The sequence below is a fragment of the Acidovorax sp. Root568 genome, from assembly GCF_001427445.1.
Taxonomy (GTDB): Bacteria; Pseudomonadota; Gammaproteobacteria; order Burkholderiales; family Burkholderiaceae_C; genus Acidovorax; species Acidovorax delafieldii.
The window spans coordinates 223,486-334,571 of record NZ_LMGP01000017.1; the positions used below are offsets into that span (position 1 = coordinate 223,486).

The 111,086-nt window shown below is 65.1% G+C and carries 103 protein-coding genes, 4 tRNA genes, 1 pseudogene and 1 riboswitch (2 of these 109 only partly in view); of the genes and pseudogenes, 79 read left to right on the top strand and 29 right to left on the bottom strand.

The annotated features are described in order from the left end of the window. The 10 genes from tig to ASD75_RS17250 form a co-directional block, all read left to right on the top strand. On the top strand, window positions 1-541 hold the final stretch of the coding sequence (gene tig / locus ASD75_RS17205) for a trigger factor (protein WP_056064489.1). 773 nt of this gene lie to the left of the window's left edge; 541 of the gene's 1,314 nt are visible here — the last part of the coding sequence; its start codon lies off the left edge, out of view; its stop codon occupies window positions 539-541. 134 nt (window positions 542-675) lie between these two features. Beyond that, window positions 676-1,284, top strand: a complete 609-nt coding sequence (gene clpP / locus ASD75_RS17210; protein WP_015014885.1) for an ATP-dependent Clp endopeptidase proteolytic subunit ClpP — start codon at window positions 676-678, stop codon at window positions 1,282-1,284. A gap of 102 nt (window positions 1,285-1,386) precedes the next feature. Beyond that, on the top strand, window positions 1,387-2,652 hold the full coding sequence (gene clpX / locus ASD75_RS17215; RefSeq protein WP_056064485.1) for an ATP-dependent Clp protease ATP-binding subunit ClpX: 1,266 nt from the start codon (window positions 1,387-1,389) through the stop codon (window positions 2,650-2,652). A gap of 126 nt (window positions 2,653-2,778) precedes the next feature. Next, the gene (gene lon, locus ASD75_RS17220) at window positions 2,779-5,217 is read left to right on the top strand and encodes an endopeptidase La (protein ID WP_056064482.1); all 2,439 of its coding nucleotides are present in this window, start codon (window positions 2,779-2,781) and stop codon (window positions 5,215-5,217) included. Window positions 5,218-5,302: 85 nt separating this feature from the next. Then, window positions 5,303-5,378 (top strand) — tRNA-Gly (locus ASD75_RS17225). A gap of 58 nt (window positions 5,379-5,436) precedes the next feature. Beyond that, window positions 5,437-5,510, top strand: a tRNA-Cys gene (locus tag ASD75_RS17230). A gap of 181 nt (window positions 5,511-5,691) precedes the next feature. After that, window positions 5,692-5,767 (top strand) — tRNA-Gly (locus ASD75_RS17235). Between the two features lie 153 nt (window positions 5,768-5,920). Continuing rightward, a tRNA-Leu gene (locus ASD75_RS17240) sits at window positions 5,921-6,013 on the top strand. Window positions 6,014-6,026: 13 nt separating this feature from the next. Further along, complete coding sequence (locus ASD75_RS17245; protein WP_056064478.1) at window positions 6,027-6,659, top strand: DUF6806 family protein; 633 nt, start codon at window positions 6,027-6,029, stop codon at window positions 6,657-6,659. A 152-nt stretch (window positions 6,660-6,811) separates the two neighbouring features. Then, window positions 6,812-7,336, top strand: a complete 525-nt coding sequence (locus ASD75_RS17250) for a M48 family metallopeptidase (RefSeq protein WP_056747125.1) — start codon at window positions 6,812-6,814, stop codon at window positions 7,334-7,336. 87 nt (window positions 7,337-7,423) lie between these two features. Here the strand turns inward: ASD75_RS17250 and murI are convergent, their stop codons facing one another. From murI to ASD75_RS17265, 3 genes are all read right to left on the bottom strand, one after another. Next, entirely contained in the window at window positions 7,424-8,314 is an 891-nt protein-coding gene (gene murI / locus ASD75_RS17255) for a glutamate racemase (protein ID WP_056065143.1), read from the bottom strand. A gap of 163 nt (window positions 8,315-8,477) precedes the next feature. Next, entirely contained in the window at window positions 8,478-9,179 is a 702-nt protein-coding gene (locus tag ASD75_RS17260; RefSeq protein WP_056747126.1) for a DUF6882 domain-containing protein, read from the bottom strand. Window positions 9,180-9,353: 174 nt separating this feature from the next. Further along, the gene (locus ASD75_RS17265) at window positions 9,354-10,922 is read right to left on the bottom strand and encodes a fumarate hydratase (protein ID WP_056747127.1); all 1,569 of its coding nucleotides are present in this window, start codon (window positions 10,920-10,922) and stop codon (window positions 9,354-9,356) included. A gap of 170 nt (window positions 10,923-11,092) precedes the next feature. On the opposite strand from ASD75_RS17265, the gene fumC reads away from it, so the two are divergent. After that, window positions 11,093-12,502 (top strand): class II fumarate hydratase, encoded by a 1,410-nt coding sequence (gene fumC, locus ASD75_RS17270; RefSeq protein ID WP_056747216.1) that lies wholly within the window; start codon window positions 11,093-11,095, stop codon window positions 12,500-12,502. 126 nt (window positions 12,503-12,628) lie between these two features. Here the strand turns inward: fumC and ASD75_RS17275 are convergent, their stop codons facing one another. From ASD75_RS17275 to ASD75_RS17295, 5 genes and pseudogenes are all read right to left on the bottom strand, one after another. Then, window positions 12,629-13,372 carry a response regulator gene (locus ASD75_RS17275; RefSeq protein ID WP_056747128.1) on the bottom strand — a complete coding sequence of 248 codons (744 nt, stop codon included), beginning with the start codon at window positions 13,370-13,372 and terminating at the stop codon, window positions 12,629-12,631. Continuing rightward, window positions 13,342-14,973: pseudogene (locus ASD75_RS17280) on the bottom strand (ATP-binding protein); the annotation flags it as partial. The gene ASD75_RS17275 and the pseudogene ASD75_RS17280, both read right to left, overlap by 31 nt. A 6-nt stretch (window positions 14,974-14,979) precedes the next feature. Further along, window positions 14,980-15,258, bottom strand: a complete 279-nt coding sequence (locus ASD75_RS17285; RefSeq protein WP_056747129.1) for a hypothetical protein — start codon at window positions 15,256-15,258, stop codon at window positions 14,980-14,982. Between the two features lie 53 nt (window positions 15,259-15,311). Further along, entirely contained in the window at window positions 15,312-16,220 is a 909-nt protein-coding gene (locus ASD75_RS17290; RefSeq protein WP_056747130.1) for an intradiol ring-cleavage dioxygenase, read from the bottom strand. Between the two features lie 213 nt (window positions 16,221-16,433). Further along, window positions 16,434-17,033, bottom strand: coding sequence for a TIGR00645 family protein (locus ASD75_RS17295; protein ID WP_056064456.1), 600 nt, complete (start codon window positions 17,031-17,033; stop codon window positions 16,434-16,436). Window positions 17,034-17,246: 213 nt separating this feature from the next. Between ASD75_RS17295 and acs the strand changes: the two genes are divergently transcribed. Together acs and ASD75_RS17305 are read left to right on the top strand one after the other, a co-directional pair. Next, window positions 17,247-19,241: an acetate--CoA ligase gene (gene acs, locus ASD75_RS17300; RefSeq protein WP_056747131.1), complete on the top strand. Its 1,995-nt coding sequence runs from the start codon at window positions 17,247-17,249 to the stop codon at window positions 19,239-19,241. 273 nt (window positions 19,242-19,514) lie between these two features. Continuing rightward, window positions 19,515-19,988, top strand: coding sequence for a hypothetical protein (locus ASD75_RS17305; protein ID WP_056747132.1), 474 nt, complete (start codon window positions 19,515-19,517; stop codon window positions 19,986-19,988). A gap of 165 nt (window positions 19,989-20,153) precedes the next feature. On the opposite strand, the gene ASD75_RS17310 is transcribed toward ASD75_RS17305, so the two are convergent. Next, window positions 20,154-20,459, bottom strand: coding sequence for a c-type cytochrome (locus tag ASD75_RS17310; protein WP_056747133.1), 306 nt, complete (start codon window positions 20,457-20,459; stop codon window positions 20,154-20,156). 115 nt (window positions 20,460-20,574) lie between these two features. Between ASD75_RS17310 and ASD75_RS17315 the strand changes: the two genes are divergently transcribed. From ASD75_RS17315 to ASD75_RS23785, 6 genes are all read left to right on the top strand, one after another. Further along, window positions 20,575-20,817, top strand: a complete 243-nt coding sequence (locus ASD75_RS17315; RefSeq protein WP_056747134.1) for a TIGR04438 family Trp-rich protein — start codon at window positions 20,575-20,577, stop codon at window positions 20,815-20,817. Between the two features lie 76 nt (window positions 20,818-20,893). Beyond that, the gene (gmd, locus tag ASD75_RS17320) at window positions 20,894-21,931 is read left to right on the top strand and encodes a GDP-mannose 4,6-dehydratase (RefSeq protein WP_369817502.1); all 1,038 of its coding nucleotides are present in this window, start codon (window positions 20,894-20,896) and stop codon (window positions 21,929-21,931) included. Between the two features lie 55 nt (window positions 21,932-21,986). Continuing rightward, complete coding sequence (locus ASD75_RS17325) at window positions 21,987-23,111, top strand: glycosyltransferase family 1 protein (RefSeq protein WP_056747218.1); 1,125 nt, start codon at window positions 21,987-21,989, stop codon at window positions 23,109-23,111. A 37-nt stretch (window positions 23,112-23,148) separates the two neighbouring features. After that, window positions 23,149-23,952: an ABC transporter permease gene (locus ASD75_RS17330; protein WP_056747135.1), complete on the top strand. Its 804-nt coding sequence runs from the start codon at window positions 23,149-23,151 to the stop codon at window positions 23,950-23,952. A gap of 26 nt (window positions 23,953-23,978) precedes the next feature. Next, on the top strand, window positions 23,979-24,740 hold the full coding sequence (locus ASD75_RS17335) for an ABC transporter ATP-binding protein (RefSeq protein WP_056747136.1): 762 nt from the start codon (window positions 23,979-23,981) through the stop codon (window positions 24,738-24,740). A gap of 29 nt (window positions 24,741-24,769) precedes the next feature. After that, window positions 24,770-25,936 (top strand): YncE family protein, encoded by a 1,167-nt coding sequence (locus ASD75_RS23785; protein WP_156401046.1) that lies wholly within the window; start codon window positions 24,770-24,772, stop codon window positions 25,934-25,936. A gap of 110 nt (window positions 25,937-26,046) precedes the next feature. Here the strand turns inward: ASD75_RS23785 and ilvD (ASD75_RS17355) are convergent, their stop codons facing one another. After that, a complete protein-coding gene (gene ilvD, locus ASD75_RS17355) occupies window positions 26,047-27,750 on the bottom strand; it encodes a dihydroxy-acid dehydratase (RefSeq protein ID WP_056747140.1) in 1,704 nt (567 codons plus the stop codon). A 245-nt stretch (window positions 27,751-27,995) separates the two neighbouring features. On the opposite strand from ilvD (ASD75_RS17355), the gene ilvD (ASD75_RS17360) reads away from it, so the two are divergent. Then, a complete protein-coding gene (gene ilvD / locus ASD75_RS17360; protein WP_056747141.1) occupies window positions 27,996-29,855 on the top strand; it encodes a dihydroxy-acid dehydratase in 1,860 nt (619 codons plus the stop codon). A 257-nt stretch (window positions 29,856-30,112) separates the two neighbouring features. Next, entirely contained in the window at window positions 30,113-30,940 is an 828-nt protein-coding gene (gene lgt / locus ASD75_RS17365; protein WP_056747142.1) for a prolipoprotein diacylglyceryl transferase, read from the top strand. Window positions 30,941-31,022: 82 nt separating this feature from the next. Here the strand turns inward: lgt and ASD75_RS17370 are convergent, their stop codons facing one another. Next, the gene (locus tag ASD75_RS17370; protein WP_056747143.1) at window positions 31,023-31,940 is read right to left on the bottom strand and encodes a DMT family transporter; all 918 of its coding nucleotides are present in this window, start codon (window positions 31,938-31,940) and stop codon (window positions 31,023-31,025) included. A gap of 119 nt (window positions 31,941-32,059) precedes the next feature. On the opposite strand from ASD75_RS17370, the gene ASD75_RS17375 reads away from it, so the two are divergent. The 6 genes from ASD75_RS17375 to ASD75_RS17400 all read left to right on the top strand — a co-directional run bounded on the left by ASD75_RS17375 (window position 32,060) and on the right by ASD75_RS17400 (window position 39,129). Beyond that, window positions 32,060-32,977, top strand: a complete 918-nt coding sequence (locus ASD75_RS17375) for a LysR family transcriptional regulator (protein ID WP_056747219.1) — start codon at window positions 32,060-32,062, stop codon at window positions 32,975-32,977. A gap of 376 nt (window positions 32,978-33,353) precedes the next feature. Beyond that, entirely contained in the window at window positions 33,354-34,022 is a 669-nt protein-coding gene (locus ASD75_RS17380; protein ID WP_056064427.1) for a GntR family transcriptional regulator, read from the top strand. Continuing rightward, complete coding sequence (locus tag ASD75_RS17385; protein WP_082565069.1) at window positions 34,019-35,518, top strand: malonyl-CoA decarboxylase; 1,500 nt, start codon at window positions 34,019-34,021, stop codon at window positions 35,516-35,518. Before ASD75_RS17380 ends, ASD75_RS17385 begins: the two co-directional genes overlap by 4 nt. 67 nt (window positions 35,519-35,585) lie before the next feature. After that, window positions 35,586-36,575, top strand: coding sequence for a tripartite tricarboxylate transporter substrate binding protein (locus ASD75_RS17390; RefSeq protein WP_056064424.1), 990 nt, complete (start codon window positions 35,586-35,588; stop codon window positions 36,573-36,575). Window positions 36,576-36,689: 114 nt separating this feature from the next. Continuing rightward, entirely contained in the window at window positions 36,690-37,493 is an 804-nt protein-coding gene (locus ASD75_RS17395; RefSeq protein ID WP_056747144.1) for an enoyl-CoA hydratase/isomerase family protein, read from the top strand. Window positions 37,494-37,575: 82 nt separating this feature from the next. After that, entirely contained in the window at window positions 37,576-39,129 is a 1,554-nt protein-coding gene (locus tag ASD75_RS17400; protein ID WP_056747145.1) for a malonyl-CoA synthase, read from the top strand. Window positions 39,130-39,182: 53 nt separating this feature from the next. Here ASD75_RS17400 and ASD75_RS17405 read toward each other — a convergent pair whose 3' ends face one another. Continuing rightward, complete coding sequence (locus ASD75_RS17405) at window positions 39,183-40,142, bottom strand: LysR substrate-binding domain-containing protein (RefSeq protein WP_056747146.1); 960 nt, start codon at window positions 40,140-40,142, stop codon at window positions 39,183-39,185. A gap of 227 nt (window positions 40,143-40,369) precedes the next feature. On the opposite strand from ASD75_RS17405, the gene ASD75_RS17410 reads away from it, so the two are divergent. The 6 genes from ASD75_RS17410 to ASD75_RS17435 all read left to right on the top strand — a co-directional run bounded on the left by ASD75_RS17410 (window position 40,370) and on the right by ASD75_RS17435 (window position 46,212). After that, window positions 40,370-41,602 (top strand): amidohydrolase family protein, encoded by a 1,233-nt coding sequence (locus ASD75_RS17410; RefSeq protein ID WP_056747221.1) that lies wholly within the window; start codon window positions 40,370-40,372, stop codon window positions 41,600-41,602. Window positions 41,603-41,651: 49 nt separating this feature from the next. Next, on the top strand, window positions 41,652-42,872 hold the full coding sequence (locus tag ASD75_RS17415; RefSeq protein WP_056747147.1) for an ABC transporter substrate-binding protein: 1,221 nt from the start codon (window positions 41,652-41,654) through the stop codon (window positions 42,870-42,872). A gap of 93 nt (window positions 42,873-42,965) precedes the next feature. Beyond that, window positions 42,966-43,841 (top strand): branched-chain amino acid ABC transporter permease, encoded by an 876-nt coding sequence (locus tag ASD75_RS17420; RefSeq protein WP_056747148.1) that lies wholly within the window; start codon window positions 42,966-42,968, stop codon window positions 43,839-43,841. A 12-nt stretch (window positions 43,842-43,853) separates the two neighbouring features. Beyond that, window positions 43,854-44,735, top strand: coding sequence for a branched-chain amino acid ABC transporter permease (locus ASD75_RS17425; protein WP_056747149.1), 882 nt, complete (start codon window positions 43,854-43,856; stop codon window positions 44,733-44,735). Continuing rightward, the gene (locus ASD75_RS17430) at window positions 44,732-45,502 is read left to right on the top strand and encodes an ABC transporter ATP-binding protein (protein WP_082565070.1); all 771 of its coding nucleotides are present in this window, start codon (window positions 44,732-44,734) and stop codon (window positions 45,500-45,502) included. Before ASD75_RS17425 ends, ASD75_RS17430 begins: the two co-directional genes overlap by 4 nt. After that, window positions 45,499-46,212 carry an ABC transporter ATP-binding protein gene (locus tag ASD75_RS17435; protein WP_056747151.1) on the top strand — a complete coding sequence of 238 codons (714 nt, stop codon included), beginning with the start codon at window positions 45,499-45,501 and terminating at the stop codon, window positions 46,210-46,212. Before ASD75_RS17430 ends, ASD75_RS17435 begins: the two co-directional genes overlap by 4 nt. Window positions 46,213-46,334: 122 nt before the next feature. Here ASD75_RS17435 and ASD75_RS17440 read toward each other — a convergent pair whose 3' ends face one another. Further along, window positions 46,335-46,778, bottom strand: a complete 444-nt coding sequence (locus ASD75_RS17440; RefSeq protein WP_056747152.1) for a universal stress protein — start codon at window positions 46,776-46,778, stop codon at window positions 46,335-46,337. 108 nt (window positions 46,779-46,886) lie between these two features. Between ASD75_RS17440 and ASD75_RS17445 the strand changes: the two genes are divergently transcribed. The 9 genes from ASD75_RS17445 (at window position 46,887) to ASD75_RS17485 (ending at window position 55,002) form a co-directional block, all read left to right on the top strand. Further along, entirely contained in the window at window positions 46,887-49,394 is a 2,508-nt protein-coding gene (locus tag ASD75_RS17445; RefSeq protein WP_235511655.1) for a cation-translocating P-type ATPase, read from the top strand. After that, entirely contained in the window at window positions 49,394-49,531 is a 138-nt protein-coding gene (ccoS, locus tag ASD75_RS17450; protein ID WP_010460651.1) for a cbb3-type cytochrome oxidase assembly protein CcoS, read from the top strand. The genes ASD75_RS17445 and ccoS overlap by 1 nt, the downstream gene beginning before the upstream one ends. A 64-nt stretch (window positions 49,532-49,595) precedes the next feature. Then, window positions 49,596-51,035: a cytochrome-c oxidase, cbb3-type subunit I gene (gene ccoN, locus ASD75_RS17455; protein ID WP_056747153.1), complete on the top strand. Its 1,440-nt coding sequence runs from the start codon at window positions 49,596-49,598 to the stop codon at window positions 51,033-51,035. 18 nt (window positions 51,036-51,053) lie between these two features. Further along, entirely contained in the window at window positions 51,054-51,686 is a 633-nt protein-coding gene (gene ccoO / locus ASD75_RS17460) for a cytochrome-c oxidase, cbb3-type subunit II (protein ID WP_056747154.1), read from the top strand. A 16-nt stretch (window positions 51,687-51,702) separates the two neighbouring features. Next, window positions 51,703-51,840 carry a CcoQ/FixQ family Cbb3-type cytochrome c oxidase assembly chaperone gene (locus tag ASD75_RS17465; protein ID WP_015014811.1) on the top strand — a complete coding sequence of 46 codons (138 nt, stop codon included), beginning with the start codon at window positions 51,703-51,705 and terminating at the stop codon, window positions 51,838-51,840. A 24-nt stretch (window positions 51,841-51,864) separates the two neighbouring features. Then, window positions 51,865-52,779, top strand: a complete 915-nt coding sequence (gene ccoP, locus ASD75_RS17470; RefSeq protein WP_056064389.1) for a cytochrome-c oxidase, cbb3-type subunit III — start codon at window positions 51,865-51,867, stop codon at window positions 52,777-52,779. Window positions 52,780-52,862: 83 nt separating this feature from the next. Then, complete coding sequence (gene ccoG / locus ASD75_RS17475) at window positions 52,863-54,308, top strand: cytochrome c oxidase accessory protein CcoG (RefSeq protein WP_056064386.1); 1,446 nt, start codon at window positions 52,863-52,865, stop codon at window positions 54,306-54,308. Window positions 54,309-54,372: 64 nt separating this feature from the next. Further along, window positions 54,373-54,651, top strand: coding sequence for a FixH family protein (locus ASD75_RS17480; protein WP_056064383.1), 279 nt, complete (start codon window positions 54,373-54,375; stop codon window positions 54,649-54,651). A 57-nt stretch (window positions 54,652-54,708) separates the two neighbouring features. Next, window positions 54,709-55,002 carry a hypothetical protein gene (locus ASD75_RS17485; RefSeq protein WP_056064380.1) on the top strand — a complete coding sequence of 98 codons (294 nt, stop codon included), beginning with the start codon at window positions 54,709-54,711 and terminating at the stop codon, window positions 55,000-55,002. Window positions 55,003-55,112: 110 nt separating this feature from the next. Here the strand turns inward: ASD75_RS17485 and fnr are convergent, their stop codons facing one another. Then, complete coding sequence (fnr, locus tag ASD75_RS17490) at window positions 55,113-55,835, bottom strand: fumarate/nitrate reduction transcriptional regulator Fnr (protein ID WP_015014806.1); 723 nt, start codon at window positions 55,833-55,835, stop codon at window positions 55,113-55,115. Between the two features lie 189 nt (window positions 55,836-56,024). On the opposite strand from fnr, the gene hemN reads away from it, so the two are divergent. From hemN to ASD75_RS17510, 4 genes are all read left to right on the top strand, one after another. Further along, window positions 56,025-57,407 carry an oxygen-independent coproporphyrinogen III oxidase gene (gene hemN / locus ASD75_RS17495; protein ID WP_056064378.1) on the top strand — a complete coding sequence of 461 codons (1,383 nt, stop codon included), beginning with the start codon at window positions 56,025-56,027 and terminating at the stop codon, window positions 57,405-57,407. 5 nt (window positions 57,408-57,412) lie between these two features. Beyond that, complete coding sequence (locus tag ASD75_RS17500; RefSeq protein WP_056064375.1) at window positions 57,413-58,138, top strand: sulfite exporter TauE/SafE family protein; 726 nt, start codon at window positions 57,413-57,415, stop codon at window positions 58,136-58,138. A gap of 221 nt (window positions 58,139-58,359) precedes the next feature. Beyond that, window positions 58,360-59,664 (top strand): HD-GYP domain-containing protein, encoded by a 1,305-nt coding sequence (locus ASD75_RS17505; RefSeq protein ID WP_235511648.1) that lies wholly within the window; start codon window positions 58,360-58,362, stop codon window positions 59,662-59,664. Continuing rightward, entirely contained in the window at window positions 59,661-62,105 is a 2,445-nt protein-coding gene (locus ASD75_RS17510; RefSeq protein ID WP_056747156.1) for a bifunctional diguanylate cyclase/phosphodiesterase, read from the top strand. The genes ASD75_RS17505 and ASD75_RS17510 overlap by 4 nt, the downstream gene beginning before the upstream one ends. Window positions 62,106-62,173: 68 nt before the next feature. Here the strand turns inward: ASD75_RS17510 and ASD75_RS17515 are convergent, their stop codons facing one another. From ASD75_RS17515 to ASD75_RS17525, 3 genes are all read right to left on the bottom strand, one after another. Next, on the bottom strand, window positions 62,174-62,989 hold the full coding sequence (locus ASD75_RS17515) for a sulfite exporter TauE/SafE family protein (protein WP_056747157.1): 816 nt from the start codon (window positions 62,987-62,989) through the stop codon (window positions 62,174-62,176). Window positions 62,990-63,382: 393 nt separating this feature from the next. Next, window positions 63,383-63,754, bottom strand: a complete 372-nt coding sequence (locus tag ASD75_RS17520; protein WP_056064363.1) for a cell division protein ZapA — start codon at window positions 63,752-63,754, stop codon at window positions 63,383-63,385. Beyond that, the gene (locus tag ASD75_RS17525) at window positions 63,751-63,975 is read right to left on the bottom strand and encodes a hypothetical protein (protein ID WP_015014799.1); all 225 of its coding nucleotides are present in this window, start codon (window positions 63,973-63,975) and stop codon (window positions 63,751-63,753) included. The genes ASD75_RS17520 and ASD75_RS17525 overlap by 4 nt, the downstream gene beginning before the upstream one ends. A gap of 157 nt (window positions 63,976-64,132) precedes the next feature. Further along, window positions 64,133-64,372, top strand: a riboswitch (cobalamin riboswitch). Window positions 64,373-64,453: 81 nt separating this feature from the next. On the opposite strand from ASD75_RS17525, the gene ASD75_RS17530 reads away from it, so the two are divergent. From ASD75_RS17530 to ASD75_RS17600, 15 genes are all read left to right on the top strand, one after another. Next, on the top strand, window positions 64,454-66,337 hold the full coding sequence (locus ASD75_RS17530) for a TonB-dependent receptor domain-containing protein (protein WP_056747158.1): 1,884 nt from the start codon (window positions 64,454-64,456) through the stop codon (window positions 66,335-66,337). 142 nt (window positions 66,338-66,479) lie between these two features. Continuing rightward, a complete protein-coding gene (locus ASD75_RS17535; RefSeq protein ID WP_056747159.1) occupies window positions 66,480-67,841 on the top strand; it encodes a cobyrinate a,c-diamide synthase in 1,362 nt (453 codons plus the stop codon). Continuing rightward, on the top strand, window positions 67,838-68,440 hold the full coding sequence (locus ASD75_RS17540; protein WP_056747160.1) for a bifunctional adenosylcobinamide kinase/adenosylcobinamide-phosphate guanylyltransferase: 603 nt from the start codon (window positions 67,838-67,840) through the stop codon (window positions 68,438-68,440). Before ASD75_RS17535 ends, ASD75_RS17540 begins: the two co-directional genes overlap by 4 nt. Further along, entirely contained in the window at window positions 68,440-69,471 is a 1,032-nt protein-coding gene (locus ASD75_RS17545) for an ABC transporter substrate-binding protein (RefSeq protein WP_233193782.1), read from the top strand. The genes ASD75_RS17540 and ASD75_RS17545 overlap by 1 nt, the downstream gene beginning before the upstream one ends. Beyond that, complete coding sequence (locus ASD75_RS17550) at window positions 69,468-70,493, top strand: iron ABC transporter permease (protein WP_056747161.1); 1,026 nt, start codon at window positions 69,468-69,470, stop codon at window positions 70,491-70,493. Before ASD75_RS17545 ends, ASD75_RS17550 begins: the two co-directional genes overlap by 4 nt. Next, window positions 70,490-71,284 (top strand): ABC transporter ATP-binding protein, encoded by a 795-nt coding sequence (locus ASD75_RS17555; protein WP_056747162.1) that lies wholly within the window; start codon window positions 70,490-70,492, stop codon window positions 71,282-71,284. The genes ASD75_RS17550 and ASD75_RS17555 overlap by 4 nt, the downstream gene beginning before the upstream one ends. Window positions 71,285-71,313: 29 nt before the next feature. Continuing rightward, window positions 71,314-71,781 carry a hypothetical protein gene (locus ASD75_RS17560; RefSeq protein WP_008906167.1) on the top strand — a complete coding sequence of 156 codons (468 nt, stop codon included), beginning with the start codon at window positions 71,314-71,316 and terminating at the stop codon, window positions 71,779-71,781. Continuing rightward, window positions 71,778-72,164 (top strand): DUF2149 domain-containing protein, encoded by a 387-nt coding sequence (locus ASD75_RS17565; protein WP_056064344.1) that lies wholly within the window; start codon window positions 71,778-71,780, stop codon window positions 72,162-72,164. The genes ASD75_RS17560 and ASD75_RS17565 overlap by 4 nt, the downstream gene beginning before the upstream one ends. Continuing rightward, on the top strand, window positions 72,161-76,378 hold the full coding sequence (cobN, locus tag ASD75_RS17570; RefSeq protein WP_056747163.1) for a cobaltochelatase subunit CobN: 4,218 nt from the start codon (window positions 72,161-72,163) through the stop codon (window positions 76,376-76,378). The genes ASD75_RS17565 and cobN overlap by 4 nt, the downstream gene beginning before the upstream one ends. Before the next feature lie 29 nt (window positions 76,379-76,407). Next, window positions 76,408-76,977: a cob(I)yrinic acid a,c-diamide adenosyltransferase gene (gene cobO / locus ASD75_RS17575; RefSeq protein WP_056747164.1), complete on the top strand. Its 570-nt coding sequence runs from the start codon at window positions 76,408-76,410 to the stop codon at window positions 76,975-76,977. 69 nt (window positions 76,978-77,046) lie between these two features. Then, complete coding sequence (cbiB, locus tag ASD75_RS17580) at window positions 77,047-77,988, top strand: adenosylcobinamide-phosphate synthase CbiB (protein WP_056747223.1); 942 nt, start codon at window positions 77,047-77,049, stop codon at window positions 77,986-77,988. Next, complete coding sequence (locus tag ASD75_RS17585; RefSeq protein ID WP_056747165.1) at window positions 77,985-79,064, top strand: aminotransferase class I/II-fold pyridoxal phosphate-dependent enzyme; 1,080 nt, start codon at window positions 77,985-77,987, stop codon at window positions 79,062-79,064. The genes cbiB and ASD75_RS17585 overlap by 4 nt, the downstream gene beginning before the upstream one ends. Continuing rightward, window positions 79,061-79,855, top strand: a complete 795-nt coding sequence (locus ASD75_RS17590; RefSeq protein ID WP_056064333.1) for a HipA family kinase — start codon at window positions 79,061-79,063, stop codon at window positions 79,853-79,855. The genes ASD75_RS17585 and ASD75_RS17590 overlap by 4 nt, the downstream gene beginning before the upstream one ends. After that, window positions 79,842-80,234: a DUF3037 domain-containing protein gene (locus tag ASD75_RS17595; protein WP_055395250.1), complete on the top strand. Its 393-nt coding sequence runs from the start codon at window positions 79,842-79,844 to the stop codon at window positions 80,232-80,234. Before ASD75_RS17590 ends, ASD75_RS17595 begins: the two co-directional genes overlap by 14 nt. Before the next feature lie 35 nt (window positions 80,235-80,269). After that, window positions 80,270-81,724 carry a cobyric acid synthase gene (locus ASD75_RS17600; protein WP_056747166.1) on the top strand — a complete coding sequence of 485 codons (1,455 nt, stop codon included), beginning with the start codon at window positions 80,270-80,272 and terminating at the stop codon, window positions 81,722-81,724. 31 nt (window positions 81,725-81,755) lie between these two features. Here the strand turns inward: ASD75_RS17600 and ASD75_RS17605 are convergent, their stop codons facing one another. Next, window positions 81,756-82,544, bottom strand: a complete 789-nt coding sequence (locus tag ASD75_RS17605; protein ID WP_056747167.1) for a class I SAM-dependent methyltransferase — start codon at window positions 82,542-82,544, stop codon at window positions 81,756-81,758. Between ASD75_RS17605 and cobT the strand changes: the two genes are divergently transcribed. Then, window positions 82,543-83,607 (top strand): nicotinate-nucleotide--dimethylbenzimidazole phosphoribosyltransferase, encoded by a 1,065-nt coding sequence (cobT, locus tag ASD75_RS17610; RefSeq protein WP_056747168.1) that lies wholly within the window; start codon window positions 82,543-82,545, stop codon window positions 83,605-83,607. The two genes, ASD75_RS17605 and cobT, sit on opposite strands and share 2 nt — an antisense overlap. Before the next feature lie 21 nt (window positions 83,608-83,628). On the opposite strand, the gene ASD75_RS17615 is transcribed toward cobT, so the two are convergent. Then, window positions 83,629-84,762: a GGDEF domain-containing protein gene (locus ASD75_RS17615; RefSeq protein ID WP_235511649.1), complete on the bottom strand. Its 1,134-nt coding sequence runs from the start codon at window positions 84,760-84,762 to the stop codon at window positions 83,629-83,631. A 249-nt stretch (window positions 84,763-85,011) separates the two neighbouring features. Here ASD75_RS17615 and ASD75_RS17620 point away from each other — a divergent pair, with 249 nt between their 5' ends. From ASD75_RS17620 to ASD75_RS17645, 6 genes are all read left to right on the top strand, one after another. Next, window positions 85,012-86,106, top strand: a complete 1,095-nt coding sequence (locus ASD75_RS17620) for an ABC transporter ATP-binding protein (protein WP_056747169.1) — start codon at window positions 85,012-85,014, stop codon at window positions 86,104-86,106. A 62-nt stretch (window positions 86,107-86,168) separates the two neighbouring features. Then, on the top strand, window positions 86,169-87,461 hold the full coding sequence (locus ASD75_RS17625) for a PotD/PotF family extracellular solute-binding protein (RefSeq protein WP_056747170.1): 1,293 nt from the start codon (window positions 86,169-86,171) through the stop codon (window positions 87,459-87,461). A gap of 182 nt (window positions 87,462-87,643) precedes the next feature. After that, complete coding sequence (locus ASD75_RS17630) at window positions 87,644-88,555, top strand: ABC transporter permease (RefSeq protein WP_056064316.1); 912 nt, start codon at window positions 87,644-87,646, stop codon at window positions 88,553-88,555. Between the two features lies 1 nt (window position 88,556). Then, window positions 88,557-89,444, top strand: a complete 888-nt coding sequence (locus ASD75_RS17635) for an ABC transporter permease (protein WP_056747171.1) — start codon at window positions 88,557-88,559, stop codon at window positions 89,442-89,444. Window positions 89,445-89,457: 13 nt separating this feature from the next. Then, window positions 89,458-90,222, top strand: coding sequence for a GntR family transcriptional regulator (locus ASD75_RS17640; RefSeq protein ID WP_056747172.1), 765 nt, complete (start codon window positions 89,458-89,460; stop codon window positions 90,220-90,222). Between the two features lie 22 nt (window positions 90,223-90,244). Continuing rightward, window positions 90,245-90,991, top strand: a complete 747-nt coding sequence (locus tag ASD75_RS17645; protein ID WP_056747173.1) for an aspartate/glutamate racemase family protein — start codon at window positions 90,245-90,247, stop codon at window positions 90,989-90,991. 136 nt (window positions 90,992-91,127) lie between these two features. Here the strand turns inward: ASD75_RS17645 and nth are convergent, their stop codons facing one another. Both nth and ASD75_RS17655 read right to left on the bottom strand, forming a co-directional pair. Beyond that, window positions 91,128-91,766 (bottom strand): endonuclease III, encoded by a 639-nt coding sequence (nth, locus tag ASD75_RS17650; protein ID WP_056065129.1) that lies wholly within the window; start codon window positions 91,764-91,766, stop codon window positions 91,128-91,130. A 2-nt stretch (window positions 91,767-91,768) separates the two neighbouring features. Beyond that, window positions 91,769-92,734 carry a LysR family transcriptional regulator gene (locus ASD75_RS17655; protein WP_056747174.1) on the bottom strand — a complete coding sequence of 322 codons (966 nt, stop codon included), beginning with the start codon at window positions 92,732-92,734 and terminating at the stop codon, window positions 91,769-91,771. A gap of 123 nt (window positions 92,735-92,857) precedes the next feature. Here ASD75_RS17655 and ASD75_RS17660 point away from each other — a divergent pair, with 123 nt between their 5' ends. Both ASD75_RS17660 and ASD75_RS17665 read left to right on the top strand, forming a co-directional pair. Continuing rightward, window positions 92,858-94,330, top strand: coding sequence for an amidase (locus ASD75_RS17660; RefSeq protein ID WP_156401047.1), 1,473 nt, complete (start codon window positions 92,858-92,860; stop codon window positions 94,328-94,330). 89 nt (window positions 94,331-94,419) lie between these two features. After that, a complete protein-coding gene (locus tag ASD75_RS17665) occupies window positions 94,420-95,397 on the top strand; it encodes a tripartite tricarboxylate transporter substrate binding protein (protein ID WP_056747176.1) in 978 nt (325 codons plus the stop codon). Between the two features lie 51 nt (window positions 95,398-95,448). Here the strand turns inward: ASD75_RS17665 and ASD75_RS17670 are convergent, their stop codons facing one another. Beyond that, entirely contained in the window at window positions 95,449-95,928 is a 480-nt protein-coding gene (locus ASD75_RS17670) for a GyrI-like domain-containing protein (RefSeq protein WP_056747177.1), read from the bottom strand. Window positions 95,929-96,053: 125 nt separating this feature from the next. Here ASD75_RS17670 and ASD75_RS17675 point away from each other — a divergent pair, with 125 nt between their 5' ends. Both ASD75_RS17675 and ASD75_RS17680 read left to right on the top strand, forming a co-directional pair. Beyond that, window positions 96,054-97,244 carry a PLP-dependent aminotransferase family protein gene (locus ASD75_RS17675; protein WP_056747178.1) on the top strand — a complete coding sequence of 397 codons (1,191 nt, stop codon included), beginning with the start codon at window positions 96,054-96,056 and terminating at the stop codon, window positions 97,242-97,244. A 7-nt stretch (window positions 97,245-97,251) separates the two neighbouring features. Then, on the top strand, window positions 97,252-97,479 hold the full coding sequence (locus ASD75_RS17680; RefSeq protein WP_056747179.1) for a SlyX family protein: 228 nt from the start codon (window positions 97,252-97,254) through the stop codon (window positions 97,477-97,479). Window positions 97,480-97,503: 24 nt separating this feature from the next. Here ASD75_RS17680 and ASD75_RS17685 read toward each other — a convergent pair whose 3' ends face one another. After that, window positions 97,504-98,136 (bottom strand): TetR/AcrR family transcriptional regulator, encoded by a 633-nt coding sequence (locus ASD75_RS17685; RefSeq protein WP_056747180.1) that lies wholly within the window; start codon window positions 98,134-98,136, stop codon window positions 97,504-97,506. A 100-nt stretch (window positions 98,137-98,236) separates the two neighbouring features. On the opposite strand from ASD75_RS17685, the gene ASD75_RS17690 reads away from it, so the two are divergent. Continuing rightward, a complete protein-coding gene (locus ASD75_RS17690; RefSeq protein ID WP_056747225.1) occupies window positions 98,237-100,300 on the top strand; it encodes an NADPH-dependent 2,4-dienoyl-CoA reductase in 2,064 nt (687 codons plus the stop codon). A gap of 179 nt (window positions 100,301-100,479) precedes the next feature. On the opposite strand, the gene ASD75_RS17695 is transcribed toward ASD75_RS17690, so the two are convergent. The 3 genes from ASD75_RS17695 to pstS all read right to left on the bottom strand — a co-directional run bounded on the left by ASD75_RS17695 (window position 100,480) and on the right by pstS (window position 103,920). Beyond that, complete coding sequence (locus ASD75_RS17695) at window positions 100,480-101,148, bottom strand: 3'-5' exonuclease (protein ID WP_056747181.1); 669 nt, start codon at window positions 101,146-101,148, stop codon at window positions 100,480-100,482. A 20-nt stretch (window positions 101,149-101,168) separates the two neighbouring features. Further along, complete coding sequence (locus ASD75_RS17700) at window positions 101,169-102,740, bottom strand: CYTH and CHAD domain-containing protein (protein WP_056747182.1); 1,572 nt, start codon at window positions 102,738-102,740, stop codon at window positions 101,169-101,171. Window positions 102,741-102,852: 112 nt separating this feature from the next. Beyond that, a complete protein-coding gene (gene pstS, locus ASD75_RS17705) occupies window positions 102,853-103,920 on the bottom strand; it encodes a phosphate ABC transporter substrate-binding protein PstS (RefSeq protein WP_056747183.1) in 1,068 nt (355 codons plus the stop codon). Window positions 103,921-104,245: 325 nt separating this feature from the next. On the opposite strand from pstS, the gene ASD75_RS17710 reads away from it, so the two are divergent. Both ASD75_RS17710 and ASD75_RS17715 read left to right on the top strand, forming a co-directional pair. Then, window positions 104,246-105,895 carry a methyl-accepting chemotaxis protein gene (locus ASD75_RS17710; protein WP_235511650.1) on the top strand — a complete coding sequence of 550 codons (1,650 nt, stop codon included), beginning with the start codon at window positions 104,246-104,248 and terminating at the stop codon, window positions 105,893-105,895. An 85-nt stretch (window positions 105,896-105,980) separates the two neighbouring features. Beyond that, window positions 105,981-106,184 carry a hypothetical protein gene (locus tag ASD75_RS17715; RefSeq protein ID WP_056747226.1) on the top strand — a complete coding sequence of 68 codons (204 nt, stop codon included), beginning with the start codon at window positions 105,981-105,983 and terminating at the stop codon, window positions 106,182-106,184. Between the two features lie 59 nt (window positions 106,185-106,243). Here the strand turns inward: ASD75_RS17715 and ASD75_RS17720 are convergent, their stop codons facing one another. After that, window positions 106,244-107,506 carry a sensor domain-containing diguanylate cyclase gene (locus ASD75_RS17720; RefSeq protein WP_056064269.1) on the bottom strand — a complete coding sequence of 421 codons (1,263 nt, stop codon included), beginning with the start codon at window positions 107,504-107,506 and terminating at the stop codon, window positions 106,244-106,246. A gap of 89 nt (window positions 107,507-107,595) precedes the next feature. Here ASD75_RS17720 and ASD75_RS17725 point away from each other — a divergent pair, with 89 nt between their 5' ends. Continuing rightward, entirely contained in the window at window positions 107,596-107,943 is a 348-nt protein-coding gene (locus ASD75_RS17725) for a DUF6172 family protein (protein ID WP_056064268.1), read from the top strand. Between the two features lie 59 nt (window positions 107,944-108,002). Here the strand turns inward: ASD75_RS17725 and ASD75_RS17730 are convergent, their stop codons facing one another. Continuing rightward, window positions 108,003-109,280, bottom strand: coding sequence for a DEAD/DEAH box helicase (locus tag ASD75_RS17730; protein ID WP_056747185.1), 1,278 nt, complete (start codon window positions 109,278-109,280; stop codon window positions 108,003-108,005). A 239-nt stretch (window positions 109,281-109,519) separates the two neighbouring features. Between ASD75_RS17730 and ASD75_RS17735 the strand changes: the two genes are divergently transcribed. The 3 genes from ASD75_RS17735 to ASD75_RS17745 are packed head-to-tail and all read left to right on the top strand — an operon-like array spanning window position 109,520 to window position 110,575. Then, window positions 109,520-109,990 (top strand): DUF2721 domain-containing protein, encoded by a 471-nt coding sequence (locus tag ASD75_RS17735; RefSeq protein ID WP_056064262.1) that lies wholly within the window; start codon window positions 109,520-109,522, stop codon window positions 109,988-109,990. After that, window positions 109,987-110,349, top strand: coding sequence for a translation initiation factor Sui1 (locus ASD75_RS17740; RefSeq protein ID WP_056747186.1), 363 nt, complete (start codon window positions 109,987-109,989; stop codon window positions 110,347-110,349). The genes ASD75_RS17735 and ASD75_RS17740 overlap by 4 nt, the downstream gene beginning before the upstream one ends. A 13-nt stretch (window positions 110,350-110,362) precedes the next feature. Continuing rightward, on the top strand, window positions 110,363-110,575 hold the full coding sequence (locus ASD75_RS17745; RefSeq protein ID WP_015014757.1) for a DUF3820 family protein: 213 nt from the start codon (window positions 110,363-110,365) through the stop codon (window positions 110,573-110,575). Here the strand turns inward: ASD75_RS17745 and ASD75_RS17750 are convergent. Continuing rightward, window positions 110,530-111,086: the 3' end of a branched-chain amino acid ABC transporter permease gene (locus ASD75_RS17750; RefSeq protein WP_056747187.1), read on the bottom strand. It continues 568 nt past the right edge of the window; 557 of the gene's 1,125 nt are visible here — the last part of the coding sequence; its start codon lies off the right edge, out of view — the gene reads right to left on this strand; the stop codon is at window positions 110,530-110,532. The genes ASD75_RS17745 and ASD75_RS17750 overlap by 46 nt on opposite strands.

The following is a 111,086-nucleotide window of genomic DNA, read 5'->3' on the forward strand; positions in this document are numbered from 1 at the left end:
GGGCATTGCCGACGGTTCCGTGGATGGCCTGCGCGCCGACATCAAGAAGAACCTGGAGCGCGAAGTCAAGTTCCGCTTGCTGGCCCGCAACAAGGCTGCCGTGATGGACGCCCTGGTGTCCAAGGCCGAGTTGGATCTGCCCAATTCCAGCATCCAGGCTGAAATTGCCCGCCTGATGGAAGGCGCCCGCGCTGAACTCAAGCAACGCGGCATCAAGGACGCCGACAAGGCCGAGATCCCTGAAGACGTGTTCCGTCCCCAGGCAGAGCGCCGTGTGCGCCTGGGCCTGGTGCTGGCCGAGCTGGTGCGCGCCAATGAGCTGCAGGCCAAGCCCGAGCAGCTCAAGGCCCACATCGACGAGCTGGCCGCCAGCTACGAGAAGCCCGAAGACGTGGTGCGTTGGTACTTCGGCGACCGCCAGCGTCTGGCCGAAGTCGAAGCCGTTGTCATCGAAAACAACGTGACCGAATTCGTGCTGTCCAAGGCCAAGGTGGTCGAAAAGGCCATTTCCTTCGACGACCTGATGGCGCAGCAGGGCTGATAGGCCCTCGGGCCGGGTGGTCTGCCTCGTGCAACTGCCCGGTTCTGGTTGTCAAGACACACCAGGGGCTTGTGCTTTCGTGCACAAGCCCCAATTCATTTCTGGGTACAGTACCTGCTTGACTGGAGAAATACATGAGCGCATTGGAAACACAAGGCCTGGGCATGGTCCCCATGGTCATCGAGCAGTCGGGCCGTGGCGAACGGTCCTATGACATCTACTCGCGCCTGCTCAAGGAGCGCGTGATTTTTCTGGTGGGCCCGGTCAATGACCAGACCGCCAACTTGGTGGTGGCACAGCTGCTGTTCCTGGAAAGTGAAAACCCGGACAAGGACATCTCGTTCTACATCAATTCGCCCGGTGGTTCGGTGAGCGCCGGTATGGCGATTTTTGACACCATGAACTTCATCAAGCCCGATGTCTCGACCCTTTGCACGGGCATGGCGGCCAGCATGGGTGCGTTCCTGCTGGCGGCGGGCGCCAAGGGCAAGCGTTTTGCGCTGCCCAACTCCAAGGTCATGATCCATCAGCCATTGGGCGGCATGCAGGGCCAAGCCACCGAGATCGAGATCCACGCCCGCGAGATCCTCAAGACCCGTGAACAGCTCAACAAGATCCTTGCTGAGCGCACCGGACAGCCGCTGGAGAAGATCCAGCGCGACACCGAGCGTGACTATTTCCTCTCGGCCGACGAGGCCAAGGACTATGGTTTGGTCGATCAAGTGATCAGCCAACGCGCCTGATCGCCCGAGGGCGACGAAGCGGCGTTTTCCCGAGGGGAAGACGCCGTTTTTTATTTGGTTATCATCCCGACAACTTTCCGAAACAAGCAAGGCATTGCCCCCATGGCCGAGAAAAAAGGCTCTTCCAGCGAAAAAACCCTTTACTGCTCTTTTTGCGGCAAAAGCCAGCATGAAGTGAAGAAGCTGATCGCCGGTCCGTCGGTCTTTATCTGCGACGAGTGCATTGACCTGTGCAACGAGATCATCCGCGACGAACTGCCTGCTGGGGACTTGGCGCGCGAAGGCCGCAGTGACCTGCCCACGCCGGTCGAGATCAAGGCCAATCTGGACAACTATGTGATTGGCCAGGATGTTGCCAAGCGCACGCTGGCCGTGGCGGTGTACAACCACTACAAGCGCCTGCGCCACAAGGACAAGGCCCACAAGGACGATGTGGAGCTGTCCAAGAGCAATATCCTGCTGATCGGCCCTACGGGCTCGGGCAAGACGTTGCTTGCGCAGACCCTGGCACGCATGCTGGATGTTCCCTTTGTGATGGCCGACGCCACCACGCTGACCGAAGCCGGCTATGTGGGCGAGGATGTGGAAAACATCGTCCAGAAGCTGCTGCAAAGTTGCAACTACGAAGTCGAGCGCGCTCAGCGCGGTATTGTCTATATCGATGAAATCGACAAGATTTCGCGCAAATCCGACAACCCCAGCATCACGCGCGATGTGTCGGGCGAGGGCGTGCAGCAGGCGCTGCTCAAGCTCATCGAGGGCACCATGGCCAGCGTGCCACCCCAGGGCGGGCGCAAGCACCCGAACCAGGACTTCCTGCAGATCGACACAACCAACATCCTGTTCATCTGCGGTGGCGCGTTTGCTGGGCTGGAAAAGGTCATCGAGAACCGGACCGAGGCCTCAGGCATCGGCTTTGGCGCATCGGTCAAAAGCAAGAAGCAGCGCTCGCTGACCGAAGTGTTCACCGAAATCGAGCCCGAAGACCTGATCAAGTTCGGGCTGATTCCTGAGCTGGTGGGCCGTATGCCTGTGGTGACGGCCTTGGCTGAACTGAGTGAAGATGCGTTGGTGCAGATCCTGACCGAGCCGAAGAACGCGCTGGTCAAGCAGTACAGCAAGCTCCTGGCCATGGAAGGCGTGGATTTGGAAATTCGCCCCGCTGCCCTGAAAGCCATTGCCCGCAAGGCGCTGGCCCGCAAGACGGGTGCGCGAGGTCTGCGTTCCATCCTGGAGCAATCGCTGATCGGCACGATGTTCGACCTGCCCAACACCAGCAACGTCGAAAAGGTGGTGGTGGACGAATCCACCATCGAAGAAAACAAGCCGCCGCTGCTCGTGTACCGCGAAGCGGCCAAGAAGGCCTGATAAGACCGGAGCGGGCGCCATGTTGTCGCCCTTTGAACCATCAACCCTTGCGCCAGTACGGCTGCGTGCAAGGGTTGAAAATCCCCACATGTGGACCCACTTCCACAGAGCACTTTGAGGATTTCCATGTCCGGACATACCCCCCTGCCAGCCACCCCTATTGACCTGCCGCTGTTGCCTTTGCGCGATGTGGTGGTGTTCCCTCACATGGTGATCCCGCTATTCGTGGGCCGCCCCAAGAGCATCAAGGCCCTTGAGATGGCCATGGAGGCTGATCGCCGCATCATGCTGGTGGCCCAAAAAGCTGCCGCCAAGGATGAGCCCTCGGTGGCTGACATGTTCGATGTGGGCTGTGTCTCCACCATCTTGCAGATGCTCAAGCTGCCCGACGGCACCGTGAAGGTGCTGGTGGAAGGCCAGCAGCGTGCTCTGGTGGCTTCCATTGAAGATGCCGAAACGCATTTCATGGCCACCGTGACACCGGTGGAGGCAACCCCCGACGCCAATAAGCCCAGCGAAATCGAGGCCCTGCGTCGCGCAGTGATGCAGCAGTTTGACCAGTACGTCAAACTCAACAAGAAGATCCCGCCCGAGATACTGACTTCCATCTCCAGCATTGACGATCCAGGTCGACTGGCAGACACCATTGCTGCACACCTGCCTCTCAAGCTCGAGAACAAGCAGGTGGTGCTGGATCTTTCGGATGTAAAGGCGCGCCTCGAAAACCTGTTCGAGCAGCTCGATCGCGAAGTGGACATCCTGAACGTCGACAAAAAGATCCGTGGCCGCGTGAAGCGCCAGATGGAGAAGAACCAGCGCGACTTCTATCTGAACGAGCAAGTCAAGGCCATCCAGAAGGAACTGGGTGAGGGCGACGAAGGCGCCGACATCGAGGAGATCGAGAAAAAGATCAAGCTCGCCAAGATGCCGGCCGAGGCACGCAAGAAGGCTGACGCCGAACTCAAGAAGCTCAAGCTGATGTCGCCCATGTCGGCCGAGGCGACGGTGGTGCGCAACTACATCGACGTGCTCACCGCGCTGCCTTGGAGCAAGAAGACCAAGATCAAGCACGACCTCGTGAATGCCGAGGGCGTCCTCAACGAAGACCATTACGGCCTCGACAAGGTCAAGGACCGCATCCTTGAATACCTCGCGGTACAGCAGCGCGTGGACAAGGTGAAAGCGCCCATCCTGTGCCTGGTGGGCCCTCCTGGCGTAGGCAAGACCTCGCTGGGGCAATCGATCGCCAAGGCCACTGGTCGCAAGTACGTGCGCATGGCCCTGGGCGGCATGCGCGACGAGGCCGAGATCCGCGGGCATCGCCGCACCTACATCGGTGCGCTGCCAGGCAAGGTGCTGCAGAGCCTGTCGAAGGTGGGCACGCGCAATCCGCTGTTCCTGCTGGACGAGATCGACAAGCTGGGTACTGACTTCCGGGGCGATCCGTCGAGCGCTCTGTTGGAGGTGCTGGACCCCGAGCAGAACCACACCTTTGGCGACCACTACGTCGAGGTGGACTTCGACCTGAGCGATGTGATGTTCGTCGCCACATCGAATTCGATGAACATTCCGCCGGCACTGCTCGACCGCATGGAAGTGATTCGCCTGTCGGGCTACACCGAAGACGAGAAAACCAGCATCGCCATGAAGTACTTGCTGCCCAAGCAGCTCAAGAACAATGGTGTGAAGGACGAAGAACTGCTCATCACCGAGCCTGCAGTGCGCGACATGGTGCGTTACTACACCCGTGAAGCGGGTGTGCGTTCGCTCGAGCGCGAGCTGTCCAAAATTTGCCGCAAGGTGGTCAAGGGCCTGCAGCTCAAGAAACTGGAGCCGCAGGTGGTGGTCACGGCTGACAACCTGCCGGACTTTTTGGGCGTGCGCAAGTACACCTATGGCCGTGCGGAGCTGCAAAACCAGGTGGGGCAGGTAGTAGGCCTGGCCTGGACCGAGGTGGGTGGAGATCTGTTGACCATCGAGGCGGCCATCATGCCGGGCAAGGGTGTGATTACGCGCACGGGTTCGCTGGGTGATGTGATGAAGGAATCCGTGGAGGCTGCCCGTACGGTGGTACGCAGCCGAGCGCGCATGCTGGGTATCAAGGATGAAACGTTCGAAAAGCGCGACATCCACATTCACGTGCCAGACGGTGCCACCCCCAAGGACGGCCCCAGCGCGGGGGCTGCGATGACTACCGCGTTTGTTTCTGCGCTCACGGGTATCCCTGTGCGCGGCGATGTGGCCATGACAGGCGAGATCACGCTGCGTGGCGAGGTGACGGCCATTGGTGGCCTTAAGGAAAAGCTGCTGGCCGCATTGCGCGGTGGCATCAAGACCGTGCTGATCCCTGAAGAGAACGTGAAGGACCTCGCCGAGATCCCGGACAACGTGAAGAGCGGCCTGGAGATCGTGCCCGTGCGGTGGATCGACAAGGTGCTGGAAGTGGCGCTGGAGAGCAAGCCCGTGCCGCTGACGGATGAAGAGGTTGCAGTGGCTGCTGCGGTGCCTGTGTCGACGGACAAGGCCGCGGTGTCATCCGCCACGGCCGATGGATTGAAACATTGACGCAATTTTTTTGGGAACTCCCAAAAAATGCGCTACAATTCATTCCATCGCAGCAAACGTTGTACAATGTAAGGCTTCGGTAAATGCGGGAATAGCTCAGTTGGTAGAGCGCAACCTTGCCAAGGTTGAGGTCGAGAGTTCGAGACTCTTTTCCCGCTCCAATTTCCACAAAAAGGGAAGCAATTGCTTCCCTTTTTTGTCAGAGGAATGAGAGTTCCTGGCGCGGTAGCAAAGCGGTTATGCCCCGGATTGCAAATCCGGTTAGTCCGGTTCGACTCCGGACCGCGCCTCCAGATATGGTCTGCAGCAGTGAAGCGATCAAAGCCTCTGGGCCGAGACGTTCGCAGGGATCGTGTTGATGGATGGTAGTTGGATGGAAATTTTTTGGCTTGCAATCGGATACGGCCAAAAATAGTTATATAATTTGAGGCTTGCTGATAAGCACTAACGGAAACGTTAGAGAAATCAGAAAATGCGGGAATAGCTCAGTTGGTAGAGCGCAACCTTGCCAAGGTTGAGGTCGAGAGTTCGAGACTCTTTTCCCGCTCCATATTTGAAAAGGGAAGCTTAGGCTTCCCTTTTTTCTTGGTGGTACGGAGCGTGCTGTTGTCAAACAGCGGTCCCGACCAGAGATGCGACAGGGCATTGCGCGCACGCGCTGCCCGGGTTACGCTGCAACGCAGGTATGCGCTCAGCAGCCGGCGCCCCGATGGTGAAATTGGTAGACACTGCGGACTTAAAATCCGCCGCTTTCCTGAAAAGGGGCGTGCCGGTTCGACCCCGGCTCGGGGCACCACTACGATTCAATCATGTCAAGTTACAACGCTCCCTTCGAAATCCACGTCCACGGACAGGTTCTCTTGCGCGCTGATGTCAGTTTTGACCAGCTCCAGGAGGCGCTCAAACCCCTGTGGAAGTACGCTGGAGCCCGTTCGCTGGCCGATGGAGCGGCCAGTGCCTATGAGGAAGAACCTGGCATCAAGTACGACGCGCAGGAGCACTTGCTGCAGATGTGCTGGACGGTACGGGGTGACGAGGATTTCCGCCAGTCGCTCGACGAGATGTGCATGAGCCTCAATGAGCTGGCGGAGCAAGGCGCGGCCATCGAGGTCACCTTCTACGACACCGACTTTGATGAAGACGAAGAAGAGCAGGGCGCCGAGTCGCGCGATGACTTCGTGATGCTTTTCGTCGGCCCCACGCCCGCTGCCATCATGCAGGTGCAGCGTGATCTGCTGGTGCAAGACGTGGTGAACATGATGGAGCGCCACTTTGATGGCGCCGAGTTAGGGGGCGTGGTCGCAGAGATCGACAAGCTGTTCAGCCAGCGCTTTGATGCCTTGGTGAACTCCCTGGAGATCGGCAAGCCCCCGCGTGGCCCCGGCGGCCCAGGTGGTGGTCACGGCGGTGGCGGTGGCCGTCGTCCGCGTCACTTGCACTGACCTGCGTGGGCGTGCTGCGCTGAGTGGTGGTGCGCGCCATTCCGTGCATCGCCCTCAGATATCTCCCAGGCATTTGGTCAATTCTCCTAACGCTTCGATGCCTCTGTGTGGTCGCGCCACTCCATGCCCTGCGCGTCGTTGCCTTGTTGCCCATGAGCACTGATCTTCCGTACCTGCGTTCTTACCCCGCTTCGTTGCAGGACCAGGCGCGCGATCTGCTGGCACAGGGAAAGCTCGGTGCGGTTCTGCAGCGCAAGTATCCGCAGGCGCATGCCGTGCGCAGCGACAGGGCGCTCTACGACTATGCGCAGGAGCTCAAGGCACGCTACCTGCGCAATGCGGGCACGGTCAACAAGGTGCTGTTTGACAACAAGATCCACGTGGTGCGCCACGCGCTGGGCTTGCACACGGCGGTGTCGCGTGTGCAGGGCAACCGGCTGGCGGCCAAGCACGAGATTCGCATTGCCGCGATGTTCAAGCAGGCGCCCGAAGAGTTCCTGCGCATGATCGTTGTCCACGAGCTGGCCCACCTGCGCGAGAAGGACCACGACAAAGCCTTCTACCAGCTCTGCACCCACATGGAGCCGCAGTACCACCAGTACGAGTTCGACCTGCGCCTGTACCTCACCCATATGGAGCAGGCGGGCACCCGGCTCTGGGGCGGTGACGCGTCCTGAAGACTCAGAGCCGTCACACCCAGTTGCTTCATAAATGATAGCGACTGGTACATATGGATCATGCACCAGAAGCAGATAGAGGCTGAATCAGGGAACTGAAACGCTCCGGCACTGGCTGGGGGGCAGGTCCAGCCACCGCTGGGCTGCTGCCTCCAGCATGGACACCGGCCCCGTGGTGAGCAATTGCACCGATGGGTTGCTCTGGAGGGGCGGCGGTTGATTGCATGGTTTGGATGGCTCGGGCACAGCGAGCAGGCCTGCGGTCTCCAGCAGCCGCCGCGTCTGGCGCGCCACGGGCTCTCCAGTCTCAATGAACTGGACGTCAGGCCCCACCAGTGCGCGCAACTCGTGGGCCACAAAGATGTAGTGGGTGCAGCCCAGCACCAGGGTGTCCATCTGCCCAGGGCCTGTACCAAAACTGCCCATCGCCTGAAGATAACGTTCGCACAGTGCGCCAGTCTCCGTGGCACCGACCGGACTGCCGGGGGCGGCGGGTGGCAGGGCCACGCTGCGCTCGATGGCGTGCGCCAGACCATCGCAGGGCTGCACTACAAAGTGGGCTTGATCGGCCAGTGAGGCCATGAGCTTGCCGAACTTGGCGCTGGTCAATGTGCCCCGGGTGCCGATGACACCCACATGCCCTGTTTTTGTCACTGCAAGAGCGGGCTTGACGGCCGGCTCCAGCCCCACGAGGGGCAACTCCGGGTGGCTGCTTCGCACCTCATGAATGGCAGCCGCGGTGGCCGTGTTACACGCCACCACCAGGGCCTTGATGTGATGCTGCTCGCACAGGTACTGGGTGATGGCATGGGTGCGGGCGGCCACATACGCGTCGCCACGCTCACCGTAGGGGGCGTGGCCGCTGTCGGCCAGGTACACGAAGCGCTCGTGGGGCATGGCGGCCAACAGGGCGCGCAGCACGCTCAGCCCCCCGACGCCGCTGTCAAAAACACCGATAGGAGAAGAGGCCGACTGCATCAGGGAGCCCATGGTTGGACAAAAGGCTGGATTGTAGGAAAACCGCAGCTCCAGGCTGTATGCGCTGCGTTCTGTTACGGAGTGGGTCAAAACTCTGGCTGTGCAATCAAGGCCGGGGCTGGGCGATGACCGGCGACGCTATGGAGCACGGGGGGCGGATCGATTAGCGTGCGGGTGCTTTGGCCTTGCCGTTGCCACTGGGCGTTGCTTCCGCGACCTTCGGGTGCGAAAGCAGGTAGTAGCGTTTGACGACGGCCTTTTGACCCTCTTGGCCCCCGGCGACCAGCTCGCTGCCGATGCTCACCAGCACGCCGGTGGCCTGGTTGAGTTGCGCGGCAAACGCGCACAGATACCAGGCAGCCTCTTCGCTCGCCAACTGCGCGGTATCGGTCTGCAGGATGTCGATGCCGTGCTCGCGCCCATACAGGCGCGTGAGCGCACTGCCCGTGGCGAACGATTGGCGCTTCGGGTCTTTCAGGTCGGGCACGCGTTCAACGGCCTCCCATGCCCAGCGACGGCTTTCGGGCCACCACGTGCCCAGCAGCTCCGCATCGAACACCGTGCGCTTGCCGCCACGGAGCACGGTGAAGGTCTTGTGGAAAAAGTCCAGCGTGCGCAGTTGGCTGCCCGCCAGGTGCTGGCTGTTCAGCAGCTGTTGGCGTTCGATGTGGGATTCGAGGCTGGCGTCCAGCAGCGCTGCGTCGCGGGCAGGCAGTGCACCGCCAAAGGCGGTCTGTGCGTCGCGCTGCGGAACCATGGGCGGGTTGGCACTGGCGGACAGGGGCAGGGCGCCGATCAGCGTGGTCAGCAGCAGGGCGTAGAGGGGCTGTCGAAGGGGCTGTGCAAACCCGTGGTTCAAAAGCATGGTGGGGGCGGCAAACGCCGAAGAAGAGGAGTCGGGTCGAGCCCGTATTTTTGCCGAACCGGATGCATGGATGTGCGTCGGGGCAGTCACAAAAAAACCGCCCGAAGGCGGTTCCTTGTCATTGCACCTTGTGGTGTGTCAGGCACCTCGCGGGCCCTGCCACACCCACGCGCATCAGGCGGCGGCGACGCCGATGCCTTTGAACTCGCCCGAGGCGATGCGCTTTTGCCACTCGGCCGGGCCCGTGATGTGGGCGCTGGTGCCACCGGCGTCCACGGCCACGGTCACGGGCATGTCCACCACGTCGAATTCGTAGATGGCTTCCATGCCCAGGTCTTCAAAGCCCACGACCTTGGCGGTCTTGATGGCCTTGGAGACCAGGTAGGCGGCGCCGCCCACGGCCATCAGGTAGGCGCTCTGGTGCTTCTTGATGGCCTCGATGGCGACCGGGCCGCGCTCGGCCTTGCCCACCATGGCGATCAGGCCGGTCTGGGCCAGCATCATCTCGGTGAAGCCGTCCATGCGCGTGGCGGTGGTGGGGCCTGCAGGGCCCACGGCCTCGCCCTTGACGGGGTCCACAGGGCCCACGTAGTAGATGACGCGGTTGGTGAAGTCCACAGGCAGCTTCTCGCCCTTGGCCAGCATGTCCTGGATGCGCTTGTGCGCAGCATCGCGGCCGGTCAGCATCTTGCCGTTGAGCAGCAGCGTGTCGCCGGGCTTCCAGCTGGCGACTTCTACCTTGGTCAGCGTGTCCAGGTTGACCTTCTTGCTCTTGTTGTAGTCGGGCGCCCAGTTCACGTTGGGCCACAGGTCCAGGCTGGGGGGCGTGAGGTACACGGGGCCCGAGCCGTCCATGACGAAGTGCGCGTGGCGTGTGGCGGCGCAGTTCGGGATCATGGCGATGGGCTTGCTGGCTGCGTGTGTGGGGTACATCTTGATCTTGACGTCCAGCACCGTGGTCAGGCCACCCAGGCCTTGCGCGCCAATGCCCAGCGCGTTGACCTTTTCAAACAGTTCCAGGCGCAGCTCTTCGACCTTGTCGAGCGCGGGGCCGCCGGTCTTGGCGGCTTCGGCCTTGGCCTGCAGTTCGTACATGTCCAGATCGTCCATCAGGCTTTCCTTGGCCATGAGCACGGCCTTTTCGGCCGTACCGCCAATGCCGATGCCCAGCATGCCGGGCGGGCACCAGCCAGCGCCCATGGTGGGCACGGTCTTGAGCACCCAGTCCACCACGTTGTCGCCGGGGTTGAGCATGTACATCTTGGACTTGTTCTCCGAGCCGCCGCCTTTGGCCGCCACGGTGATGTCCACGGTGTTGCCGGGCACGATCTCGGTGAAGATCACGGCAGGGGTGTTGTCCTTGGTGTTCTTGCGGGCGAACTGCGGATCGGCCACGACCGAGGCGCGCAGCGTGTTGTCGGGGTGGTTGTAGCCCCGGCGCACGCCTTCGTTGATGGCGTCGTCCAGGCTGCCGGTAAAGCCTTCCCAGCGCACGTCCATGCCCACTTTCAGGAACACGTTGACGATGCCGGTGTCCTGGCAGATGGGGCGCTGGCCGGTGGCGCTCATCTTGCTGTTGGTCAGGATCTGGGCGATCGCATCCTTGGCCGCCGGACTCTTCTCGCGCTCGTAGGCGCGGGCCAGGTGGGCGATGTAGTCGGTGGGGTGGTAGTAGCTGATGTACTGCAGTGCGCCGGCAATGGATTCGATCAGGTCTTCTTGGCGAATGGTCGTCGTGGTCATGGCGGTGGGGGTTTTAGGGAAAACGCGAACCCCGAATTATCTCCCGGCGGGCTTGCGCGGGCCTGTCAGGGGCGATGGGGGGTGGTAGCGCGCCATGGCCTTCGGTGGGTATGCTGCGGGCTGGTGTTTCATTCATTCCCATCCGCTCACCGAGCGCGCAAGGCCCCACCGTGAAGACCTCTACCCCCGACGCGACCGCATACCGTACCGAAAAAGACACCTTCGGCCCCATCGATGTGCCTGCCCAGCGCCTGTGGGGGGCGCAGACACAGCGCTCGCTGCACCACTTCGCCATCTCGGGCGAGCGCATGGCGCCGGAGCTGATCCGGGCGCTGGCCCAGGTCAAGCGGGCCAGCGCCTATGTGAACAACGCGCTGGGCCTGCTCGAGGCGGCCAAGACCACGGCCATCGTTGCGGCGGCAGATGAGGTGATCGAAGGTGGTCACCTGCAGGAGTTTCCGCTGGTGGTGTGGCAGACCGGATCGGGCACGCAGACCAACATGAACATGAACGAGGTGCTGGCCAACCGGGCGAGCGAGCTGCTGGGTGGCCCGCGCGGTGAAGCGCGCCTGGTGCATCCCAACGACGAGGTGAACAAGAGCCAGTCGAGCAACGACGTGTTCCCCACCGCGATGCACCTGGCGGCGGTGGACGCACTGATGCACCGCCTGCTGCCCGCGCTGCACGGCCTGCGCACCACGCTGGCGGCTAAGGCGAAGGCGTTCGACAGCATCGTGAAGATTGGGCGCACGCACCTGCAGGACGCCACTCCCCTCACGCTGGGCCAGGAGATTTCGGGCTGGGTGGCGCAGCTGCAGCATGGCGAGCAGCATGTGCGCGCCGCGCTGCCCCATCTGGGCGAGCTGGCCTTGGGTGGGACGGCGGTGGGCACGGGGCTCAATGCGCCCGCCGGTTATGCGCAGGCCGTGGCCAAGGAGCTGGCCGACCTGACCGGCCTGCCGTTGGTCACCGCCCCCAACAAGTTCGAGGCCCTGGCCAGTTGTGATGCGCTGGTGCATGCCCATGGCGCGCTCAAGACCCTGGCGGCCAGCCTGATGAAGATTGCCAACGACGTGCGCTGGCTGGCCAGCGGCCCGCGCAGCGGGCTGGGCGAGATCACCATCCCCGAGAACGAGCCGGGCTCGTCCATCATGCCGGGCAAGGTCAACCCCACGCAGTGCGAGGCGCTGACCATGCTGTGCGCGCAGGTGCTGGGCAACGACGTGGCCATCAACATCGGCGGGGCCTCGGGCAACTTCGAGCTGAACGTGTTCCGCCCGATGGTGATCCACAACTTCTTGCAGAGCGTGCGCTTGCTGGCCGATGGCATGGCCAGCTTCAACGAGCACTGCGCCGTGGGCATCGAGCCCAACCAGGCGCGCATCAACGACCTGGTGGAGCAGTCGCTGATGCTGGTGACGGCACTCAACCCCCACATCGGCTACGACAAGGCGGCCTTCATTGCCAAGAAGGCGCACAAGGAGGGCACCAGCCTGCGCGCCGCCGCCGTGGCCTCGGGGCATGTGACGGGCGAGCAGTTTGACCAGTGGGTGGTGCCTGCGCAGATGGTGGGGCGCTGAGTCTGCAGGGCTGTTTGGGGGGGCGTTTTTGAGCCAAATGCGCCGGTAGCGCTAGTGCTGCATGCCTGAGTAGCTATTAAATTGATAGTTATCGGACCCAGGGGGGTGTCGCTGGCAGCCTGCCCGTCAGGCCGCTGGCGTGCCCTCGTGGTTCGGGTCCAGCGCAAAGCCTACGCCATACACCGAGCGGATCCAGTCGCTGCCGTCCGTGCTGGCGGCCTTGAGCTTCTTGCGCAGGTTCTTGATGTGGCTGTCGATGGCGCGTTCGTTCACATCCAGCGTGTCATCATAGGCTTGGTCCAGCAGCTGGGCCCGCGAGAAGATGCGCCCCTTCTGGCGCGCCAGCACCTGCAGCAATTTGAACTCGCGCCGCGTGAGGCCCAGCGGCGTGCCATGCAGCGTGGCCTGCCAGTGCGACTCGTCCAGCATCAAGGCGGCAAGTGGTGTGCTGGCGGAGGAAACCTCCTGCGCTGCAGCGGTGCGGCGCAGCACGGCCTTGACACGGGCCACCACCTCGCGCGGCGAAAACGGCTTGCAGATGTAGTCGTCCGCGCCCAGCTCCAGCCCGATGAGGCGGTCCACCTCTTCCACCCTGGCGGTGAGCATGATGATGGGGTGCTGCGTGTGGCGCCGCGCCTGGCGCAATATCTCCAGCCCGTCGATGCCGGGCAGCATGATGTCCAGCAGCGTGAGGTCGGGCGGCGTGGTGAGCATGCTCGCCAGCGCGGCGCGGCCCTCGGCCTGGTGCTCCACCGCATAGCCCGCGTGGCGCAGGTAGTCCACCACGATGGCGGCGATGTCGGGTTCGTCTTCGACGACAAGGATGCGTGGGCTCCTGGTGCCGGGTTGTCCAGAAGGGGCAAGTTCAATGTGATGCGCAGCCCGCCCAGGGGCGAGGCCTCGGCCGTCAGCGTGCCGCCGTGGGCGAGCACGATGGCGCGGCAGATCGCCAGGCCCAGGCCTGATCCGCCGTGGTCGCGGTTGCGCGAGGTTTCTGCGCGGTACAGGCGCTCAAAGATACGGGGCAGCTCGTGCGCGGGCACGCCGGGCGCGCTGTCGTCCAGCTGCACCTGCAGCTGGGGGGCTCCATCGGCCGGTGGCAGCAGGCGCGCCGCAATGCGCAGCAGGCCGCCCGCGTCGGTGTAGCGCAGGCTGTTTTCCAGCAGGTTCAAAAACACCTGGTGCAGCTGCTGCGCGTCGCCGCGCACCAGGGGGGCCGGCTGGGCGGCGCCTGGTGCGGCCAGGGCGGCCAGGGCGTCCAGGCCGCTGGTGTCCACATCGATGCCCGCCTGCGCCAGGCGGGGGCGCATGGAGGCCAGCGCTTCGTTCAGCAGCGACAGCGGGTGCACGGGCACCTGGGCCGAGGGTACGCTGGTGCCCACCGCATCCAGGCTGGCGCGCAGGTCGCCCACCAGCTGGATCAGGCGCATCACCTGCCGGTGCAGGCGCAGCGCGGTCTTGTCGTCAAAGGGGCGGATGCCATCCTGCACAGCCTCGATCTCGGCGCGCATGGCGGCCAGGGGCGTGCGCAGCTCGTGGGCCACGTCGCCCAGCCATTGGCGGCGGCTGGCTTCGATGCTGCCCAGTTGTTCGGCCATGGTGTTGAAGGTGTGGGCCAGCTGGGCCAGCTCGTCATTGCCGTGCACGGGCACGCGGGTGTGCAGGTGGCCCTGCGCAATGCCGCGTGCGCCAGTGGCCAGGGCCTCGACCGGGGCCAGCCAGCGCCGTGCCAGCCAGCCCGACAGGACCAGCGCCAGCGCCAGGCCGGCCAGGCCCGTCCACGCCACAAAGCCCAGGTGCTGGGCCAGAAAGGCCTGGTCGGCCTCGCTGCGCACGCCCTGCGGGGGCGCCAGCACCAGGTGCCCGATGGTCTGGCCGCCGGCGCCACGCAACGCCAGGCGTGCGCCCCCCGGCTGGGGCGGTGTGCCTGCGACCAGCTGATCTTGTGCATCGAGCAGGCCCAGGCGGGGGTAGATGTCATCCGGGTGGCGCTGGGGTGGCGCTGGGCCCCGGTCCAGGGGGCGCAGGTCGCCGGGTGGAGGTGGGGGCGGGCTGTTGCCAAGGTCAGCGCCACGGCCACTGTCACTGTCACTGGCATTGGAAGGAGGGGGGTTGGCCGTGCCAGGAGGCTCCGACGGGAGGCCGGGCGGCGAGCCGCTGGGGGGGCGGGCGCCACCCGGCCCGCGTGGACCGCCGCCCGGGTGGGTCAGCCGTCCCCACAGGGACGACTGCCCGCGCAGGCTGTCCCAGCCGCCTGCCTGGGTGTGGTGGGCCTGCAGGCGCTCGGCCAGCCAGTCCATGCGGGCCAGCTCGATCTCGGCCACATACGGCCCCAGGCCCCGCTGCAGGCCCAGGCGCGAGAACCCCACAAAGATCAGCAACAGCGCCAGCAGCAGGGCGGCCAGGGCGATGAAGGCTTTGCGGTGCAGCGTCAGATGGGGCACGGGGACGAGGGAGCGCAGGGGCGGCATGGTGGGTCAGCGGGCGGGGGGCGGGCCACCTGCGCCGGGGCAGCCAGGCCCGCCAGCGGGCATGGCCACCAGGGTGCCGTCCATTGTGCGGCAAGTGCCTGCGAGGCTCTTGCCGTCGGGCATGGTCAGCGTGACGGAGGCGCCTTCGGTCTTGCCCTTGCAGGCGGCGTAGGCCTCGGGTGGCGGGGCGGGCGGCGTGCCGCGGGATGGCTGGGCGTGGCTGGGGAATGCTGCGGCGATGGATGCCAGGGCCAGTGCGGCCAAAAGGGTGTGGATCTTGAACATCGGGCGTCTTTCTGAAGATCGAAACAACAGGGTGAATGGAAGAAACGAGGTGCTCAGACCGCGATCGAGATCGTGATGCTGGCCGAGTAGCCGCCGCCGGTGTTGGCCTGCATGGTGGTCATCTCCAGCGTGGTGCCATCGCTGAAGACGTTGTCCGTGGCAAACGACATGGAGGCCAGGTTGCGCACGCTGGCGCTGTAGCCCGAATTGCTGCTGTAGATGCTGCTGAGCAGTGCGGTGGGGAAGGCCAGTTGCGTGGTCTTGATCTTGTTGGCGGCCTTGGTGGCCGATGCAAGCGTGGGGTAGATCTCCAGGTGCATGTGCGGCATGCGGCCCGCATAGCAGCCCGGAACGATGGTGGTGAAGGTCACGGTGCCGTTGGCGTCCGTGGCCTGCACGCCGCGCAGGTAGTTGTCGGCGATGTTGTTGGAGGTGTAGACCGAGTAGTTGCCGTCTTGCGTGCAGTGCCACAGGTAGATGGCGTAGCCCGACAGCGCCGCGCAGCTGGCGCTGGTGTTCGTCAGCGTGATGGTGATGGTCAGCGGCACGCCGCTGACCTGGGTGGACGAACCCACTGAACTGCGGATGTCCGAGCGCACGATGCCGCTGAGCGCGAGCACGTTGTAGGTGTTGTTGCTGGCCGTGGAGCCGTCGGCAGGGTAGGGCCCTGCGGTTTCCTCGGGGACGACGGAGCAGGTGGTGGTTGTGCCGGTGCCTGTTCCGGTGCCAGTGCCCGATCCGGTACCGCTGCCGGTGCCAGACCCGGAGTCCGTGCTGCTGCCAGAGTCGGTGCTGGTGCTGTCACTGCCGCCGCCGCAGCCCCACAGGGAGGCGACGCCCAGCGAGCCGAGCGCGCTCAATGCCAGGCGGCGGCTGGTGGCGGTGTATGTGGACGGGGAGGCTGCCGCAGCGGGTGCTGGCGCCGCGGCTGCGGTCGGGGAGAGAGAGGACAGAGGGGGCATGGATTTCTCCTTCGGGTGGGTCTGCACCGCACTGTGCCTACCGATTGAGGAGAAATCTGGGAGCGCCCAGGTCGCTGGGTACCGAAGGGTGCTTGCTTCAAAATTGATAGCTGCCGGCGCATATGCAACCGGCGCTACCGGCACTTTTGACTGATATTCAAGTCCAGGAGGCTCCCCCGGCGTTGCCGGGGAGCGTGGGGACCGTCTCCGTGCTCAGTGGCGGTCCGACGAGTGCGACATCAGCCGGTCGGTCAGCGCAATGGCCAGGGCGCTAAGCAGGAACACCACATGGATGATGGTTTGCCACATCAGCACCTTGAGGTCGTAGTTGGCGGCGTTGATGAAGGTCTTGAGCAGGTGGATGGAGCTGATGCCGATGATGGCGGTGGCCAGCTTGACCTTGAGCACCGAGGCGTTCACATGGCTCAGCCACTCGGGCTGGTCGGGGTGGTCTTCGAGGTGCAGGCGCGAGACAAAGGTCTCGTAGCCGCCGACGATCACCATGATCAGCAGGTTGGAGATCATCACCACGTCGATCAGCGCCAGCACCACCAGCATGATGATGGTCTCGTTGAGCGCGGTGACCTGGAAATCACTCTTGTAGCCAATGCTGGACACCAGGCTCTGCAGGGCCGCCGTGTTGCCAAACGCGGCTTCGATCAGGTGCACCAGTTCCACCCAGAAATGGAACACATACACCGCCTGCGCCAGGATCAGGCCCAGATACAGGGGCAGTTGCAGCCACCGGCTCGCGAAGATCATGGAAGGCAGGGGGCGCAGTGGCGCTGGGGGCTTGTGTTGGGGAGAGGACATGGCACTCGCAAAGGGTTGCAGGAGGCGCGATTTTAGGGGGGCAGCATGTCCCTGCGGTGGCAGGTGGGTCTGCGCAGCCGGTGGCCCGGCCCTTGGCGACAGGCGCGCCGCAATGGCTTACTCTGTAAGCTTCGCGCCAGTCAGTGGCCTGTAAGTGCCGCGCCCGACAGTACCGCCCAATTCCAATTCCCATTAGATCCAGGAGACAACACCATGAGTGCGCCCACATCCGCCATCGAGTCCGTGCTGGTTGAGAACCGCGTGTTCCCGCCCTCGGACGCCATCGTCAAAGCCGCGCGCGTGTCCGGCATGGCTGGGTATGACGCACTGTGTGCCGAGGCCGAAAAGGACTTCGAGGGCTTCTGGGCGCGCCAGGCACGCGGCAACCTGCAGTGGACCAAGCCTTTCACCCGCACGCTGGACGAGTCCAACGCGCCGTTCTTCCAGTGGTTTGCCGATGGCGAACTCAATGCCTCGGCCAACTGCCTGGACCGCCACATCGGCACCGCCACCGAGAACAAGACGGCCATCATCTTTGAAGCCGACGATGGCACGGTCACCAAGATCAGCTACAAGGAACTGCTGGCCCGCGTGAGCCAGTTTGCCAACGCGCTCAAGGCCCATGGCGTGGCCAAGGGCGACCGCGTGCTGATCTACATGCCCATGACCATTGAGGGCGTGATCGCCATGCAGGCCTGCGCCCGCATTGGCGCTACGCACAGCGTGGTGTTTGGCGGCTTTAGCGCCAAGGCCGTGCACGAGCGCATCATCGATGCCGGTGCCGTGGCCGTCATCACTGCGAACTACCAGATGCGTGGTGGCAAAGAGCTGCCGCTCAAGTCCATCATCGATGAAGCCCTGGCCATGGGCGGCTGCGACACCATCCGCAATGTGTTTGTCTATCAGCGCACAGCCACGGCCTGCAACATGGTGGCCGGGCGCGACAAGACCTTTGCCGAGGCACTGGCGGGGCAAAGCACCGAATGCGCACCCGTGGCCGTGGGCGCCGAGCACCCTTTGTTCATCCTCTATACCAGCGGCTCCACCGGCAAGCCCAAGGGCGTGCAGCACAGCACCGGCGGCTACCTGCTGTGGGCCAAGATGACGATGGACTGGACGTTTGACCTGCGCGCCGATGATGTGTTCTGGTGCACGGCCGACATCGGCTGGATCACGGGCCACACCTACGTCGCCTACGGCCCGCTGGCGGCAGGCGCCACACAGATCATTTTTGAAGGCATCCCCACCTTCCCGAACGCAGGCCGCTTCTGGCAGATGATTGAGCGCCACAAGTGCACCATCTTCTACACAGCTCCCACGGCCATCCGTTCGCTCATCAAGGCTGCCGAGGCTGACGAGGCGGTACACCCCGCGCGCTCTGACCTGTCGAGCCTGCGCATCCTGGGCAGCGTGGGCGAGCCCATCAACCCCGAAGCCTGGATGTGGTACCACAAGAACGTGGGCGGCGAACGCTGCCCCATCGTGGACACCTTCTGGCAGACCGAAACCGGCGGTCATGTCATCACCCCGCTGCCCGGCGCTACGCCGCTGGTGCCCGGCAGCTGCACGCTGCCTTTGCCCGGCATCACCGCGGCCATCGTGGACGAAATGGGCAACGACGTGCCTAATGGCGCCGGTGGCATCCTGGTCATCAAGCGCCCCTGGCCCAGCATGATCCGCACCATCTGGAACGACCCCGAGCGTTTCAAGAAGAGCTACTTCCCCGAAGAACTCAAGGGCTACTACCTGGCAGGCGACGGCGCGGTGCGCAGTGCCGACCGGGGCTACTTCCGCATCACCGGCCGCATTGACGACGTGCTGAACGTGTCCGGTCACCGCATGGGCACGATGGAGATCGAATCCGCCCTGGTCGCCAAGACGGATCTGGTGGCCGAGGCCGCCGTGGTGGGCCGCCCTGACGACGTGACCGGTGAAGCCATCTGTGCGTTTGTGGTGCTCAAGCGCTCGCGCCCCACCGGCGAGGAAGCCAAGCAGATCGCCAACGAGCTGCGCAACTGGGTGGCCAAGGAGATTGGCCCCATTGCCAAGCCCAAGGACATCCGCTTTGGCGACAACCTGCCCAAGACCCGCAGCGGCAAGATCATGCGCCGCCTGCTGCGCAGCATCGCGAAGGGCGAGGCCATCACCCAGGACACCAGCACGTTGGAGAATCCGGCAATTCTTGATCAATTGGCGAAGGCCAATTGATCAAGAAGGGAGCCGCAGGCGCCCGCGCGGAGCGCTTGCGGGGTTTGGGGACACTCATATCCTGCAGCGATGTGATGTGGCCACAAAACTCGTTGATCACCCCGGTACGTGATCGAAGCAGCGGGCCCGCTCACCCGGCGGGCCTGCAGCGCGCTTTGTAGGACGTGATCTCCAATCACTCCTGCGCTAGCAGCAATTACCCGTGTATGCGTTACAACGGCAGCATGGCGTGATCGGCCACCCTGGCCGGACGCTGCTGACCGGAGATTTCCCATGCACTTGCGTTCCATCGTTTTGCTGTTGACGGTGCTGGTGATTGCTGCACTGGCTGCATTGAACTGGCCTGCGCTGGCCGCCCCTTCCCTGGTATCGCTGGGGGTGGTGTCATTTGAAGCGCCGCTCGGGTTGCTCATGCTGGCGCTTACCGCCTTGTTGGGCATCTTCTTCGTGGCCTACGTGTTGTCGCTGCAGGGCTCCGTACTGCTCGAAACCCGCCGCCACACCAAAGAGATGCAGGCCCAGCGCGAGCTGGCTGACAAGGCCGAGGCGTCCCGCTTCACGGAGCTGCGTACATTCCTTGAAATCCAGCACAGTCAGGCCCATGCGGCGGTTCTGGCACGGCTGGACCACCTGGAAGCCCGCCTGGCTGCCCGGGCCGAGGAGTCTGACAACACCACCGCGGCCTATGTGGGCCAGCTGGAGCAGCAGCTGCGCTCCCGCAATTCGCTGGTGACCCCCATCGTGTAGGGCCTATCCTGTGGGTGATGTCCTGGAAGGCGCAGGTACGGTCTGCGAACTCAGGGGTCAAACGGGCGTCGTCTGCAGGCATTAAAAAAGCCGCGTCACTGATCGTGCGCGGCTTTTTGCTGGGGCCGGGGCGGTAGAAACCGCGGCCACCACAAGGGCGGCAAATTACTTTTGCGTCAGTACCCAGGCAGCGAGCTTCTTCGCTTCGGCGTCACTCACTTGCGCATTGGCGGGCATGGGTACTGGGCCCCACACGCCAGAGCCACCCTTGACGATCTTGGCAGCCAGCTTGTCCACGGCGTCCTTCTGGCCAGCGTATTTGGCTGCCACGTCCTTGTAGGCCGGCCCCACCAGTTTCTTGTCCACTGCGTGGCAAGCCATGCAGTTCTTGGAGGTGGCCAAGGCCAGGTCGGCCATCGCGGGTGCCGCAACCGACAGCGTCAAGGCGAGTGTGATCAGGGAACGCTTCATGGTGGGAATTCCTGTGGTTGAGTTACAGTGCTTTTAATGCGATTGTAGTGACTTGGGTTGACACGCAGTTGTCCCTGGTCAATCCCGCTTTTCGCGGCATTCTTTGGAGAGAGCGATGTATCTGCTGGGTCTGTCCCTTCTCATGTTGGCACTGAAATATTTCGAGATCGGCCCCGTGGCCACGTGGTCGTGGTGGTGGGTGCTGGCGCCCTTCGCGGCCACAGCGCTGTGGTGGGCCTGGGCTGATTCCACCGGCTACACCAAGCGCAAGGCCATGGAAAAGATGGATCAGCGCAAGAAGGACCGCATCAACAAACACAAGGAAGCACTGGGCATTCGCCCGCGCAAACCGCGCTGACAAGATGGCCCTTAAAAGCCCTGTTTTTTCGCCCGAAGAGGGCATTTCCAAAGCTGTGTGCAGCAAAGAGTCAATCATCGTTGCTCGTCATAAGAAAGCCGTCGTAACGGGTGTAACTGGGCAAGATGGTGCCTACTTGGCAGATTTTCTGTTGAAGAAGGGGTATCAGGTCATAGGAACTCACCGAAGGGCGAGCATAGTGAATACTTGGCGCCTTCGTGAGCTAGGCGTGCTTGACCATCCTTGTTTTCTCCTCGTCGATTTTGACCTCGCGGATTCGAAATCTGCGGTTGAGCTTATGCAGAATTTTCGTCCTGACGAACTGTATAACTTGGCTGCGCTGAGTTTTGTCGGATCGAGCTTTGACAGCCCTGCAACCACTGATTTGATTAATGGCCAGGGTGCACTGAATCTGCTGGAGGCTATCCGCCTCGTGGACACTGAAGTACGCTATTACCAAGCCAGTTCTTCGGAGATGTTTGGCGATGCGGAGTCGTCACCACAGGATGAGCTAACTCCCTTTAGACCACGCAGCCCTTATGCAGTTTCCAAGCTATTTGCCCATCGTATGACAGTCAAATATCGGGAGCTCTACGGTTTGCACGCTGTCAGCGGTATCCTTTTCAATCACGAAAGTCCCCTTCGGGGCACTGAGTTTGTAACACGGAAAATATCCAGCGCAGTAGCTCTCGCTGCAAATAGGCATGAAGGCGTATTGAGACTTGGAAATCTGGACGCTCACCGCGACTGGGGTTTCGCGGCTGAGTATGTCGAAGGCATGTGGTTGATGGTGCAGGCTGACCGGCCGGATACCTACGTTTTAGCTACGGGCCGCCGACGGTCTGTTAGAGATCTTTTGCGCATATCATTTTCGGTCATTGGCGTCGAGTTGGAGTTTGTAGGAAGCGGGGCCTCGGAAGTTGCGATAAATGCGGAGACTGGTCGTGTTGTTGCGAGTGTTGATGCGACTTTCTATCGTCCTGCCGATGTCCATCACCTAGTGGGCGACGCTACCAAAGCACGTACTGATCTGGGCTGGCAGGCGAATACTACGCTGGAGCAGATCTGTCAGATGATGGTTGAAGCAGATTTGCTGCGCACCAATGCGGCGTAGGCTATTTTGTATTTGATCGCTGTTCAGAGTGACGGCTGTTTTGCGAATGGGTGCGATGAAAGTTGCTTTTGGCGTCAGCGTACTTGCACGGTGCACGCGACAGGGAGGGGTAGATGGAATCGGCACCTATACCCGCGAGTTAATGGCGGCCATGCCAGAGTCTGTGGCATTGCAGCCTTATCTCTTTGATCTTCCTGCTAGTGCTTGGGTCGGGGAGGTACCTGCTGTTTCTCTGGGATCCTTTCGTCAGCAAGCACTAGCTGCCTTTCTTCCTTGGATAAACTTTAATCAGGCACGCAGCGTGCTCGGTAGCGGAATTAATCTGGTCCATGCTTCAGACCATCTGGTGCCTCGTCTACCTGGTATCCCAACCGTGGCGACAATATTTGATGCCATACCGCTATCCCATCCGGAATGGGTTCGATACAGTTTCAAAAGCCTGAAAAATGAACTGTGGCGGCGGACTGCGTTCTGGGCGCAGCACGTCATAACTATCTCAGAGTATTCCCGCCAAGAGATCACTTCCCATTTTCGAATTCCTGAGGACCGGATCACCGCTATCCCGTTGGGCGTGGGGGCGCAGTGGTTTGTACCGGTTGAACAAACCCAGGAAGCTGCCGTCCGGTCGCGTTATTTGCTTCCGAAGGATCGCTATTTTGTGTGTGTCGGCACCTTGCAGCCGCGCAAGAACATCGGACGCCTCCTGTGTGCCCATGCCAACCTTCCCGAACATGTGCAGAGGGAGTGCCCTCTGATTATTGTCGGCAAGCCAGGCTGGGGGTGTGAGGACGTCGTAAACCGCTTGACTGGCGGACAACTAAAGCATGTGCGGTGGTTAGGGCACCTGCCAGATGCTGAGCTTCAGGTGGTCATCAAGTGCGCGACGGCGTTGGTGTTTCCGTCTTTGCATGAAGGGTTTGGCTTACCCGTGTTGGAGGCCTTTGCTGCAGGCGTGCCTGTGGTGACCTCCAACACGACCTCCATTCCGGAGGTTGCAGGCGATGCGGCGCTGCTGATAGACCCCCTGCGTATTGACGAGCTGTCGGATGCGATGTGTCGAATCATTGAGGACCCCGGACTGGCCGGCCAACTGCGGGTTCGCGGACGTGAGCGCGTGCGTGGATTTACCTGGCAAGCATGTGCCGAGAAGACGCTGCGCGTTTACGAGTCGATGATTTAACTTTTTTGCGATGACAACACATCCCACAGCGCCAACCATGTCTGCGCGCCAGCGCCAGGTTCAACTGCTCGGACGAGATGTCTGGAATGCCATGTTGGCGTGGCGCTTTTGGTGTTTCATGGGCTGGAATGATGTTGCCAAGCAGTATCGGCGGACGTTTCTGGGGCCAGTGTGGATTACGTTCAATACGGCCCTCTTCATCGTGGCATTCGGCTTGATTGGCGCGCAGCTTTTCAAGTATCCGGCTGACTGGTACCTGCCATATTTCTGTGCGGGGCATGTGCTGTTCGGGTATTTCAGCGCCCTGATCAATGAAGGCGCGCTAACGTACATCGCGTCGGATGCCTTCCTGAAGCAGACGCCCTACCCGAAGATGGCCTTTGTCTTTCGCACCGTGTTCCGATGCACCATCTTGATGCTGCACAGTGCAGTGATTGTGCTTGCAGTGTTGTTGTGGGCGGGACGCTTGGGGGACGTGCAGTGGGGAGCATTGCTGGGAGCCTCCTTGATGACTCTGCTGGCAGCCACTTTCACCGTCGCCATCCTTGGGGGATTGGCGGCTCGTTTTCGTGATGTGACGGTAGCGCTCGGCAGCCTGATGCAGGTGAGCTTTTTTGTGACACCTGTTCTGTGGGTGCCCGACCAGCTGACTGAGCGCGCACAGTGGGTGGTGCATCTCAACCCTTTGGCGCTGTTTCTGGAGCTGATGCGTAGCCCCCTTATGGGATCCGTCCCAAGTCCCAGCAGCTGGGGCGCCGCGTTGGGGGTGATTCTGCTGCTGGCCTTGATTTTCTTCTGGCAATACGTGGCGATCCGTCGGCGGATTGTGTACTGGTTGTAATCCCCGTTCCCTTGCAGCATCCAAATATGGCCCATATCCAGTTGACTGGCGTATCGATTGATTTTCCCGTGTTCACCGCAAGGTCTCGGGGGTTGCTCAACACGGTGCTGGGGCTTCCCCGGCGCGAGAAGGCGCGCGTGGAATCCAGTGGTTTGCGACAGGTCAGTGTGCATGCGCTGCGCGACGTGAATCTGTCTCTGCGACCTGGCGACCGTGTCGGCCTGATCGGATCCAATGGCGCTGGCAAGACCACGCTGCTGCGTGTGCTGTCCGGTGTCTACGAGCCCATGCAAGGCGAACTGAATTTCGGTGGCAGAGTGGCAGCCCTAACGGACATCATGCTGGGCATGGATGTCGACGCCACCGGCTACGACAACATCATCATGCGGGGCATCGTCATGGGGCTGACGCGCAGGCAGGCCATGGATCTCATCCCTTCAGTAGAGACGTTCACCCAACTTGGAGAACATCTGCAGTTGCCTGTGAGAACGTACTCCCAGGGCATGCTCTTGCGGTTGGCATTTGCTGTGTCCACCAGCGTCGTTCCCGATATTTTGCTGATGGATGAAATGATTGGTGCCGGTGACGCACAATTTTTCAGCCAGGCCAAGGATCGCATCAATGGCCTGATTGAGCAGGTTTCCATCCTGGTGCTGGCGTCCCACAACGAGGTCATTCTCAAGAGCTTCTGCAATCGCGCATTGGTCATGAAGGATGGACGCATCGTGATGGACGGACCCGTGGATGAAGCCCTGGCTTTTCATAACCAGCAGCAAGGAGTGCTGTAGTGAGAGTGGCATGTACGGGCCCTCAAGAATTGCTCGATGCCGTGCTGTCGATGGGGCGAACCGAAGATGTGAGCTGGTCGCCCGATGGACGCCGCTTGGTACTTGCTGCAATCACTCTGGATCGTTTGCTTGTCGTGGGGCTGGACTGTCAGCTCGAGAGTGGTCGGCAGGTGGTTTGTCTGACGGATGCGGTGGAGATATCCTCCACTAGTCTTAGACGCCCCCACGGCGTTTGCTGGGTGGGCAATAGTGTCATCGCAGTTGCCAGCCGAGAGGGCAATGTTTCACTATTCAAAGTGCCTGAGGCAGATGGCCTGACCTCGGCATGCGACCTTCGGCCGGTGGCGGTGATCGGTAAGCGTGAGACAGAACTCCTCAGCACTCCTGGAAGCTTGTGCATACGTGATCTGGGCGCGGACCTGCACGAACTTTGGGTATGCAACGGCTTTTCCCATTACGTAACCCATCATCTGCTGGATGCCGCGAGCGGCTTTGCCCATCTGGACGCCCAACAGCTCATGCACAAGGGGCTGGAGTTGCCGGACGGGATAGCGTTAGACGCCAACGGGGAGTGGGTGGCCGTCAGCAATCACGATCATCACGCAGTAGCGCTCTACCGCAATGACGAGTTTCTTGATCCCGGCAAGGAGCCGGCAGTGCAACTCGGTGGAGTCCACTATCCCCATGGCCTGTGCTTTGTTGCGGGCGGTCGCATCTTGCTTGTTGCGGACGCGGGAGCCCCCACCGTAGCGGTGTTCTACCGCGCTGTGCCGGGGTGGCAGGATCTGCCTGAACCGCACCGTTCGATACGGGTGCTGGATGACGCAGTGTTTCAGCAAGGCCATCACAACCCCCGTGAAGGTGGCCCCAAGGGCATTGATGTGCACGAGCCCTGGGGCTTGATGGTCGTCACCTGCGCGGAGCAGCCGCTGGCCTTTTTCGATATTGGCGAGATCGTAGACGGCGCGCGGGGACAGGGGCATGAAAACGCCTGTGATGCGACGCCTGCAGACCGGATGCGCGTCAACACGCTTCGGCTGGTGCGCGATGTCACCGCGCGCGAGGCCGCGGTGACTGCTGCCGTCCGAAAAGAGGTGGAGCTGATGCGTATGAGCTGGTCGTGGCGTCTGACTGCACCATTGCGGATGGTGACTGACCAATGGATTCGGTGGCGATCCAAGCGGCACCCAATTTAAAGGGAGCTCCAGCCCCGCCTGCAGTCAGACGCGGGTGAGGGCGCAGCCGATTCCTCGCTGGGGCAGAACATGCCGCTGCGTCGCAGCCCTTCAGTCTTTTGCCTCGGCAATCAATAGGCGTCCAGCACCGCTCCCTTGCTGGCGCTGGATGCGTTGAACGCAAACTTGGCTTGCACACCACGGGTATAGCGTGGGGAAGGGGCGGTCCAGGCGGCGCGGCGCTTGGCGATTTCTGCCTCGGGCACGTTCAGCTCCAGCAGCAGCTGGCGTGCGTCGATGGTGATGCTGTCGCCCTCGTTGACGAAAGCAATCGTGCCTCCGGCTGCGGCCTCGGGCGCCACGTGGCCGACCACCATGCCCCAGGTGCCGCCGGAGAAGCGGCCATCGGTGATCAGGCCCACGCTCTCACCCAAGCCTGCGCCGATCAGCGCACCGGTGGGTGCCAGCATTTCTGGCATGCCGGGGCCGCCCTTGGGGCCCAGGTACCGCAGCACCATCACGTCACCGGCCTTGATCTTGCCCGCCAGGATGGCTTCCAATGCCGATTGTTCGTCGTCAAACACGCGGGCCGGGCCGGTGATGACGGGGTTCTTCAGACCCGTGATCTTCGCCACTGCGCCTTCGGGGCTCAGGTTGCCCTTGAGGATGGCCAGGTGGCCTTGCGCGTACATAGGCTTGTCGATAGGACGAATCACGTCCTGGTCGGCGCGGGGCTCGTCCGGCACGTCCTTCAGCACCTCGGCAATCGTCTTGCCTTCGATGGTGAGGCAGTCGCCATGCAGCAGGCCCGCATTGAGCAAAACCTTCATGACCTGAGGGATGCCCCCTGCGCGGTGCAGATCCACCGCCAGGTACTTGCCGCTGGGCTTGAGGTCGCACAACACAGGCGTCTTCACGCGCACGCGCTCGAAGTCGTCGATGCTCCACTCCACGCCTGCCGCATGGGCAATCGCCAGGAAGTGCAGCACCGCGTTGGTCGAGCCGCCCGTGGCCATGATCACAGCCACGGCGTTCTCGATGGATTTACGGGTCACGATGTCGCGCGGCTTGATGTCCTTCTTGATGGCCTCGATCAGCACCTTGGCCGACTCCTTGGCCGAGTTCATCTTCTCGTCGTGCGGGTTGGCCATGGTGGACGAATAGGGCAGGCTGATGCCCAGGGCCTCGAACGCGCTGCTCATGGTGTTGGCGGTGTACATGCCGCCGCACGAGCCCGTGCCCGGGATGGCGCGTTTCTCGATTTCTTTCAGGTCAAAGTCGCTCAGCTTGCCCGCTGCGTTCTCGCCCACGGCCTCGAACACGCTCACGATGTTCAGGTCCTTGCCCTGGTAGTGGCCGGGCAGGATGGTGCCACCATAGACATAGATGGCGGGCACGTTGGCGCGCAGCATGCCCATCAGGCCGCCGGGCATGTTCTTGTCGCAGCCGCCCACCACCAGCACGCCATCCATCCACTGGCCGCCCACGCAGGTTTCGATGCAGTCGCTGATGACTTCGCGGCTCACCAGGCTGTACTTCATGCCTTCGGTGCCCATGGCCATGCCGTCGCTGATGGTGGGGGTGCCGAATACCTGGGCGTTGCCGCCCGCTTCTTCGATGCCCGCGATGGCCGCGTCTGCCAGCTTCTGCAGGCCGCTGTTGCAGGGCGTGATGGTGCTGTGGCCGTTGGCAACGCCCACCATGGGTTTCACGAAGTCGCCTTCCTCGTAGCCCATGGCGTAGTACATGGAGCGGTTGGGTGCGCGCGACTTGCCCTGGGTGATGTTGGCGCTGCGGCGGTTGATGGGTGCGGAGGGCTTGCTGGAGTCGGTCATCGTGGGGCGTCCTGGTCTTGGGGTTGGGGCTGGAGCAGAATGGATCATTCTGCCAGCGCCGTCGCAGCGCGTGGGGGCTGCCCCCGCAATCCCCAACGCCACCGCCCCGGGCGGGCCTGTGGGGCTGGGCGATAATTGATGGGTTTGCCCCCGGCACGGCTCAAGAGGTTGGTTGCACGGGTGCGCGAGGGGCCTTTATTCCTGCGGCCCGCTTCCTTTTCAGCGATTTTCCAGAAGCCAGCACGATGCCCATCTACCGTTCCAAAACCTCCACCGCCGGTCGCAACATGGCAGGCGCGCGTTCCCTGTGGCGCGCCACCGGCATGAAAGACGATGACTTCAGCAAGCCGATCATCGCGGTGGTCAATTCGTTCACCCAGTTCGTGCCCGGCCACGTGCACCTGAAGGACCTGGGCCAGCTGGTGGCCCGCGAGATCGAAGCCGCTGGCGGCGTGGCCAAGGAGTTCAACACCATTGCCGTGGACGACGGCATTGCCATGGGCCACGACGGCATGCTGTATTCGCTGCCCAGCCGCGACATCATTGCCGACTCGGTCGAGTACATGGTCAACGCGCACTGCGCCGACGCCATGGTCTGCATTTCCAACTGCGACAAGATCACCCCCGGCATGCTGATGGCCGCCATGCGCCTGAACATTCCGGTGATCTTCGTTTCGGGTGGCCCGATGGAAGCGGGCAAGACCCGCCTGGCCAACCCGGTCACCAAGGTCATGGAGTTCAAGAAGCTCGACCTGGTGGACGCGATGGTGATTGCCGCCGACACCAACTACTCCGACGCCGATGTGGCCGAGGTCGAGCGCTCGGCCTGCCCCACCTGCGGTTCGTGCTCGGGCATGTTCACCGCCAATTCCATGAACTGCCTGACCGAGGCGCTGGGCCTGTCGCTGCCCGGCAACGGCACGGTGGTGGCCACCCATGCCGACCGCGAGCGGCTCTTCAAACGCGCCGGTCGCCGCATCGTCGAGATCGCCAAACAGTATTACGAGCAGGATGACGAACGCGTGCTGCCCCGCTCGGTGGGCTTCAAGGCGTTTGAAAACGCCATGACGCTGGACATCGCCATGGGCGGCTCCACCAACACCATCCTGCACCTGCTGGCCATTGCGAGCGAGGCCGAGATTCCTTTCACCATGGCCGACATCGACCGCCTCTCGCGCGTGGTGCCGCAGCTGTGCAAGGTGGCGCCCAACACCAACAAGTATCACATCGAAGACGTGCACCGTGCTGGCGGCATCATGGCCATCCTGGGCGAGCTGGACCGTGCAGGCAAGCTGCACACCGACGTGCCCACGGTGCACACCGCCACGCTCAAGGACGCGCTGGACCAGTGGGACATCGTGCGCACGCAGGACGAGGCCGTGCGCACCTTCTACATGGCGGGCCCCGCAGGCATCCCCACCCAGGTGGCGTTCAGCCAGAACACGCGCTGGCCCAGCCCGGACCTGGACCGCGCCGAGGGCTGCATCCGCTCGTACGACCACGCTTTCAGCAAAGAGGGCGGCCTGGCCGTGCTGACCGGCAACATCGCGGTGGACGGCTGCGTGGTCAAGTCGGCCGGTGTGGACGAAAGCATCCTGGTGTTCGAGGGCACGGCCCATGTCACCGAGTCGCAGGACGAAGCCGTGGCCAACATCCTGGCCGACAAGGTCAAGGCCGGTGACGTGGTCATCGTGCGCTATGAGGGCCCCAAGGGCGGCCCTGGCATGCAGGAAATGCTCTACCCCACCAGCTACATCAAGTCCAAGGGCCTGGGCAAGGCCTGCGCGCTGCTGACGGACGGGCGCTTCTCGGGCGGCACCTCGGGCCTGTCGATTGGCCACTGCTCGCCGGAAGCCGCTGCGGGCGGTGCCATCGGACTGGTGCAGAACGGTGACCGCATCCGCATCGACATCCCCAACCGCACGATCAACGTGCTGGTGAGCGATGAAGAACTGGCCAAGCGCCGCGAAGCGCAGAACGCCAAGGGCTGGAAGCCTGCGCAGCCGCGCCCGCGCAAGGTGTCGGCCGCGCTCAAGGCCTATGCCAAGCTGGTGATGTCTGCCGACAAGGGCGCCGTGCGCGATTTGTCGCTGCTGGACGACTGAGGGGCAGCCTTGCAGGGCCAGGAGCCCTGCCGCCGCACCGAAGCCGCGCCTGGAGGGCGCGGCTTTTTTGTTTTTGCTCCACTTTTGATAGCTGTCGGCGCATGACGGACTAGCGCTTGCTCGGCTTTTTTCTCAGAAACGTGGTGTATAGCTCCAGCGGATCGCCCTGGCGCGGCTGCGGTCGCCCGATGGTCCTGCCCGGAGCATGCAGCCCTGCGTGCGGGGTCATCGTCAGCGCGGGCACAATACCCGCCACCATGTTGACCTATCCCCACATCGACCCCGTCGCCCTGCAGATCGGCCCACTGGCTGTGCACTGGTATGGCCTGACCTATCTTGCGGCCTTTGGCCTGTTCATGTTGCTGGGCATCCGGCGCCTGCGGCACCCGCCCTTTGCCTCCATCACGGGGCCTGGTGCCTGGACGCGCAAGGATGTGGAAGACATCCTCTTTCTGGGGGTAGCTGGCGTGGTCATTGGCGGGCGGCTGGGCTACTGCCTGTTCTACAAGCCGGGCTACTACCTGAGCCACCCGCTGGAGATTTTTGCCGTGTGGCAGGGCGGCATGGCCTTCCATGGCGGGCTGCTGGGGGTGGTGGTTTCGATGCTGTGGTTTGCCCATTCGCGCCGGCGCCCCTGGCTGCAGGTGGCCGACTTTGTGGCGCCCTGCGTGCCCACGGGGCTGGCGGCAGGGCGTGTGGGCAACTTCATCAATGGGGAGCTGTGGGGCCGCTTTGCCAGCCCCGACCTGCCCTGGGGCATGGTGTTTGCGCACAGCGGCTCCATGCAGCCGCGCCATCCGTCGCAGGTCTACCAGTTCCTGATGGAAGGATTGCTGCTGTTCATCCTGCTGTGGCTGTATGCCCGCAAGGAGCGCCGCCCCGGCCAAGTGGCCGCCGCCTTCCTGTTTGGCTACGGTGTTTTCCGCTTCATTGCCGAATACTTCCGCGAGCCCGACGCCTTCCTGGGCATCCTGTCGCTGGGCATGAGCATGGGACAGTGGCTGTGTGTGCCCATGATCGTGGGTGGCGCAGCGATGTGGCTGTGGGCGCAGCGGCAGCCGGTGGGGGCGTTGGTTTCAAGGTAAAACGGGCAATAGCGCCGGTGTTTCATGCCCGAGCAGCTATCAAATTGGTAGTGATTGGATCGAGTGGCGGGCAAGCAGGCAGTCAATGCCGCGCATTATCCCGCCGCGCCATCGTCCACAGGGCGGCCCCCACGATGAGTGTACCGCCCACCCAGCCCGTGACGCTGAGCTGCTCGCCCAGCCAGAACACCGCAAACAGCGCGCCAAAGGCGGGCTCGCTGCTGGTCAGCAAGCCCACCCGCGTGGGCGAGCTGTGGCGCAGTGCCCAGTTCTGGGCCACAAAGGCAAACACCGTGCAGCCCGCCACTAGGTAGACGCAGGCCCACCAGAAAGCGCTGGCTTGGGTGAGCGACGGCAGCGGGGGCAGCTTGCCCGGCAAAGCCAGCGCCAGCACCAGGCAGCCCACCCCGATCACGCCCGACTGCACCGCCGTGAGGGCCAGCACGGGCGCGTTGCGGCGGCGGGTGAGCCGCGTGGTCTGGCACACGGTGATGGCACGCAGCACGGCGGCCGCCAGCATCAGCGCGTCGCCCCAACCCCATTGGCCGGTGTACCCCCCGCTGAGCAGGGCTGCGCCGAGCAGCGAGACGGCGGCAAAACCAAACATCGCACGCTCGGGCCGCTGGCGCAGCAGCCACCACTCGGCAAACGGTGTGAACACCACGCACAGACTGATCAGAAACGCGGCATTGCTGGCCTGCGTGAGCGCGAGGCCAAAGGTCTCGCACAGAAAAATGCCCAGCATCAGCCCACCCAGCGGCAGGCCGGCCACCAACGCATCGCGCCGCTCGGGCCCAGTGGCGCGCAGCAGGGCCGGGAGCAGCACCACAAAGGTCAGGAGGAAGCGCACGGCCAAAAAACCCAGCACCGGGTAGAACACCAGGGCCCCCTTGGCCACGCCATAGCTGGTGCCCCACACCACGGCGACCAGAAGCAAGGCCAGGTCAGAAAGGCGCGGGGCCAGCGGGGAAGGGGCGGACAGGGGCAGGGTGTGTGACATGGGACGCAGATTGGGGGGGGAGGCTGTGGGGCGCCGCGCGTGGTGGCGATGGGCTGGGGAAATTATCAATTTGCGTCCATGCATTGATAATCGCTGCCAAAGAACTGCACTTGTTCCCCATGCGCATCAATCAACCCCTGGACAGTCTCCCCGACATGGCGGTGTTTGCGCGTGTGGTGGATGCGGGCAGCTTCTCGGCCGCCGCGCGGCAGCTGGGCATCACCCCGTCGGCGGTCAGCCGCCAGGTGGCTCGCCTGGAAGGGGCGCTGCGCGTGCGCCTGCTGGAGCGCACCACCCGCAAGCTGCGGCTGACCGATGCGGGCACGGCGGTCTACAGCCGCTGCCAGGACATGGTGTCTGCCGCGCGCGAGGTGTGGGCGCTGAGCGACACCCACTCTGCCGCGCCATCGGGGATGGTGCGCATGAGCATGGCCAAGGCGGTGGGGCGCCAACTCGTTCACCCCCTGGTGCTGCCGTTTTTGCAGAAATACCCCGAGGTCGATGTGCAACTGCACATCACCGACCGCACGGTGGACCTGTTCGAGGAACCCATCGACCTGGCCCTGCGCGTGACCGACACGCCACCCCCGGGCCTGGCCGGGCGGCCGCTGGCGACCCTGCGCCACCTGGCCTGCGCCAGCCCGCATTACCTGGCTGAGCGGGGCCACCCCCAGCACCCGCGCGACCTGGAGCACCACGCCTGCATCACCCTGGGCGAGGACGAGCGCGACCGGCACTGGCGTTTCGAGCGCGCAGGCGAATCCGCCACGGTGGCCGTGCGCGGGCGCTATGTGGCCAACCACAGCGAGGTGCGACTGGAGGCCGCGCTGAGCCACCTGGGCATTGCCAGCCTGCCGGGCTTTACCGCGCGCGCTGCGTTGGCGCGGGGTGACCTAGTGACCGTGCTGCCCGACTGGGAGCACAAGACCTCGTACGCGGGCACGGCCTGGGTGCTGTACCCGTCCCACCGGTTTCTGCCCGCCAAGCTGCGGGTGTGGATCGACCACCTGGTGGAAGGTTTTGCGGGCGTGGAGTGAAGCGGGTGAGGGGCGTGAGGGCAGGGCGACCGTGCGGTGGGCGCAGCGGGTGTTGCACCCTCGGCCGCTCATCTGGCCCGGGGCTGATCACCCAACGACGGTGCCTTGGGGCCAGCAGCAAAGTTCGCCGCCTTTGCTGCTTCATGGCCCGCAGCGTTGCGCAACCACCGCAGTCGCCGTCTTTTGTGTAACCAAAGTCTGCAAATCAGGGTTTACACCTTGTCATTTTGCGTAATTATGAGAAATTACACACATGGCGAGGCAATCGCCTCTGTTGTCAGCTGTTAGTGGTGTGTTGCAGGCATTCGGCCTGCGCCGTGCTTCAGCCGCTGACAGCCGATGCCTCGCGGGTTGGTGCCCTGGAGCCTTGTTTTACATGCGTCCTGTCCCGAATTCACTGCACGACGAAGTCGCCTCCCGGCTGCGGGAGCAGATTTTTGCGGGCGCCTTGCCGCCCGGCAGCTTTCTGGACGAGGCTGCCTTGTGCGAGCGGCTGGAGATCTCGCGCACCCCGCTGCGCGAAGCGCTCAAGGTGCTGGTGGCCGAGGGGCTGCTGCGCCATGAGCCGCGCCGGGGTTGTTTTGTGGCCGAGGTCACCGAGAGCGATCTGGACAACATCTTTCCCGTCATCGCGTTGCTGGAGGGGCGTGCCGCACACGAGGCCACGCGCAAGGCCGTGGCGGCCGACATTGCCGCGCTGGAGCTGCTGCACGAGCGCCTGCAACAGTGCGCGGCCGATGGGCGCATGACCGACTACTACGAAGCCAACTACGCCATCCACGAGGCCTTCATCACGCTGGCGGACAACCGCTGGCTGGCCCAGGTGATTGGTGACCTGCGCAAGATCCTGCGGCTGGCACGCCACAAGACGCTGCATGCCCCCGGGCGCATGCAGCAAAGCCTGGCAGAGCATCTGGCCGTGTTTGCCGCGCTCAAGGCGCGCGACTGCGACGCGGCCGAGGAGGCCATGCGCACCCATCTGTTGCGCCAGCGCGATGCGCTGCGCGATGTAGCCCGCAACCAGCAATCGAGGTTGACCCCATGATCAACAGCACTCCCGAATGGATCACCCGCAGCGTGTCACGCCTGCGCACTGCCGCGCCTGCCGCCGACAAGGCGGGGGACAAGACCGCCGACAAGTCTGCCAAGGCCTCACTCGACAAAACCGTGACCGATGTGGTCGCCAAGGTCGCGGTGCCGCGTTCTACCAATGAGCGCCTGCAGGCCACCCTGCGGCGCGGCCAGGAGGCGTTGTCGCCCCGCGCATTGCGCCGTCTGCTGGCCGATTTGCAGGAGGTGGTGGCGCCGCAGGTGAGCGAGATCGAAGGCGGCCGCCGCGCCCAGGCCGTGGCCGAGTGGTATGCGAAGGCCGAGCCCGAGGAGCGGCGCGACATGTGGCTGCTGATGTGCGAGCAGTTCGCACCCGACGCCACACGCTTCAAGTCGGCCCGCCAGCGCTACGAGGCGGCAGCGGGTACTGCCGAAGAAGGGCAGGCCGAGATCAGCCTGCGCCGTGCGCTGGTATCGCCGCGCACGCGGCTGCTGCAGCGGTTTTCGGCATTCCCCGAGGGCATGCGGTTTCTGGTAGACCTGCGTGCCGAAATTTTGCCGCTGCTCAAGGCCGACAAGCGCCTGCTGCCGCTCGATGCCGAGCTGGAGCATTTGTTTTCGACCTGGTTTGACGTGGCCTTTCTGGAGCTGCGCCGGCTGTCGTGGGACTCGCCCGCATCGCTGCTCGAAAAGCTCATCAAGTACGAGGCCGTGCACGACATCCGCAGCTGGGCCGACCTGAAGAACCGGCTGGACAGCGACCGCCGCTGCTATGGCTTCTTCCACCCGCGCCTGCCCAACGAGCCGCTGATCTTTGTGGAGGTGGCGCTGGTGGACAAGATTTCGTCCAGCATCACGCCGCTGCTGGATGAGGCTGCTGCGCCCGTGGACATCACACGGGCCACCACGGCCATCTTCTATTCCATCAGCAACACGCAAACAGGCCTGCGCGGCGTGAGCTTTGGCGACTCGCTCATCAAGCATGTGGTGGAAACGCTCACGGCCGAGTTCCCGCGCCTGCGCACCTTCGCCACGCTGTCGCCCATTCCGGGTTTCCGCGCTTGGCTGGGCAAACATGCAGGGGCCATGCTGGACCGCCTGGACGACAAGCGCCGCAGCGAGCTGGGCCGCGCGGTGGGCTTCGAGCCGCCGCAGGCCACGCATTTGCTCGGGGCGGTGGACAAGGCGCTGGAGCTGGACGCCAAATCCCCCGTGCGCCAGATGCTGCTGGAATGCGCCGCGTACTATCTGGGCCGCGAGCTGCAAGAGGGCAAACCGGCAGACCCCGTGGCCCGCTTCCACCTGGGCAACGGCGCGCGGGTAGAGCGCCTGAACTGGGCGGGTGACCCATCCAGCAAGGGGCAGAAACAATCGTACGGGCTCATGGTGAACTACCTGTACGACTTGAAGCGCATCGACAAGCATCGCAGCTTGCTTGCGCAGGGCAAGGTGCCAGTGTCGGGGGACATCGACAGCCTTTGCCGCGACTGACGGGGCGGCCGGCAAGATGCCGGGCGGACCAGTGACCGCGTATTTTTACAACGACAGGAGACAAGGAATGACTGATTTGCGAATCCAACGCCGGGGTGTATTGCTCGGCGCGGCGGCTGCAGGCCTGGGCCTGGCCAGCAGCAACAGCTGGGCCCAAAGCACCTGGCCCAGCAAGCCCGTGACGGTGGTGGTGCCGTTCCCCGCCGGTGGCGGCACCGATGCGTTTGCCCGGCCGCTGGCTGCGCAGTTTTCCAAAAGCACAGGCAAGACGCTGGTGATCGATAACCGGGGTGGCGCCGGGGGCACGCTGGGTGCCAGCATTGCGTCCAAGGCGGCGCCCGATGGCTACACGCTGTTCATGGGCGCCGTGCACCACGCGATTGCCCCTGCGATGTACCCCAAGCTCGACTACGACATCGAGAAAGACTTCATTCCCCTGGCGCTGCTGGCCAACGTGCCCCAGGTGCTGGTCGTCAATCCCAAGACGCCGTCCACCAACTTCAAGCAGTTTCTGGACTACATCAAGCGCAACCCTGCCAAGCTCAACTACGGTTCGGCCGGAGCAGGCACCTCGCACCATCTGGCGGGCGAGCTGTTCAAGCAGCAGACAGGCACCTTTATCACCCACATCCCCTACCGGGGCGCGGGCCCCGCGCTGCAGGATCTCATTGGCGGCAACGTGGACATGATGTTCGACGGCCTGGGCTCGTCAGCCAATCACATCAAGAGCGGCCGTATCAAGGCGCTGATGGTGTCCGGCGCCAAGCGCAACCCCGCATTCCCCGACGTACCCTGCGCCTCCGAAGTGGGCCTGCCCGACTACACCGTGACCACCTGGTACGGCCTGTGGGCGCCCAAAGGCACACCGGCCGACGTGCAGGCCCGCATCGTGGATGAGATCAAGCGCCTGGGCACCGCCGATGAACTCAAGGCCGTGTGGGCCAGCAACGGCGCGGATTACGGCGGCATGACGCAGCAGCAGTTTGGCGCGTTTGTGAGCAGCGAGGTCAAGCGCTGGGCGGCGGTGGTGAAGGCGTCTGGCGCAAAGCTGGACTAACCCCCAAGGAGAACGCCACCCGTGGCCTGGCAAAGCCAGTTCCACGGTGGCGCTGGCGATGGCATGGCGGGGTGAGAAGGTCGTGGGCGGTATGTGAAGGAAATGGATACCAGGATGTCGGGTGAAGTGTTGATGAATGCTGGGGAGGGCGGGGTGGTGCATGTCACCCTGCGCCACACCGGGCGGCTGAATGCCATGTCGCGGCCCATGTGGCGGCAGTTGCGTGCGGTGTTTGAAGACGTTCAGCGCTCGGCCGATGCGCGCTGTGTGCTCATCGCGGGCGAGGGCGGGGCGTTCTGTGCGGGCGGAGACATTTCAGAGTACCCCGGCTTCCGTTTTGACGCGGCCGCGCTGCGCGACTTTCATGAAAACGACGTGTGGGGCGGGCTCAATGCCATGCTCCAGTGCGACGTGCCCATCGTGGCCCAGATCAGCGGCGCCTGCATGGGCGCCGGCGTGGAGATTGCCAGCTGCTGCGACATCCGGGTGGCGGGCAATGGCGCGCGTTTTGGCGCGCCGATTGCCAAGCTGGGTTTTCCGATGGCCCCGCGCGAGGCGCAGCTGGTGGCAGGTGCAGTGGGTGACGTGACCGCACGCCGGATGCTGCTGGAAGCCGCCACCTTCAGCGCTCCCGACATGCTGGCACGCGGCTTTTTGAGCCGCGTGGTGGCCGACGACATGGTGGCCACCGAAGCCCTGGGCAGTGCCCAGCGCATTGCCGCGCTGGCGCCCCAGGCCGCCCGCATGAACAAACAGACGTTTCGGGCGCTGAAAGCGCCTGTAGCGCTACAGAATCATGCCTTGTCTGCTATTGAAAACATAGTAAATGGCCCTGCCGACCCCTATGCCTACGCCGCCAGCGCCGAGCATCGCGAAGGGATCTCTGCCTTTCTGGACAAGCGCGCGCCGGTGTTCTGACCGACGCCTCCGTCCCCGCTTTCTCCCATTCAGTCGGTCCCAACCTCTCAACCCAGCCACCCAGCCCATTGAAGTCTGAGCCATGAGCCAACACAACCTCTTCAGCGCCCTGCGCGCCGCTTTCCCGTCCGACCTGGACAGCACTGCCGTTGAGACCACGGCGGCAGACGGCACCCCGCTGTTCTACACCTGGCGCGATCTGGACCGCGCCAGCGCCCGCATCGCCAACCTGCTTGCATCGCTCAAGCTGCCCGAAGGCAGCCGGGTGGCCGTGCAGGTCGAAAAGTCGGTCGAAGCCATGGCGCTGTACCTGGCCACGCTGCGTGCGGGCTACGTCTTTTTGCCGCTCAACACCGCCTACCAAAGCGCCGAGATCGAATACTTCATCGGCAACGCCGAGCCGGCCGTGGTGGTGTGCTCGCCCGGCAACTTTGGCTGGGTCAGCAAGATTGCCTTCACCCTGGGCACGCAGCATGTCTTCACCCTGGGTGACGACCGCACCGGCAGCCTGCTGGAGCGTGCAGCACACCACGGCGACGAGCACCAGGCCGTGTCCCGCAGCGCCGACGACCTGGCCGCCATCCTGTACACCAGCGGCACCACCGGCCGCAGCAAGGGCGCCATGCTCACGCACGGCAACATGCTCAGCAATGCCGTCATGCTCAAGGACTACTGGGGCTGGAAGAAGGGGGACGTGCTCATCCACGCGTTGCCCATCTTCCACGTGCATGGCCTGTTCGTGGCCATCCATGGCGCGCTCATCAACGGCAGCAAGATGATCTGGATGGCCAAGTTCGACCCCAAGGCCGTCATCGCCGCCATGCCCCGCGCCACCGTGTTCATGGGCGTGCCCACACTGTACGTGCGCATGCTGGCCGAGACTGGTTTGAACAAACAGGCCGTCAAGAACATGCGCCTGTTCATCGCAGGCTCTGCACCGCTGCTCATCGAAACCTTCAAGGAATGGCAGCAGCGCACCGGCCACACCATCCTGGAGCGCTACGGCATGAGCGAAACCATCATGCTCACCAGCAACCCCTACAGCGCCGACCAGCGCTACAAGGGCCAGGACGAACGCCGTGGCGGCACCGTGGGCTTCCCTCTGCCGGGCGTGAGCCTGCGCGTGCAGGGCGACGACGGCAAAGACCTGCCCGTGGGCGAGATCGGTGGCATCCAGGTCAAGGGTCCCAACGTGTTCAAGGGCTACTGGCGCATGCCCGAAAAGACCGCCGAAGAGTTCACGAAAGACGGCTACTTCAAGACCGGCGACGTGGGCAAGGTCGATGAGCGCGGCTACGTGCACATCGTGGGCCGCAGCAAAGACCTCATCATCAGCGGCGGCTACAACGTCTACCCCGCAGAGATCGAGGGCTACATCAACGACATGCCCGGCGTGGCCGAAAGCGCCCTGGTGGGTGTGCCGCACCCTGACTTTGGCGAAGTGGGCGTGGCCGTGGTCATTGCCAAGCCCGGTGCCAGCCTGGACGCCGATGCCATCGTGGCCCAGCTCAAGTCGCAGTTGGCCAACTTCAAGATCCCCAAGAAGTGCTTCGTGGTGTCCGAGCTGCCGCGCAACACCATGGGCAAGGTGCAAAAGAACCTGCTGCGGGATCAGTACAAAGGGTTGTTCGCCTGAGGCAGGCCCGCAAGTGGAGGCCTTCGCACTGGCAAAAATAGTGTGAACAGGCCCTAGCCCGCTGCAGAGGCCTGGGGGTTGCAGAAAATGCAGGGCGTGGCGGCTGGCGCCGCGGCGCCCTCGGCATGGTTGCAGCAGTGTTCCAGCCACCCCGCCACCAGCCGGTACACCGACAAATTGGTGCGTGCCGTGGGCGCGCACAGGTAGTAGCCGAGCGGGCTGTCAAAGCGGTCGTTCAGGGGCTCTACCAGAGTGCCTGCCTGCAATTCGTCTTCTACCAGGCAGGTGGGCACGATGCCTACACCAAAGCCTGAAACCGCTGCGCGGATGATGAGTGAATACAGGTTGAAGCCCGGCCCGAAGCGGCTGGCGCTGGTGTCCAGGCCGTGGGCTTCCATCCAGTCCTGCCAGGCCAGGGGCACCTCAATGTGCTGCAGCAGCGTGGCGCGCATCAAATCTTGTGGGGTGTTCAGGGGCAGGGCGGCCTGCAGTTGCGGGCTGCACACGATGCTGGTTTCCTTGCCAATCAGGTAGCGCGCATTGGCGCTGGGCCAATTGCCGTAGCCGTACTGAATGGCCGCGTCGAATTCATGCGGTGTCGCAAAGTCGTGCGCATGCTGGTAGCGCACAAAGTTCAGCGACACCTGCGGCAGCGTGCGCTTGAAGTGCCCCAGGCGCGGAAACAGCCACTGCGCCGCAAACGTGGGCGGCACGGACAGGTTGAGCGAGCCGCCATCGCCCCCGTACGACATGAGCTGTGCCGTGGCAGATTCCAGCGCGGCCATGGCCGGGCGGGTGGCGTTGAGGTAGGTAGCGCCCGCCTCGGTCAGCTCCAGCCCGGTGGCTTTGCGGATGAACAGCTTCTGGCCCAGGTAGTCCTCCAGCGCCGCGATGTGGCGGCTGATGGCGCTTTGTGTCACGCACAGCTCGCGCGCTGCCATGGTGAAGGCCTGGTGCTTGGCGGCGGAGTGAAAGGCGTTCAGCTCAGAGATGGTGGGGCACAGGCGGCGCATAGATGTGGCCTAGGGGGTATGAGTAGGGCTCATGGGATGGTGAGATTTTAGGCGTTGCGGATAAGGTCAATTGGCCCGATAAATGCGTCCTGTGACAGCAACGTGTCAAGCGCCACACTCTGTAGATGCTGCAATGCACCAGATGGATGCTTGATGGTCTTCATGGCCCTCTGAAAAAGCAGGCTATGAGTAATTTTGAAGCCATCGCGCCCACTTTGACGAATCTCATGACCTCTTTGTTGATTGAAAACAGCCGTGTGCTGGATGTCCACGCACTCACACTGCGCACCGGCCTGTCCGTTCTGGTGCAGGACGGCCGCATTGCGGCGGTAGGCACCGACCTGCAGGTGCCAGAAGGGACCACCACGCTCGACGCCAAGGGCATGACCCTGATGCCCGGCCTGATCGACTGCCACGTGCACGTGGTGGCGTCTTCGTTCAACTTGGGTGCCGTGGCCAAGATGCCCAACGTGTTCACCATGATGCGCTCGCTGCCCATCATGAAGGGCATGCTGGAGCGGGGCTTTACCACCGTGCGTGATGCGGGCGGCGCCGACTGGTCGCTGGCCGAGGCGGTGCGAACGGGGCTGGTGCAGGGGCCGCGCATCTTCCCTGCGGGCAAGGCGCTGTCGCAAACCGGCGGGCATGCGGATTTCCGCCAGCGCAACGATGACCTGGATGTGTGTTCGTGCGCCTACAAGCTGGGCAACATCGGCCGCGTGGTCGATGGCGTGGATGCTTGCCGCCTGGCGGTGCGTGAAGAAATTCTGAAGGGCGCCACGCAGATCAAGGTGATGGCTTCGGGCGGCGTGGCATCGCCCAACGACCCGATTGGCAACCTGGGCTATTCCGAGGCCGAGCTGCACGCCATTGTGGAAGAAGCATCCAATGCCAACACCTATGTCATGGCCCACGCCTACACGCCCCGCGCCATCGCCCGCGCCGTGCGCTGCGGCGTGCGCACCATCGAGCACGGCAATCTGGTGGATGCGCCCACGGCAGAGTTCATGGCCGAGATGGGCGCTTTCATGGTGCCCACGCTCATCACCTACGAGGGCCTGGCCAACGAGGGCGAGCGTTATGGCCTGCCTGCGGTGTCGATTGCCAAGATCGACTCGGTACGTGGCCAGGGCAAGCAGGCCATCGAGATCCTGGCCAAGGCGGGCGTGAAGATGGGCCTGGGCAGCGACTTGCTGGCCGAGACGCATTACCTGCAGTCGGACGAGTTGCGCCTGCGCGCGGAGATTCTGGGCAATGGCCCGGTGCTGCAGCAGGCCACGCTGATTGGCGCGGAGATTCTGGGCCAGCAAGGCCAGCTGGGCGAAGTCACGGCCGGTGCCATTGCCGACATCTTGCTGGTCGATGGCAACCCGCTCACCGACATCACCTGCCTGCTGAACCAGGGCGAGCGCATTCGCGCCATCGCCAAGGACGGCGTGTGGGTCAAGAACACCCTTTGAGTCCCTTTCACCCCCTCACCCCCATCCCATTCCCCTACCGGAGATCACCATGCAACGTAGAAATTTCGTCAAGCTCGGCGGCGCCGCTGCGGCTCTGCAGTTCCTTCCCTCCATCGGTTTCAGCCAGCAAGGTGAGGTGTTCCGCATTGGCTCGCTCACGCCCATCACCGGTGCAGGCAGCCCCTACGGCCCAGGCATGCAGCAGGCCATCCGCCTGGCCGTGGATGAGGTCAATGCCGCGGGCGGCGCGGGTGGGCGCAAGCTCGAACTCTTCACCGAAGACGACCAGACCAAGCCTGACGCGGCCGTGCTGGCCGCCAAGAAGCTGATCGAAGTGAACAAGGTGCAGGCGGTGCTGGGCACCTGGGCCTCGGGCGTGACGCTGGCAGTGATGCCGCTGACCGACGCGGCAGGCATCATCCAGATGAACGTGTCGGGTGCGCCCGCCATTTCCACGCTGGACACCAAGGACCTGGTGTGGCGCTTTCAGGCCACCAACGACCGCTTTGGCGCGGCCTTCGCCGAGATTTGCACCAAGCGCGGCTTCAAGCGCCCGGCCACGATGGCGTTCAACAACGCATCCGGCCTGGGCAACGTGGAAGGCTTCACCAAGGCCTGGGAGAAACGCGGCGGCAAGGTGGCGGCCCATGTCACCTACGAGCCCAGCCGCCCCAGCTACCGCAGCGAGCTGCAGAAGATTCTGGCCGCCAAGCCGGATGTGATCGTGATGGGCTCGTACCTGCCCGACACCACCATCATCCTGCGCGAGTGGTTCCAGTCCGGTGCGGAAACGAAGTGGATCATCCCCGGCTGGGCGGCCAACCCCGACCTGGTGAAGGCCTTGGGCGCAGAGGTGTGTGAAGGCATCATTTCGGTGGACACGGTGTCCAACGAAAAGAGCGCCTCCTACGCCCAGTTTGACGCGGCCTTCACCAAGGCCACGGGCAAGGCCGCGTCCACCAACATCTACGCCGCCATGGCGTACGACATGGTGATCTCGCTGGCGCTGGCCATGGAGGCCGCTGGCCCCAAGGCCACGGTAGAGCAGGTCAACGCCAAGATGCGCGATGTCTCCAACGCCCCCGGCACGGCAGTGTTCACCTTTGCCGAAGGCAAGGCGCAACTGGCCAAAAAGGCCAAGGTGAACTACGAAGGCGCATCGAGCAAGCTGGACTTTGACAAGGCGGGCGATGTGACGCCGGACTTTGGCGTGTTCATCATCGAAAAGGGCCAGCTGGTGCGGCGCGACGTGGTGTCCATCACGATGTGATGGACCGCGCCCGGTGCGCCTGCCAGGTGCAGGCCCCGGGCATTTTTTTTGCGGCGCACAGCGCAGATGTGCATGGGATGACGGAATGACGCAATGACCTGGATCGACTTTGTAAACCTGCTGATCAACGGATTGATCGAAGGCCTGGTGGTGGCACTGCCTGCCCTGGCCATGACCCTGGTGATGGGCGTCAACCGCTTTCCCAACGCAGCCACGGGCGACATGCTCACCACCGGCGCCTACGCTGCCGTGGCGGTGCAGCTGTTGGGGGGCTGGCCGCTGTGGGCGGCGGCGCTCATCAGCATGGTGGTCACGGCCGTGGTGTCGGCGGGCTCGTACACGCTGATCTTTCGCAAGCTGGCCGGGCGGCCCATGGTGTCGTCCATGCTCGCAGCCATTGGCCTCGGGTTTTTGCTGCGCAGCCTGATCGGTTTCTTTGCTGGGCATGAACAGCGCACGTTTGACCTGCCCCTGGTGCGCGCCTGGAACTTTGGTGGCATTCGCGTGTTGCCCACCGACCTGGCCATTGCGGCGGTGGCTGCCGTTTGCCTGCTGGTGGTGTTTGTGCTGATCTACCGCACCAGCTTTGGCCGCCAGCTGCGCGCCGTGGCCGATAGTGCGGACCTGGCGCGGGCCAGCGGCATCCGCGCCAATGGGTTGATGCTTAGTTTGTGGCTGCTGGTGGGGGTCTTGTCCTCGCTGGGTGGCGTACTGCTGGGCATGAAGGCCGTGGTCAGCCCCGAGATGGGGTGGGAGAGCCTGATCCCCGCGTTTGCCGCCATGGTGCTGGGCGGCATCGGTAGCCCGGTGGGCGCGGTGCTGGGTGCGCTGCTGCTGTGTGTGGCGCAAGAGCTGGCGGTGCCACTGATGGGGCCGTCGTACAAGCTGGTGCTGTCGTTTGTGGTGTTGGCCCTGGTGCTGCTGGTGCGCCCGGCCGGCATCATGGGCCGCGTGCAGCTGGTGCGGTAAGGAGTTCGACCGATGATTGCTTACCTCTGTGCCATTGGCATCGTTGCCCTTATTTACTGCCTGCTGGCGCTGGGCCTGAACCTGCAGTTCGGCCTGACCCGGCTGGTCAACTTTGGCGTCGTGGCGTTCTTTGCCGTGGGCGCCTACACCTCGGGCCTGCTGGCGCTGCAAGGCGTGCCGCTGGTGCTGTGTTTTGTGGCGGCGGCTGTGCTCTCGGGCTTGCTGGCGCTGCCCATTGGCCTGCTGTCGCTGCGACTGCGCGATGACTACCTGGCCATCGTGACGCTGGGCTTTTCGGAGGCGGTGCGCATCTCCATCCAGCAAGAAAGCTGGCTGACCAAGGGCGTGCAGGGCTTGCCCGGCTTGCCCAAGCTGTTTGCGTCCTGGGGCAGTGGTGTGTCGGACATGGCGATTTTTGCCACGCTGCTGGCGGTGGTTGCGGTGGTGGCCTGGGGCACGGTGCGCCTGGCGGCCAGTCCGTTTGGCCGGCTGCTCAAGGCCATTGGCGACGATGAGCCCGCGTTGTCGGCCCTGGGCAAGGACCCGGCCAGGTTCAAGGTGCAGGTGTTCATGCTGGGGGCGGCGCTGGCTGGCGTGGCGGGGGCGTTCTATGCGCACTTCATCACCTTCATCACGCCAGAGCAGTTCATCCCGCTCATCACGTTCTATGTGTGGATGGGACTGGTGATGGGCGGCTCGGGCACGGTGCGCGGCGCGGTGTTTGGCTCGCTGCTGCTCATGGTGTTTCTGGAGGGCTCGCGCTTTGCCAAGGACTGGGTGCCGGGCGTGTCAGAAGTTGGCATGGCCAGCCTGCGTTTGGCTGCGGTGGGCCTGGCGCTGATTCTGGTCACCCTGTACAAGCCCAACGGCCTGTTTGGAGGCAAAACCCAATGACCGCAACAACGATGCTGAAAGTGGAGGCCGTCACGCGGCAATTCGGGGGCTTCAAGGCGGTGGACGGTGTGTCGCTGCAACTGGGCACGGGCGAGATTCTGGGCATTGCAGGCACCAACGGTGCGGGCAAGAGCACACTGTTTGCGGCCATTGCCGGGCAGCAGCCAGCGGACGCGGGGCAGATCCACTTTGAGGGGCATGACATCACCCGCATGCCCCCCTACCGCCGCGCGCGGCTGGGGCTGGTGCGCACGTTCCAGATTCCGCGTGAGTTCAAGAGCCTCACGGTGCACGAGAACCTGATGGCGGCTGCCGCCAACCCGCAAGGGGAGCGGCTGGTGAACGCCTTCTTCCAGACGCGCAGTCTGCGCGAGCACGAGGCGCAGTTGTCTGCCAAGGCGGACCGAATCCTCCAGTTTTTGAACCTGGCACGGGTGCGCGATGTGACGGCGGGGGGCTTGTCGGGCGGGCAGAAGAAGCTGGTGGAGTTGGGCCGGGTGCTGATGCTGGACCCGCGCTGCATCTTGCTGGACGAGCCGTTTGCCGGGGTGAACCCGGTGCTGATCGAAGAGATCTGTGACCGCGTGCGCGAGCTGAACGGGCAGGGCATTGCGTTCATCGTGATCGAGCACCACCTGCAGGCGCTCAAGTCGCTCTCCAACCGCATGATCGTGATGGACCGGGGCTCCATCCTGGCCGAGGGCGACCCGCACACGGTGCTGGACGACCCGCGTGTGCAGGAAGCCTATATGGGAGGGGTGGTATGAGCGGCGCAGACAACTTGCTGCAGATAGCGCAATTGCGCGGCGGGTATTCCGAGGTGGACATCATCCACGGCATTGACCTGGCCGTGGCGCCGGGCGAGATCGTGACCATTGCGGGCACCAACGGCGCAGGCAAGTCCACCCTGGTGAAGGCGCTGCTGGGCCTGCTGCCACGGGTGGCAGGCACCATCCACTTGGGGGGGCGCGACATCACGGCCTTGTCGGCCGAAGACCGCTTTGACGCAGGGCTGGCCTACGTGCCGCAGGTGGCCAATGTGTTCCCTTCGCTCACCGTGCGCGAGAACCTGTTGGTGGTGCGCGGCGTGGCAAACGTCAAGCGCCGCATGGACGAGGTGCTGGCCGACTTTCCGGCGCTGGTGGAACGTTTGCCTCAGCCCGCTAGCAACCTCTCGGGTGGCGAGCGCCAGCAGCTCGCCTTTGCGCGGGCCCTCATGCCATCGCCGCGCATCATGGTGCTGGACGAACCCACGGCAGCGCTGGCGCCCTCGCTGGTCGGCAAGGTGTTTGACATGGTGCAAAAGCTGCCCGCCGCAGACGTGGCGGTGCTGATGGTGGAGCAGCGCGCGCGCCAGGCGCTGCAGATCAGCCAGCAGGGCTACATCCTGGACCAGGGGCGCTGCGTGCTGCAGGGCCCGGCGCAGGGGCTGCTGGCCGATGAGCGCATGGCGCAGCTTTACCTGGGCAACCACTGAGCCACAGGGCACCCAGCCCTCAATGAAGAACACCGAGGAGGCTGCACGCCTGCTCGGTGTTTTGCTATATATTTGATAGCTACTAGTGCATGTTGTACTGGCGCTAGCAGCTGTTTTTATGCTTAGCGAAGCACCAGCACAGGGATGTGCGAATGTGTCAGCACATGCTGCGTTTCGCTGCCCAGCAGCAGGCGCTTGAGGCCCTTGCGGCCGTGCGATGCCATCACGATCAGGTCGCACTTGTGCTTCTTGGCGGCTGCAATCACGGCTTCGGCCACCAGGTCGGACTTGGCGACCACGGCCTTCACGGTCACGCCTTGTGCGCCGCCCTGGGCTTTCACGCCATCGACCATGGCCTGTGCGGCATCGCCCCACTGGGCTTCGATGCGTTTGACGTCGTTCATGTCCACCGGCATGCCGCCTTCAAAGTAGCTGCGGGGGTAGCGGGGCACCACCTTGAGGGCGACCACGGTGGCGCCGGTCAGTGCGGCCAGGGACAGGCCATGTTCCACCGCTTTGTCCGACAGAGGGGATCCGTCTGTAGCGATCAGGATGCGTTTGTACATAAAAGGGCTCCTCAAAGTGATGGAACAAGCTTAGGATGAATCATGTTCCGGGGCTTGATCCAGGTCAATGTAGTTGTCATGCCCCACAGATAGGCTTGAACCATGTCCATGTTTCAACCCGGTGCGCCGGCTTCTTCTGCGGTGCATCCTTCTGACTGCGTGGCAGATCCGTTGCCGCCGCAGCGGGTAGAGCTGCTGGATGACCCCCAGGAATGGCTGGCGTTCGGCCGACCCTGCACCCCTGCCGGTAGCCCCTTGCCGGGTGGCGCCACCGACCCTGCAACGGCTGACGCCGCAGCCACCGCATGGGACTCCCACGTGGTGCTGGAGGGCATGCACTGCGCGGCCTGTGCCCTCACGATCGAAGACGCCCTGCGGGCCGTGCCCGGCGTGTTGCAAGCCGATGTGAGCGCCGCTACGCGCCGGGCGCGCGTGGTGTGGCAGCCTGGCCGGGTATTGCCGTCGCAGTGGATGGAGGCCGTGCGCCACGCGGGTTACCGTGCCATGCCCGCCATGGATGCGTTTGCGCGCGACCAGCGCCTGCGCGAGAGCCGCCGTGCGCTGTGGCGCTGGCTGGTGGCGGGCTTTTGCATGATGCAGGTGATGATGTATGCGTGGCCCGCCTACGTGGCACAGCCGGGCGACCTGTCGGGCGAGATGGAGCAGCTGTTGCGCTGGGCCTCCTGGGTCATCACGCTGCCCATGGTGGTGTTTTCCTGTGGTCCATTTTTTACCAGCGCGCTGCGAGACATTCGCCTGCGCCGCGTCAGCATGGACCTGCCCGTGGCGTTGGGTATGGCCATCACGTTCGTGGTCAGCACCGCTGGCACTTTTGACCCTGCAGGCATCTTTGGCAAGGAGGTGTACTACGACTCCTTGACCATGTTCGTGTTCTTCCTGCTCACCGGCCGCTGGCTGGAGCTGCGCCTGCGGGATCGCACGGCGGGTGCGCTGGAGGCCGTGATGAACCGCCTGCCCGACAGTGTGGAGCGGCGCGCGGCGGATGGCAGCTTCACCCGCGTGGCCACGCGGCGCATTGTGGTGGGGGACACCATCCGTGTGCTGCCCGGCGAGGCGTTTCCTGCCGACGGCCGCATCACAGCAGGCAGCACCCACGCCGATGAGGCTCTGCTGACGGGCGAATCCACACCCGTTGCACGCCCTGTCGGCAGCACCGTGACGGCGGGCAGCTACAACCTGCAGGCGCCGGTCGAGGTGCTGGTGGAAGGCACAGGTGGGCAAACCCGCTTTGCGCAGATCGTGGCACTGATGGAGAGCGCATCGCTGCAAAAGCCACGGCTGGCGCAGCTGGCGGACCGCATTGCACGGCCTTTCCTGGTCGCCGTTTTGCTGGCGGCGGCGCTGGCGGCTGCCTATTGGTGGCCGTCGGACCCCGGGCATGCGCTGATGGTGGCGGTGGCCGTGCTCATCGTCACCTGCCCGTGCGCGTTGTCACTGGCCACCCCGGTGGCCATGCTCACGGCGGCAGGCACGCTGGCGCGCCACGGCGTGCTGGTGCGCAATCTACAGGGGCTGGAGGCGCTGGCCCAGGTGGACACCATGGTATTCGACAAGACCGGTACGCTGACCCGCGACGGCATGGCGCTGCAAGCGGTGCATCCTGCGGGCGGTTGCAGCGCAGAAGAGGCACTGGACCTGGCCGCAGCGCTCGCGCGCCAGTCCATGCACCCGGCTTCGCGGGCCTTGGCTGCGGCGGCTTCTGCACAGCAGCTGCCGTTGGGGCGTTGGCAGGTGACGGGTCTGCAAGAGGATGCAGGGCAGGGGCTGACTGCTACCGTGGAGGACACCACCGGGGCAGCAGTTGCTCGCACGATCCGCCTGGGCTCTGCCCGCCATGCGGGCGTTGCCAACGATGCCGGCGGTGCTGCGCTGCAGGTCGTGCTCTCTGAGCAATCGGCAGATGGAGTCTTGCGCGAACTGGCCCGCTTTGATCTGGTGGAAGACCTGCGGGCTGAGGCCTCCGCCGTGGTGCACGCCTTGCAGCAGGACGGTGTGGCCGTGCAATTGCTGTCGGGTGACCGCCGGGGTGCAGTGCAGCGGGTGGCCACGCAGGCGGGCATTGCCCAGGCCCAGGGCGAGTGCACTCCGCAAGGCAAGCTGGCCGCGCTGCAGGCACTGCAGTCGCAAGGACACCACGTGGCCATGGTGGGCGATGGCCTCAATGACGGCCCGGTGCTTGCGGGGGCCCATGTCTCTTTTGCCTTCGGCCGCGCAGTGCCACTGGCGCAGTCCCGGGCGGACTTTGTGGTGCTGGGCGACAGCCTGGTGCTGGTGCCGCAAACGGTGCTGCTGGCACGCCGCACCCTGCGCGTGGTGCGCCAGAACCTGTGGTGGGCTGCGGCCTACAACGCGCTGTGTGTGCCGCTGGCGGTGCTGGGCTGGATGCCCGCCTGGCTGGCCGGGCTGGGCATGGCGCTGAGTTCGCTGCTGGTGGTGCTCAACGCAGCGCGCCTGGCGCGCGACCTGCCTTCCTTGCCTGGTTTGCACAGTGCGCCATTGCCCACGGTGGCGTTGCCTGCACGATCCGACCCCATGGCTGGCAGCGCGCCGCAGCCGCCCCTTGATCTTTCCAAGACCCCGCTGGAGCTTGTCTGATGGACATACTTTATTTGCTGATTCCTCTGTCCGTGATGCTGGTGCTTCTGATTCTGGGAGGCCTGTGGTGGGCCGTGTACCACGGCCAGTTCGAGAGCGTAGAACAAGAGGGGGAGCGCATTCTCCGAGACGGTTGACTTGTGTCAATGCCCGATAGCCGCGACTGCAACAAACTCTTACTGCAATACAAAGAGGTGCCCGATGGATTTTCCAAAAACAAATGCTGCGCACTACAACGATACGGTAGTGCGGCAGTTCTCTATCCTGGCCGTGGTGGTGGGGGTGGTCGGCATGCTGGTGGGCGTCATCATCGCCGCCCAGTTGGCCTGGCCAGAACTCAACTTTGGCATTCCGTGGCTGAGTTATGGCCGCTTGCGACCCTTGCACACCAATGCGGTGATCTTTGGTTTTGGCGGCAGCGCGCTGTTTGCTACCAGCTACTACGTGGTGCAGCGCACCTGCCAGGTCCGGCTTTTTGCCGGCCCACTGGCTGCATTCACCTTTTGGGGCTGGGTGCTGGTCATTGCGGCAGCGGTCGTCAGCCTGCCCATGGGTTACACCCAAGGCAAGGAATACGCTGAACTTGAATGGCCCATTGACATCCTGATCACGCTGGTCTGGGTGTCCTATGCCATCGTGTTCTTCGGAACCATTGGCACCCGCAAGGTCAAGCACATCTATGTGGCCAACTGGTTCTTTGGTGCCTTCATCCTGGCCGTGGCTCTGCTGCACCTGGTGAACAGCGCAGCCATCCCTGCGGGCATGATGAAGAGCTACTCGGCCTATGCCGGTGTGCAGGACGCCATGGTGCAATGGTGGTACGGCCACAATGCAGTGGGCTTCTTCCTGACCGCTGGCTTCCTGGGCATGATGTACTACTTCATCCCCAAGCAGGCGGGCCGTCCGGTGTACAGCTACCGCCTATCGATCGTCCACTTCTGGGCGCTGATCTTCACGTACATGTGGGCGGGCCCACACCACCTGCACTACACCGCGCTGCCTGACTGGACGCAATCGGTGGGCATGGTGTTCTCGCTCATCCTGCTGGCCCCCAGCTGGGGCGGCATGATCAACGGCATCATGACCCTGTCGGGCGCATGGCACAAGCTGCGTGACGACCCCATCCTCCGCTTCCTGATCGTGTCGCTGTCGTTCTACGGCATGTCCACGTTCGAAGGCCCGATGATGTCCATCAAGACCGTCAATGCCCTGAGCCACTACACCGACTGGACCATTGGCCACGTGCACTCCGGCGCCCTGGGCTGGGTGGGTCTGATCTCGATGGGTTCGCTGTACTACCTGGTGCCGCGCCTGTTCGGCAAGGACAAGATGCACTCTGTCAAGGCGATCGAGCTGCACTTCTGGATGGCCACCATCGGCATCGTGCTGTATATCGCAGCGATGTGGATTGCCGGCGTGATGCAGGGCCTGATGTGGCGCGCGGTCAACCCCGACGGCACCCTGACCTACACATTCGTGGAAAGCGTGAAGGCCACCTATCCCTTCTATGTGATCCGTGTGGCGGGTGGCTTGCTGTACCTGGGCGGCATGCTGGTCATGGCCTGGAACGTGTGGCTGACTGCCATCTCGGGTCGTTCGGTCAAGGTGGCCATTCCTGCTGTGAACGCGGCCCACGCTTGAGTCCGAAGGAGATCATTCATGTCCAACAACAACACATCTGCTTCGACCGGTTTCTCCCATGAAAAGGTGGAGACCAACAACTTTCTGATGATCGTGCTCATCCTGATCGTGATCGCCATTGGCGGTCTGGTCGAGATCGTGCCCCTGTTCTTCCAGAAGTCCACGACCGAGGCCGTCAAGGGTGTGGAGCCCTACAACGCCCTGCAGCTGGCGGGCCGCGACATCTACATCCGCGAGGGTTGCTACAACTGCCATTCGCAGATGATCCGCCCCTTCCGCGCCGAGACGCTGCGCTATGGCCACTACTCGGTGGCAGGCGAGTTTGTGTATGACCACCCCTTCCAGTGGGGCAGCAAGCGCACTGGGCCTGACCTGCACCGCGTGGGTGGCAAGTACAGCGACGAATGGCATCGCATCCACCTGAACAACCCCCGCGATGTGGTGCCCGAGTCCAACATGCCCGCGTACCCCTGGCTCGAAAAGAACCAGGTGGACCCTGCAGTGATGGCTCCCCGCATGAAGGCCCTGCGCACCGTGGGCGTGCCTTACACCGACGAGCAGATCACTGCTGCGGCGGGCGAGGTCAAGGGCAAGACGGAGCAGGACGCGCTCATCGCCTACCTGCAAGTCATGGGCCGTGCGCTCAAGTAAGCAAAGGAGATATCCCATGGACATCACCACCATGCGCATCGTCGCCACCCTGGCATCGATGGCCTGCTTCATTGGCATCTGGGTCTGGGCCTACCGAGGCCGCAACAAGGCCCGGTTCGACGAGGCAGCCCAGCTGCCTTTCGAGACAGATTGACCTTCACCAGAACGAGAACACCCCATGAGTGACTTCACCAGCAATTTCTGGTCGGTCTTTGTGACCACGCTGACCCTGGTCGGCATCATCGCCTGCGGCATCCTGCTTTGGATGGCAGGCCGCAAGAAGGTGGTTGCCACCTCCGACAACACCACCGGCCACGTCTGGGACGAGGACCTGGTTGAAATGAACAACCCCCTGCCGCGCTGGTGGGTGTGGCTGTTCGTCATCACCATCGTCTTTGGCCTGGGCTACCTGGCTGCCTACCCAGGTCTGGGCAGCTTTACCGGCAAGCTCAACTGGACGCAAAAGGGGGAGTACGAAGCCGAGATGGCCAAGGCCAAGACGGAGCTGGAGCCCCTGTATGCCCGCTTTGTATCCATGAAGCCCGAAGACGTGGCCAAGGACCCGCAGGCCCATGCCATTGGCGAGCGCTTGTTCATGAACAACTGCGCGCAGTGCCACGGCTCGGATGCACGCGGCAGCAAGGGCTTCCCGAACCTGACGGACAACGACTGGCTGCATGGCGGCACACCCGAAAAGATCCGCGAGACGCTGGAGAAGGGCCGCATCGGCAACATGCCTCCCATGGCAGCGGCCGTGGGCACCCCAGAAGACGTGCGCAACCTGTCGCATTACGTGTTGAGCCTGTCGGGTAGCCCGCACGACTCGCTGCGTGCATCGCTGGGCAAGTCCAAATTTGCGGCTTGCGCGGCCTGCCACGGCATGGATGGCAAGGGCAACCAGGCACTGGGTGCACCCAATCTGACCGACGATATCTGGCTGCATGGCTGGGGCGAGGCTGCCATCACGGCCATGATCAACAACGGAAAGGTCAACCAGATGCCTGCACAAGCCGAGAAGTTGACCGAGGCGCAGATCGGCGTACTCTCTGCCTATGTGTGGGGCCTGTCGAACAAGCAGGTGGCTGCACGTTGATATGTCCACCGGGCGGTGCTTGAGGCACTGTGCCCGGGTTTCCTTTTCAAAGTAAGCCTGTCCTCCGTTCATAAAGCGACACCATGAGCACACCCAGCGAGCCTGCTCGCAAGGTCATCCCGATTACGCCAGTCGCCGCCGATGCGTCCTCTGCGGGCGAGATCATCTCGCTGTACGAAGCGCAAAAGAAGATCTACCCGCGCTCGATCAGCGGATTGTTTGCGCGCTGGCGTTGGGGCATGGTGCTTTTGACGCAGCTGGTGTTTTACGGGCTGCCGTGGTTTGAATGGGGCCAGCGCCAGATGGTGCTGTTTGATCTCGGGGCTCGCAGGTTCTACATCTTTGGCCTGGTGCTCTATCCGCAGGATTTCATCTATCTCACCGGCCTTCTGATCATTTCGGCGCTGTCGCTGTTCCTTTTCACCGCCGTGGCAGGGCGCCTGTGGTGTGGCTTTGCCTGTCCGCAGACGGTGTACACCGAAATGTTCATGTGGATCGAGCACAAGATCGAAGGCGATCGCAGTGCCCGCCTCCGTCTGGACAACGGTCCCTGGACGTTCGAGAAGATCCGCAAAAAATTTCTCAAGCAGGTGGTGTGGATCGCCGTGGCCCTGTGGACCGGGTTCACTTTCGTAGGGTACTTCGTGCCCATCCGCGAACTGGGCAGCGAGCTGCTGGCGTTTGAAGGCGGCTGGCAGATTTTCTGGGTGCTGTTCTACGGTTTTGCCACCTACGGCAACGCAGGCTTCATGCGCGAGCAGGTCTGCAAGTACATGTGCCCCTATGCGCGCTTTCAGAGCGCAATGTTTGATAAAGACACGCTCATCGTCACCTACGACCCTGAGCGTGGCGAGCAGCGCGGCCCGCGCAAGAAGAACATTGACTACAAGGCCCAGGGGCTTGGCGACTGCATTGACTGCTCGCTGTGTGTGCAGGTCTGTCCGGTGGGCATCGATATCCGCAAGGGCTTGCAATATGAGTGCATTGGTTGCGGGTTGTGTGTGGACGCCTGCAATACGGTGATGGACAAGATGCAGTACCCGCGTGGCCTGATCCGCTATTCCACCCAGAACGGCGTGGCCAAGCGCTGGACGCAGTCCCAGATGCTGCGTCGCGTGTTGCGTCCCCGTGTGCTGATCTACACCGCCGTGCTGGTAGCACTGTGCGTTGCCATGCTGGCCAGCCTGGTGGTGCGCACGCCGCTGAAGGTGGATGTCGTGCGTGACCGGGCCGCGCTCTCGCGCATTGTGGCGGGGGGCAAACTGGAGAATATTTACCGGCTGCAGATCATGAATGCCACGGAGGGCGAACAGCGCTACCGCATCAGTGCGCGTGGACTGGAGGGGCTGGAGGTGGCCTCCGAGGTCGAAGTGGATATTGGCGCAGCAGAGTCGCGCTGGGTGGCCGTGCGTTTGCAGATTCCGTACGGTTCCGCCACGTCGGGCTCGCATGCGGTTCAGTTTGACGTGCAGGCCGTAGGGGCAGCTGCCCACGTGACGGAAAAATCCGTGTTTCTTGTGCCGCGTTGAGCGGCATCCCGGTGGGGCCTTTCAGGGTCGCACTTTGACCGATATTGTTGAGGAGTAGAGCACCATGTCTTCAAACCCTGCCATCGCTACACCGGCAGTTCCCGTGCCCTGGTGGAAGTTCGGCCATGTGTGGCTGGTGATTGCCGGGCCTGCCATCGTGATCGTGGCTGGCTTTGTGACGCTGTGGCTGGCGATTTCTCGGCCTGACCCGGTGGTGGCCGAGGATTACTACCGCCAGGGCATTGAGATCAACAAGACCTTGGTGGCGCCGGAGAAAAGCCTGGCACCGGCCCTCAAGGCCCGCAACCATGCGGCCACCCCTGTGCAAGACCAACCACGCTGACAACCCTCCGGTCGCTGCCCCCAGCGACCCCAGGCAGCACCAGGAGACAGAACCGATATGTGGACGCAACGCCTGATGTGGATTGCATGGCCCGCCTTCTTGATGGCGGGCGTGCTGGAGATGCTGGTTTTTGCCATGGTGGACCCCCAGGACCTGCACTGGTTCGGCCAGCCCCTGGCGCTGTCACGGCAAGGGGTGTACACCCTCGCATTTTTTGTGTTTTGGGCCATCACCATGGCAACGAGCGCATTGACGACACTGCTGTCCATGTCTCCGTTCGAGGTCAACCGGTGCCCGGTGCCCGATGGGGAGCGCCCCGACGATTGCCGCAAGACATCGTCCTGCCCCTGAGCCCTTTTCGCCTGCTTGTCTGGGCATGCAATGCATGCCGTTTCGCAAGAGATGGTTGTACTTTGTGCTGAACCGACCCTCTGCGTGGAAGTGGCTCAGTGTCAGTGTCGTCAGTGGCAGGTCTGCTGGCTGTTCACAATGCGTCGCAGGGCATCGGTGTCGAGGATGCGCACATGGCGCTGTTTGACTTCCACGATCCCTTCTTCCACAAACTTGGAGAAGGTCCGGCTGACCGTTTCGAGTTTGAGGCCGAGGTAGCTGCCGATTTCTTCGCGCGTCATGCGCAACACCAGTTCCGACTGCGAGAAGCCCCGTGCATGCAGGCGCTGCACCAGGTTCAGCAAAAAGGCGGCCAGGCGTTCCTCGGCACGCATGCTGCCCAGCAGCAACATCACGCCGTGCTCGCGCACGATCTCGCGACTCATGATCTTGTGCACGTGGTGCTGCAGGGCTGTGACTTCGCGTGACAGCTCTTCAATGCGGTCGAAAGGCATGACACACACTTCAGCATCTTCAAGTGCCACCGCATCACAGGTATGGTGGTCATTGACGATGCCGTCGAGCCCGATGATCTCGCCCGCCATCTGAAAGCCCGTGACCTGGTCGCGACCGTCTTCCGTGGCCACGCAGGTCTTGAAGAACCCGGTGCGGATGGCATACAGGGACGTGAAGGACTCGCCATTGCGAAACAGCGTGCCTCCGCGTTTGACTTTGCGACGGACGGCAACCACCTCGTCAATGCGCTGGAGCTGCTCTTCGTTCAAGCCCACGGGCATGCACAGCTCGCGGAGGTTGCAGTTGGAGCAGGCGACTTTGATGGTGAGCGGGTTCATAGGCACATGGACTTGGGTTGTTGGTCGAGCATATCGTGCTTGCCGTACACGAACCTGAATACAGGGCGCGGGCGAGCGGCTGACCTTCATCAAATTGTCGCCGTATCGCTTGTTGGTTCACTTGATGCAGGTCAAGGACATGTCCCGGAGCCTACGGCACAGTCAAGGTGTACGCAAGGAAATTTCCCCATGACTGCTGTTTCGCCAGATCTTCTGCGCCGCTTTGACGTGCCAGGGCCCCGTTATACGTCCTATCCAACGGCCGACCGATTTGTGGAGGCCTTCGGTCAGGAAGATTATGTGCTGGCGCTGCAACAGCGCCGTTCGGGCACGCTGGCCAAGGCCATGCCGCTGTCCCTGTACGTGCACATCCCGTTTTGCGAATCCCTGTGCTACTACTGCGCCTGCAACAAGATCATCACCAAACACCATGACCGCGCCGAGGTCTACTTGCGCTACCTGAGCCGCGAGATCGACCTGCACACCGCGCACTGTGGCGTAGGACAGGTGGTGAGTCAATTGCACCTGGGCGGTGGCACGCCCACCTTCCTCTCAGATGCGGGCTTGCGGGAGCTGATGGCCATGCTCAAGCGCAGCTTCACGCTGGCGCCCGGTGGCGAATACTCGATCGAAGTGGATCCGCGCACGGTCAACTCTGAGCGTCTGGCGCTCCTGGCTGAATTGGGCTTTAACCGCCTGAGTTTTGGCGTGCAGGACTTTGATGCCGAAGTGCAAAAGGCCGTGCACCGCATTCAGCCTGCAGAGCAGGTTTTTGCACTGGTGGAGTCCGCCCGCTCGCTGGGATTTGATTCGGTGAACGTGGACCTGATCTACGGCCTGCCGCGCCAGACGCCAGAGTCTTTTGACCGCACGCTGGCGCAGGTGGCGCAGCTGCGGCCTGACCGCATTGCGTTGTATGCCTATGCACACTTGCCGGAGCGTTTCAAGCCACAGCGTCGCATCATCTCCGCCGAATTGCCCACAGGCGCGAGCAAGCTGTCCATGCTCTCGCGCTCACTCGATGCGTTCATGGACGCTGGGTATGTCTATGTGGGCATGGACCACTTTGCTCTGCCTACCGACGCACTGGCTGTGGCCAAGCGCCAGGGACGCTTGCACCGCAACTTCCAGGGCTACAGCACGCAGCCAGACTGCGACCTGATTGGGCTGGGCGTATCGGCCATCGGCCGGGTAGGGGCGACTTACAGCCAGAACTCCAAGACGCTGGACGAGTACTACGACTTCCTGGACCAAGGGCGGCTGCCTGTGGTCCGCGGGCTGGCCCTGACCCGCGACGACCTGGTGCGCCGCGCGGCCATCATGGCCCTGATGTGCCAGGGCGAGCTGCTGTTCGAGCCGATGGAGCAGGCGTGGCTGATCGATTTCCGCCAGTACTTCGCAGCAGAGTTGGCGCAGCTGGAGGGTATGCAGGAGCAGGGGTTGGTACGGGTGGGTCCGGAGGGCATTGAAGTGACCGCCACCGGGTGGTTCTTCGTGCGCGGTATCGCCATGGTTTTTGACCGTTATCTGCAGGCGGACCGCAACCGCGCCCGGTTTTCGCGCATCATCTGACACCTATGCTTGCCACTGTTGGCTGGACTGCTTTGCTCATGGGACTCGCTGGCGGGTCCCATTGCTTGGCCATGTGTTCCGCGCCGTGCGGAGCATTGGTGCGGCAGGGCGGCGCACCACAGGCGGACGGTGGTGTGGAGCAGGAGGTGCGCTGGGCGCCGCGTGGCGGTGCGCTGCAGCGCACCATGGCCTTTCACGCAGGGCGCCTGGTGGGGTATGCCAGCGCAGGTGCACTGGCGGCCTTGGCCATGGACAGTCTGGCATGGCTGACCCAGCAGACTAGCGCGCTGCGTCCCGCCTGGACACTCATGCATGTGGCGGTGATGGCCTGGGGGCTCATGATGATGGTGCAGTCGCGGCAGCCTGCGTGGGTGGAGCAGGCGGGCCGCTCCGTGTGGGCGCGTGTTCGTCCGCTGGTCGGGGCTCCGGGCGGAGTGATGGCGGCCGGGGTTCTGTGGGCCCTGATGCCTTGTGGACTGCTCTATTCGGCCCTGTTGGTCGCGGCGCTCAGCGGGGGGGCGCTGGAGGGGGCCCTCACCATGGCGCTGTTTGCAGTGGGCAGCGGGGTGTGGCTGGTGGGCGGCCCCTGGGCTTGGAGCAGCCTTCGCAACCGCCTGAATCTCGCGCGGGCGCAGTGGGGCACAAGGGCCGCAGGCGCCATGCTTTGCGCGGTAGCAGCCTGGGCGCTGTGGATGGATCTCATTTACAAGCCGTCGCTCTGGTGCCGCTGAGCGCGCGGCGCTGATCCGTCCAAATCACCCCAGTCGCCCCGGGGCTGGAAGGTGGGCGATGCCTTTGTCGCGGGGACTGGGGCGGTCCAGCCAGGCCCGCTTTCAGTCAAGTGTTGCCGGATCGCTGCGCGGCCTGTCGGTTCTTCGCCACGTCACTGGAACTGGTGATAATCTGCGTAACTATTGGTGGCATTGATGTCGCCATGTATCGTGCGCCTGACGTGAACTCATCCATCCTCATCGACATCAGCCAACTGCGTGTCGGCATGTACATCCAGCTCGACGTGGGCTGGATGCATCATCCGTTCCCGACCAGCAGTTTTCGGGTGGCGTCGTCGGATCAGATCACCACCTTGCGGGAGCTGGGACTGACCGAGGTGCGTTACGTCCCCAAGAAGAGCGATCCTGAACTCCAGGAGCTGGTGCCGGCCGCCTGGAGCGTGCCTGAAATGACAGTGCCGCCGCCCAACGGCCTGGATGCGCCCGCGTCTGGCACGACCACTGTCGTGGACCCCGAAGCACAGCGTCGCCGTGAGTTGCTGGAAGCGCAAAACCGGGCCTTGGCCGCCTGCAACCAGCGTTTCTCGGAAGCCACGCGGCAGTACCAGTCCATGGAGCGCACGGTGTCAGAGCACCCGGACCAAGCCAGGGCCAAGGGGGAGGCACTGGTTTCGGGGTGTGTTACCGAACTGCTGGAAAACGGCGACTCCGTCATTCGGCTGCTGTCTGAGGGGGTGGGCGAGCGCAACGGATTGCATCCGATCAATGTGATGGTGATATCGCTGCTGCTGGGTCGGTCCCTGGGCATGAAAAGCGAGGAGCTGCACGATCTGGGTGTTGCCGCGTTGATCCATGACATCGGCAAGCTCAAGCTGCCGCCCAATCTGCGTCAGCCTACGCCCTCCATGATCCCCATGGAGCGCACGCGCTACGAGACCCACGTGGTGGAATCCGTGGCCTTGGCCAAACGCATGGGGTTTGCCGATGCGGTGCTGACTGCAGTGGCCCGGCACCACGAGATGTGTGACGGCAGCGGGTTTCCCCAACGCTTGAAGGGGCCTGACCTGGGGCGCATGAGCCAGGTCCTGGCACTGGTCAATCAATACGACCGGATGTGCAACCCGGCCATGGGTGTGACGGCGCTGACGCCGCATGAGGCGCTATCCGTCATCTTTGCCCAGCTCAAGGCGCGGTTTGATTCGGTGGTCCTGGGGGCTTTCATTCGCATGATGGGGGTGTACCCGCCCGGCTCCATCGTGCAGTTGGTCAACGACCGGTATGCCATCGTGGCATCGGTCAACTCGTCGCGGCCCCTGCGGCCCAAGGTTATCGTGCACGATCCGCGCGTACCGAAGGATGAAGCGCCGATACTGGATCTGGAAACCGTACCTGAACTGGGCATACGGCGCAGCCTCAAGCCCGCGCAGCTCCCGCGTGACGCGCTGGACTACCTGTCGCCTCGACAGCGGATCTGTTACTTTTTTGAGCGAGCGGTCAGTCCCGGCCCTGACGAGGCCTCGGCGTGAACGACTTGCAATCGCTCGGATGGCTGGATGGCCTGCAGGAGGCCGTGTGGCTGCTGGATGAGACAAGCCAGCACATTCTGCAAGCCAACGCAGGCGCCGAGCGTCTGACAGGGCTGTCTGCCGCCGACATGCAGGGGCGGTCTGTGCTGGATCTGGCCAGCACGCCTCAGGAGCTGGCGTTCTGGTCCGAGCCGGCCGATGTGATTGCCCAAGGCGTTCCTGCCCACACCAGTTTGCTGCGTGCCGATGGCAGTCTGGTACCGGTGCAGCGTTGCGTCCGGCGAGTGCCTTGGGGGGCGAGTGGCACCAGTGTGCTGCTGCTGACCATGCTGGACCGCAGCCGCCAGGAGACCACCGAGCGCGAGTTGGAGACATTGCTCTCTGAGTTGCGTGCCACTCTGGATTCCGCTGCCGACGGCATGCTGGTGTGTGGACTGGACGGCGGTGTGCGGGCATTCAACCAGCGCCTGGCGCAACTGTGGAACCTGCCGCGCCAGCTGCTGGTAGAGCGTGACGATGCTGCGGTATACGCCTTCATGGCGGATCAGGTGGCAGACGCCCGTTTGTATGCCGAACGCTTGGCAGCCATCGACCGCGAGCCGACGCAAGAGAGCACCGACATCGTCGAGTTGCGCAATGGTGTGGTGCTGGAGATGCGCACGGTGCCGCAGTTCAGCCAGGGCCGTGCGGTGGGCCGGGTGTATTCGTTCCGGGACATCACCCGCCAGACCGAGATCCAGGCCAGCCTTCGCCTGGCCGCGCGCGTGTTCGAGTCCAGTCTGGATGCGATCTTCATCGCAGACAGCCAGCACCGCATCATGCGCATGAACCCGGGGTGTGAGCGGCTCGTGGGGCCCACGGCCAAGGGTTTTGAAGGCTGTGTGGCGGCCTCGCTCTTTGGCGGTGGCTCGGATGCCTCGTTTATGGAGCAGGTCCTGCAGGGCTGGGCGCAGGATGGCTTCTGGGAAGGCGAGTTGTGGCTGCCCCGTGACAACGGCGCGTATTGTGCTGTCCAGTTGTCCTGGGTGGCCCTGCGGGATGATGAAGGGCGGCTGGTGCAAAGCATTGGCTTCATGCGCGACCTCACACTGCAGCATGCCGCACAAAAGCGAATCGAAGAGCTGGCCTACAGCGATGCCCTTACCGGTCTGCCCAACCGCCTGCTGCTGTCTCAGCGGGTGGATACCGCCATCCAGGGAGCACGCCAGAGCGACACCGGCTTTGCGATCCTGTTTTTGGACATGGACCGATTCAAGATCATCAATGACTCTCTGGGGCACCCCTTTGGGGACCGGGTGCTGCAATTGGTGGCCGAGCGTCTGCAGACCTGTTTGCGGCAAACCGACATGCTGTGCCGCCTGGGGGGGGATGAATTTGTCATCTACCTGCACGGTGGCGACGCATCCGTTGCGGAGAGCGTGGCGCGCCGGATTCTGGACGACATGCTCAAGCCCTTCATGCTCGACAGCATGGGCTTTTCGATCCAGTGCAGCATCGGTATTGCGCTGTACCCGCAAGATGGCGCTACGCTGGACGACCTCATCAAGCAGTCCGACACCGCGATGTACCGCGTCAAGGAGCGTGGGCGCGGCAGTTATGGCTTCTACCAGCCGCAGATGAACGCCAACCTGCTTGCGCGCATGCAGATGGAACATGCGATGCGCCAGGCGCTGGGTCTGCAGCGCATGGCCGTGCACTACCAGCCTCAGGTCAATATGGCGACCGGGCGCATCACCGGCGCCGAGGCGCTTTTGCGCTGGACGGATGCAGAGTTCGGCGCCGTGTCGCCCGCAGTGTTCATTCCCTTGGCCGAAGAATCAGGTTACATCGTGACGCTGGGCGCCTGGGTGATGGAGCAAGCGGTGCGCGAGGCCGCCCTGTGGATGCACAGCGGTACGCCCATCATGATTTCCGTGAACGTGTCTGCGCTGGAGTTTCGCCAGCCCGATTTTGTGGATCGCATCACGCGCCTGCTGGCGGTGCATCAGCTGCCACCGACGTTGCTGGAGCTGGAACTGACAGAAACCATCCTGCTGCAGGACGCACAGGAGATGGAGCAGCGCCTGCGCGTGCTGGCCGACCTGGGCATTGGCCTGGCGATCGACGATTTCGGCACCGGCTATTCGAGCCTGGCCTATCTCAAGAAACTACCCATTCACAAGCTGAAGATCGACCAGTCCTTTGTGCGCGGCCTGCCCGACGACGACGGCGACCGTGCCATTGTCAGTGCCATCATCAGCATGGGCCGCGCCATGCACATCGAAGTGGTGGCCGAAGGGGTGGAGACTGAAACCCAGCAGGCGGTGCTGCAGCAAATGCAGTGCGAGCACTACCAGGGCTTTTTGTGTGCACCGGGGCTGCCGGCAGACCAGTTCCGCGCCATGCTGAGCCAACCCCTGCCGCTGAAGGCCCAGGGGCGTCACCGACCGCTGAGCACCTGAAGCTCCAGCGCTCAGCGACCGGAGGCTGCGGCTCGGTAGACGGCCGAGAGTCCGCCTCTGTGTCGGCCTTATACGGCCGAAACGCCCTTCCACAGCATGTAGGCTGCCAGGCCAAACAGCAACGAGGCAAACACGCGCTTGAGCTGCTTGACGGGAAGATTGTGCGCCGCCTTGGCTCCCAGCGGGGCCGTCAGCACGCTGCAGCTGGCAATCACTCCCAGTGCCGGCAGCCAGATATAGCCCAGCGATGCCGGTGGCAAGCCGCTCACGTTCTGTCCGCCAATGGCGTAGCCGATCACGTTGGCCAGCGCGATGGGAAAACCCAGAGCGGCGCTGGTGGCCACCGCGTTGTGGATGGGCACATTGCACCAGGTCATGAAGGGCACGCTGACAAAGCCGCCACCCGCGCCGACCAGACCCGACAGAAAGCCGATCACGCCGCCTGCCGCCACCTGGCCTGCGCCACCCGGCATCTGGCGCGTGGGCGCGGGCTTCTTGTCCAGAAACATCTGCGTGGCAGAAAAGCTCACAAACAGCGCGAAGAAGATCGCCAAAAACGAGCCCTTGAGCAGTGCAAACACACCCAGGCTGGCGATGAAACCACCCAGCACAATGCCGGGCGCCAGGCGCTGGACAATGTCCCACCGCACGGCGCCGCGCCGGTGATGGGCTCGCACGCTGGAGATGGAGGTGAACATGATGGTGGCCATGGAGGTGGCAATCGCCATCTTCACCGCCAAGTCAGGCGCCACCTGACGAGCGCCCAGGATGTAGGTCAGGAACGGCACCAGCAGCATGCCCCCTCCAATGCCCAAGAGTCCCGCTAGAAAGCCTGTGGCCAGGCCGAGCACACCGAGTTCAACAATCAGCAAGGGATCGAGCATGGCGGGATATCAGGCAACAAAGGACAACAGAGCACGCGGAGAGCCGCGAAAAATGCCCTGTCACGGACGCAGCAGCAGGTGCTTGCAATGACAGGGCATGGGGAAGAGGGTGTCTGCGAATACCACCGAACTCTCATCCTGAACCGGGGGTTCAGGTGGGCGAGGGCAGCCTGGCGTTGGGTTCATCTGACGCGAGATGATCACGCTCACCGGACGATGTACCAAGCCCGAGCTCAATGAGCATTGGTTCAAGGAAATATAAAGCCCGACAGCTTCGCAGACCCGCCAATTGTAGGTGCTGCTAGCGGGCGCTGCGCGCTCTGGGTGATGTAAAGCCCGCAAGCGGCTGTGACGGACGGGCAAGAGGAGCGGTGTGCCTTAGCACACCAAGGACTAGAGAAGGCGTCCGTCGTCGCCCAGAGCGTCGTCCAGACGCTGTACCAGGCTTTGCAGACGCTGCTGGTCGGTATCCGGCAGCAGGCTTTCCTGGTGCCCCACCACGGGAGCGCTGGCACTGGCAGATGGACTTGCCACGGGCTGTGCTGCAGCCGCAAGGTCTGCGGCTTCGCGGTCGGCGATCTCGAAGGCCAGGTTCAGCGCGGCCAGTACGGCGATACGTTCCCGCGCCCGGACCTTGCCCGCATCGCGGATGCGCGTCATCGCGGTGTCCACGCGCTCCACGGCGTCCAGCAGGCGGCTTTCGTGGCCCTCGGGGCAGGTCAGCAGATAGCTTTGCTGCAGGATCTGCACCTCGATTTGCTTCATTCGGCTTCTTTCGTGAGCGGCGCGGCGGCGGGCAGGCGTTCGAGCAGCGCATCCACCCGGGCGCGTGCTGCGCTCAAGCGGGATTTGAGCGAGTCGCGCTCCTGCGTCAGTGCCGCAACTTGATCAGCCAGCAGGGCATTGGTGCGCTGCAACTCCGCATGTCGCAGCAGCAGGCGCTCCACGCGCTCGGCGATCTGGTCGGTGGGGGACGGTATTGCCATACAGCCTTGGATTGTAGGCGGTGTGACACCGAGCGGTCCCTGGCCCCAAGCTGCGGTGGTGTGCAATGCGCAACAGATACAAGTGCATTGTCGGCCGCGTGGGTGCCGTGCGGAGTTGCCCGCTTGATCTGGCGCGCTGGGAGCAGCTTGTAAACGGTCGTAAAATCCACAGGTTGGTGCTCGCGGTGTGGTTCACATGCCGCAGTTCAACGGGAAGCAGGGAGGCGCAGTACCACCGGTACCCGCCCAGCCTGCGCTGCCCCCGCAACGGTCAGCGGACGAATCACCTGATTCTCTCTCCATCCATAAGCCACTGGGCGCCTTGAACAAGCGCCTGGGAAGGCATTGGGGGGGTGTTCCGCCAGCCCGGATACCGGCCAACACGGTGGCTGCGTGCGCCCTTTTTTGGCGCTGCGCGGCTGTATCACCCACATGCTGGCGGGAGGCCGGCCCGGGTTGTTTGTTGACCTTGATCCCCATGAAAATCCGTACCCTTCGTGCGCGCCCTGTGGCGTCGTTGCGCCTGCCCGCCCCACGCCTGGCCCTGCTGTCACTGTTGGCTGGCAGCGCCTGCGGCGCTTTTGCACAGACCGCCCCGGCCTCCGGCGAGCTGCTGGCGCAAAACCTGCGCGCACCGTCGTTGTCTGAAACGGTGGTGGCAGCCACGCGCACCCCGCAGCCGCTGGCCGACCTGGTGGCCGACATCTCCATCGTGGACCGCGAAACCATCGAAAGCAGTGGCGCCACCGGTCTGGCCGACTTGCTGGCCCGTCTGCCCGGTGTGGAGTTTTCGCGCAACGGTGGCCCTGGCACCACCACTGGCGTGTTTCTGCGTGGCGCGGAATCGCGCTTTACTGCGGTGTACATCGATGGGGTGCGCATCGACTCGCAATCCACCGGTGGCGCGCCCTGGGAGAGCATTCCGCTGGGCCTTATCGACCGCATTGAAGTGCTGCGCGGTCCAGCGGGTGCTGTCTATGGCTCGGACGCCCTGGGCGGCGTGGTGCAGATCTTCACCAAGCGCGGTGAAAACGGCACGGCGCCTTACGTGGGCGTGGGCGTTGGCAGCCATAACACCACCAAGCTGGAGGCAGGGATCAGTGGTGCCAGCGGCACGCTGGACTACGCCCTGGGACTGGCGCGTGATGACAGCAAGGGCTTCAACGCGCGCCCCATCGCTGGACAGAACCCCGACCGTGACGGCTACCGCAGCACGGCAGGTCACGCGCGGGTAGGCCTGCAGGTGAACGCAGTGCATCGCCTCGAAGGCACCCTCATGCTGAACGACACCAACAGCGGCTACGACAGCGGCCTGGGCAAGGACGACCGCAACCTGCACACCATGCACGCGTTGGGCCTCAACTGGATCGCGCAGTGGAGCAGTGCCTACAAGACGCGCTTTTCCATCACCGACTCGCGCGACGAATACGAAACCCGCCCCTCGCCGTACCTGAGCGACACGCGCCTGCGTGGCTACTACTTCCAGAATGAATGGCGCCAGGGCGCGCACCTGGTCACGGCGGCCCTGGAGCGCCGTGAAGATCGGCTGGAGAACAAACCCATCGACGCCAAACGCTCGCAAGACGCGCTGGCGCTGGGCTACGGCTACAACGCTGCAGGCCACACCGTACAGCTCAATCTGCGTCACGACTCGGACAGCGAGTTCGGTGGCAAGAGCACTGGCAGCGTGGCCTACGGCTACGCCATCACCCCGCAGTGGCGCGCTACGGCGTCGGTGGGCACGGCCTTCCGTGCGCCCACGCTGTACCACCGCTTCAGCGAATATGGCGTGGCCACGCTGCGCCCCGAAAGCAGCCGCAATGCCGAAGTGGCGCTGCGCTACGCCCAGGGCAACAGCACCTTCTCTGCCACGCTGTTCCGCAACCGTGTCAGCAACCTGATTTCGTTCTCTGGCCCAGGCACGTGCCTGTCGGACTTTGGCTGCTACGCCAACACGGCCCGCGCCGAATACAAGGGCGTGACGTTTGCGGGCTCGCACCGCGTGGGCGACGTGCAATTGCATGGCTCCATTGACCTGCAACGCCCGCGTGATCTGGACACTGGCAAGCAGCTGGCGCGCCGCGCCAAACAGCACGCCACGTTCGGCGCCGACACCCGCCTGGCGGGTTGGACCGTGGGCGCCGAAGTGCAAGCATCAGGCCGCCGCTTCGACACCGTGGCCAATACCAACGTGCTGGGCGGCTACGCGCTGGTCAACCTGTATGCCAGCACCCGCCTTGCACGCGACTACACGCTGCTGGCGCGCATCGACAACCTGGCCGACAAGGACTACCAGCTGGCCCGCACCTACGCCACCGCAGGCCGCACGGTATACGTCGGTGTGAAGTGGGCGCCTCAATGAAGCCCCCCCTGAGTCGCTGCGCGCCTTCCCCCCGGAGGGGGGACGCCACCCGTGGCCTGGCGGAGCCAGTTCCACGGTGGCACTGGCTTGGGGCGCGCCAGTTTCGTCGGCCGCTGGGTGAGTACCGCACTGGGGGTGGGGTGTGACACGCTGTCCCGCGCTGCTGATTGCAGCCCCGGCTTCCGGGCAGGGCAAGACCACCGTCACTGCCGCCCTGGCGCGCCTGCATGCGCGCCAGGGCCGGCGGGTGCGGGTGTTCAAGTGCGGGCCGGATTTCCTGGACCCGCACTGGCACCAGCTGGCCAGTGGTGCACCGGTGCACCAGCTCGATTTGTGGATGAACGGTGAGGCCGACTGCGCGCAGCGTCTGCACGACGCTGCGCGCGAGTCGGACCTGATCCTCATCGAAGGCGTGATGGGGCTGTTTGACGGCAACCCCAGCGCAGCCGACCTGGCCCGGCACTTTGCGGTGCCGGTGCTGGCGGTGGTCGATGCCTCTGCCATGGCGGGCACGTTTGGCGCGCTGGCCTATGGCCTGCGCCACTACCGCCCGGGCCTGCCCTGGGCCGGTGTGCTGGCCAACCGCGTAGGCAGTGCCCGCCATGCCGACATGTTGCGTGACGGCTTGCACGATGTGGATGATTGGATGGGGGCGCTGATGCGGGTGCAGCCTGGTGCTGCCTCTGCTGCGGGCAAGGCTGGCGCCGCGCTGCTGCCCGAGCGCCACCTGGGCCTGGTGGCCGCGCACGAGTTGGACGACAGCCAACAGCGGCTGGACGCAGCGGCCGATGCCCTGGCCGCTACCCCCCTGGGCCAGATGACGCTGGAGGATATGCAGCGCTGGGCTGTGGACTTTCCGGCGCCCGCCTCGAAGATTGCTGCGCCATCGCTGCTCGCGGGCCGCACCGTGGCCGTGGGGCGTGACGCGGCGTTCTGTTTTACCTACGCCGCCAATGTGCAGTGCCTGGAACAGATGGGCGCCCGCGTGGCGTTCTTCTCGCCCCTGCAAGACGCGGCGTTGCCGGACTGCGATGCCGTGTGGCTGCCCGGCGGTTACCCCGAGCTGCACACCGCGCAGATCGCGGCCAACACCGGCATGTTGGTCAGCCTGCGCGCCCATGCGGCCGCGGGCAAACCCCTGTGGGCCGAGTGCGGCGGCATGATGGCGCTGTTCGATTCCATCACGCTGGCCGATGGCAGAGCGGCTCCGCTGTGGGGCCTGCTGCCCGGCCGCGTGACCATGCAAAAGCGCCTGGCGGCCCTGGGGCCGCAGCAGCTGACCGTGGCAGGACATACGCTGCGCGGCCACACCTTCCACTATTCGACCAGCGACAGCAGCGCTCCCGTGGTGGCCCGCACAGCGCGGCCCCACGAGGCGGTTGCGCCGGATGCGGGTGAGGCTCTGTACCAGCAGGGCAGCATCCATGCCAGCTACTTCCATGCGTGGTTCCCGTCCAGCCCCGAGGCGGTTGCGCATCTGCTGGGCGGCCAGAGCAAAGCATGACATCCGCGTCACACCCCATCACTACCGAGCTCATCCTGGGCGGTCAGAAAAGCGGCAAATCCCGCCGCGCTGAGCTGCTGGCACGCGACTGGCTGGCCCGGTTCGCCGACCACCGCGCCGTGCTGATCGCCACCGGGCAGGCCTGGGACGACGAGATGCGCGACCGCATTGCCCGCCACCAGCGCGACCGCGCCGAGCGCGTGCCAGGTTTGCAGACGGTGGAAGAGCCGCGCGATGTGGCCGCTGCCGTTGCGCAGCACAGCGCGCCGCAAACCCTGGTGGTGGTGGACTGCCTCACGCTGTGGCTCACCCACTGGACCATGCCCCTGGGGTTCGAAACCATGGATTTGAAGCAAAAACAGGCGCAAGCGCTAGAGTGGAATGCCCAGGCTGCTATGTTTTTGGAAGCAATTCGGCAGTCCCCCGGGCCCGTTGTTCTGGTGGGCAACGAAATTGGCCTGGGGGTCATCCCGATGGGGCGCGAGGTGCGCGCCTTTGTCGATGCGCTTGGCATGCTCAACCAGCAGGTGGCGCAGGTGTGTCCACGGGTCACGTTGATGGCTGCCGGTCAGCCTCTCACTTTGAAGGAACCCTGCTGATGAAACCAACCCCCGTGCGCCGCATCCTGTGGGTCATCGCCATCCTGGTGCTGCTGGGCCTGCTGATGGCCGGCCTCGCGCGTGCGCAGCCGGTGCACATCCGGGACGACCGGGGCCGCGAGGTCTCGCTGCCCCGGCCCCCCCAGCGCATCGTCAGCCTGTTGCCCTCGCTGACCGAAAGCGTGTGCGAACTGGAGCAATGCCACCGGTTGGTGGGTGTGGACCGCTACTCCAACTGGCCGGAGGCCGTGATTGCCAAGCTGCCCAAGGTGGGGGGCGGGCTGGACCCGAGCATCGAGGCCGTCGTGGCACTCAAGCCCGATGTGGTGCTGATGTCCGTCAGCTCGCGCGCCAGTGACCGGCTGGAGGCGCTCGGCCTCACCGTGGTGCAGCTGGAGCCCAAGACGCATGCCGACGTGCGCCGCGTGCTGGGCACGGTGAGCGACCTGCTGGGCGTGCCCCGCGCGCAAGGCTCCGACCGCCTCTGGCGTGTGATCGACGCGGGCGTGCTGGCGGCTGCACAGTCCCTGCCGCCCAAGGCCAAAAATGTGCGTGTGTACTTCGAGGTGAGCCGTGGGCCCTATGCCGCGGGCGAGGCGTCGTTCATTGGCGAATCGCTCACCCGGCTGGGCGTGCGCAACGTGGTGCCGGCGTCGCTGGGGCCGTTTCCGCGCCTGAACCCCGAGTTCGTGGTGCGCGCCAACCCCGACATCATCATGATCGGCAACCGCAGCATGCAGGCCATGGTGCCGTACCCCGGTTGGGCTTCCATGCGTGCCATCCGCGAGAACCGGCTGTGCGTGTTTGGCCCCGGCGATTCCGATGTGGTGGTGCGCCCTGGGCCGCGCATGGCCGAGGCGGCCCGCATCATGGCGCGGTGTCTGGTGGAGAAAGCTCCCCCTGAGTCGCCTGCGGCGCCTTCCCCCTCAGGGGGACGCACCCAGTGGCCTGGCAAAGCCAGTTCCACGGGTGCACTGGCCTCGGCCGTGCCTGTCGCAGCCTCTGCCCACGTTGGAAATAGCGGCAAGTGAATTCGTCCACCAAGTACATCGGGCAAAGCCGCCGCGCCGCATGGTGTGCCGCCTGGCTGTTGCTCGCCAGCGCGTTGCTGGCGGTGTGTGGCGCCAGCGTGGGCAGCACGGGCTTTGACAGCGTGCTGCGCATGCACGGTGACCCTGTGGCGTGGCAGATCGTGTGGGACATCCGCCTGCCGCGCACGGCGGGTGCGTGGCTGGCGGGGGCGCTGCTGGGCCTGTCGGGCGCGGTGGCGCAGGGTTTGTTTCGCAACCCGCTGGCCGACCCGTACCTGCTGGGCAGCGCCTCGGGCGCAGCGCTGGGCGGGGCGGTCGCCATGGCGCTCTTCGGGGTGTCGTCGGTGGCGGCGCAGTGGATGGCCCGCATCGGCATCACGGGCATGGCATTTTTGGGCGCGGCGGGGGCGGTGGTGCTCACGCTGCTGCTCGCCAAGGGCGTGCAGCACACGCTGCGCTTGTTGCTGGCGGGGGTGATTGTGGGCGTGGTGCTGGGTGCGCTGCGTGACCTGGTGGAACTGGCCTCGCCCGACATCCTGCAGGCCATGCAGGCCTTCACGCTGGGCAGCACGGCTTTTGTGGGCTGGGCGGCCTGCTTGCTCATGGCCGTGGCCTGGGCGCTGTGCTCGGTGGTTGCCTGGATGCTGGCACGTGCGCTGGACGGCCTCACGCTGGGCGAGGCCACGGCCGCCAGCCTGGGCCTGCCGCTCATGCCCATGCGTGTGGGGCTGGTGGCTGCCATGGCGCTGGCCACGGGCACGGCGGTGGCGCAGACGGGGCTCATCGCCTTTGTGGGGCTGGCGGCCCCGCACCTGGTGCGTTCCATCGTGCGCGTGACACACGAACGGCACATCGTGCTGTCCAGCCTGATGGGCGCGGTGCTGCTCATGGCGGCCGACATCCTGGCGCGCTGGCTGCTGGCGCCGCAGGAGCTGCCCGTGGGCGTCCTCACGGCGGCCCTGGGCGGCACCTATCTGCTGTGGCTCATGCACCGGCGCACCTCGGAAGGAGGCGCGCTATGAAATCAATAGCTATCAGTGCAAATGGAATAAGCGCCAGCATCGGGAATCGCTCGATATTGCAGGGCATTGACCTGCAATTGCCCGCCGGGCGCTGGACGAGCATCGTCGGCCCCAACGGCGCGGGCAAGTCCACCCTGCTCAAGGTGCTGGCGGGCCTGCTGCCACGTGTGGCGGTGCAGGGCGATGTGTTGCTGCTGGGCCGCCCGCTTGCGCAAATCCCGGCGCGCGAACGCGCCCGCCAGCTCGCCTGGCTGGGGCAGAACGAAGGCTCGGCCGACGACCTGACCAGTTATGACGTGGCCATGCTCGGCCGCCTGCCGCACCAGGCCTGGCTGGCTCCGCCGGGTGCGGCCGACCACGCAGCGGTGGAGCAGGCGCTGCGCACCACGCAGGCCTGGGACTGGCGCCACCGCCCGCTGTCGCAGCTGTCGGGCGGCGAGCGCCAGCGCGTGCTGCTGGCCCGCGCCCTGGCGGTGCAGGCGCAGGTGCTGCTGATGGACGAGCCCCTGGCCAACCTCGACCCGCCGCACCAGACCGACTGGCTGCACACCATGCGTGCACTGGTCGATGGGGGGGGCACGGTGGTCAGCGTGCTGCACGAGGTGTCGCTGGCGCTGCAGTCCGACGACATGGTGGTGATGGCACAGGGCCGCGTGCTGCACCAGGGCGCCTGCGATGCACCCGCCACGCACGCGGCACTGGAGAGCGTGTTTGACCACCGCATCCACGTGCGGCATCTGGATGGCATGTGGATGGCGCTGCCATCGATGCAGCGCAAGCACAGCCAATGAAACAACACATGGATTGAGGGAGTGGAAGCATGAACATCGAATCGGGTTTTTCGCAGGTCGCGCAGTCGTTGCTCTGGCCGGTGCTGGTGCTGGTGGGGCTGGCGTTTGTCTACGCGCTGTGGTCGGGCGGCGCCACGCTCATGGAGGCGTGGCAGCGCTGGCGCCAGCCGCAGTACCGTTCGCTGCGCGTGGCGCCGGGTTTGTCGATGGAAGAGCTGGAGCTGCAACTGGTGCGCCAGGTGGAGCCCGTGCGCCTGCTCAGCCGCCTGTCGCCCATGCTGGGGCTGATCGCCACGATGATCCCGCTGGGCCCTGCGCTGCAGAGCGTGGCGGCGGGCAACGGCCAGCAGGCGCTGGCGGTGTTCAGCGGCGCCTTTGCGGGTGTGGTGCTGGCGCTGGCCGCCGCGTCGGTGGGCCTGGTGGTGTACTCGGTGCGCCGCCGCTGGCTACTGGCCGAGCTGCTGGTGGTGCGCAAGGAGCGTGGGGTGGCGCAATGAGCTTGCGCCACTTGAACGTCCTGGCCGAGGACGATGACGATCCGATGCTGTCCGCCGTGAACCTGGTGGACGTGTTCCTGGTGCTGGTGGTGGCGCTGCTCACGGCCGTGGCCGTGCAGACCCAGACGAGCGCCAATGAAAGCGTCACCATCATCCGCAACCCCGGCCAGCCCGACATGGAAGTGGTCGTGCGCGAGCAGGGCAAGGAAGTGCGCTTCAAGGGCGCTGGCAGCGCAGCGCAAGGGCAGGGCGTGCGCGCGGGCGTGGCCTACAAGCTGGAAGACGGCAATATCGTCTACATTCCTGAAACGGGCGCTGCTCCTGCCAGCGCTTCGGCCGGTGGCGCGGGTGGCGCCGCCACGCCGGCACCCGCCAAGCCATGAAGACACTGATCTTGCGTGCGGCACTGTGGTGCCTGCTGCTTGCTGCGCCGCTGGTGCATGCCGTCCAGGCTGAGAAAGCCTTGGCAGCGGGCGGCGCTGATAAAACAGCGCCGGTGCTGCTCTGGCTCACCTCCGACATCACCACCGCCCCGCGCACGGCCATGGTGCAGCGCCTGGCCTCCGACGCGGGCCTGGGCTTTGTGCACATCGATTTCCCGCTGGCCGGCCCGGCAGTACTGGACGCGGCCCAGACCCAGAAGCTGGAGCGCGCACTGGCAGGCGCCGCCATGGTGTGGGTGGATGCACCGCATGCCAGCGTGGAGGCGCGCTTGCGCCGCATGGCCGGCGCGCAGCTCGATGCCCGCGCCTCACGCGCCCCGGGCCGCGTGGTCTGGGTGCCTGCGGGCACGCCTGCTGTGGACCTGTCTGCGCTGGAGGCTCCCGCCCGCATGGTGGCCTACCTGCAGGCGGGCGGCCCGCGCAATCTGAAGAACGCCATCGCCCTGGCGCGCGCCACGGTGGCAGGTGTTGCGATGCCGACCTTGCCCGCGCCCGACATCCTGCCCCCCCGGGGCATCTATCACCCCGACGCGCCCCGCCTGCTGCCCAACGCCGCCGCGCTGGAGGCCTGGCGCCTGGGCCAGCCCGCGCTGCGCAGCCTGCCCGCCGTGGCCGTGCTGGTGCACCGCCACCATTTTGTGGATGGCAGTACCGAATGGCTCGATGCCTGGCTGCGCACCTTCCGCCAGCAAGGCCTGTTCGCCTATGCCGCCTTTGGGCAGCAGGTCACGGCGCAGACGCTGGCCGAGGTGCTGGAGCTGCCCCCCGAGAGCGGCACCGGACCCGGCCGCCTGCACGCCTCTGTCCTGGTGCTGCACCAGCTCGTGCCCCAGGCCGCCGCGCTGCAGCCGCTGCTGGCGCGCTGGGGCGTGCCGCTGCTGGGCACGCAGCCCTACCGCGCGGGTGATGCCGCTGCGTGGGAGGCCAGCGACACGGGGCTGTCGCTGTCCGATGTTCCGTTCTACCTGGCGCAGCCCGAGGCGGCGGGTGCCATCGATCCGGTCCTGGTCGCCGCCCACGGCGCTGAGGGCCGGGACTTTCGCCTCATCGAGCGCCAGGCCCAGGCTGTGGCCGCGAAGGCGCGGCGGCTGATCGCACTGCAGACGAAACCCGCCGCCGACAAGCGCCTGGTGGCCATGGTCTACAACTACCCCCCGGGCGGCACCAACTTTGGCGCCTCATTCCTCAACGTGCCGCGCAGCCTGGAGCAGGTGTCGGGCGGCCTGGCTCAGGCGGGCTACCGCACACAGCAGGTGCCTGAGCAGGGTTGGATCGATGGCCTCAAGCCGCTGCTCGCCGCGTATTACCCCGGCGCCGATGTGCGCGCGCTGCTGAAAAACGGACAGGCCGCCGCGCTGCCGCTGGCGCGTTATGAGCAGCACCTGGCCACGCTGCCGAAGGCCGTGCGCGAGCGCATGAACGCGCACTGGGGCACGCCCGAAAAGAGCCGCTACGTGGTCGAGTGGCAGGGCGAAAAGGTGTTCGCCATCCCGCGCCTGCAGGTGGGCAAACTCTCGGTATTGCCCCAACCCCCGCGCGAGGAAACACTGCGCCTGGGCCAGAACCCGTTCATGCACAAGAGCAAGGCGCCGCTGTCGCACCATTACCTGGCGGTGTACCTGTGGGCGCAGCTGGAGGCCGATGCGCTCATCCACTTCGGCACGCACGGCACGCAGGAATGGGCCGGTGGCAAGGCGCGTGCGCTGGATGTGCACGACGACGCGCTGCTGCCGCTCGGTGACCTGCCTGTGGTCTACCCCTACATCGTGGACAACCTGGGCGAGGCCCTCACGGCCAAGCGCCGGGGCCGCGCCGTGCTGGTGAGCCACCGCACGCCCGTGTTCGCCCCGGCAGGCTTCGAGGCGCGCATGGCACACATGCACGAGGTGATGCACGAATGGGAAACCGTGGACGAAGGCCCCACGCGCCGCGCGCTCGAAAAGCAGCTGGTGGCGCAGTTTGTGGAGCACCAGCTGCACCACGACCTGGGCTGGAGCGCCGAGCGCATCGCGGCCGACTTCCACGGCTTTCTTGAAATCCTGCACCCCTACCTGGACCAGCTCGCGCAAAGCTCGCAGCCCAAGGGCCTGGCCGTGTTCGGCCGCGTACCCGCGCCCGAGCAGCGGCGCGAGACCGTCCTGCAGGCGCTGCGCAAGCCGCTGATCGAGGCGCTGGGCGAAGACATCGACGAAGCCTTCCTGATCAAGCACGATGCGGTGCTGGCTGCACGCCCCGCGCGCTGGCTCGAAGTGGCGCTGACCGATGCGCAGGCAGCCAGCGTGCTGGACCTGCGCCCCGCGCTGCCCGATGCACCGCCAGCACAGGACGGCTTGGTGCGCGCCCAAGACCATGTGCCCAACCGCGCAGCGCGCCAACCCATCGATACGCCCGCGCTGCTGCAACTGGCACAGCGCGCGCAAGAGCTGGAGCGCCTGCTGGCCACGGAAGGCGAGCTACCCGGCTTGCTGGCTGCGCTGGAAGGGCGCTACCTGCCCGCTGCGTACGGTGGCGACCCCATCCGCAACCCCGACAGCCTGCCCACAGGCCGCAACCTCACGGGGCTGGACCCGAGCCGCCTGCCCACGCGCCAGGCCTATGCCGTGGCGCAGACGCTGTTCAACGACTGGTTCAAGGACTACCAGGCGCGCCATGGTGGCCAGGCGCCGCAGCGGTTGGCGTTGTCGCTGTGGGCGGGCGAAACGCTGCGCCACCAGGGCATCATGGAAGCGCAGGCGCTCGTGGCGCTGGGCATGCGCCCGGTGTGGGACGACTCGGGCCGCCCGGCGCGGGTCGAGACCATCCCCGCCGATGAGCTGAAACGCCCGCGCGTCGATGTGCTCATGAGCATCACCGGCTCGTACCGTGACCAGTTCCCCGGGCTGATGGCGCTGCTCGACCGTGCGGTGGCCCAGGCCGCCACGGCCGAGCCCGGCAACGTGATCGCTCGCAATACTGCGCAGATCGGCCAGGAGCTGCGCAAGCAGGGCGTGCCCCGCGCACAGGCCGAGCAACTGGCGCGCGTGCGATCGTTCGGCAATGCGGTGGGCGACTATGGCACCGGCCTGTCGGACGCGGTGCAAAGCGACGGCCTGCAAACCAACGATGCGCGCCTGGGCCAGATGTTCCTCGAACGCATGAGCCAGCCTTATCTGGAGGGCGAGCCGGTGACGGGCGTTCCGGGCGGTGTGGCGGCCCAGGCATTGGGTGCCCACCTGCGCCGCACCGATGCCGCCATCCTGTCGCGCAGCTCGCACCTGTATGCCATGGTCAGCTCGGACGACCCTTTCCAGTACCTGGGCGGCCTGTCGGCGGCCGCCCGCGTGGCTGGGCGAGCGCAGGGGCTGGAGCTGCATGTGGCCCAGCTGCAGGATGCAGGCGAGCCCACCACCGAGACCGCGCAGCGCGCCATTGCGCTGGAGATGCAGTCGCGCTACCTGCACCCGGGCTGGCTCCAGGCGCAGAAGGCCGAGGGCTATTCGGGCACGCTGCAGGTGCTCAAGGCCGTGCAGTTCGCCTGGGGCTGGCAGGCCGTCGCGCCCGACACGGTGCGCAGCGACCATTGGCAGAGCTTCTACGACGTGCTGGTGCGCGACAAGCACCAGCTGGGCCTGCCCGAGTGGCTCAAAGAGCATCCGCAGGCCTATGCCCAGTCGCTGGAGCGCCTGGTGCAGGCGCAGCGCCAGGGCTATTGGCAGGCCGATGCCGACACGCAAAAACAACTCGCGCAGATGTACCAGGAGCTGACGCGTGCCGCGCCGCTGGCGGCCGAGCTGCCCAGCGTGCGCCGCTGGGTGGAGCGAGCGGCGCGTGGTGAGTCCGTAGAGCTGACCCCGCCTGCAGGCATGGCCATTGCCGCGCCGCAGTCGCCAGCCCTGGCCGCGCCACAGCCTGCGCCCCCCGCCGCTGACCTGCCCGCGCCGCCCGCCCAGGCAGAAGCACCACCTTCCGCGCCCGCCGTGCCTACCATGGGCGTATTGCTGGAGCGCCAGCCCGAGCGCAAAGCCCCCGACGCCGTCAAAGAGCCCAGCCCCGTGGAGCGCATGGCCGGCATAGTGGCCCTGCTGGTCATGGCCTTGGTGGCGATGGCGGGTGCCGCGTGGCAGGCGCGCCGTCCGTCCTCGCTGTCTTCCCCGTTGCAACCGGCCGGCGTTTGATGCCCGGTCTCTCTGAAAGAATCGACACCATGCAGATCGAAACCCCGCCCACCGAAAAACGCTACGAAAAACCCGAGGGCGAACGCCGGGGCCTTGTCATCGTCAACACCGGCGACGGCAAGGGCAAAAGCACGGCCGCCTTTGGCCTGGCGCTGCGCGCCCATGGTCGGGGCAAGGCCGTGAAGATCTTCCAGTTCATGAAGGTGCCCACCGCGCGCTTTGGCGAGCACCGCATGTTCGAGCAGATCGGCCTGCCCATCGAAGGCCTGGGCGACGGCTTCAGCTGGAAGAGCAAGGACCTGGAGCACTCGGCCCAGCTCGCGCGCGACGGCTGGGAAAAGGCGCGCGCCGCCATCCTGTCGGGCGAGCATTTTCTGGTGGTGCTGGACGAGATCACCTACCCGCTGATCTACGGCTGGCTGCCGCTCGACGGCGTGTTGCAGACCCTGCGCGATCGGCCCAAGGACGTGCACGTGTGCCTCACCGGCCGCCGCTGCCCCCCCGAGATCATCGAGCTGGCCGACACCGTGACCGAGATGCAGTTGATCAAGCACGCGTTCAAGGCGGGCATTCCCGCGCAGCGCGGCATCGAAGACTGAGCCACTGTGTCCGAGCACTGGTCCTTGCTACTGCTCCCTGGCCTGGGCTGGCCTGCGGCAGCGGTGTGGATGGGCGTGCCGTTGCTGGCATTGGCCATTGACTGGTGGTTGGGGGAGCCGCCCGCCCGCTGGCACCCGGTGGTGTGGATGGGCACGGCCTTGCACTGGGGGGGCGAGCGGGTGGCCCCGCTGACGCCTGTGGCACAGGACTTTCGGCGTTTTTGGCTGGGGGCGCTAGTGTGGATTGCCTTGGCTGCTATTGTTTTGATAGTTTCCTGGTGGTTGCAGCACCTGGCGTTGACGCTGATGGGTTGGCTTGCCCTCGGCATGCTGGCGCTGCTGCTCAAGCCCCTGCTGGCCTGGCGCATGCTGCACGACGAGGTGCTGGCAGTGGAAGTGGCGCTGGGCCAGTCGCTGCCCGCCGGGCGCGCGCAGCTGGCTCGCTTGGTGAGCCGGGACGTGAGCGCTCTCACCGCCGTGCAGGTGCGCGAGTCGGCCATCGAGTCGCTGGCCGAGAACCTCAACGATTCCGTGGTGGCGCCGCTGTTCTGGTTTGCGCTGCTGGGCCTGCCAGGGGCTGCGCTGTACCGCCTGGCCAACACGGCCGATGCCATGTGGGGTTACCCCGGCATGCGCAGCGGGCGCTACTGGCAATGGGCGGGCAAGTGGGCGGCGCGGGCGGACGATGTGCTGTCTTGGGTGCCGGCCCGCATCACCGCCTTGTTGCTGGCGATGGTCGCCAGGGGACTGCCGTTCGCTGCACTGGCCCGCCAGGCGCGCAAGACGCCATCGCCCAACAGCGGCTGGCCCATGGCGGCCATGGCACTGGCGTTGAACGTGCGCTTGGCCAAGCCTGGGGTGTACACACTCCACAGCAAGGGCCGCCGGGCGGGGCCGCTCGATACGCGGCGCGCTGCACGCCTGGGCACGCAGGTGGTGCTGGCCATGGTGCCCGTGGTGGCGGGCCTGCAGTTGCTGGTGCTGGTGGTGTTTGCTTGGGCGCATGCATGAGCTCGCCGCGTCGTTTCTCTGCGCCCACGCCGTTGCACGGTGGCCCGGACGCCGCGGGCGTTCCGGTGTTTGATTTCTCGACCAACAGCAACGCCTGCGGGCCATGCCCCGAGGCGCTGCACGCCGTGCAGGCGGCCGACGCCACGCGCTACCCCGACCCCGCCTACACGGCGCTGCGCGAGGCCCTCGGCGCCTTCCATGGCGTGGTGCCGGGGCGCATCGTGCTGGCCGCGAGTGCCAGCGAGTTCATCCACCGCATCACCGCGCTGGCCGCACAGCAGGGCGCGGTGCAGGTAGCTGTGCCGCCACACAGCTATGGCGACTACGCCCAGGCCGCGCAGGTGCGCGGGCTGGAGGTGCTGCGGGGCGGCGGCGCCGCAGCGGGCCTGCAATGGGCGTGCGAGCCCTCCAGCCCTCTGGGTGTGGAAGATCCCTCGTTGCGCGGTTGGCGACAAAGCGATGCCGACGTTGCCTGGCGTGTGCTCGACTGCGCGTATGTCCCCCTGCGGCTCGGCGCGGAGGGCGCATGGGCTGGCGCGCCGTCGCCGCTCATGCCTTCGGCCTGCTGGCAGCTCTGGACCCCCAACAAGGCCCTGGGGCTGACGGGTGTACGTGCCGCCTATGCGATTGCGCCGCCAGACTGTGAAGAGCAGGCGCTGGGGCTGACGGCCCTGGCGTCTTCCTGGCCTGTGGGCGCCCACGGCGTGGCACTGCTGCAGGCGTGGACGCAGACCACCGTGCAGCAATGGCTGGTGCACAGCCTGCGCACTCTGGGCGATTGGAAGGCGCGCCAGTTGGCCTTGTGCACCGACCTGGGCTGGGCTGTGCACGCGGGCAGCCTGGCCAACTATTTCTGCGTGCAGCCTGCCACCCACACGTTGCAGAGCGATCTGGCTGCGCTGCGCGCCAGTGGCATCAAGCTGCGCGATGCGGCTTCGTTCGGCCTGCCCGGCACCGTGCGCCTGGGGGTGCTGGCGCCCTCCGCACAAGATGCGCTGCAGGCCGCATGGCAGGCCGTCTTGGGCCCTGCGGGCCGTACCATCCCGCATTCCATCGGATCGAGGGAGACCTTGTGAGAACCATCACCGTCAATCGCTACGTCACGCCGCTGCGTGAAGGTGGCTCCATGCCCGCCATCGTCGAGGGCGACGACCTGGGCACCTACGTGCTCAAGTTCCGTGGCGCAGGGCAGGGCGTGCGCGCACTGCTGGCCGAGATCATTGCGGGCGGCATCGCCCGTGCGCTGGGCCTGCCCGTGCCCGAGATCGTGCTGGCCCAGCTCGACCCCGCCCTGGCGCAGACCGAGCCCGATCCCGAAATCCAGGACCTGGTACGGGCCAGCGGTGGCCTGAACGTGGGGCTGGATTACCTGTCGGGCGCGCTCAATTTCGACCCGGCGGTGGATGTCGTGTCGGATGATTTCGCATCACGCCTCGTGTGGTTCGACGCGCTGGTGGGCAATGTGGACCGCACTGCGCGCAACACCAATCTGCTGATGTGGCACCGCCAGCCCTGGCTCATCGACCACGGTGCGGCGCTCACCTTTCACCATGCATGGAACGGCACGGTGGCCCTGCCCGCCAAACCCTTTGCGCCCATTGCCGACCATGTGCTGCTGGCCCGGGCCACGCTGCTCGCGCAGGTGGATGCCGAGCTGGCCGCGCGCCTCACGCCCGAGGTGGTGGCGGGCATCCTGGCCGAGGTGCCCGACGAGTTTTTGGTGCTGGCCGGTGTAGATCACGAAGAAGGCCTGCTGACCGCTGCCGCCACCCACCGCCAGGCCTATGTGGACTACTTCTGCGCCCGCCTGGCCGGGCGCGCCACCTGGGTGAATGCACTGAAGGAGGCCGTCGATGCACGCGCCTGAGGTGTATGACTACGCCATCGTGCGCGTGGTGCCGCGCGTGGAGCGCGAGGAATTCATCAACGCGGGCGTGATCCTGTCGTGCCAGCGCACCGGCTTTCTCCAGGCTGCCATCGCGCTCGATGAAGCGCGCCTGCTGGCCATGGACCCGCACGCCGACATCGATACCGTGCGCCGCCATCTGGCCGCCATCGTGGCCATCTGTGCGGGCGACGAAGGCTGTGGCCCCATTGCGCGCCTGCCGTACCGCCAGCGCTTTCACTGGCTCACCGCCAAACGCAGCGCCATCATCCAGACCTCTCCCGTGCACACGGGCCGCTGCACCGATGCGGCTGCAGCACTTGAACACATCATGGACCGCATGGTCCGCCCACTGCCTTGACTGAAAACTCTGCTCCCCAATTGGCCCGTTGTGTGATGGTGCTTGGCACCACCAGCGGCGCCGGCAAAAGCTGGCTCACCACGGCGCTGTGCCGCTACTACAGCAACCAGGGTCTGAAGGTTGCTCCGTTCAAGGCACAGAATATGAGCAACAACGCACGTGTGGTGTCGGGCCCTGCAGGTGTGATGGGTGAAATCGGCAGCGCCCAGTATTTCCAGGCCCTGGCTGCGCGTGCCGAGCCTGAGGTGCGCATGAACCCGCTGCTGCTCAAGCCCGAGGCCGACACGCACAGCCAGGTCGTGCTGATGGGGCAGGTGAGTGCCGAGCTCACGGCCATGCCCTGGCGCGGCCGCAGCGAAAAGGTGTGGCCGCAGATCGCTGCAGCGCTGGATGCACTGCGTGCCGAGAACGACGTGGTGGTGATCGAGGGCGCCGGTTCGCCCGCAGAGATCAACCTGCACGCCAGCGACATCGTCAACATGCGCGTCGCCCGCCATGCCGATGCTCGCTGCCTGCTGGTGACCGACATCGACCGGGGCGGCGCGTTCGCCCACCTGTACGGCACCTGGGCACTGTTGCCCGAGGACGAGCGCGCGCTGGTCCATGGATTTGTGCTCAACAAGTTTCGCGGCGATGCCAGCCTGCTGGCGCCTGCGCCGCAGATGCTGCAAGACCTCACGGGTGTGCCCACCGTGGCCTCCATCCCCATGCAATGGCGCCACGGCCTGCCCGAGGAGGACGGTGTGTTCGATGACCGCACGTTGTCAGCGGGCGCGGTGCACACCACCGTGGCCGTCATCGCCTACCCGCGCATCAGCAACCTGGACGAGTTTCAGCCGCTCAAGAACGTGCCCGGCGTGCGCCTGCTCTGGGCGCGCAGCCCGGCCGACCTGGCGGGCCTCAAGCCCAGCGACTGGGTGGTGCTGCCGGGCTCCAAGTCCACCGCTGCCGACCTGGCGTGGCTGCGCGCGCAAGGGCTGGACCAGGCCATTGCCCATCACGCGGGGCAGGGCGGCACGGTGCTGGGCGTGTGTGGCGGCCTGCAGATGCTGGGCGAGGCATTGATCGACACCGCAGGCATCGACGGCAATGCGCCGGGCCTGGGCCTGCTGCCGCTGGTCACCACCTTCGAGGTTGCCAAGACTGTGCAACGCACCCAGGCGCATTTTGGTGCGGTGTTGGGGGCCTGGGCTGCGCTGGCGGGTGTGTCTGTCACGGGCTACGAAATCCACCACGGCCAGACCGCCCAGCACCCGGCCATGGCTGCCAAGGGCGATGTGGCGCGCGAGGTCATCCCCGGCATCGCCTGGCAGAACCCGGCAGGCAACGTACTGGGTGTGTACCTGCACGGCTTGTTCGAGGATGCCGCAGTGCTGCACGCGCTGTTTGGCGCGCAGGTGCCCACGCTGGACAGCGTGTTTGACGGACTCGCAGGCTTCCTGGGCACCAGCTTCACACCGGGCGTGCTGGATGCGCTGGTGGCGCCTTAGCACGCCGGATACCGTGGCGCCATTCAGCCCCTCACACCCGTTCGCAGTGGCAGGCGAGGGTGGTGTACGGAAAGCGCACGGTGTCCTGCCCGCGCAGCGCGGGGTGTCGGGCTATCAAAGCCTCGATCTGGGCACGCACCTTGGCGCGTTCAGCATCTGGCAGGGCCGCGATGAAGCTGATCGACATGAATCGGTCCACGATGACCTGCTGGGGTGGCCCCACATGCTCGTGGGTCAGCCGGGTCTCGACCAACGGGCCGAAACCGGGGTGTGGAAAGGGTTTGCGCCAGTCGCCCTTGTAGAAGCGCGGGGCATCGCCTTCGTAGGGCGTGATGATGGTGGTGAGCTCGGCCACCCAGTCCACCGACTCATCGCGCACATTCCACACCAGTCCCAGCTTGCCGCCCGGCCGCAGCACGCGGTGGAATTCGTCCAGGGCTTTGCGGGTGGCAAACCAGTGGAAGGCCTGTGCACAGACCACGGCATCCAGCGTGCCGGACGGCAGCGGAATGGCCTGTGCCGTGCCCGCCACGGCGCGCACCGTGGGCAGTTGCAACGCTTCGATCTTGGCGCGCATGGCGTCCACGGGCTCAACGCCCACCACCGTGGCCCCAGTGGTCGCAAGCAGTGCGGTGAACTTGCCAGTGCCCGCACCCACATCGGCCACCTCGCGACCGGGGCCCAGTCCCAACGTCTGTGCCAGCCAGGCCGACAGCGCCGCCGGGTAGTCCGGCCTGCCGCGCGCGTAGGCCTGCGCTTCTTTTTCAAAACCCTGCTGTGCCGCTTTGTGCACGGCGTTCTTTGTGTTCTCCATCACCATGACCTCACCTTTCGTACTTCCATCCGTTGCTGACCTGCATGATGCCGCGTTGGCCAGCCGCCTGCAGCACGTCATTGACCACAAGACCAAGCCCTTGGGCTCGCTGGGCCTGCTGGAGCGCCTGGCGCTGCGCCTGGGCGTGATCCTGGGCACCGAATCCCCCGCGCTGCATGCTCCCCAGATGCTGGTGTGCGCCGGCGACCATGGCCTGGCCGCGCGGGGTGTCTCGGCGTTCCCGAGCGATGTGACCTGGCAGATGGTGGAGAACTTTCTGGCGGGTGGCGCGGCCGTGAGTGTGCTCGCGCGCCAGCATGGCCTGGGCCTCACGGTGGTGGACTGTGGTGTGGCCAAGCCGATTGCTGCGCGCGATGCAGCGCCCGGCCAGCCGCGCTTGTTGCTGCGCAAGGTGGCACCTGGCACGCAGGATGCCTCCGTCGGCCCAGCCATGAGTGCCGAGCAATGCGCCCAGGCGCTGGCCAACGGGGTGGAGGTGGTGCGTGCCCTGCCAGGCAACGCCTTGCTGCTGGGCGAGATGGGGATTGCCAACACCTCGGTGGCATCACTGCTGCTGGCGCGCCTGGCGGGGCTGCCGCTGGCCGAGGTGACGGGCGCGGGCACGGGGCTGGATGCTGCGGGCATCGAACGCAAGCGCTTGGTGCTGCAGCAGGCGCTGGATGCCAATGCGGGCGCCACCAGCCCGCTGGAGGCCCTGGCTGCCCTGGGGGGCTACGAGGTGGCCACGCTGGTGGGCGCAGTGCTGCAGGCAGCGGCCGAGCGGCGCGTGATTGTGGTGGACGGCTTCATCACCAGCGCGGCCGTGCTGGTGGCCAGCCGCATCGCGCCGCAGGTGCTGCAGCGCTGCGTGTTTGCCCACCGTTCGGGCGAACGGGGCCACAGCCTGATGCTGGCGCAGATGCAGGCAGAGCCTCTGCTGGACCTGGGCTTGCGCCTGGGCGAGGGATCGGGCGCGGCGCTGGCCTGGCCGTTGCTGCAATCGGCCTGCGCCGTGCTGCGCGAGATGGCGAGTTTTGAATCGGCTGGCGTGGCGACGCAGACGGCCTGAGCCGCCCTGCTTGGGCAGGCTCTAGCCCACCACGGTCTGGTTGCGGCCTTCTTCCTTGGCGCGGTACAGCGCGGCGTCGGCGCGGGAGAGCATCGCGTCCAGGGTCTCGTGTGACCCGGACCAGCTGGTCAGCCCGATGCTCACCTCGCAGTCCAGCGGGTGCCCCGAGGCCAGCGTGGCGTGGATGCGCTGGGCCACGGCCAGGGCCGCTTGCGCGTCGGCTCCCGGCAGCAGCACCAGAAATTCCTCGCCCCCGTAGCGACCCAGGCGGTCGGCGCGGCGCAGCACCTGGCGGGTGCGCTCGGCAAAGTGCACCAACACCGCATCGCCGTGCTGGTGGCCGCGCGTGTCGTTCACCGCCTTGAAGTTGTCCAGGTCCACCATCATGATGGACGGACCGCCGCCGTAGCGCTGTGCGCGCTCCAGCTCGTCCTCGCAGCGCTGCAGCAAGGCACGGCGGTTGAGGGTTTGGGTCAGCGAGTCATAGGTGGCCAGATGCTCCAGCTCGGTGCGCAAGCGGTCTGTGGCCATCAGCACCGCGCCAATGGACAACATCAGCACGGTGAGCGCATAGGCACCGATGTACAGGGTCTGGAACAGCGAGGGCTCCATCAGGTCGTTGCCCGCGTGCCCTGCCAGTATCGAACCCAGCCTGACCCCCAGTACCAGCATGTGCAGGCCCAGCATCATCTCCACCAGCCGCACCGGGAAGTTGCGCCCCCCGTGGCGCAGCATGAAGCGCAGTTGCGCGGCGTACAGCGCCCCCATCACCACGGTGAAAAACCCCACCCGCACGGCATAGTTGGGCCACCCGTAGGTCAGCCAGGCAAACACCACCGTGGTGCCGGCCATCACCCAGTTCCAGGTGCGCCAGGTGGCGGGCTGGCCCATGAACTGGCGGGTGCCCATGTAATAAGTGACCGAGCCCAGCACCAGCAGCTGGTTGGCCAGCACCAGGCCCAGCCAGTCGGGGATGGCGCCACGCGCGCCAAACAGCACGGTGGACAGTAGCCACAGCAATGGCGCCGCCGCCCATCCGCCCACGCCCCGGATGCTGGGCGGGTAGTGCCGCCGCATGAACAGCAGCACCAGGGCCATGACGGCAGACATGAAGCCCGCCAGGGCGATCATGGAGCGCGGGTCGAGGTTCGTCATGCGGCAGGCAAGAGGAGGGGGAGGGACGTGCCGACGTAATAAATTGTTTCAAAGGCGAAGCCAGTATAGCCACGCACCCGCAGTGCTCAGCGCTGTTTCGGTGCATGGTTTGCCCGAGGTTGGACCAGGGGCTGCGCGGGCGTGGACCGGTATGGGGCGGCAATGTGCGCCGTGTTGGTGCATTTTGTATGCAAAGTTCATAAAACATTGTGTACAAAGTTGGCATGCGCCTTGCGTAGGGCATACGCCATGCAAAGCACCCACCCTGCGCCCACCTCCGCCGCCATTGAAATCGTGGCGCTGACCAAACGCTACGCCCAAGGCAAGCCCGCCGTGGATGCGATCAACCTGCGCATTGCCAGCGGCAGCTACTGCTGCCTGCTGGGGCCTTCGGGCTGCGGCAAGAGCACCACCCTGCGCATGATCGCCGGGCACGAGTCGGTGACCAGCGGCGACATCCTGCTGGAGAACCGCAACATCACCGACCTGCCCGCCGCCGCACGCGGCACGGCCATGATGTTCCAGAGCTTTGCGCTGTTTCCGCACCTCTCGGCGCTCGATAACGTGGCCTTCAGCCTGAAGATGAAAGGCGTGACCAAGGCCGAACGCCAGGCCAAGGCGCGCGACCTGCTGGAGCGCGTGGCTCTGGGTCACCTGGCCGAGCGCAAGCCTGCAGAACTCTCCGGTGGGCAGCAGCAGCGCGTGGCGCTGGCGCGGGCCCTGATCACCCAGCCGCGCGTGCTGCTGCTCGATGAGCCGCTGTCCGCGCTCGACCCTTTTCTGCGCATCCAGATGCGCGCCGAGCTGCGCCGCTGGCAAAAAGAGCTGGGCCTGACCTTCATCCATGTGACCCACAGCCAGGAAGAAGCCATGGCCCTGGCCGACACCATGGTGGTGATGAACCACGGCGTGATCGAGCAGGTGGGCAGCCCGCACGAGGTCTACAACCGGCCCGCCAGCGAATTCGTGGCGCGCTTCATGGGCGGGCACAACGTGATCGACACACCCGAAGGCAAGGTGGGCGTACGCACCGACCACCTGCAGATTGCCCCCGCCAGTGCCGAGCTGCCCTGGGGCGCCCAGCGCATGCAGGCCGTGGTGACCGATGTGGAATACCAAGGCACCTATGTGCTGGTGGGTCTGCAAAAGCACGGCGCAGTTCTGTCGGCCAACGCCACGGCAGCGTATTCGGTGATGGTGTCCGAGGCCGCCTTTGCTGCGCAGCCCTACCAGGTGGGGCAGGGCGTGCAACTGCACTGGACTCCTGACCAGGCGCACCCGCTCTCCCAGCCTGCTGTCGCATCACTGGCGGTGGCCGCTCCCGCAGTGGCCGTCGCCGCCTGACCGCGTCGCCACGTCCGCTTTTTTTTCCACCCGTCCCCTTCCGCAACCCAAGGAGTTTTCCCATGTCCGATGCTTCCCGTGCTGATTCCCCTGTTGTTGTCTCCGATGCCACTGGTGTGGCTCGCCGCTCGCTGCTCAAGGGCACGGCGGGCATCCTGGCCGCTGGCATGTTCCCGGCCGTGCATTCGCAGGAAAAGATCGTGCTGCGCTACCTGGGAACGGCGGTGAACCAGGACAAAGCGATTGCCGAGAAGTTCAAGGCCGACACCGGCATCGAGATCCAGTACGTGGCCGTGACCACCGACGACGTGACCAAGCGCGCCGTCACCGCGCCCAACAGCTTTGACCTGATCGACACCGAGTACTTCTCGCTGAAAAAGATCGTACCCACGGGCAACCTCAAGGGCATCGACACCAAGCGCATCAAGAACGCCGACAAGATCACCACGCTGTTCACTACCGGCCAGGTGGCTGGCAAAGCCGTGGGCGACCAGGGCACCGCACCCAAGAAGGTGATCTACCTGGAAGGTGAAAAGTCCAAGAAGTTCGCGACCGCGCCCACGCAGTTCATGAGCCTGATCCCCACCGTGTACAACGCCGACACGCTGGGCATCCGCCCCGACCTGATCAAGCGCCCGATCAACTCGTGGGCCGAGCTGCTCAACCCCGAGTTCAAGGGCAAGACCGCGATTTTGAACATCCCCTCCATCGGCATCATGGACGCCGCCATGGTGGTCGAGGCCATGGGCCTCTACAAGTACCCCGACAAGGGCAACATGACCAAGAAGGAGATTGATCTCACGATCAAGACCCTGATCGAGGCCAAGAAGCAGGGCCAGTTCCGCGCGCTGTGGAAGGACTTCAACGAGTCGGTCAATCTCATGGCATCGGGCGAGGTGGTGATCCAGTCGATGTGGAGCCCGGCTGTCACGGCCGTGCGCACCAAGGGCATCGCCTGCAACTTCCAGCCCCTGAAGGAAGGCTATCGCGCCTGGGCCGCCGGCTTTGGCCTGCCCGCCACGCTGAGCGGCCGCAAGCTCGATGGCGCGTACGAGTTCATCAACTGGTTCCTCGACGGCTGGGCCGGTGCCTACCTGAACCGCCAGGGCTACTACAGCGCCGTGCTGGAGACCGCCAAGTCCAAGATGGAAGCCTACGAGTGGGCCTACTGGATGGAAGGCAAGCCCGCCACGCAGGACATCAAGAGCCCCAATGGCGACGTGCTGGCCAAGGCCGGTGCAGTGCGCGACGGCGGCAGCTACGAGTCGCGCATGGGCGGCATCGCTTGCTGGAACGCGCTGATGGACGAGAACAACTACATGGTGCAGAAGTGGAATGAGTTCGTCGCGGCGTAAGGAGTGCACCCCCTGAGGCGCTGCGCGCCTTCACCCCTCTCTCGACCCGCTGCGCGGTTCGGGAGGGGGACGCCCCCGGTGCGGCGGGGCGGCCCTTGCACGGGGGCACTGGTCTTGGGCAGCGTCAGTCTCAAGAGCAAGCGTTGAACGGTAGACCTTTGAATTCATTGATTGCAAACACCATGAGCACGACCACACAGTCCTTACCTGCTGCAGCTGTCCCCGGCCGCAGCATTGCCGCCTGGTGGCAGGCTGCGCCGTTCACGCTGGTGTTCGCGCTGTTTTTTCTGATTCCGCTGGCGCTGATCGTGATGGTCAGCTTCTGGGACTTCAACGAGTACGAGCTGTTGCCCGGCTTCACGTTCAAGAACTACGTGTCTATCTTCGCGGGCTGTGGCGATGCGTCGGAGGGCCTGTGTGTCACGCTCAAGACGTATTACTCCACGCTCAAGTTCAGCTTTCTGGTGTGGCTGATCACGCTGGTGATCGGCTTCACCGTGGCCTATTTTTTGGCTTTCCATGTGCGCTCTTCGGGCATGCAAACGCTGCTGTTCGTGCTGTGCACCATCCCGTTCTGGACATCGAACGTGATCCGCATGATCTCGTGGGTGCCGCTGCTGGGGCGCAATGGGCTGGTCAACCAGACGCTGATGGGCATGAACCTGATCGAGACGCCTGTGGAGTGGCTGCTGTTCTCGGACTTCTCGGTGGTGCTGGCCTTCGTGCACCTGTACACCATGTTCATGATCGTGCCCATCTTCAACAGCATGATGCGCATCGACCGCAGCCTCATCGAGGCGGCCAGCGACAGCGGCGCGAGTGGCTGGCAGACGCTGTGGAACGTGATCGTGCCGTTGTCGCGCACCGGCATCATCATCGGATCGATCTTTGTGATCACCATCGTCATGGGCGATTTCGTGACCATCGGCGTGATGGGCGGGCAGCAGATCGCGTCCATCGGCAAGATCATCCAGGTGCAGACGTCCTACCTGCAGTTCCCGCTGGCGGCGGCCAATGCGGTGATCCTGCTGGCGGTGGTGCTGATGATCATCTGGGGCCTCACACGCCTCGTCGACATTCGCAAGGAGCTGTGAGATGAAAGTCCGTGAATCTCGTCCCGCCAGCTTCTGGCCCCTGGCCATCTTCTTTGCGCTGTTCGTGCTGTTCATGTACGGGCCCATGTTCGTCATCTTCATCCTGAGCTTTCAGGGCCCCGATGGCGGGCTGACCTTCCCCATGCGCGGCGTGTCGCTGCACTGGTTCTCCAAGCTGGCCGAAGGGCTGGGCGTGGTGGACATCGGGGCGGCGCTGTGGCGCTCGCTAGGCCTGGGCGTGGCGGTGATGCTGTGCACGGTGGTGTTGTCGGTGCTGGCGGGCCTGGCCTTTCGGAAGCGGCTGGCGGGTGGCAACACGCTGTTCTTCATCGTCGTGGCCAGCCTCATCATGCCGTCCATCATCGTCTCGCTGGGCATCGGGCTGGAGTTCCGGCTCATCGACAACGGCATCAAGGCGGCGCTGGAATGGCTGGGCATGGAGAGTGCGCTGGAGGGCTATGGCACGTCACTGGGCCTGTTCACGTCGGCCCTGGGCGCACACCTGACCTGGACGCTGCCGTTCGGCCTGCTCATCATGTTTGCGGTGTTCAACCGTTTCAACCCCGCTTATGAAGAAGCCGCGCGCGACCTGGGCGCCACGCCCTGGCAGGGCTTTGCGCATGTGGTGCTGCCGTTGATTGCGCCCTCGGTCGTGGGCATTGGCATGTTCGGCTTTACGCTCAGCTGGGACGAGATCGCCCGCACCTCGCAGGCCATTGGCGACGTGAACACGCTGCCGCTGGAGCTGCAGGGCCTGACCAGCACGGTGACCACGCCGTCCATCTACGCACTGGGCACGCTGACCACGGTGGTGTCGTTCATCGTCATGGGCATCACGCTGGCGCTGGTGTGGGCATTGGGCCGCAGGCGCAAGGGCCGTTCGGGGTAAAAACGGCACCCTTATGACGACCACCCTCCCCAAGCCCCGGCGCGCGCGCGCTGCGGTCACCGAACCGCCCGTGCAGCCCGACACGACCGGCCAGCTCAGCGACAACGACATGTACGACCGCATGGTGTCGGCCATCCTCGACCACCGGCTACCACCCGGCACCAAGCTGGTGGAGGACAAGCTGGCGGCTGCCTTTGGCGTGTCCCGCACCCGCGTGCGGCCCGTGCTGGTGCGGCTGGCCAACGAGCAGGTCGTCACGCTCACGCCCAACCGGGGCGCATCCATTGCCCAGCCCACGCCGCAAGAGGCGCTGGAGGTGTTCGAGGCTCGCCGCCTGCTGGAGCCGCGCCTGGTGGAGCTGTTCATCGCCAACGCCACCGACGCTGACATTGCCGCGCTGCGCACCTGCATCGACGACGAAGAGGCCGCCCGCGCCAGTGGTGACATGCGCCGCGCCATCCGCCTGTCGGGCGACTTTCACCTGCACATCGCACAAGCGGCAGGGCACCAGACGCTGGGGCGCATCCTGCGCGAGCTGGTGTCGCGCACCTCGCTCATCCTGATGACCTATAGCCCCAGCCACGCCCAAACCCGCGAAGAGGCCACGGCCTGCGGCTGCCGCGAACACCGGGCGCTGATCGACGCCATCCGCCTGCGGGACGCGCGCGAGGCGCCCCGGCTGATGCTGGCCCACCTGGCGCGGATCGAGTCGCAGCTGGAGTTCACGCCGCCTGCGGCAGAGGCGCCCGATCTGGCGCGGTTGCTGGGCGGGGTCTGACGGTTTTTTCACACGCTTGCCCATGCGCCAACTGCTCGTCATCAACCCCAACATGTCGGCCCATGTCAGTGCCTTGCTGCTGCGGCATGTGCAGGGGGCTGCGGGCTCGCATGTGGCGGTGCGCACGGCCACGGCCCGCTTTGGCGCACCGTACATCGCGTGCGAGGCGAGCTATGCCGTGGCGGCCCACGCCGCGCTCGATGTGTGGGCGCATGAGATCGCACAGCCCCAGACCCCGCCCGACGCGGTGCTGATCGGCTGCTTTGGCGACCCCGGCCTGATGGCGCTGCGCGAGAGCAGTCCGGTGCCCGTCACCGGCCTGGCCGAAGCGTCATTCATCGAGGCTGCGCGCCACGGCCGCTTTGCCATCGTCACCGGCGGCGAGCGCTGGGGCCCCATGCTGCAGCGCCTGGCCCAGGCGCTGGGCCACGCCCACGCACTGGCAGGCATTCACACCGTCGCCCCCACCGGGGCGCAACTGGCCGCAGACCCCGAGGCGGCCCGCGCATTGCTGGCCCAGGCCTGCAGGGACGTGGTGCGGCAGATGGGGGTGCAGGCCGTCATTTTGGGTGGGGCGGGGCTGGCAGGCATGGCTGCCGCCGTGCAGCCGCAGGTGTCGGTGCCCGTGATCGACAGCGTGGTGGCCGGTGCCACTTGGGCGCTGCGCGCGCACCCCGTGCCGCCGGAGCGCAAGGTGGCTGGGTTTGATGTGGCCTGGGTGGGGGTGTCGCAGGAAATGGCGGCGCTGGGCACCCGCTGCGTTGGCTGACCCGGCCTTGTGGGCTGGCGGTTGCGCAAGGGCTGGGAATCTTCGCCAGAGCGCAGGTTTTGAGTGTTTTGGCTGGATGCGCTAGAAGAATATGCGCTGGTTGCTATGAAATTTGAAGCGCTGTGCTTTCTGCGCGTTAAGGCGCCAGCGTCTTCGGCCGGTAGTCGCAATACTCGCTCACCACACATTCCCAGCAGCGCGGCTTGCGCGCCTGGCACACATAGCGGCCCAGCAGGATGAGCCAGTGGTGCGAGTCCACCGCATAGGCGGCGGGCACGCGCTTCATCAGCTGCAGCTCCACCGCCAGCGGGTTCTTGCCCGGTGCCAGGCCTGTGCGGTTGCTCACGCGAAAGATGTGCGTGTCCACCGCCATCGTGGGCTGGCCAAAGGCCACGTTCAGCACCACGTTGGCCGTCTTGCGGCCCACGCCGGGCAGGGCCTCCAGCGCCTCGCGCGTGCGGGGCACCACGCTGCCGTGCTGCTCCACCAGGATGCGGCAGGTTTCCATCAGGTTCTTGGCCTTGGTGCGGTACAGGCCGATGGTCTTGATGTAGCCCTCTAGCCCCTCCAGTCCCAAATCCAGGATGGCCTGGGGCGTGCCTGCCACAGGGAACAGCTTGCGCGTGGCCTTGTTCACCCCCACGTCAGTGGCCTGGGCCGACAGCAGCACGGCGGCCAGCAGCTCGAACGGAGTGGTGTATTCCAGCTCCGTGTTGGGCATAGGGTTGGCCGCCTTGAGGGTGGCGAAGAAGGGCTCGATCTGGGCGGTTTTCATCATCATCGTTGGCGGGGTGGGGCAGGGGGCTGGCTTCTTTTGGCGGGCGTGGCCGGTGGCGCATTGTCCCGCAGCTGCGCCTGCAGGAACTCCAGGAACATGCGCACGGCAGCGGGCAGGGTGCGGCCGCTCAGGGTCTGCAGCTCGGCGGCGCGGGCGCTCATGCCGGGCTCGCGGATCTGGGCGGCATGCATTTCGCCGCGCTGCACCCGATCGCGCACCGTCACCTCGCCCGAGATGGACAGGCCGCCGCCATGCAGCACAAAGTGCATCAGCGTCTCGAAGTGGTTGCACACCAGGGCGGGCTCAAAGACGAGGCCCCGCTGGCTGCAGCCGATGTCGAACAGCTGGCGCACGGTGTTGTCGCGCTCGGGCAGGGCGATGGGGTAGGCGTGCATCTGCGCCAGCGTGACGGAGTGGGCGCGTGCGAGCGCGTGGTCAGGCCGCATGATGGCAATGACGGGCGCGGCCTGGCGGTGCTGCACGGTGATGTCCCGCTCGGCGGAGCGGCTGTAGGTCAGGCCAATGTCCGCATCGCCGTTGAGCACCGCCACGGTCACAGCTGCGGGGCTGGCCACGCGCAGGTGGAACTGGATGCCGGGGTACTGCAGGCGGAACTGAGCCATCACGCGGGGCAGGAACTCGATGGCAAAACCCGCAGAGCTGCAGATGCGCACCAGCCCCGTGCGCAGGCCCTGCAGCGCCTGGATGTCGGAGACCACGCGGTCGGCCTCCAGCGCGCCGCGCCGCGCATGGGCGGCCAGCAGCTCGCCCGCCGCGCTGGGCGCCATGCCCCGTGGGCGCCGGTCAAACAGCGGCACGCCCAGCAGGTCTTCGAGGGCGGCGACTTGGCGGCTCACGGCCGAAGGCGACACATTGAGGCGCGCGGCGGCCTCGCTGACCGAGCCGCTGCGCACCACCTCCAGAAAGTAGCGCAGCGCCGTGTCCTGCAAGCGGCTGGAAAGCATGGGGGTCTTTCGGGGTGTGGATTGCGTAAAACGCAAAGATAACCCCAGAAATCGTTGATTGTCGAAACGCAGCATGCTGCTTATGCTGACTCACCAATGACACATTCACCGGCCCCAGCCCCCATGCCTCCTGCAAACAGCGTCACCCCGGGTGGCACCCCCAGCCACATCGTGGACTACACGGCCACCGAACTGTCGCGCGCCATCCATGCACGGGAGGTCTCCTGCACCGAGGTGCTGGACGCCTACCTGGCCCAGGTGGACCGGCTGAACCCCGTGGTGAATGCATTGGTGGCGATGGTGGACCGCAACGCCCTGCGCACGCAGGCGTCAGAGCGCGATGCGCAACTGGCGCGCGGCGAGAGCCTGGGCCCTCTGCATGGGTTTCCGCAGGCGCCCAAGGACATCATGCCCGCCGCAGGCATGGTCACCACGCGGGGCTCGCCCATCTTTGCCGGGCAGGTCTCGGCCACCGATGCGGTGGTGTTCGAGCGCATGCGCGCAGGCGGCGCACTGTTCATCGGCCGCAGCAACTCGCCCGAGTTTGGCCTGGGCGGGCACACCTACAACCCGGTGTATGGCACCACGCGCAACGCCCACAACCCGGCAGTGTCGGCAGGCGGCAGCAGTGGCGGCGCTGCCGTGGCAGTGGCCCTGCACATGCTGCCTGTGGCCGATGGCTCGGACATGATGGGCTCGCTGCGCACGCCAGCGGCGTTCAACAACGTATACGGCCTGCGTACCTCGTTCGGCCTGGTGCCGCACGGGCCGACGGAGGAAGTGTTCTTCCAGCAGTTCAGCGTGGCCGGGCCCATGGCGCGCAACATCCCGGACCTGGCGCTGCTGCTGTCGGTGCAGGCAGGTTTTGATGCACGCCTGCCGCTCACGCGGCGCCATGAGGACGTGGCCCTGCTGGGCCAGCCGCTGGAGCGCGACTGGCGCGGTGCGCGCATCGGCTGGCTGGATGACCTGGGCGGCCATTTGCCCACCGAGCCGGGCGTGTTGGCCACCTGCGAGCAGGCGCTGGAACACTTCCGCACGGTGGGTTGCACCGTGGAATCTGTGGCGCCCGCATTCAATCTGGAACAGCTGTGGAACGCATGGATCGACTTGCGCAGCTTCAGCGTGGCAGGGGCCAATGCGGCCTTGTATCGCAACCCGGCCACGCATGCGCTGCTCAAGCCCGAGGCGGTGTGGGAGATCGAGCGTGGCATGCGCCTGACGGCCCTGCAGGTGTACGACGCGGCCCGCGTGCGCAGCGCGTGGTACCAGGTGCTGCGCGGCCTGTTCGAGCAATTCGATTTTCTGGTGTTGCCCGCTGCGCAGGTCTTCCCCTTCGATGCCGGGCTGGACTGGCCCCACGAGGTCGGCGGCCGCACCATGGACACCTACCACCGCTGGATGGAGACCGTGGTGCCCGCCACCATGGCCGGCCTGCCCGCGCTGGCAGCCCCCGCAGGCTTTGGCCCCGGCGGCCTGCCTGCGGGGCTGCAGATCATCGGCCCGGCACAGTCTGACGCCGCCGTGCTGCAGATCGGCCATGCCTACGACCAGGCCAGTGGGTACGCGCGCCAGCGCAGCCCTTTGCTGGGGTGACCTGGGCCTCGCTGCTCGCCATTCCGTCTCCCACCGTGAACCCCCGCTACCCCCCGCTTTTGTCAACGTGCTTTCTGGAGAGCTTCACCATGCTGCGTTCCCGCTTCGTATCGAGTCTTCTGCTCAGCGCCCTGGTGCTGGGCGCGCCCGGCCTGGCGCAGGCACAGACTTACCCCGACCGGCCCATCAAGCTGGTCGTGCCTTTTGCCCCAGGCGGAGCCACCGACATCCTGGGACGTTTGCTGGCTACGGCCCTGGGAGAGCGTCTGGGGCAGCCCATGGTGGTCGAGAACCGGCCCGGCGCGGGCACCGTGGTGGCGGCGTCCATGGTGGCCAAGGCGCCCGCTGACGGGTACACGCTGCTGCTCGGGTCCAACACCACGCTCACCATGAACCCGGCCATCCGCACCAACCTGCCGTACGACCCCATCAAAAGCTTCACGCCCCTGGCCCTGGTGGCCGACATGGGGCTGCTGCTGGTGGCCCACAACGACACCCCGGGGCAGTCGCTCAAGGACATCGTGGCCCAGGCCAAGGCCGCGCCGGACAAGTTCTCGTACGGCTCCTATGGCACGGGCTCGTCGGTGCACTTTGGCGCCGAGATGCTCAAGACCACTGCAGGGTTTCCGATGATGCACGTGCCTTTCAACGGCAGCTCGCCCAGTCTCACGGCGCTAATGGGTGGGCAGGTGCAACTGGCGGTGGACACGGTGGTGGCGTCCACGCCGCTCATCAAGTCCGGCAAGATCAAGGCGATTGCGGCGCTCAGCCCGCAGCGCCTGGCCCTGCTGCCCAATGTGCCCACGGTGGCCGAAAGCGGCTACCCCGGCTTTGACATGGGATCGTGGTTTGCCTTCGTAGGCCCGGCGGGCCTGCCCGCACCCGTGCAGAAGAAACTGGAAAAGGCCCTGGCCGAGACCATGGCCTCGGCGGAGTTCAAGAAGAAGATGGTGGACATCGGCCTGACGCCGCTGGGTGGCAATGGCGACGCGCTGCGCGCGCGCATTGAGCGCGAGCTGCCACTGATGCGTGCCGTGGCGGCACGGGCGGATATCCGGGTGGATTGACGGTCGGCGCTGAAAAGGGCTACCCGGCCCGTCAGCGCAACCCTATGGGATTCAGCGCGTCCGCTTGACCGGAATGCACAGCCAGCACGGAAAGCGCCCCGTGGCCGGGTCCACCGCAAAGTCCTCGTCGTAGATCTCCAGCGCAGCGCGGGGCTCCCATTCCCAGCCGTCGGGGATCTGGCCCGGCGTGCCCATCTGCGCCCAGGCGGCGGCAATCTCGGGTCCCGTGCCCACAAAGTGCATGCAGGCGTAGTCGCCGCCTTCGTAGTCCATCACCTGCACATCGGGCCCGGTGCGCAGGCCCACGCCAATCTGCACCGCTGCGTCATAGCGGCACTGCTCGGGCGGCGTGCAGGCCGGGTCGTCGTGGCTGAAGCCATAGAACTTGGGGCGCGGATCATTCAGCCGATGGGCGGCACACCAGCTGCCAAAACGCTCCCACAACTCGGTCAGGCCCGGGTGGCCGTAGGCGCCGGTGTGGCGCATGGTGGCAAGGCGCATGCAGGGCAGGGTGCGGAGGGTCAGGGTCATGGCGGGCAGGGCAGTGGCGGTGGACGGAAAACCCAGTTTAGAGCCTCTTGGAAAGACACCGCATGAATCCTGCGTCGCAATTGGCGACAATGCAGAGTTTGTTGCCAACCACTTCTGTCCACGCCATGCAATTTGCCGACCGCCTGAACAACGTAGAAACCTCCGCCATCCGCGAGCTTTTCAAGCTGCTGGGCAAGCCCGGCATCATCAGCTTTGCGGGTGGCTTTCCGGACAGCGCGATGTTTGACGTGGAAGGCATCCGCGCAGCCAGCAACGCCGCCCTGGCCGAAGAGCCCGGCGCAGCATTGCAATATGGTGCCACCGAGGGCTACAACCCGCTGCGCGAGCAACTGGCCGCCTTCATGACCAGCAAGGGCGCCAAGGATGTCGCGGCCGACAACCTCATCGTCACCACCGGCAGCCAGCAGGCGCTGGATCTGCTGGGCAAAACCCTCATCAGCCCCGGCGACAAGGTGATTGTGGAAGGCCCGACCTTCCTCGCCACCATCCAGTGCTTTCGCCTGTACGGCGCCGAACTCATCAGCGCGCCCATCGATGGCAACGGCGTGAAGACCGACGAGCTGGAAAAGCTGATCGCCGAGCACAAGCCGAAATTCGTCTACCTGATCCCCACCTTCGGCAACCCCAGCGGCGCCATGCTGAGCCTGGAGCGCCGCAAGGCCGTGCTGGAGATGGCGGTTAAGCACAACACCCTGATCGTCGAGGACGACCCCTACGGCGACCTGTACTTTGGTGACGCGCCACCCCCCAGCCTGCTGAACCTGTCGGCCACTGTGCCCGGCAGCCGAGAGCTGCTGGTGCACTGCGGGTCTTTGAGCAAGGTGCTGTCGCCCGGCCTGCGCGTGGGCTGGATGATTGCCCCGGCCGAGTTGCTGGGCAAGGCCACCATGTGCAAGCAGTTCAGCGATGCACACACCAGCACCTTTGCGCAGGCCACGGCCGCGCAGTACCTCAAGGCCGGCCGCATGCCCGGCACGCTGGCCCATGTGCGCAAGGTGTACGCCGAGCGCGCCCAGGCCATGGGCGACGCGCTGCGCAAGGAACTGGGCGATGCCATCGAATTTGTGCAGCCCCAGGGCGGCCTGTTCGTGTGGGCGCGCCTCACAGGGGCAGGCGGCAAGGTGGCCGATGGCAACGTGCTGGCCAAGCGCGCGATTGAAAAGGGTGTGGCCTTTGTGCCTGGCACGCCGTTCTTCTGCGCCAACCCCGACCACGCCACCTTCCGCCTGTCGTTTGCGACGGCCGATGTGGACAAGATCCGCGAAGGCGTCGCGCGCCTGGGCCAGGCGATCTGACGCCTCCATGTCCGACACCAACGATCTCGCCAACGTTCTCCAGCGCCTCGAAAGCCTGGAGATCAAGGCCAGCTTTACCGAAGACCTGCTGGACCAGCTGAACATGACCATCTACCTGCAGCAGCAACTGATCGATCGGTTGACGCACGAGGTCATCCAGCTGCGCCAGCAGGCGCCCGAAGGCGGCTCGAACGGCCCGCGCAACCTGCGCGACGAGCTGCCGCCGCATTACTGATCGGAGCTGATCCGATCGCTCGGTCTACGCCCTGACGGACCGCCAGGCGGCCTCGGCCAGCTCGGTGCGGTAGGTAGTCGGCGAGGGCAAACCGCCCTGGGCCACATTGCCTGATAGCCAGGCCCTGCAATAGCTCTGCACCGGCCCCATCACCAGCGATGGCATCAGCTCGCACGGCAGGTCGCGCAGCGCGCCGGACCGGCGGTGCGGCTCGAACCAGGCCACCAGCGCCTGGTTGCGGCGCCGTGCGGCCTCGGCCAGGTCGGGCGTGCGCGGGCCCGCTGCCACTGCGCCGCGCGCCTGGAACAGGAACCGCGCCCGTTCGGGCTGCGCCACCACCCAATCCAGGTAGCCCGTGACCAGGGCCAACACGCCCGCCTCCACGCCCTGGGCGGCATCGAGGTGCGCCTGCACGCTGCGCGACTGGTCGTGAAAGATCTCGAAGAACATCGCTGCCACGATGCCGTCGCGGTTGCCAAAGTGGTGATAGATGCTGCCCACGCTGGCCCCGCAGCGCGCCCGCACTCCGTCGATGGTGACTGCATCCACGCCGCCTTCGGCCGCGCAGGCCAGGGCGGCGGCGAGGATGTCCTGGCGGCGGTCGGTGGTTGCGTCGGCAGGGGATGAGGTGGGGGACGGGGAATTGCGGCTTGCCATGGAACGGGATTCTAGAATAAAGTTCTAGAAAATACTTCTAGTCCACGATCCTTCCATGCATTCCTCTCCTCCCATGGCCGCTCCAGCCGCCGCTGCCTCCATGCCTGGTGCCGCGTTGTACCCGCACCTGCTTGCCCCGCTCGATCTGGGCTTTACCACCCTCAAGAACCGTGTGCTCATGGGCTCCATGCACACCGGGCTGGAGGACGGGCGCGACCTGTCTCGCATGGCGGCGTACTTCCGCGAGCGGGCCGAGGGAGATGTGGGCCTGATCGTGACGGGCGGGTTCGCACCCAACATCGCGGGCTGGGCCAAACCGTTTGCGGGCACGCTGGCGACCTCTGGCGCGGCCAAGCGCCACCGCGTGGTGACCGAGGCCGTGCACGAGGCGGGCGGCAAGATCGCCCTGCAGATCCTGCACACGGGCCGCTATGCCTACCACCCGCTGGCGGTGGCGCCGTCGCGGCTGCAGTCGCCGATTTCGCCGTTCACGCCGTTCGCGCTGTCGGCGAGCGGGGTGGAGCGACAGATCCGCGCCTTCGTGCGCTGTGCAGTGAAGGCGCGCGAGGCGGGCTACGACGGCGTGGAGGTGATGGGCTCGGAGGGCTATTTCATCAACCAGTTTCTGTCGCAAGCCACCAACCTGCGGCGCGATGCCTGGGGCGGCGACTACAGCCACCGCATGCGGCTGCCGGTGGAGATTCTGGCCCGCATGCGCGAGGCCGTGGGGTCGGACTTCATCATCATCTACCGCCTGTCGATGATCGACCTGGTGCCTGGCGGCAGTGCGTGGGACGAGATCGTCACCCTGGGCAAGGCCGTGGCCACGGGCGGGGCGAACATCGTCAACACCGGCATTGGCTGGCACGAGGCGCGGGTGCCCACCATTGCCACCAGCGTGCCGCGCGCAGCGTTTGCCTGGGTCACGCAAAAGATGAAGGCCGAGTTTGCGGCGGCAGGCATCACCACGCCGCTGGTCACGTCCAACCGCATCAACACGCCCGAGGTGGCCGAGCAGGTGCTGGCCGATGGCTGCGCCGACATGGTGTCCATGGCGCGGCCCCTGCTGGCCGATGCGGCGTTTGTGAAGAAGGCTGCGCAAGGACGGGCCGACCGCATCAACACCTGCATCGCCTGCAACCAGGCCTGCCTGGACCATGTGTTCCAGAACAAGACCAGCAGCTGCCTCGTCAACCCGCGTGCTTGCCATGAAACGGAGCTGGTCTATCGCCCGATTGCCACGCCCGCATCGCGCAAGCGCATCGCCGTGGTGGGCGCGGGGCCTGCAGGCCTCACCGCCGCCACGGTGGCTGCTGAGCGTGGGCACGAGGTCCACCTGTTCGACGCAGCGCCCGCCATCGGCGGCCAGCTCAACATGGCCAAGGTGATTCCGGGCAAGGAAGAGTTCCACGAAATGCTGCGCTACCTGGCCACACGCGTGGAGGACACAGGCGTGCAACTGCACCTGAACGAGCGCGTGTTGGCCGCCGACCTGGCGGGCTTTGACGAGGTCATCGTCGCTACCGGTGTGGAGCCGCGCGACCCGAAGATCCCCGGCCAGGACCACCCCAAGGTGCTGAGCTATATCGACGTGCTGCGCCACGGCAAGCCGGTGGGCGAGCGCGTGGCCATCATCGGCGCGGGCGGCATCGGCTTTGATGTGGCCGAGTTCCTCACGCATGGTGAGCACCCCTCCACCACGCTCGATTTGCCCGCCTGGAAGGCCGAATGGGGTATCACCGACCCGGCCGAGGCGCGCGGTGGCCTGGCCGCCAGCGGCCCGCGTGTGACGCCCCCTGCACGGCAGGTGACGCTGCTGCAGCGCAAGAAGGGCAAGCTGGGCGGCGGCCTGGGCAAGACCACGGGCTGGATCCACCGCACCGTGCTCAAGATGAAAGCGGTGGAGATGGTGGGTGGCGTGAACTACGAGCGCATTGCCGACGAAGGGCTGCTGGTCTCGTACGGCGAGAAGCGCGAAGACCCGACCTGGATCCCTTGCGACACCGTGGTCCTGTGCGCGGGCCAGGTGCCGTTGCGCAGCCTGGCGCAGGACCTGGAGGCCCAGGGCCGCAAGCCCCACCTCATCGGTGGTGCGCTGGAGGCCGGCGAGCTGGACGCCAAGCGCGCCATCGACCAGGCGGCGCGGCTGGCAGCCCGGCTGTAGGTCGGTGCGTACATCGCCTGCAGGGGCTCACAGGGTTTCACAGGGCCTGTCAGGCGTGTTGTTGAGGCCTTCTTGGCTGGTAGCGCTAGTGGAATATGCATGAGCAGCTATATTTTTGATAGTGAATATAGGATGGCGACTGCCGTGATGGGTCACGGAGGCTGTGCCGTCCTTGTCCCTCAGGCGGACAGATTCAGGGCGTTGAACACCCGCAGCGCTGCCCACGCGTCGTTGGCCGCGTAGACCAGCTGGGCCTCGCTCAGCCGGGCGTTGGCCCAGTTGGAGGTGGCGGCTTTTTTGGACTTGATAAAGCGCCGGTTGAACAGCACCGCCACGGCCCCTTTCACGCCCATGTCCTTGCGGTAGCCGCGTTGGCGGAACACGGTGTTCAGCTCCAGCACATCGGCCGGTTGCACGCCCAGCTTGTGCTGGATGCGCTTGGTGTCGTCACCCAGCCCAAAGCCCGCCTTGGTCACACCCTGCAGGGCCAGCAGCTCGGCCACGCGCGCTCGGCAGCCGGGGTCGTGCAGCTGGAACACCCAGGCCCGCTCCAGCGTAGCCAGTTGCACGATGTGCGGCCCGTCCGACGGCTCATCGCGCACAAAGGTGGGTTTGGATTCGGTGTCAAAACCCCAGGCACTGGCGCTGGCCAGCGCCTGGCAAGCCTGGTCGGCCTGTGCAGGCGTGGCGACCAGCGCAATGCGGTCCATGCCCAGGCGTTCAAAGGGTTCCAGCAGCGCGATCTGGTCTTTGTCTGGCGTGGGGCGCTGGGTAGTGTGCGCAGAGGGGTGGCGGGACGCGGAGGGCGGCTGGCGCCGCGAAGGAGGAGAGGCCGTCATGCGGGCCATTGTGCCGTGTGGGTGTCCCTTCAGCGTTTGCCGGTTTTGCGCAAGCGGGGGGCTTCCTCCATCTGGCCCAGGGCTTGCTCACAAGCCGCCACCGACTGGGCCTGCCGCCCCGCCAGCCAACCTGCGCCAAACCAGGCCTTCAGGTCGCCGGACTCTGCAAGCTCGCGGTACAGCGCTGCCGCCAAACGCTCGTCATTGAGGCGGCCCAATGCCGACAGCGCTGGCTGCAGGCTGTCCAGAAACCGGGCGCTGTGTGCATCCAGCGCGGGCGCCACGAACTCTGTGAGGTAGCGCAGGCGTTTGAGGCGTTTGCGCAGCCGGTGCTGTGCCTGGGGCGTGCGCGTGGCAAAGCCCCGTGCGCCTTTTTGCACCTGGGCATGCAGTGCGCGCAGGCGCTGCTGCAGCAGGTGGCGCGTGGCACGGGCGTCCAGGCCTGCTGCGGCGTCGCCCGTGGCGTCCAGCCCTGGGGTGGTAAAGGCCATCAGATACACCAGCGCTTCCTGAAAGGCCGCATCGCGCACGGTCTGTTGTGCGGCCTGGGCCACCAGCGCGGTGTTGTCGCCCTGGTGGGTGGACAGGGGCGGCGCTCCGGCGGCCTGCAGTTCGGCACCGATGCGTTGCATCACCTGGCTGCGGTCCCGCAGGTGGCCGAGCTGCTGGAACACCTGGACCAGGGGCGGCTCCCAGGCGGGGTCCAAGTTGCCTGGGGCCAGCGGCGCCAGCTCGCGCAGGGCGGTGCGCAGGCGGCGGATGCCGATGCGCAGCTGGTGCAGCAGCTCCTCATCACTCGCACCTTCGGCAATGTCGCTGGCGGGGCCCAGGATTTGCTGCAGGCACTGCGCCACCACGGCGCGCTGCAGGGCCTGCCCGGCGGGCAGTTGTTGGTACAGGGGGGACCGGGGTCGGGCCTTGCGGGGCGAACCGCTGCTGGCTGGGCTGTCAGATGGAATGGGAATGCCCGATGGACTGCCAGCTGGTGCCAGCAGGCGCTCGCCCCGTTCGGCCTTGGACACGGTGCTCTGATACAGCCCGTGCCGCGTGGCCCACTGCGCGGCGAGCGCTGCAAGGCCCGCCACCGGCCCGGCCTTGAGTTCCAGCTCCACCTCGCAAATGGGGGCCTCGGCCTGCTGGGGCGTGCCCCGGTGGGCCACCACCCGGCCGGTGTCCAGCGCCAGCTCGACCACCGCTCCCTGGCGGGTGATATCGCGTGTCAGCCGGTCCATCTCGGTGCCATAGGTTTCGACGAGGGGGCCACCAGCGGCTTGCAGGGCCTGCCGCAGCCGGGCGCCTGCCACGGTGCCACTGTGCAACTGGGGCAGGGGTTCGGGCGCGATGCCTTCTATGGCGGGGCCGCGTGCGACGTTGTGCTCCTGCCGGTCCAGCGGACCATCGCCCAGCGCCTTGACGGTTTGCACCCACTGGTCGCCCTCGCGCCGCAGGCGAAACGCTATGCCGCGTGACGCCAGTGCGCCGTCGGGCGTGTCGAAGTAGCGGGCCTCCATGCGGATGGCGACACACCGGCCCCGGCGTACTGCCGCTTGCACGGCAGCCAGACGGTCGGGCGGGATGCAGAACTTGAATTCGATTTCCATGGTGGCTGCATTATCCCGTGGTATCCCCATCGCAGGGCCGCGCCGGATGAAGGGCGCGCAGAGGTTATCCACCAATAATGGAAAATCAATGATTCAAGTGAGGGTGTATTGATTATGAGGGGCGATTGAGGGAGGATATCAAGCTCATGCCCAGCGGTTTTCCTTGATTATCTCGGATGGAGGTGATGATTTTGAATGCAGACGCCTGAACCCGGTCTGGCAGGCGGACAAAATTATTTTCTTGCACCAAGGTGTCGCCATTGAGAAACGACCAGAGGATGAACCGGAGCGCCTGGGCTGTCTGGTCGGGGTTCTGCGTGACCTTGGGGAACACCACAAACGTGCCCATGGTGATTGGCCAGGCCGATTTACCGGGCCGCTGCGTCAAGGTGCTGTGGAAAACTCCGGTGGCCGACCAATCGCTGTTGGTCAGTGCCGCCTTGAAGGCGTCGATGGAGGGTTTGACATAACTGCCGTCGGCATTTTTCATCTGCACGGTGGTCAGGCCGTATTCGGCCACATAGCCGTGGTCCACATACCCGATGGCGCCCACCGTGTCGCGCACGCCCTTGGCTACGCCGTCGCTGCCCTTGAAGGCCAGCACACCCACAGGCCAGGCGATGCTGGTTTTGGCGCCGTACGATGATTTCCATTGTGGGCTCACCTTGCCCAGGTAGTCTGCAAAGTTGTAGGTGGTGCCCGAGCCATCGGCGCGCACCACCACCTTGATCGGCAGGTCGGGCAGGGAGACATCGGGGTTCAGTGCGGCGATCTCTGCCGCGTTCCAGCGGGTAATCTCGCCCATGAAGATGCGGCTGAGAGCCTCACCCGTCAGGCGCAGCTGGGTGTTTTGTACCTTGGGCAGGTTGACGATGGGGCTGATGCCGGTGATGGCCACGGGCAGCGCCAGCAGGCCGTGCTCCAGCAAGTCCTTCTCTGCGGGGTACACGTCCGTCGCGCCAAAACCGACGGCCTGCTGCTGGATTTTTTTCATGCCCGCGCTGGAACCCACCGGGTCGTAGTCCACCGCGCTGCCAGTGGCCTTGGCATAGGCCTTGGCCCAGCTGCGGTAGATGGGCGCTGCCGCCGACGATCCAGCGCCCGTCACGGTCTGTGCGCTGGCCAGGCCCGCCTGCACAAGGGCCACGGTCGCCAGCAAAAGAAGGTAAATATATTTCATGTGTTTTATGTAATGGTTTTTATGAATAACGATATGCATGCACGATTTCAGGTGCTGTGAAATCCACGCGTGTTCATTGAGTAGACGGACAGATTTCGGTGCCGATCCTAGCAAAATGACAGCGATTTGAAGCATTGGCCTGAACGGCGAAGGTTTCTCGCTGAGTCACTAATCTGTCATTTGAAACAATTAGTATCTTTCGCATCCCATCGGGGGCTTGGTGCACGGCGGGTGGTTGGCTTACCCCCTACAGCAACACGCGTTCGCTCCCACAAGGCGGCGGCGCCCTGGTGGACCTTCACGAAAGATTCAGATGCTTCAAAAAATGAAAATTGGTACCCGCCTGGCCCTGGCCTTTGCCGTGCTGCTGTTGCTGATATCGGCCCTGGCGGCCGGTGGCATCAGCGGGGCCAAGCGGTTGACCGAGCGCAGCGCTGCCTTGTATGGCGACCGCACCGTGCCCATGGGCGTGCTGGCCGAGATCAGCCACCTGACGCAGCGCAACCGCGTGCTGGTGATGGACATGCTGATGGACCCCGGCACCAGCAACCTGGAGGCCAGCCACGCGGCCCTGACCGCCAATGTCGAGCGCATCCAGGCCCTGTGGAAGGAGTACGCCGCCAAGCCCCTGGGGGCCGAGGAGCAGGCCCTGGCGCAGGCCTTTGCCGATGCCAACGCCACCTATCTGGACAAGGGCCTGATCCCGGCGTCGGCCGCGCTGGTGGCCGGCAAGTACGACGACGGATCGGAGCTGTACATCACCCAGATCCGCCCCAATGCGCTCAAGGTGCAGGACGCCATCGAGCGCCTGGTGGCGCTGCAGATCAACGTGGCTGCGGCAGAGTTTGCCGGGGCGCGCGCCATGAGCGACACCATCCACTGGTGGATGCTGGCCGCCACCGCCCTCGCATTGCTGGCAGGTGCTGCGATGGCCTGGGTCATCACCCGTTCCATCTCGCGGCCGCTGCGTCAGGCCGTGGTGCTGGCACGCACCGTGGCGGGGGGCGACCTGACGGCGCAGATCGATGTGCGTGGCAACGACGAGACCGCCGAGCTGCTGGGGGCCCTGCGTGAGATGAACCACCAGCTGGTGCGCGTGATCACCGAGGTGCGCGCCAGCACCGAGACGGTCGCCCACGAGGCCGTGGTGATGGCGGGCGGCACCGAAGACCTGGCACGCCGCACCGAGGTGCAGGCATCCAATCTGCAGGAGACGGCCGCGTCGATGGAGCAGCTGACCATCACGGTGCAGCACAACACCGACAACGCCCAGCGTGCCACCGCCCTGGCGCAGGAGGCCAGCAGTGTGGCCAACGAAGGCGGCAGCGTGATGCGCGATGTGATCGCCACCATGCAGGAGATCAAGACCCAGTCGCAGAAGATCACGGACATCATCAAGGTGATCGACGACATCGCCTTCCAGACCAATCTGCTGGCGCTGAATGCGGCGGTGGAGGCCGCGCGTGCGGGTGAGCAGGGCCGGGGCTTTGCGGTAGTGGCTGGCGAGGTGCGGGGCCTGTCGCAGCGCAGCAGCATGGCGGCCCGGGAGATTCGCGGCCTGATCTCGGCCAGCGTGCAGGGTGTGGAGCGCGGGTCCACCCTGGTGGGGCAGGCGGGCGAGCGTGTGGCCAACACCGTGCACCATGTGAACCAGGTGGTGTCGCTCATCACCGCCATCAAGGATGCCGGGCAGGAGCAGGCCCGGGGCATTGCCCAGATCGGAGAGGCCGTGCGCCAGCTGGACGCGGCCACACAGCAGAACGCTGCGCTGGTGGATGACAGTTCGTCCGCCTCGACCGGCATGAAGAATCAGGTAAGGCGCCTGCTGGAGGTGATTCACCAGTTCCGCCTGACGCCGGATATGCCCCTGCCTGCTGCAGGCGCGCCCTTGCTGGAAACGGCAGGGTTGCCCCCTGCTGTGGCTCTGGAGGGCGGGGCCGGCAGTCGCGCGCAACTGGCCATCTCGGCCCGCTAGCCCGGCGGCGGCGTGGTCTCTGCGTCGCGTGGCCTATGCCGCCAATGACCGAGACATTGCCACCCACCACGCCAAGACCTGCGCCATGAACCGCACCGACGTATTGATCGCGATTGCCGAAGTGGCGCGCAGTGGTGGCGCTGCCGCCCCCGAAGACGCCATCTCCCAGCTGGCGATGCTCATTGATGATCTGGAGCTGTCCTGCAGCGGCTCGGAGCAGGTGATGGAGATGCTGCTGCGCATCGCAGCCTGCCTGTGGAACCTGCAGCAGGAACGCATGCGCCTTTGAACAGGTGCCTTGGCATGCTGCATGGCCCTGATCTCTCACCGATCAGGGCGACTGAATGATCACTCGTCCAGCGTCTCGAGCGAAGCCACCTGGTTGCGCCCCCGGTGCTTGGCCAGGTACAGCGCCTGGTCGGCACGGTCGAGCATGTCGCGCAGGCTGCGATCGCTCTGGCGGAAGGTTCCCACACCCAGGCTGGTGGTGACGCGGTAGCTGTGGCCTGCATCGTCCGTCAGCTCCAAGGCGCGAATGCTGTGCAGCATGCGCGTGGCCACCTCCAGGCCCTCGGCCAGTGTGGTCAGGGGCAACAGCACGCCAAACTCTTCACCGCCCAGTCGGCCCACGGCATCGCTGGCACGCAACTGGCCCTTGATGGCCTGCGCAAATGCCATCAGCGCCCGGTCGCCTTCCAGGTGGCCAAAACGGTCGTTGATGGCCTTGAAGTGGTCCAGGTCCAGCATCAGCAAGGTCAGCGGCTCGCCGTTGCTGCGTGAATGGGCATAGGCCGACTCGGCGCATTCAAGAAACGCGCGGCGGTTGGCAATGCCCGTCAGCATGTCGGTGGTGGCCAGGCGCTGCAGCTCGCGCTCCAGGTTCTTGCGTTGCGTGACGTCGCGGTAGATGCCTTCGACCCCCGCAAAATTGCCTGCATGGTCGTACAGCGCGTGGCTGCTGATGGAGATGTCGATCACCGTGCCATCGCGCCGCACCATCTGGCCCGGAAAGTCCGACACCTCGCCGTGTTCCATGATCGCGGCCTTGAACGCGTCGCGGTCTTTGCTTTGGGGGTAGTACGACTCGGCCGTGCGGCCTTCGATTTCGTGGGGCTCGTAGCCCAGCACCCGGCGCACGCCCGGTCCCACATGCTGCACGATGCCCTGCGCATCGGTGCGGTAGTACACGTCCTGCATGTTCTCGAACAGGCGCCGGAAGTTCTGCTCGCTCTCGCGCAGCTGGGCCTCGATCTCGCTCTGGTGTGTCATGTCCATGCCGCACATGAGCACGGCGGGGGCACCGTCCCATTCCATGGCCACACTGCTGATCAGCACCATGCGCAAGTTGCCGCGCTCGGTGCGGATACGGAACTCAGAGGATTTGTTGGGCCGCCCGGCCTGCTCGGGCACGGCCACTTGCTGGATGCGGTTGGTGGAGCGCACCTGGTCCAGGGGGTGCACAAAGTCGCCAGACAGCCGCCCGATCAGGCTGTCGATACTGGGCGCCTCCAGCAACTCCATGCTGGCGGCGTTGGCAAAGCGGATGGCGCCCTGTTGTGTGACAAGCACAGCCGCTGGCAACAGGTGCAGCAGGCGCAGGTCGTGGTTCATGGGCTGGTGGTAACCAAAAGTAATGCACCATTGTGGCACCTCGATGCGCAGGTGTGAAACGGCACCTGTCGCAGGCGGTACTATCGCCCATGAGAAAAACTTTCCAACTCCACGTTGAAGGCAAGAACCGCGATCGCGTTCTGGATGCCGTCAAGCACGAAATCCGCAAGTACATCAAGCGCGAACGGCGCCGCGACCTGCCCGAAGGCGCCGATTTCTGGGACTTTGACTGCCAGTTTGGCCGCACCAAGGAAGACGCCGCCGTGGCGCACCTGGCCGCCTTGACCGGGCTGATCAACGGCGTGGCCGCCGAGGGCGGCGCCCAGTTCTATGTGGAAATTCTGGCCAAGCCCGGCAAGCGCACGCCCCGTCCGGCTGGTGAGGCTTCACACAGCGGGCCAGATGGCTTGGACGCGGACGACGAAGAAGGCGCGTAAGCCCTGGCGCTGGGTGGATGCCACCCCGCTCACCCTCAGTCAAGCACTGCAGGCCCCTTTCAGGCGCCTTTTTTGTGGGCAGCGGGAGCATCGGCTGCCTGCACCGCTGCTGCGCGCAGCTTGTCCTTTTTGCTGGGGCGTTTGCCCTTGATGCCGCCGGTGCCCCCGGGGTCGGTGGATGGTGCGGGCGCGGGAGCCTCGGTGGGTTCAAAGCCCGCAATCTGCTCGCGTGGGATGGTGAGGTGCTGGCGTTTTTCGATCAGCCGGAAATGCGCCTCGGCATCGGCGGTCACAAAACTCACGGCCATGCCGCTCTCGCCCGCCCGGCCGGTGCGGCCGATGCGGTGCACATAGTCCACGGCCGATCGGGGCAGGTCGTAGTTCACCACGGCAGGCAACTGCGCAATGTCGATGCCGCGTGCTGCGAGGTCGGTGGTCACGACCACCTGCCAGCGCTCATCCTTGAACTCCTGCAGCACCTGGTTGCGCGCGCCCTGGCTCAGGCCGCCGTGGAAGGGCGATGCAAAAATGCCCGCCTTGTACAGCTTCTCGGCCACATGCTCGGCCGCGTATTGCGTGGCCACAAATACCAGCACGCGCGACCAGTTGTGCTCCTTGACCAGGTGGCGCAGCAACTGGGTGCGGCGACTGGCGTCCACCGCAATGGCGCGTTGTTCGATGGCGGGCTCGTTACCCGGTGTGTGGGGCACCTCCACGCGCACCGGCTGCTTCAGCAGGCCATCGGCCAGTGCCTGCACCGCGGTTGGGAATGTGGCCGAGAAAAACAGGTTCTGCCGCCGGGCTGGCAACAGGGCCAGCACGCGCTGCAGTTCCTCGGCAAAGCCCAGGTCCAGCAGCCGGTCTGCTTCGTCCAGCACGAGGTGTGCCACGGCCGACAGGCGCAGCGCGTTGTGGTCCACCAGGTCCAGCAGGCGGCCCGGCGTGGCCACCACAATGTCGGCGCCGCCGCGCAGGCCCAGCATCTGCGGATTGATCGACACGCCGCCGAACACGATGGCGATCTTGAGCGGTTGCTGCAGGTGCTGCGCGAGGCTGCGCAGCACTTCTCCCACCTGCGCTGCCAGTTCACGGGTGGGCACCAGCACCAGGGCGCGCACCCGGCGCGGGCCGCCAGTGGCGCTGAGCTGCAGCTGCTGCAGCAAGGGCAGGGCAAATGCCGCCGTCTTGCCCGAGCCCGTCTGTGCGGCACCCAGCAGATCTACCCCCTGCAGGATGGCCGGAATGGCGCCCGCCTGAATGGGCGTGGGCGCCACAAAGCCCGCCTTGGCGGCGGCATGGACAAGGGCGGGGGACAGACCGAGGGAGGCAAAAGGCATGGAAAGGCGCTGGGAATGCGTTGAAGAAGGCACGCAAGGCAGCGCGGACAAAGCAGTAATGGCCCGCATTGTCGCCGCGTTTGCCCGATGCCCTCTTGCCCGGTGCCTTCTCACAGGCCAGCAATGCGCGCCTTGCACCTGCAAGATTGCAGGGAATGCGAGTGCTCGGCCCCTGCGTTGGGCAACCGATAATCGGGCCGCACCGTTTTTCGTTGACAGTTTTCCCGGACCCGAACCCCATGGCTTTGCCCCTAGATACCTCCGCCATCACCCACGGCATCCAGCTGGCGGTGGCGCCCGTGTTTTTGCTCACTGCGGTGTCCGGCATGATCGGCGCGGTGGCCGGCCGCCTGGCCCGGATCATCGACCGGGCGCGTGTGGTGGAAGACCGCGCGCGCGTCAATGCCGAACCCGAATTTCTGGCCCGTGCCTACAAGGAGCTGGCGGACTTGCGTTTGCGTGGACGGCTGGCCAACGGTTGTATTGCGCTGCTGACGTTTTGCGCCTTCCTCATTGGCACGACCATCATCCTGCTGTTCCTGGGCGAAACCACCGACTTTCAGTCCAGCCGCCTTGCGGTGGGCGGGTTTCTGGCGGGCGTTGCGTGCTTTTTGCTGGCGCTGGTGTGTTTTCTGACCGAGACGCTGCTGGCCACGCGCCTGCTCGACTTTCACATGCTGCAGCAAGAGGTGGAAGGGAAGAAACCATGAAGTCTCTGGCAGACCTGGGCGGCCTGGTGTATTCCACCGAGTCGGGCCGCATGTGCCCCACCTGCCGCCAGCCGGTGGCGCAGTGCACCTGCAAGCAGAGCAAGCCCCTGCCCACGGGTGATGGCATCGTGCGCGTATCGCGCGAGACCAAAGGGCGCGGCGGCAAGGCGGTCACCCTGGTCAAAGGCGTGCTGGTGGACGAGACTGCGCTGGAGCAGCTGGGCAAGCAGCTCAAGGCCGCCTGTGGCAGCGGTGGCACGGTGAAGGACGGCGTGATCGAGGTGCAGGGCGACCACGTGGAACGTGTGATGGCCGCGCTGCAGAAGCTGGGCCACAAGGTCAAGCGCGCAGGCGGTTGAGGAGCCCAGGGCAATGGACGCAGAGAAACTGCAACGCCTGGTCACCACCGAGATGCCGTACGGCAAGCACAAAGGCACGCTGCTGGCGGACCTGCCGGGCAACTACCTCAACTGGTTTGCGCGCGAGGGGTTTCCCAAGGGCGAGTTGGGCCAGTTGCTGGCGCTGATGCACGAGATCGATCACAACGGGCTGTCGGACCTGCTGCGGCCCTTGCGGGGGCGGTGATTCTTCCCCAGTGCCTGCGCTGCGTCGGGCGCTGGCCACAGGCCGCTGGAGCGCCACAACATGGTGACGATCATGGCCAAGGCAATCAGCAGCGGGCGCATCACGCCCGCATCCAGTAGCCCGTGCGTTGCTGTCTGCAGGGGGCCGACCACATAGCGCAGTACCTCTGGCAGCGCTGCGAGCAGCACGGCTCCCAGTACCACCCCGGGGATATGCCCCATGCCGCCAAACACCACCATGGCAACGATGAGCACCGACTCCTGCAGGCTGAAGGCCTCGGGGGAAACGAAGCCCTGAAAAGCCGCAAACATGGCGCCAGTCACTCCGCCAAAGCTGGCGCCCACGCCGAAAGCCAGCAGCTTGAGGTTGCGGGTGTTGATGCCCATGGACCGGGCTGCGGTTTCATCGTCGCGGATAGCCATCCATGCGCGGCCGATGCGGGAGTGTTGCAGGCGCAGGCAGACAACGATGGTGAGCGTCACCAGCGCCAGAAACAGGTAGTAGTACAGCG

Excerpts from the sequence above, each read along its gene's own strand:
- ASD75_RS17315 (WP_056747134.1), top strand. The coding sequence starts at position 20,575 with ATGTATCTGCTGGGTCTGTCCCTTCTCATGTTGGCACTGAAATATTTC.
- ASD75_RS17700 (WP_056747182.1), bottom strand. The coding sequence starts at position 102,740 with ATGGAAATCGAATTCAAGTTCTGCATCCCGCCCGACCGTCTGGCTGCC.
- ASD75_RS17335 (WP_056747136.1), top strand. The coding sequence starts at position 23,979 with ATGGCCCATATCCAGTTGACTGGCGTATCGATTGATTTTCCCGTGTTC.
- cobO (WP_056747164.1), top strand. The coding sequence starts at position 76,408 with ATGCAGATCGAAACCCCGCCCACCGAAAAACGCTACGAAAAACCCGAG.
- murI (WP_056065143.1), bottom strand. The coding sequence starts at position 8,314 with ATGCAGTCGGCCTCTTCTCCTATCGGTGTTTTTGACAGCGGCGTCGGG.
- pstS (WP_056747183.1), bottom strand. The coding sequence starts at position 103,920 with ATGAAATATATTTACCTTCTTTTGCTGGCGACCGTGGCCCTTGTGCAG.
- ASD75_RS17655 (WP_056747174.1), bottom strand. The coding sequence starts at position 92,734 with ATGCTTTCCAGCCGCTTGCAGGACACGGCGCTGCGCTACTTTCTGGAG.
- ccoS (WP_010460651.1), top strand. The coding sequence starts at position 49,394 with ATGGACATACTTTATTTGCTGATTCCTCTGTCCGTGATGCTGGTGCTT.
- ASD75_RS17415 (WP_056747147.1), top strand. The coding sequence starts at position 41,652 with ATGCAACGTAGAAATTTCGTCAAGCTCGGCGGCGCCGCTGCGGCTCTG.
- ASD75_RS17625 (WP_056747170.1), top strand. The coding sequence starts at position 86,169 with ATGTCCGATGCTTCCCGTGCTGATTCCCCTGTTGTTGTCTCCGATGCC.
- ASD75_RS17330 (WP_056747135.1), top strand. The coding sequence starts at position 23,149 with ATGTCTGCGCGCCAGCGCCAGGTTCAACTGCTCGGACGAGATGTCTGG.
- clpP (WP_015014885.1), top strand. The coding sequence starts at position 676 with ATGAGCGCATTGGAAACACAAGGCCTGGGCATGGTCCCCATGGTCATC.
- ASD75_RS17620 (WP_056747169.1), top strand. The coding sequence starts at position 85,012 with ATGCAAAGCACCCACCCTGCGCCCACCTCCGCCGCCATTGAAATCGTG.
- ASD75_RS17690 (WP_056747225.1), top strand. The coding sequence starts at position 98,237 with ATGCCTGGTGCCGCGTTGTACCCGCACCTGCTTGCCCCGCTCGATCTG.
- ASD75_RS17665 (WP_056747176.1), top strand. The coding sequence starts at position 94,420 with ATGCTGCGTTCCCGCTTCGTATCGAGTCTTCTGCTCAGCGCCCTGGTG.
- ASD75_RS17740 (WP_056747186.1), top strand. The coding sequence starts at position 109,987 with ATGAAGTCTCTGGCAGACCTGGGCGGCCTGGTGTATTCCACCGAGTCG.
- ASD75_RS17520 (WP_056064363.1), bottom strand. The coding sequence starts at position 63,754 with ATGAAGCAAATCGAGGTGCAGATCCTGCAGCAAAGCTATCTGCTGACC.
- ASD75_RS17595 (WP_055395250.1), top strand. The coding sequence starts at position 79,842 with ATGCACGCGCCTGAGGTGTATGACTACGCCATCGTGCGCGTGGTGCCG.
- hemN (WP_056064378.1), top strand. The coding sequence starts at position 56,025 with ATGACTGCTGTTTCGCCAGATCTTCTGCGCCGCTTTGACGTGCCAGGG.
- ASD75_RS17540 (WP_056747160.1), top strand. The coding sequence starts at position 67,838 with ATGACATCCGCGTCACACCCCATCACTACCGAGCTCATCCTGGGCGGT.
- ccoG (WP_056064386.1), top strand. The coding sequence starts at position 52,863 with ATGAGCACACCCAGCGAGCCTGCTCGCAAGGTCATCCCGATTACGCCA.
- ASD75_RS17250 (WP_056747125.1), top strand. The coding sequence starts at position 6,812 with ATGAGCACTGATCTTCCGTACCTGCGTTCTTACCCCGCTTCGTTGCAG.
- ASD75_RS17290 (WP_056747130.1), bottom strand. The coding sequence starts at position 16,220 with ATGCCCCCTCTGTCCTCTCTCTCCCCGACCGCAGCCGCGGCGCCAGCA.
- ASD75_RS17465 (WP_015014811.1), top strand. The coding sequence starts at position 51,703 with ATGGACATCACCACCATGCGCATCGTCGCCACCCTGGCATCGATGGCC.
- ASD75_RS17380 (WP_056064427.1), top strand. The coding sequence starts at position 33,354 with ATGCGTCCTGTCCCGAATTCACTGCACGACGAAGTCGCCTCCCGGCTG.
- ccoO (WP_056747154.1), top strand. The coding sequence starts at position 51,054 with ATGTCCAACAACAACACATCTGCTTCGACCGGTTTCTCCCATGAAAAG.
- ASD75_RS17630 (WP_056064316.1), top strand. The coding sequence starts at position 87,644 with ATGAGCACGACCACACAGTCCTTACCTGCTGCAGCTGTCCCCGGCCGC.
- ASD75_RS17385 (WP_082565069.1), top strand. The coding sequence starts at position 34,019 with ATGATCAACAGCACTCCCGAATGGATCACCCGCAGCGTGTCACGCCTG.
- ASD75_RS17425 (WP_056747149.1), top strand. The coding sequence starts at position 43,854 with ATGATTGCTTACCTCTGTGCCATTGGCATCGTTGCCCTTATTTACTGC.
- cbiB (WP_056747223.1), top strand. The coding sequence starts at position 77,047 with ATGGGCGTGCCGTTGCTGGCATTGGCCATTGACTGGTGGTTGGGGGAG.
- ASD75_RS17480 (WP_056064383.1), top strand. The coding sequence starts at position 54,373 with ATGTCTTCAAACCCTGCCATCGCTACACCGGCAGTTCCCGTGCCCTGG.
- ASD75_RS17310 (WP_056747133.1), bottom strand. The coding sequence starts at position 20,459 with ATGAAGCGTTCCCTGATCACACTCGCCTTGACGCTGTCGGTTGCGGCA.
- ASD75_RS17295 (WP_056064456.1), bottom strand. The coding sequence starts at position 17,033 with ATGTCCTCTCCCCAACACAAGCCCCCAGCGCCACTGCGCCCCCTGCCT.
- ASD75_RS17745 (WP_015014757.1), top strand. The coding sequence starts at position 110,363 with ATGGACGCAGAGAAACTGCAACGCCTGGTCACCACCGAGATGCCGTAC.
- ilvD (WP_056747140.1), bottom strand. The coding sequence starts at position 27,750 with ATGACCGACTCCAGCAAGCCCTCCGCACCCATCAACCGCCGCAGCGCC.
- ASD75_RS17735 (WP_056064262.1), top strand. The coding sequence starts at position 109,520 with ATGGCTTTGCCCCTAGATACCTCCGCCATCACCCACGGCATCCAGCTG.
- ASD75_RS17710 (WP_235511650.1), top strand. The coding sequence starts at position 104,246 with ATGAAAATTGGTACCCGCCTGGCCCTGGCCTTTGCCGTGCTGCTGTTG.
- ASD75_RS17400 (WP_056747145.1), top strand. The coding sequence starts at position 37,576 with ATGAGCCAACACAACCTCTTCAGCGCCCTGCGCGCCGCTTTCCCGTCC.
- ASD75_RS17395 (WP_056747144.1), top strand. The coding sequence starts at position 36,690 with ATGTCGGGTGAAGTGTTGATGAATGCTGGGGAGGGCGGGGTGGTGCAT.
- ASD75_RS17725 (WP_056064268.1), top strand. The coding sequence starts at position 107,596 with ATGAGAAAAACTTTCCAACTCCACGTTGAAGGCAAGAACCGCGATCGC.
- ccoN (WP_056747153.1), top strand. The coding sequence starts at position 49,596 with ATGGATTTTCCAAAAACAAATGCTGCGCACTACAACGATACGGTAGTG.
- ASD75_RS17635 (WP_056747171.1), top strand. The coding sequence starts at position 88,557 with ATGAAAGTCCGTGAATCTCGTCCCGCCAGCTTCTGGCCCCTGGCCATC.
- ASD75_RS17515 (WP_056747157.1), bottom strand. The coding sequence starts at position 62,989 with ATGCTCGATCCCTTGCTGATTGTTGAACTCGGTGTGCTCGGCCTGGCC.
- clpX (WP_056064485.1), top strand. The coding sequence starts at position 1,387 with ATGGCCGAGAAAAAAGGCTCTTCCAGCGAAAAAACCCTTTACTGCTCT.
- fnr (WP_015014806.1), bottom strand. The coding sequence starts at position 55,835 with ATGAACCCGCTCACCATCAAAGTCGCCTGCTCCAACTGCAACCTCCGC.
- ASD75_RS17370 (WP_056747143.1), bottom strand. The coding sequence starts at position 31,940 with ATGTCACACACCCTGCCCCTGTCCGCCCCTTCCCCGCTGGCCCCGCGC.
- ASD75_RS17390 (WP_056064424.1), top strand. The coding sequence starts at position 35,586 with ATGACTGATTTGCGAATCCAACGCCGGGGTGTATTGCTCGGCGCGGCG.
- ASD75_RS17445 (WP_235511655.1), top strand. The coding sequence starts at position 46,887 with ATGTTTCAACCCGGTGCGCCGGCTTCTTCTGCGGTGCATCCTTCTGAC.
- ccoP (WP_056064389.1), top strand. The coding sequence starts at position 51,865 with ATGAGTGACTTCACCAGCAATTTCTGGTCGGTCTTTGTGACCACGCTG.
- ASD75_RS17585 (WP_056747165.1), top strand. The coding sequence starts at position 77,985 with ATGAGCTCGCCGCGTCGTTTCTCTGCGCCCACGCCGTTGCACGGTGGC.
- ASD75_RS17525 (WP_015014799.1), bottom strand. The coding sequence starts at position 63,975 with ATGGCAATACCGTCCCCCACCGACCAGATCGCCGAGCGCGTGGAGCGC.
- cobT (WP_056747168.1), top strand. The coding sequence starts at position 82,543 with ATGACCTCACCTTTCGTACTTCCATCCGTTGCTGACCTGCATGATGCC.
- ilvD (WP_056747141.1), top strand. The coding sequence starts at position 27,996 with ATGCCCATCTACCGTTCCAAAACCTCCACCGCCGGTCGCAACATGGCA.
- ASD75_RS17435 (WP_056747151.1), top strand. The coding sequence starts at position 45,499 with ATGAGCGGCGCAGACAACTTGCTGCAGATAGCGCAATTGCGCGGCGGG.
- ASD75_RS17685 (WP_056747180.1), bottom strand. The coding sequence starts at position 98,136 with ATGGCAAGCCGCAATTCCCCGTCCCCCACCTCATCCCCTGCCGACGCA.
- acs (WP_056747131.1), top strand. The coding sequence starts at position 17,247 with ATGAGTGCGCCCACATCCGCCATCGAGTCCGTGCTGGTTGAGAACCGC.
- ASD75_RS17670 (WP_056747177.1), bottom strand. The coding sequence starts at position 95,928 with ATGACCCTGACCCTCCGCACCCTGCCCTGCATGCGCCTTGCCACCATG.
- ASD75_RS17640 (WP_056747172.1), top strand. The coding sequence starts at position 89,458 with ATGACGACCACCCTCCCCAAGCCCCGGCGCGCGCGCGCTGCGGTCACC.
- lgt (WP_056747142.1), top strand. The coding sequence starts at position 30,113 with ATGTTGACCTATCCCCACATCGACCCCGTCGCCCTGCAGATCGGCCCA.
- ASD75_RS17695 (WP_056747181.1), bottom strand. The coding sequence starts at position 101,148 with ATGGCCCGCATGACGGCCTCTCCTCCTTCGCGGCGCCAGCCGCCCTCC.
- ASD75_RS17440 (WP_056747152.1), bottom strand. The coding sequence starts at position 46,778 with ATGTACAAACGCATCCTGATCGCTACAGACGGATCCCCTCTGTCGGAC.
- ASD75_RS17660 (WP_156401047.1), top strand. The coding sequence starts at position 92,858 with ATGCCTCCTGCAAACAGCGTCACCCCGGGTGGCACCCCCAGCCACATC.
- ASD75_RS17305 (WP_056747132.1), top strand. The coding sequence starts at position 19,515 with ATGCACTTGCGTTCCATCGTTTTGCTGTTGACGGTGCTGGTGATTGCT.
- ASD75_RS17375 (WP_056747219.1), top strand. The coding sequence starts at position 32,060 with ATGCGCATCAATCAACCCCTGGACAGTCTCCCCGACATGGCGGTGTTT.
- ASD75_RS17560 (WP_008906167.1), top strand. The coding sequence starts at position 71,314 with ATGAACATCGAATCGGGTTTTTCGCAGGTCGCGCAGTCGTTGCTCTGG.
- ASD75_RS17485 (WP_056064380.1), top strand. The coding sequence starts at position 54,709 with ATGTGGACGCAACGCCTGATGTGGATTGCATGGCCCGCCTTCTTGATG.
- ASD75_RS17325 (WP_056747218.1), top strand. The coding sequence starts at position 21,987 with ATGAAAGTTGCTTTTGGCGTCAGCGTACTTGCACGGTGCACGCGACAG.
- ASD75_RS17715 (WP_056747226.1), top strand. The coding sequence starts at position 105,981 with ATGAACCGCACCGACGTATTGATCGCGATTGCCGAAGTGGCGCGCAGT.
- lon (WP_056064482.1), top strand. The coding sequence starts at position 2,779 with ATGTCCGGACATACCCCCCTGCCAGCCACCCCTATTGACCTGCCGCTG.
- ASD75_RS17600 (WP_056747166.1), top strand. The coding sequence starts at position 80,270 with ATGGTGCTTGGCACCACCAGCGGCGCCGGCAAAAGCTGGCTCACCACG.
- ASD75_RS17720 (WP_056064269.1), bottom strand. The coding sequence starts at position 107,506 with ATGAACCACGACCTGCGCCTGCTGCACCTGTTGCCAGCGGCTGTGCTT.
- ASD75_RS17565 (WP_056064344.1), top strand. The coding sequence starts at position 71,778 with ATGAGCTTGCGCCACTTGAACGTCCTGGCCGAGGACGATGACGATCCG.
- ASD75_RS17260 (WP_056747126.1), bottom strand. The coding sequence starts at position 9,179 with ATGCTTTTGAACCACGGGTTTGCACAGCCCCTTCGACAGCCCCTCTAC.
- ASD75_RS17645 (WP_056747173.1), top strand. The coding sequence starts at position 90,245 with ATGCGCCAACTGCTCGTCATCAACCCCAACATGTCGGCCCATGTCAGT.
- ASD75_RS17285 (WP_056747129.1), bottom strand. The coding sequence starts at position 15,258 with ATGTTCAAGATCCACACCCTTTTGGCCGCACTGGCCCTGGCATCCATC.
- ASD75_RS17675 (WP_056747178.1), top strand. The coding sequence starts at position 96,054 with ATGCAATTTGCCGACCGCCTGAACAACGTAGAAACCTCCGCCATCCGC.
- ASD75_RS17680 (WP_056747179.1), top strand. The coding sequence starts at position 97,252 with ATGTCCGACACCAACGATCTCGCCAACGTTCTCCAGCGCCTCGAAAGC.
- ASD75_RS17420 (WP_056747148.1), top strand. The coding sequence starts at position 42,966 with ATGACCTGGATCGACTTTGTAAACCTGCTGATCAACGGATTGATCGAA.
- ASD75_RS17500 (WP_056064375.1), top strand. The coding sequence starts at position 57,413 with ATGCTTGCCACTGTTGGCTGGACTGCTTTGCTCATGGGACTCGCTGGC.
- ASD75_RS17545 (WP_233193782.1), top strand. The coding sequence starts at position 68,440 with ATGAAACCAACCCCCGTGCGCCGCATCCTGTGGGTCATCGCCATCCTG.
- ASD75_RS17555 (WP_056747162.1), top strand. The coding sequence starts at position 70,490 with ATGAAATCAATAGCTATCAGTGCAAATGGAATAAGCGCCAGCATCGGG.
- ASD75_RS17265 (WP_056747127.1), bottom strand. The coding sequence starts at position 10,922 with ATGACCACGACGACCATTCGCCAAGAAGACCTGATCGAATCCATTGCC.
- ASD75_RS17530 (WP_056747158.1), top strand. The coding sequence starts at position 64,454 with ATGAAAATCCGTACCCTTCGTGCGCGCCCTGTGGCGTCGTTGCGCCTG.
- ASD75_RS17730 (WP_056747185.1), bottom strand. The coding sequence starts at position 109,280 with ATGCCTTTTGCCTCCCTCGGTCTGTCCCCCGCCCTTGTCCATGCCGCC.
- ASD75_RS17615 (WP_235511649.1), bottom strand. The coding sequence starts at position 84,762 with ATGACGAACCTCGACCCGCGCTCCATGATCGCCCTGGCGGGCTTCATG.
- ASD75_RS17605 (WP_056747167.1), bottom strand. The coding sequence starts at position 82,544 with ATGGTGATGGAGAACACAAAGAACGCCGTGCACAAAGCGGCACAGCAG.
- ASD75_RS17245 (WP_056064478.1), top strand. The coding sequence starts at position 6,027 with ATGTCAAGTTACAACGCTCCCTTCGAAATCCACGTCCACGGACAGGTT.
- cobN (WP_056747163.1), top strand. The coding sequence starts at position 72,161 with ATGAAGACACTGATCTTGCGTGCGGCACTGTGGTGCCTGCTGCTTGCT.
- ASD75_RS17405 (WP_056747146.1), bottom strand. The coding sequence starts at position 40,142 with ATGCGCCGCCTGTGCCCCACCATCTCTGAGCTGAACGCCTTTCACTCC.
- ASD75_RS17410 (WP_056747221.1), top strand. The coding sequence starts at position 40,370 with ATGACCTCTTTGTTGATTGAAAACAGCCGTGTGCTGGATGTCCACGCA.
- nth (WP_056065129.1), bottom strand. The coding sequence starts at position 91,766 with ATGAAAACCGCCCAGATCGAGCCCTTCTTCGCCACCCTCAAGGCGGCC.
- ASD75_RS17430 (WP_082565070.1), top strand. The coding sequence starts at position 44,732 with ATGACCGCAACAACGATGCTGAAAGTGGAGGCCGTCACGCGGCAATTC.